The organism is Roseomonas acroporae (assembly GCF_023223525.1).
Classification (GTDB): Bacteria; Pseudomonadota; Alphaproteobacteria; order Acetobacterales; family Acetobacteraceae; genus Roseomonas_E; species Roseomonas_E acroporae.
This window is the reverse complement of record NZ_JALPRX010000062.1, coordinates 1-99401: the sequence shown is the minus strand read 5'-3', so window position 1 is coordinate 99401 and position 99401 is coordinate 1. Positions and strand designations below refer to the sequence as shown.

Annotated in this window: 88 protein-coding genes and 1 tRNA gene; 51 read left to right on the top strand and 38 right to left on the bottom strand. The window is 66.8% G+C overall.

What is annotated here, in order from left to right:
* Window positions 1-324: 324 nt before the first annotated feature.
* The 4 genes from M0638_RS14750 to M0638_RS14735 form a co-directional block, all read right to left on the bottom strand.
* The gene (locus M0638_RS14750) at window positions 325-1431 is read right to left on the bottom strand and encodes a glycosyltransferase family 4 protein (RefSeq protein WP_248667759.1); all 1107 of its coding nucleotides are present in this window, start codon (window positions 1429-1431) and stop codon (window positions 325-327) included.
* Window positions 1432-1455: 24 nt separating this feature from the next.
* Window positions 1456-2634, bottom strand: coding sequence for an acyl-CoA dehydrogenase family protein (locus M0638_RS14745; RefSeq protein ID WP_248667758.1), 1179 nt, complete (start codon window positions 2632-2634; stop codon window positions 1456-1458).
* Between the two features lie 116 nt (window positions 2635-2750).
* Complete coding sequence (locus M0638_RS14740; protein ID WP_248667757.1) at window positions 2751-3143, bottom strand: hypothetical protein; 393 nt, start codon at window positions 3141-3143, stop codon at window positions 2751-2753.
* 200 nt (window positions 3144-3343) lie between these two features.
* On the bottom strand, window positions 3344-6775 hold the full coding sequence (locus M0638_RS14735; protein WP_248667756.1) for an indolepyruvate ferredoxin oxidoreductase family protein: 3432 nt from the start codon (window positions 6773-6775) through the stop codon (window positions 3344-3346).
* 115 nt (window positions 6776-6890) lie between these two features.
* On the opposite strand from M0638_RS14735, the gene M0638_RS14730 reads away from it, so the two are divergent.
* On the top strand, window positions 6891-7343 hold the full coding sequence (locus M0638_RS14730; protein ID WP_248667755.1) for an Lrp/AsnC family transcriptional regulator: 453 nt from the start codon (window positions 6891-6893) through the stop codon (window positions 7341-7343).
* A 453-nt stretch (window positions 7344-7796) separates the two neighbouring features.
* Window positions 7797-8813: a Bug family tripartite tricarboxylate transporter substrate binding protein gene (locus M0638_RS14725; RefSeq protein ID WP_248667754.1), complete on the top strand. Its 1017-nt coding sequence runs from the start codon at window positions 7797-7799 to the stop codon at window positions 8811-8813.
* Window positions 8814-8894: 81 nt separating this feature from the next.
* Here M0638_RS14725 and map read toward each other — a convergent pair whose 3' ends face one another.
* Both map and M0638_RS14715 read right to left on the bottom strand, forming a co-directional pair.
* Window positions 8895-9698, bottom strand: a complete 804-nt coding sequence (gene map / locus M0638_RS14720; protein WP_248667753.1) for a type I methionyl aminopeptidase — start codon at window positions 9696-9698, stop codon at window positions 8895-8897.
* Between the two features lie 172 nt (window positions 9699-9870).
* Entirely contained in the window at window positions 9871-10812 is a 942-nt protein-coding gene (locus tag M0638_RS14715) for a methyltransferase domain-containing protein (RefSeq protein WP_248667752.1), read from the bottom strand.
* A gap of 362 nt (window positions 10813-11174) precedes the next feature.
* Here M0638_RS14715 and M0638_RS14710 point away from each other — a divergent pair, with 362 nt between their 5' ends.
* The gene (locus tag M0638_RS14710) at window positions 11175-13085 is read left to right on the top strand and encodes a putative bifunctional diguanylate cyclase/phosphodiesterase (protein WP_248667751.1); all 1911 of its coding nucleotides are present in this window, start codon (window positions 11175-11177) and stop codon (window positions 13083-13085) included.
* Between the two features lie 45 nt (window positions 13086-13130).
* Here M0638_RS14710 and M0638_RS14705 read toward each other — a convergent pair whose 3' ends face one another.
* The gene (locus tag M0638_RS14705; RefSeq protein ID WP_248667750.1) at window positions 13131-13871 is read right to left on the bottom strand and encodes a 3-oxoacyl-ACP reductase family protein; all 741 of its coding nucleotides are present in this window, start codon (window positions 13869-13871) and stop codon (window positions 13131-13133) included.
* 86 nt (window positions 13872-13957) lie between these two features.
* On the opposite strand from M0638_RS14705, the gene M0638_RS14700 reads away from it, so the two are divergent.
* Both M0638_RS14700 and M0638_RS14695 read left to right on the top strand, forming a co-directional pair.
* Window positions 13958-14626, top strand: a complete 669-nt coding sequence (locus tag M0638_RS14700; protein ID WP_248667749.1) for a TetR/AcrR family transcriptional regulator — start codon at window positions 13958-13960, stop codon at window positions 14624-14626.
* A gap of 454 nt (window positions 14627-15080) precedes the next feature.
* A complete protein-coding gene (locus M0638_RS14695; protein WP_248667748.1) occupies window positions 15081-16439 on the top strand; it encodes a tyrosine-type recombinase/integrase in 1359 nt (452 codons plus the stop codon).
* Window positions 16440-16512: 73 nt separating this feature from the next.
* Here M0638_RS14695 and M0638_RS14690 read toward each other — a convergent pair whose 3' ends face one another.
* Window positions 16513-18336, bottom strand: coding sequence for a UvrD-helicase domain-containing protein (locus M0638_RS14690; RefSeq protein ID WP_248667747.1), 1824 nt, complete (start codon window positions 18334-18336; stop codon window positions 16513-16515).
* 8 nt (window positions 18337-18344) lie between these two features.
* On the bottom strand, window positions 18345-20171 hold the full coding sequence (locus M0638_RS14685; RefSeq protein WP_248667746.1) for an ATP-dependent nuclease: 1827 nt from the start codon (window positions 20169-20171) through the stop codon (window positions 18345-18347).
* Window positions 20172-20305: 134 nt separating this feature from the next.
* On the opposite strand from M0638_RS14685, the gene M0638_RS14680 reads away from it, so the two are divergent.
* Genes M0638_RS14680 through M0638_RS14670 form a run of 3 tightly spaced genes read left to right on the top strand, consistent with a single transcriptional unit; the run spans window position 20306 to window position 22456 of the window.
* On the top strand, window positions 20306-20860 hold the full coding sequence (locus M0638_RS14680) for a hypothetical protein (RefSeq protein WP_248667745.1): 555 nt from the start codon (window positions 20306-20308) through the stop codon (window positions 20858-20860).
* Window positions 20861-20876: 16 nt separating this feature from the next.
* Entirely contained in the window at window positions 20877-21860 is a 984-nt protein-coding gene (locus tag M0638_RS14675) for an HNH endonuclease (RefSeq protein ID WP_248667744.1), read from the top strand.
* A gap of 35 nt (window positions 21861-21895) precedes the next feature.
* Window positions 21896-22456: a hypothetical protein gene (locus M0638_RS14670; RefSeq protein WP_248667743.1), complete on the top strand. Its 561-nt coding sequence runs from the start codon at window positions 21896-21898 to the stop codon at window positions 22454-22456.
* On the opposite strand, the gene M0638_RS14665 is transcribed toward M0638_RS14670, so the two are convergent.
* The 6 genes from M0638_RS14665 to M0638_RS14640 form a co-directional block, all read right to left on the bottom strand.
* Window positions 22438-23208 carry an HNH endonuclease gene (locus tag M0638_RS14665; protein ID WP_248667742.1) on the bottom strand — a complete coding sequence of 257 codons (771 nt, stop codon included), beginning with the start codon at window positions 23206-23208 and terminating at the stop codon, window positions 22438-22440. The genes M0638_RS14670 and M0638_RS14665 overlap by 19 nt on opposite strands.
* A 7-nt stretch (window positions 23209-23215) precedes the next feature.
* Window positions 23216-25195, bottom strand: a complete 1980-nt coding sequence (locus M0638_RS14660) for a chromosome segregation protein SMC (RefSeq protein WP_248667741.1) — start codon at window positions 25193-25195, stop codon at window positions 23216-23218.
* Window positions 25179-29648, bottom strand: coding sequence for an N-6 DNA methylase (locus M0638_RS14655; protein WP_248667740.1), 4470 nt, complete (start codon window positions 29646-29648; stop codon window positions 25179-25181). Before M0638_RS14655 ends, M0638_RS14660 begins: the two co-directional genes overlap by 17 nt.
* Window positions 29649-29651: 3 nt before the next feature.
* Entirely contained in the window at window positions 29652-32417 is a 2766-nt protein-coding gene (locus M0638_RS14650; RefSeq protein WP_248667739.1) for a DEAD/DEAH box helicase, read from the bottom strand.
* Window positions 32414-37594: a DEAD/DEAH box helicase gene (locus M0638_RS14645; RefSeq protein WP_248667738.1), complete on the bottom strand. Its 5181-nt coding sequence runs from the start codon at window positions 37592-37594 to the stop codon at window positions 32414-32416. The genes M0638_RS14650 and M0638_RS14645 overlap by 4 nt, the downstream gene beginning before the upstream one ends.
* A 169-nt stretch (window positions 37595-37763) precedes the next feature.
* Window positions 37764-38984: an ATP-binding protein gene (locus M0638_RS14640; RefSeq protein WP_248667737.1), complete on the bottom strand. Its 1221-nt coding sequence runs from the start codon at window positions 38982-38984 to the stop codon at window positions 37764-37766.
* A 265-nt stretch (window positions 38985-39249) separates the two neighbouring features.
* On the opposite strand from M0638_RS14640, the gene M0638_RS14635 reads away from it, so the two are divergent.
* From M0638_RS14635 to M0638_RS14605, 7 genes are all read left to right on the top strand, one after another.
* The gene (locus M0638_RS14635) at window positions 39250-40215 is read left to right on the top strand and encodes an ArdC family protein (RefSeq protein WP_248667736.1); all 966 of its coding nucleotides are present in this window, start codon (window positions 39250-39252) and stop codon (window positions 40213-40215) included.
* Between the two features lie 156 nt (window positions 40216-40371).
* Complete coding sequence (locus M0638_RS14630; RefSeq protein ID WP_248667735.1) at window positions 40372-42513, top strand: ParB/RepB/Spo0J family partition protein; 2142 nt, start codon at window positions 40372-40374, stop codon at window positions 42511-42513.
* A gap of 103 nt (window positions 42514-42616) precedes the next feature.
* Complete coding sequence (locus M0638_RS14625) at window positions 42617-43033, top strand: hypothetical protein (protein WP_248667734.1); 417 nt, start codon at window positions 42617-42619, stop codon at window positions 43031-43033.
* Entirely contained in the window at window positions 43030-43251 is a 222-nt protein-coding gene (locus M0638_RS14620) for a hypothetical protein (protein ID WP_248667733.1), read from the top strand. Before M0638_RS14625 ends, M0638_RS14620 begins: the two co-directional genes overlap by 4 nt.
* A 171-nt stretch (window positions 43252-43422) precedes the next feature.
* Window positions 43423-47757 (top strand): strawberry notch family protein, encoded by a 4335-nt coding sequence (locus M0638_RS14615; RefSeq protein ID WP_248667732.1) that lies wholly within the window; start codon window positions 43423-43425, stop codon window positions 47755-47757.
* Window positions 47757-48812 (top strand): DUF7146 domain-containing protein, encoded by a 1056-nt coding sequence (locus M0638_RS14610; protein WP_248667731.1) that lies wholly within the window; start codon window positions 47757-47759, stop codon window positions 48810-48812. The genes M0638_RS14615 and M0638_RS14610 overlap by 1 nt, the downstream gene beginning before the upstream one ends.
* A 326-nt stretch (window positions 48813-49138) precedes the next feature.
* Window positions 49139-50068 carry a DUF2493 domain-containing protein gene (locus M0638_RS14605; RefSeq protein ID WP_248667730.1) on the top strand — a complete coding sequence of 310 codons (930 nt, stop codon included), beginning with the start codon at window positions 49139-49141 and terminating at the stop codon, window positions 50066-50068.
* Between the two features lie 39 nt (window positions 50069-50107).
* Here M0638_RS14605 and M0638_RS14600 read toward each other — a convergent pair whose 3' ends face one another.
* Complete coding sequence (locus tag M0638_RS14600) at window positions 50108-50716, bottom strand: hypothetical protein (protein WP_248667729.1); 609 nt, start codon at window positions 50714-50716, stop codon at window positions 50108-50110.
* Between the two features lie 429 nt (window positions 50717-51145).
* Here M0638_RS14600 and M0638_RS14595 point away from each other — a divergent pair, with 429 nt between their 5' ends.
* The 3 genes from M0638_RS14595 (at window position 51146) to M0638_RS14585 (ending at window position 52823) form a co-directional block, all read left to right on the top strand.
* Window positions 51146-51313, top strand: coding sequence for a hypothetical protein (locus tag M0638_RS14595; RefSeq protein WP_248667728.1), 168 nt, complete (start codon window positions 51146-51148; stop codon window positions 51311-51313).
* A 148-nt stretch (window positions 51314-51461) separates the two neighbouring features.
* The gene (locus M0638_RS14590; protein WP_248667727.1) at window positions 51462-51902 is read left to right on the top strand and encodes a hypothetical protein; all 441 of its coding nucleotides are present in this window, start codon (window positions 51462-51464) and stop codon (window positions 51900-51902) included.
* Between the two features lie 594 nt (window positions 51903-52496).
* The gene (locus M0638_RS14585; protein ID WP_248667726.1) at window positions 52497-52823 is read left to right on the top strand and encodes a DUF736 domain-containing protein; all 327 of its coding nucleotides are present in this window, start codon (window positions 52497-52499) and stop codon (window positions 52821-52823) included.
* 111 nt (window positions 52824-52934) lie between these two features.
* On the opposite strand, the gene M0638_RS14580 is transcribed toward M0638_RS14585, so the two are convergent.
* Window positions 52935-53186, bottom strand: a complete 252-nt coding sequence (locus M0638_RS14580) for a helix-turn-helix domain-containing protein (RefSeq protein ID WP_248667725.1) — start codon at window positions 53184-53186, stop codon at window positions 52935-52937.
* 230 nt (window positions 53187-53416) lie between these two features.
* On the opposite strand from M0638_RS14580, the gene M0638_RS14575 reads away from it, so the two are divergent.
* The 15 genes from M0638_RS14575 to M0638_RS14505 all read left to right on the top strand — a co-directional run bounded on the left by M0638_RS14575 (window position 53417) and on the right by M0638_RS14505 (window position 63782).
* Window positions 53417-53680, top strand: coding sequence for a DNA -binding domain-containing protein (locus M0638_RS14575; protein ID WP_235704415.1), 264 nt, complete (start codon window positions 53417-53419; stop codon window positions 53678-53680).
* A 125-nt stretch (window positions 53681-53805) separates the two neighbouring features.
* Window positions 53806-54153 carry a transcriptional regulator domain-containing protein gene (locus tag M0638_RS14570; RefSeq protein WP_248667724.1) on the top strand — a complete coding sequence of 116 codons (348 nt, stop codon included), beginning with the start codon at window positions 53806-53808 and terminating at the stop codon, window positions 54151-54153.
* A complete protein-coding gene (locus tag M0638_RS14565) occupies window positions 54053-54592 on the top strand; it encodes a DUF2285 domain-containing protein (protein WP_248667763.1) in 540 nt (179 codons plus the stop codon). The genes M0638_RS14570 and M0638_RS14565 overlap by 101 nt, the downstream gene beginning before the upstream one ends.
* 214 nt (window positions 54593-54806) lie before the next feature.
* A complete protein-coding gene (locus M0638_RS14560) occupies window positions 54807-55058 on the top strand; it encodes a helix-turn-helix transcriptional regulator (protein ID WP_188582766.1) in 252 nt (83 codons plus the stop codon).
* Between the two features lie 11 nt (window positions 55059-55069).
* Window positions 55070-56179 (top strand): replication initiator protein A, encoded by a 1110-nt coding sequence (locus M0638_RS14555; RefSeq protein ID WP_248667723.1) that lies wholly within the window; start codon window positions 55070-55072, stop codon window positions 56177-56179.
* Window positions 56176-56814 (top strand): ParA family partition ATPase, encoded by a 639-nt coding sequence (gene parA, locus M0638_RS14550; protein WP_248667722.1) that lies wholly within the window; start codon window positions 56176-56178, stop codon window positions 56812-56814. Before M0638_RS14555 ends, parA begins: the two co-directional genes overlap by 4 nt.
* Window positions 56811-57065, top strand: coding sequence for a hypothetical protein (locus M0638_RS14545; protein ID WP_248667721.1), 255 nt, complete (start codon window positions 56811-56813; stop codon window positions 57063-57065). Before parA ends, M0638_RS14545 begins: the two co-directional genes overlap by 4 nt.
* Window positions 57062-57580: a DUF2840 domain-containing protein gene (locus M0638_RS14540; RefSeq protein ID WP_248667720.1), complete on the top strand. Its 519-nt coding sequence runs from the start codon at window positions 57062-57064 to the stop codon at window positions 57578-57580. Before M0638_RS14545 ends, M0638_RS14540 begins: the two co-directional genes overlap by 4 nt.
* The gene (locus M0638_RS14535; RefSeq protein WP_248667719.1) at window positions 57577-58122 is read left to right on the top strand and encodes a S26 family signal peptidase; all 546 of its coding nucleotides are present in this window, start codon (window positions 57577-57579) and stop codon (window positions 58120-58122) included. The genes M0638_RS14540 and M0638_RS14535 overlap by 4 nt, the downstream gene beginning before the upstream one ends.
* Window positions 58123-58156: 34 nt before the next feature.
* Window positions 58157-58492, top strand: coding sequence for a DUF736 domain-containing protein (locus M0638_RS14530; RefSeq protein WP_248667718.1), 336 nt, complete (start codon window positions 58157-58159; stop codon window positions 58490-58492).
* 4 nt (window positions 58493-58496) lie between these two features.
* Complete coding sequence (locus M0638_RS14525; protein WP_248667717.1) at window positions 58497-59213, top strand: lytic transglycosylase domain-containing protein; 717 nt, start codon at window positions 58497-58499, stop codon at window positions 59211-59213.
* Window positions 59210-59575 (top strand): hypothetical protein, encoded by a 366-nt coding sequence (locus tag M0638_RS14520; protein ID WP_248667716.1) that lies wholly within the window; start codon window positions 59210-59212, stop codon window positions 59573-59575. Before M0638_RS14525 ends, M0638_RS14520 begins: the two co-directional genes overlap by 4 nt.
* Window positions 59568-61307, top strand: coding sequence for a relaxase/mobilization nuclease domain-containing protein (locus M0638_RS14515; protein WP_248667715.1), 1740 nt, complete (start codon window positions 59568-59570; stop codon window positions 61305-61307). Before M0638_RS14520 ends, M0638_RS14515 begins: the two co-directional genes overlap by 8 nt.
* Window positions 61308-61348: 41 nt before the next feature.
* Window positions 61349-63331: a conjugal transfer protein TraG gene (locus M0638_RS14510; RefSeq protein WP_248667714.1), complete on the top strand. Its 1983-nt coding sequence runs from the start codon at window positions 61349-61351 to the stop codon at window positions 63329-63331.
* Window positions 63332-63338: 7 nt separating this feature from the next.
* Window positions 63339-63782, top strand: a complete 444-nt coding sequence (locus M0638_RS14505; protein ID WP_248667713.1) for a CopG family transcriptional regulator — start codon at window positions 63339-63341, stop codon at window positions 63780-63782.
* Window positions 63783-63858: 76 nt separating this feature from the next.
* Here the strand turns inward: M0638_RS14505 and merA are convergent, their stop codons facing one another.
* The 3 genes from merA to M0638_RS14490 are packed head-to-tail and all read right to left on the bottom strand — an operon-like array spanning window position 63859 to window position 66035.
* Window positions 63859-65289: a mercury(II) reductase gene (gene merA, locus M0638_RS14500; protein ID WP_282572019.1), complete on the bottom strand. Its 1431-nt coding sequence runs from the start codon at window positions 65287-65289 to the stop codon at window positions 63859-63861.
* Window positions 65290-65313: 24 nt separating this feature from the next.
* The gene (locus M0638_RS14495; RefSeq protein ID WP_248667712.1) at window positions 65314-65622 is read right to left on the bottom strand and encodes a heavy-metal-associated domain-containing protein; all 309 of its coding nucleotides are present in this window, start codon (window positions 65620-65622) and stop codon (window positions 65314-65316) included.
* A gap of 29 nt (window positions 65623-65651) precedes the next feature.
* Window positions 65652-66035 carry a mercuric transporter MerT family protein gene (locus M0638_RS14490; RefSeq protein ID WP_248667711.1) on the bottom strand — a complete coding sequence of 128 codons (384 nt, stop codon included), beginning with the start codon at window positions 66033-66035 and terminating at the stop codon, window positions 65652-65654.
* A 78-nt stretch (window positions 66036-66113) separates the two neighbouring features.
* Here M0638_RS14490 and M0638_RS14485 point away from each other — a divergent pair, with 78 nt between their 5' ends.
* From M0638_RS14485 to M0638_RS14425, 13 genes are all read left to right on the top strand, one after another.
* On the top strand, window positions 66114-66542 hold the full coding sequence (locus M0638_RS14485; protein WP_248667710.1) for a MerR family transcriptional regulator: 429 nt from the start codon (window positions 66114-66116) through the stop codon (window positions 66540-66542).
* A gap of 160 nt (window positions 66543-66702) precedes the next feature.
* Entirely contained in the window at window positions 66703-67713 is a 1011-nt protein-coding gene (gene trbB, locus M0638_RS14480; protein WP_248667709.1) for a P-type conjugative transfer ATPase TrbB, read from the top strand.
* Window positions 67710-68051 (top strand): TrbC/VirB2 family protein, encoded by a 342-nt coding sequence (locus M0638_RS14475; protein WP_248667708.1) that lies wholly within the window; start codon window positions 67710-67712, stop codon window positions 68049-68051. The genes trbB and M0638_RS14475 overlap by 4 nt, the downstream gene beginning before the upstream one ends.
* A complete protein-coding gene (locus tag M0638_RS14470; RefSeq protein ID WP_012554597.1) occupies window positions 68051-68326 on the top strand; it encodes a VirB3 family type IV secretion system protein in 276 nt (91 codons plus the stop codon). The genes M0638_RS14475 and M0638_RS14470 overlap by 1 nt, the downstream gene beginning before the upstream one ends.
* 7 nt (window positions 68327-68333) lie before the next feature.
* Window positions 68334-70772 (top strand): conjugal transfer protein TrbE, encoded by a 2439-nt coding sequence (gene trbE, locus M0638_RS14465; protein WP_248667707.1) that lies wholly within the window; start codon window positions 68334-68336, stop codon window positions 70770-70772.
* Window positions 70769-71506 carry a P-type conjugative transfer protein TrbJ gene (trbJ, locus tag M0638_RS14460; RefSeq protein WP_248667706.1) on the top strand — a complete coding sequence of 246 codons (738 nt, stop codon included), beginning with the start codon at window positions 70769-70771 and terminating at the stop codon, window positions 71504-71506. The genes trbE and trbJ overlap by 4 nt, the downstream gene beginning before the upstream one ends.
* A 9-nt stretch (window positions 71507-71515) precedes the next feature.
* Entirely contained in the window at window positions 71516-71842 is a 327-nt protein-coding gene (gene trbK-alt, locus M0638_RS14455; RefSeq protein ID WP_248667705.1) for a putative entry exclusion protein TrbK-alt, read from the top strand.
* Window positions 71839-73188 carry a P-type conjugative transfer protein TrbL gene (trbL, locus tag M0638_RS14450; protein ID WP_248667704.1) on the top strand — a complete coding sequence of 450 codons (1350 nt, stop codon included), beginning with the start codon at window positions 71839-71841 and terminating at the stop codon, window positions 73186-73188. Before trbK-alt ends, trbL begins: the two co-directional genes overlap by 4 nt.
* Before the next feature lie 3 nt (window positions 73189-73191).
* The gene (trbF, locus tag M0638_RS14445) at window positions 73192-73881 is read left to right on the top strand and encodes a conjugal transfer protein TrbF (protein ID WP_248667703.1); all 690 of its coding nucleotides are present in this window, start codon (window positions 73192-73194) and stop codon (window positions 73879-73881) included.
* On the top strand, window positions 73878-74951 hold the full coding sequence (gene trbG / locus M0638_RS14440) for a P-type conjugative transfer protein TrbG (protein WP_248667702.1): 1074 nt from the start codon (window positions 73878-73880) through the stop codon (window positions 74949-74951). The genes trbF and trbG overlap by 4 nt, the downstream gene beginning before the upstream one ends.
* Window positions 74948-76150 (top strand): TrbI/VirB10 family protein, encoded by a 1203-nt coding sequence (locus tag M0638_RS14435; protein ID WP_248667701.1) that lies wholly within the window; start codon window positions 74948-74950, stop codon window positions 76148-76150. Before trbG ends, M0638_RS14435 begins: the two co-directional genes overlap by 4 nt.
* The gene (locus tag M0638_RS14430) at window positions 76147-76404 is read left to right on the top strand and encodes a DUF2274 domain-containing protein (RefSeq protein ID WP_248667700.1); all 258 of its coding nucleotides are present in this window, start codon (window positions 76147-76149) and stop codon (window positions 76402-76404) included. Before M0638_RS14435 ends, M0638_RS14430 begins: the two co-directional genes overlap by 4 nt.
* A gap of 106 nt (window positions 76405-76510) precedes the next feature.
* Window positions 76511-76759, top strand: a complete 249-nt coding sequence (locus M0638_RS14425) for a hypothetical protein (protein ID WP_248667699.1) — start codon at window positions 76511-76513, stop codon at window positions 76757-76759.
* Window positions 76760-76812: 53 nt separating this feature from the next.
* Here the strand turns inward: M0638_RS14425 and M0638_RS14420 are convergent, their stop codons facing one another.
* The 10 genes from M0638_RS14420 to M0638_RS14375 form a co-directional block, all read right to left on the bottom strand.
* Window positions 76813-77970 (bottom strand): cation:proton antiporter, encoded by a 1158-nt coding sequence (locus M0638_RS14420; protein ID WP_248667698.1) that lies wholly within the window; start codon window positions 77968-77970, stop codon window positions 76813-76815.
* 43 nt (window positions 77971-78013) lie between these two features.
* Window positions 78014-78436 (bottom strand): thioredoxin TrxC, encoded by a 423-nt coding sequence (gene trxC, locus M0638_RS14415; RefSeq protein ID WP_408903624.1) that lies wholly within the window; start codon window positions 78434-78436, stop codon window positions 78014-78016.
* Window positions 78437-78487: 51 nt separating this feature from the next.
* Window positions 78488-79330, bottom strand: coding sequence for an SDH family Clp fold serine proteinase (locus tag M0638_RS14410; protein ID WP_248667696.1), 843 nt, complete (start codon window positions 79328-79330; stop codon window positions 78488-78490).
* Entirely contained in the window at window positions 79321-80070 is a 750-nt protein-coding gene (locus M0638_RS14405; RefSeq protein WP_248667695.1) for a rhomboid family intramembrane serine protease, read from the bottom strand. The genes M0638_RS14410 and M0638_RS14405 overlap by 10 nt, the downstream gene beginning before the upstream one ends.
* Before the next feature lie 33 nt (window positions 80071-80103).
* Complete coding sequence (locus M0638_RS14400; RefSeq protein WP_248667694.1) at window positions 80104-80679, bottom strand: NADH dehydrogenase ubiquinone Fe-S protein 4; 576 nt, start codon at window positions 80677-80679, stop codon at window positions 80104-80106.
* A gap of 192 nt (window positions 80680-80871) precedes the next feature.
* The gene (locus M0638_RS14395) at window positions 80872-81519 is read right to left on the bottom strand and encodes an HdeD family acid-resistance protein (RefSeq protein ID WP_248667693.1); all 648 of its coding nucleotides are present in this window, start codon (window positions 81517-81519) and stop codon (window positions 80872-80874) included.
* Entirely contained in the window at window positions 81516-82697 is a 1182-nt protein-coding gene (locus M0638_RS14390) for a sigma-70 family RNA polymerase sigma factor (protein ID WP_150357317.1), read from the bottom strand. Before M0638_RS14390 ends, M0638_RS14395 begins: the two co-directional genes overlap by 4 nt.
* Window positions 82698-82762: 65 nt before the next feature.
* A complete protein-coding gene (locus M0638_RS14385; protein ID WP_282572018.1) occupies window positions 82763-85645 on the bottom strand; it encodes an ATP-dependent Clp protease ATP-binding subunit in 2883 nt (960 codons plus the stop codon).
* Window positions 85646-85708: 63 nt separating this feature from the next.
* Window positions 85709-87541, bottom strand: a complete 1833-nt coding sequence (gene ftsH, locus M0638_RS14380; protein WP_248667692.1) for an ATP-dependent zinc metalloprotease FtsH — start codon at window positions 87539-87541, stop codon at window positions 85709-85711.
* A gap of 5 nt (window positions 87542-87546) precedes the next feature.
* Window positions 87547-87984 (bottom strand): MarR family winged helix-turn-helix transcriptional regulator, encoded by a 438-nt coding sequence (locus M0638_RS14375; RefSeq protein ID WP_248667691.1) that lies wholly within the window; start codon window positions 87982-87984, stop codon window positions 87547-87549.
* Window positions 87985-88184: 200 nt separating this feature from the next.
* On the opposite strand from M0638_RS14375, the gene M0638_RS14370 reads away from it, so the two are divergent.
* From M0638_RS14370 to M0638_RS14355, 4 genes are all read left to right on the top strand, one after another.
* Window positions 88185-88610 (top strand): Hsp20/alpha crystallin family protein, encoded by a 426-nt coding sequence (locus tag M0638_RS14370; RefSeq protein WP_248667690.1) that lies wholly within the window; start codon window positions 88185-88187, stop codon window positions 88608-88610.
* A 14-nt stretch (window positions 88611-88624) separates the two neighbouring features.
* Window positions 88625-89023 carry an Hsp20/alpha crystallin family protein gene (locus tag M0638_RS14365; RefSeq protein ID WP_248667689.1) on the top strand — a complete coding sequence of 133 codons (399 nt, stop codon included), beginning with the start codon at window positions 88625-88627 and terminating at the stop codon, window positions 89021-89023.
* Window positions 89024-89043: 20 nt separating this feature from the next.
* A complete protein-coding gene (locus tag M0638_RS14360; protein WP_248667688.1) occupies window positions 89044-89535 on the top strand; it encodes an Hsp20/alpha crystallin family protein in 492 nt (163 codons plus the stop codon).
* 168 nt (window positions 89536-89703) lie between these two features.
* Window positions 89704-90135 (top strand): phosphate-starvation-inducible PsiE family protein, encoded by a 432-nt coding sequence (locus M0638_RS14355; RefSeq protein ID WP_456316041.1) that lies wholly within the window; start codon window positions 89704-89706, stop codon window positions 90133-90135.
* Window positions 90136-90204: 69 nt separating this feature from the next.
* Here the strand turns inward: M0638_RS14355 and M0638_RS14350 are convergent, their stop codons facing one another.
* From M0638_RS14350 to fabD, 8 genes are all read right to left on the bottom strand, one after another.
* Window positions 90205-91149, bottom strand: a complete 945-nt coding sequence (locus M0638_RS14350; RefSeq protein ID WP_248667687.1) for a LysR family transcriptional regulator — start codon at window positions 91147-91149, stop codon at window positions 90205-90207.
* Between the two features lie 92 nt (window positions 91150-91241).
* Entirely contained in the window at window positions 91242-92417 is a 1176-nt protein-coding gene (locus M0638_RS14345) for a Fic family protein (protein WP_248667686.1), read from the bottom strand.
* A gap of 214 nt (window positions 92418-92631) precedes the next feature.
* A tRNA-Arg gene (locus tag M0638_RS14340) sits at window positions 92632-92708 on the bottom strand.
* Between the two features lie 387 nt (window positions 92709-93095).
* On the bottom strand, window positions 93096-94139 hold the full coding sequence (mltG, locus tag M0638_RS14335) for an endolytic transglycosylase MltG (RefSeq protein ID WP_248667685.1): 1044 nt from the start codon (window positions 94137-94139) through the stop codon (window positions 93096-93098).
* Window positions 94140-94481: 342 nt separating this feature from the next.
* Window positions 94482-95771, bottom strand: a complete 1290-nt coding sequence (gene fabF / locus M0638_RS14330; RefSeq protein ID WP_345893033.1) for a beta-ketoacyl-ACP synthase II — start codon at window positions 95769-95771, stop codon at window positions 94482-94484.
* Window positions 95772-95831: 60 nt separating this feature from the next.
* A complete protein-coding gene (locus M0638_RS14325; protein WP_248667684.1) occupies window positions 95832-96071 on the bottom strand; it encodes an acyl carrier protein in 240 nt (79 codons plus the stop codon).
* A gap of 289 nt (window positions 96072-96360) precedes the next feature.
* Window positions 96361-97098 carry a 3-oxoacyl-[acyl-carrier-protein] reductase gene (gene fabG, locus M0638_RS14320; RefSeq protein WP_248667760.1) on the bottom strand — a complete coding sequence of 246 codons (738 nt, stop codon included), beginning with the start codon at window positions 97096-97098 and terminating at the stop codon, window positions 96361-96363.
* A gap of 26 nt (window positions 97099-97124) precedes the next feature.
* Window positions 97125-98081 carry an ACP S-malonyltransferase gene (gene fabD / locus M0638_RS14315; RefSeq protein ID WP_248667683.1) on the bottom strand — a complete coding sequence of 319 codons (957 nt, stop codon included), beginning with the start codon at window positions 98079-98081 and terminating at the stop codon, window positions 97125-97127.
* 413 nt (window positions 98082-98494) lie between these two features.
* On the opposite strand from fabD, the gene M0638_RS14310 reads away from it, so the two are divergent.
* Complete coding sequence (locus M0638_RS14310; RefSeq protein WP_248667682.1) at window positions 98495-99253, top strand: antibiotic biosynthesis monooxygenase; 759 nt, start codon at window positions 98495-98497, stop codon at window positions 99251-99253.
* Window positions 99254-99401 lie beyond the last annotated feature (148 nt).

Here is a 99401-nt window from a genome sequence, read left to right as displayed (position 1 = left end):
CTGCTGGTGCTGCTGGCCGGCCCGGCGCTGGCGCGCTTCGTGGCGAGCCGGATCGGCGGGACGCCGCGCGCGTAGGTTTCCCGCTGCGCGGGAACGGGGCGCTGCCCCGGTACCCCGCCAGGGGCCTTGCCCCTGGACCCCACCAAAGGGCGAAGCCCCTTTGGAAACCCCATTTATTGTTCAATTTCAGTAGTTTGAGTTGTCACGCCTCAAACGAACGGGGTCTGGGGCCTCCCCACCTCCCCTTGGGCCCCAGCGGATGGGTGCAGTGAAGGCGGCGCCTTCCCTGGCGGGGTTCGGGGCAGCGCCCCGAAAAGCCCCCGCCTATCCGCCGTCCCGCACCCCCAGCCGCCGCAGCACCCCCAGCAGTTCCGCCGCGCGCGCGTCCCAGTCCACCAGCGCCGCGCCGCTCGCCCTTGCCCCGGCGGCGAGCCGGGCGCGCTCGGCCGGGTCCGCCATGCGGGCCATGGCCGCGGCCAGCGCGGCGGGCTCCGGCGGCACCACCAGCCCGTTCACCCCGTCCGCCACCTGCTCGGCCAGCGCGCCGACCGCGGTCGCCACCACCGGCACGCCGAGCGCGAAGGCCAGCGGCACCACGCTGGACTGGCTCGCCTCGCGATAGGGCAGCACCAGCGCGTCGGCCGAGGCGGCGAGCGCCGGGATCTCCGCCTCCGCCACCCAGCGCGTCTCCACCCGCACGCCGGGCAGGGCCGAGAGGCCGGGGGCCAGCCCCTCGGCGTCGCCCTCCCCCACCACGCGCAGACGCGCCCCGGGGTGCCGCTCCAACACGGCGGGCCAGGCGTCGCGCAGCAGGTCGAGGCCCTTGTAGGCGCGCAGCCGGCCGAACAGCAGGAAGCCGCCCTCCTTCGCCGCGCCGGATGCCGGCGCCAGCGCGGCAGCATCGAGGTCGGTGCCCAGCGACAACGTCTCCACCGGCAGGCCCGGCCGGCGCGCGCGCAGCAGGCGGCCCACCTCGGCGGAATGCACGATGGCGCCGCTGGCCGCGTCCAGCTCGCGGTCCAGGCGCCAGTCCCACAGCAGCGCCGGGTCGCCCGGATGCGGCAGCGCGTCGTGGACGATCGGGACGTAGGGGATGCCGGCGCGGCGCAGCGCGGGCGTCACCAGCGGCGTCCAGAGATGCGTCATCACGGAGAGCACCGCGTCGGCGCGGAATTCCCGCGCCTGCCGCGCGAGGCGGCGCGCCAGCCCCGGCACGCGCGGCAGGCCGAGCAGGAAGCCGGCGCCGGAGGTGTAGGTCTCGACGATATCGGTCGGCAGGCCCAGCGCCTCCACCTCCGCCAGCAGGTCCATCTGCCGCGAGACGGAGAGCGCCACGGCCACGTCGCCGCGCCGTCGCAGCGCGCGCCCGAGCGTCACCACGCGCTGCGCGCCGGCGCCGCGCCGGCCCCAGTACCAGATCAGCAGCCGCAAGGTCCGCTCAGCCCCCGCGCCGATTCAGCCCCGACCGCCCAGCAGGTGGCGCGAGATGATGACGCGCATGATCTCGTTGGTGCCTTCCAGGATGCGGTGCACGCGCAGGTCGCGCACGATCTTCTCCACGCCGTACTCGGCAAGGTAGCCGTAGCCGCCGAGCAATTGCAGCGCCTCGTCGGCGACGCGCGAGCCGGTGTCGGTCGCGAAGCGCTTGGCCATGGCGCAGAAGGCGGTGGCATCCGGCGCCCGCGCGTCCAATTTCGCGCAGGCGCGCCAGAGCAGCGTGCGCGCCGCCTCCAGCTCGGTCGCCATGTCGGCGAGGCGGAATTGCGTGGCCTGGAAGTCGGCGACGGCGCGGCCGAAGGCGCGCCGCTCCTTCACGTAGGCCAGCGCGATGTCGAGCGCCGCCTGCGCCCCGCCCACCGAGCAGGCCGCGATGTTCAGCCGCCCGCCGTCGAGCCCGCTCATCGCGATGCGGAAGCCCTGCCCCTCCTCGCCGAGCAGCGCCGACGCCGGCACGCGCGCGTCGGCGAAGTTCACGGTGCGCGTCGGCTGCGCGTTCCAGCCCATCTTGCGCTCGTTGGCGCCGAAGGAGAGGCCGGGCGTGTCCTTCGGCACCAGCAGGCAGGAGACGCCGCCCGATCCTTGACCGGCGGGCCCGTCGCCGCCGGTCCGCACCATGGTGGCGTAGAGGTCGGAGGTGCCGGCGCCCGAGATGAACTGCTTGGCGCCGTTCAGCACGTAACCCTCGTTGTCGCGCGCCGCGCGGGTGCGCAGCGCGGCGGCGTCGGAGCCGGAACCCGGCTCGGTGAGGCAGTAGGAGGCGATGCGGCGCATGGTGACGAGATCCGGCAGCCACTCGGCGCGCTGCGCCTCGCTGCCGTAGCGGTCGATCATCCAGGCGACCATGTTGTGGATCGAGAGGAAGGCCGCGATCACCGGGCAGCCCTGCGACAGCGCCTCGAAGATCACGGCGGCGTCGAGGCGCGTCAGGCCGGCGCCGCCGGATTCCTCGCGCACGTAGATCGCGGCCATGCCGAGCGCCGCGGCCTCGCGCATCTCCTCCACCGGGAAGTGCCGCTCGCGGTCCCATTCCAGCGCCTTTGGCGCCAGCGTGCCGCGCGCGAAGTCGAGCGCCGTGTCGCGCAGGGCGCGCGTGGCCTCGGGCAGGTCGAAGGCGGTCTCGGCGTCGGGCGGCATGGATGTTCACTCCCCGGCGGCATTCTCGCGGGGGCACGGGGACCCGTCCAGCCGGCTCATGCCGGTCCGCCCGTCCGCCGAAGCGCCCGCACGGGTCCGGCCCCGCGCGGGCGGGATCAGAATCCCAGCCGCAGCAGGACAAGCGCGAGCAGCGGCCGTGCCTGCTCGGGCGCCGCGCGTTCCGCCACGCTCAGCAGGCCGTCCAGCGAGAGCGTCGCCAGGCCGATCCGCCCCAGCCGGCAGTCCACGCCGAGCACCGCCTCGGTACGCTGGTCGAACACCGTCCTGGTGTTCTCGGGGAAGGGCCGCCGGCGATCGAGCGAGAGGCTGGGCAGCGCGATTCCGTCCAGCCGCGCCACCATGAACATCCCCTCCCCCGTCAGGTACGGCACGGAGCCGCCGAGGGCGGCGGTGACCTGGAGGGCGCCGCCCGGCTCCCCCGCCCGGGCCGCGGGGGCGGCGAGCAGCGTCAGCAGGGCGAGCAGCGGGCGGATGGAGGAGAACGGCATGCTGGTCCTTCGCGCCGCCTCTTGCTGCGGCGCAGCATGGGAAGCATGAAGGTTCGCCCCAATTCAACCCCAATTGCCGTAATCCTGCCTCAATTGGCCGGTCGTGATCGGCAGGTCTCTCCTCCGGGCGGTAGCGCCGGACCTCGGCGCCGCCCTTTCCGGTGGGCGGAACCGAGGATGGCAAGGCCCTCCCCGCCGGCCTACGCCGCCACCGGCACCCGCGCCGGCGCCTCGGCCACCGCCGCCTCCAGCCCCGGCAGCGCCGCGCGCACCGTGGCGATGTTGCGCGCCTTCACCGGCCCGTAGCCCTTCACCCCCGCCCAGGCCTCCACCCAGGCGCAGATCGCCGCATGCGTCGCGGGCGAGAGCAGCCGCAGCAGCCGCTCCAGCCCCGCCTCGAATTCCGCGACCAGCGCGCGCTCGGTGCGGCGCTCCTCGGTGCGGCCGAACGGGTCGAGCGCGGTGCCGCGCAGCACCTTGCCGTGCCGCAGCAGACCCATGGCGCGCAGCATCCACGGCCCGAAGCGGTGCTTGCGCGGGCGGCCGGTGGCGGGATCGGTGCCGGAGAGCAGCGGCGGGGCGAGGTTCAGCTCCACCCGCGTCGTGCCCTTGAAGTCGCGCGCGAGGCTGGCCTGCCATTCGGGATCGGCGTGCAGCCGCGCCACCTCGTACTCGTCCTTGTAGGCCATCAGGCGATGGAGCTGCGCCGTCACGGCCTCCGCCAGCCGCGTGGCGCCCGGCACCGCCGCCTGCTCGGCGGCGCGCACGCGCTCGACGGCGGCGGCGTAGCGGCGCGCGTAGCGGGCCGACTGGTAGGCGGTGAGGTCGGCGACGCGCCGGGCGATGCGCTGCTCCAGCGTCTCCGGCGCGGGCGGCGCGGCCGGCGCCTCCAGCGCGGCGGCGCGGCCGCGCTGGAACGCCTCGCGGTTCCTCGCCACGGCGGCGCCGTTCAGCTCGATCGCCCGCCCGATCGCCTCGGCCGAGAGCGGCAGCAGGCCGCGCTGATAGGCCATGCCGAGCAGGAACATGTTGAGGAAGATGGCGTCGCCGAGTTCCGCCTCCACCCGGTGCAGCGCCGGCACCGCTAGCACCTCGCGGCACGCCTCGCGCACGCTGGCCAGCATGCCCTCGCGGTCGTAGCGCGTGCCGGTGTCCTGCACGAATTGCGCGGTCGGGGCGAGGTCGGCGTTCACCACGGCGGCCGTGCGGTCGGCGCCGAGCAGCGGCCGGGCGGTGCGGCCGTGCGCCACCATCATGTCGGCGGCGAGCAGCAGGTCCGCCTGGCCGGCGCCGATGCGCGGCGCGCGCAGCGATTCCGGCGTGGCCCCGGGCGCGCCGAGGCGGAGCTGCACGTAGACGCCGCCGCCCTTCTGCGCCATGCCGAGCTGGTCGACGGAGCGCACCGGCCGCCCCTCCAGATGCGCCGCCATGCCGAGGATGGCGCCGAGTGCCGTCACCCCCTGCCCGCCCACGCCGGCGAGCAGGATGTTCCAGGCCCCGTCCCGCAACTCCGGCAGCGCGGGTTCCGGCAGCGCGCCGTCCGGCGCGGGCGTCGCCGGGTGCGCGGCGGGCGCGGCGCCGACCAGCGTCACGAAGGACGGGCAGAAGCCCTCGACGCAGCTCATGTCCTGGTTGCAGGCGGACTGGTCGATCTGCCGCTTGCGGCCGAACGCCGTCTCCACCGGCTCGACGGCGAGGCAGTTCGAGGCGCGCGAGCAGTCGCCGCAATCCTCGCAGACGCGCGGGTTGATCACGGCGCGGCGCGTGGCCTGCGGCGCCAGGCCGCGCTTGCGCTTGCGGCGGCGCTCGGTGGCGCATTCCTGGTCGTAGATCAGCACCGTGACGCCCGGCGTCTCGCGCAGCCGGCGCTGCACCGCGTCCAGCTCGCGCCGGTGATGGAAGCCCACGCCCTTCGGCAGCATCGCGTCGCCGCGATACCGGTCCGGGTCGTCGGAGACGATCTCGATGCGCGCGACGCCCTCGGCGGCGAGCTGCGCCGCGATGCGCGGCAGGGTCAGGTCGCCCTCGACCTGCTGGCCGCCGGTCATGGCGACGGCGCCGTTGTAGAGGATCTTGTAGGTGATGCTCACCCCCGCCGCGAGCGCGGCGCGGATGGCGAGGCTGCCGGAATGGCTGTAGGTGCCGTCGCCGAGATTGGCGAAGACGTGCGGCGTCTCGACGAAGGGCGACTGGCCGATCCAGGGCAGCCCCTCGCCGCCCATCTGGGTGAACAGCTCGGTGTCGCGGTCCATCCGCGTCGCCAGGTAGTGGCAGCCGATGCCGGCCAGGGCGTGGCTGCCCTCCGGCACGCGGGTCGAGGTGTTGTGCGGGCAGCCGGGGCAGAAGAACGGGTCGCGGCTGTGCGCCGGCTCGCGCGCGCCGGCCTCCAGCGCGTCGAGTTCCGCGAGGCGCGCCGCCATGCGCTCGGTGCGGAACCCTTCCGGCAGCCTTGCCGCCAGGGCCCGGGCGATCTGCCCGGCATCCAGCTCGGTGAGGTCGGAGAGCAGCGGCGCCCCCGCCTCGTCCGTCTTGCCGACGAGGCGCGGGCGGGAAGGCAGGTGGTACAGCGCGTCGCGCAACTGCGGCTCCAGCAGCGGCCGGCGGTCCTCGACCACCAGCACCTCCTCCAGCCCGGCGGCGAAATCGCGCGCCGCCTCGGCGTCCAGCGGCCAGGCGAGCCCCACCTTCCACAACCGCAGCCCCATCATGCGGGCGAGGTCGTCGGTGATGCCGAGGTCGAGCATCGCCTGCCGCAGAGTCGCATAGGCCTTGCCGCGCGCCGCGATGCCGTAGCGGGCCTGCGGCGAGTCGATCACCAGCCGGTCGATGCCGTTGGCGCGGGCGAAGGCGATGGCGGCGGGCAGGCGGAAGCGGCGCAGGCGCTTCTCCTGCGCGATCGGCGTGTCGCGCAGGCGGATGTGCAGCCCGTCCGGCGATTCCAGCAGGCCGTGCGGCAGCACCGTGTCGTAGGCCGCCGGATCGATCCGCACCGTGGCGGAGGCGTCCATCGTGTCGGCCACGCATTTCAGCCCGGCCCACACCCCGGCGAAGCGCGACAGCGCCAGCCCCTTGAGGCCGAATTCCAGCACCTCCTCGACGCCGGCCGGGTCGAGGACCGGGATCTCGGCATCCATGAAGGCGTATTCGGAGGCGTTCGTCACGGTGGAGGACTTGGCCGAGGGATCGTCGCCGGCCAGCGCCAGCACGCCGCCGCGCGGCGCCGTGCCGGCGGAATTGGCATGCCGCAGCACGTCGCCGGAGCGGTCCACCCCCGGCCCCTTGCCGTACCAGAGGGCGAACACGCCCTCGTGCCTCGCGCCCGGGTACAGACCCACCTGCTGCGTGCCCCAGACGGCGGTGGCGGCCAGGTCCTCGTTCAGCCCGGGCCGGAACACCACCCCGGCCTCGCGCAGCCGCTTCTCCTGGTGCAGCAGTTCCTTGTCGAAGCCGCCGAGCGGCGAGCCGCGATAGCCGGAGACGAAGCCCGCCGTGTCCCAGCCGCGCAGCGCGTCGAGCTGGCGTTGCAGCAGGGGCAGGCGCACCAGCGCCTGGATGCCGGTGAGCAGGGTGGTCTCGCCCGCCGCCTCCCAGCGGCTGTCGAGGGTGACCTCCGGTCGCTGGATGCTGCCCATGGCGGTGGAACCCTCCGGACGCTCGTTTCCCTGTACCGAAGAATGGGGTGTCACGGGCGAAGGTTCCTGCCGAATTCTGTTGTGCGGCGCCGAAAGGACGGTAGATCCTTCCGCCATGGACGCCATCGACCGCCGGATCCTCCGCGCCCTGCACCGCCGCGCCCGGCTGACCAACGCCGAGTTGGCCGAGGAGGTCGGACTCTCCCCCTCCCCCTGCTGGACGCGAGTGCGGCGGCTGGAGCAGGCCGGCGTGATCAAGGGCTACGTCGCCATCCTCGACCAGGCCGCGCTCGGCATGCCGGACACGGTGTTCCTGGAGGTGATGATGGAGAAGCACGACGACGACAGCCTGACCCGCTTCGAGGCCGCCGTGACGGCGCTGCCCGAGGTGATCGAGGCCTATCTCGTCACCGGCGAGTACGACTACGTGATCAAGGCCGCGGTGGGCGGCACGGCCGGGGCCGAGGCGCTGCTGCGCGACAAGCTCTACCGCCTGCCCGGGGTGCGCCACACCCGCACCAGCTTCACCCTGCGCTGCCTCAAGCAGAGCTACTCGCCGGCGCCGTAGGGCGAACAGGGGCCTTCACGGCCGGCCATTCCTTCGGGTCGGAGGCCGAGGCCGGTCGGCCGATCCGACCCTCGGCGCGTGCCGGATGATCAGGCGCCGATCTGCCGCGCGGCCGCCTCGTGCAGATCGGGACCATGGGTGCCGCCGAACCAGCGCCGGGCCAGCGGGAAACGGCGCAGGGCATCGGTCATGCCGGCCACTCCTCGTGATCCTCCCGCGCCGGGGCTCGGCCCGGTTCCGTCCGGGGGCGAGGGACCCGACCTCGGGGCCGGGGCCGGGACCACTTCTCCCGCACTGGTCCGTATCGGCCGCCGCACCGGCCCCGCATCGGCGCGAACCTGCCGCGCCGCATGCGATTCCTCCTGGCCAGGAGTCGCCGTTCCGTGTGACGGATCGCCTCGGCAGGCCGGCAACTCAAGCGCGGCCGCACGACATCGGGGGAGGAAGGCGGACATGCCGCAGATGAAACCGAAGCGCCGGCAATTGCTCGCGGCCGGCCCGGCGGCATTGCTACCGTCGGCATTGCTGCCGTCGGCGTTGCTGCGGCCCCGGCCCGCCCGGGCGGCGACGGACTGGCCCACGCGGCCGGTACGCGTGGTGATGGGCTACCCGCCGGGCGGGCCGACCGACTTCCCGGCGCGCCTGCTGCAGCCCAGCCTGCAGGCTGTCTGGGGGCAGCCGCTGGTGATCGAGAACCGGCCCGGCGCCAACGGCATGATCGCCAACGAGGCGGTCGCGAAGTCGGCGCCCGACGGCCATACCCTGCTGATGGGCGCGGCCACGCTGACCGCCAACGTGGCGCTCTATCCGAACCAGCCGGTCGATCCGCTGCGCGACCTCGCGCCGGTCGTGCTGATCTACAGCTCGCCGACCGTGCTGTTCACCACGCCGCAGCAGCCCTTCCCCGACGTCGCCGCGGTGGTCGCGGCGGCGCGCGAGGCGCCGGGGCGGCTCACCTACTCCACCTCCGGCAACGGCTCGGGCGGCAATTTCGCCGGGGCGCTGTTCGCCCGCGCGGCGGGGATCGAGCTGACGCATGTCGCCTATCGCGGCACGGCGCCGGCCCTGCAGGACGTGATCGCGGGGCGGGTGCCGCTGACCTTCTCGACCCTCGCCGGCTCCATCGCGCTGCTGCGCGACGGCAAGCTGCGGCCGCTCGCGATCGCGGGACCCGACCGCTTCCCCGACCTGCTGCCCGGCGTGCCGACCCTGCCGGAGCTGGGCTACGACACCGGCGATTGCGGCCCCTGGTACGGGCTGCTGGCGCCCGCCGGCACGCCGCCCGCCATCGTGGCGAAGGTGGCGGAGGACGTCTCGGAGGCGCTGCGCCAGCCCGAGATCCGCGCGCGGTTCGGCGAGCAGGGCGGCCACATCGTGGCGGAAGGGCCGGAGCCCTTCGCCGAGCGCATCCGGCACGAGGTGCCGCGCTGGGTGGCGGCGGTGCGGGCGACGGGGCTGCGGTCGGAGTAGGCGCGGGCGGGACGCATCCCGGCCATCGCCGCCGGGCGGGAATCCTTCCGGCCCGGCGCGCGGCCTGCTGGCGCCGGCCGCTCAGCCGAGGTTCGGCTTGTGCAGCCCGGCGGGGGAGAGGGTGAAGATCTCGCAGCCCTTCTCCGTGACGCCCACCATGTGCTCGAACTGCGCCGAGAGCGAGCGGTCGCGCGTCACCGCGGTCCAGCCATCGTCGAGGATCTTCACCTCGGGCCGGCCGGCATTCACCATCGGCTCGATCGTGAAGAACATGCCGGGCTTGAGCACCGGCCCCTCGCCGGGGCGGCCGAAATGCAGCACGTTGGGCGGCGCGTGGAAGCGCTGGCCGATGCCGTGGCCGCAGAAGTCGCGCACCACCGAGAAGCGGTGCTTCTCGACGTAGGACTGGATGGCATGGCCGACATCGCCGAGCGTGGCGCCCGGCCGCACCGCCGCGATGCCGCGCATCAGGGATTCGTAGGTCACGTCCATCAGCAGCCGCGCCTTGGTGGAGGGCGTGCCCGCCACGTACATGCGGCTGCTGTCGCCGTGCCAGCCGTCCAGCAGCGGCGTGACGTCGATGTTGAGGATGTCGCCTTCCTGCAGCACGCGCTCGCCCGGGATGCCGTGGCAGACCACGTGGTTGATCGAGATGCAGGAGGACTTGGTGTAGCCGCGATAGCCCAGCGTCGCCGGCACCGCGCCGTTGGCCACCATGAAGTCGTGGCAGAGCTGGTCCAGCTCGCCGGTGGTCACGCCGGGGCGGACGTGCGGGGCGATCATGTCCAGCGTCGCGGCGGCGAGCTGGCCGGCGCGGCGCATCGGCGCGAAGTCGGCGGGGTCGTGGAGGGTGATGCGGCGGGGGTCGCCGGCCTGCTGGTCCATGCGGCTCATCGGTCCTGGCGGCGCCTGTGCTCCCTGGCTGGCTGCCCGGTTGTCCCGTCCGGGGGTTGTCCCGTCTGGGGCCGGTCTGGGCGCGCGGCGGGCGTTGCTGCGTATCAGTCTCCGAAAATGCGCGCCGGCAGGGGCGGTTGCAAGCGCGTCAGGCGGCCCGGCCTCAGCGCGGCAGGCGTTTCTCCTCCGCACCCAGCGCATCGGCGAGCCGGACATCGGCGCTGCCGGGCCGCGCCGGGCGGCTCTGGCTCTCGTGCGGCGCCCAGCCGGTGAGGACCAGCAGCCGCAGCGGGATCGCCACGCCCTCCGATGCGTCCCCCGGCCCGGCAGGCAGCCGGGAGGCGGCAAGGGGGAACAGGGCGCGCGGCGGGGTGCGCGGGTCGCGCGCCCGCACCGCGTTGGTCTCGCCCGCGGCGCGCAGGTCGGCGAACAGGGCGAACGGGTCGCGGTAGCGCAGCGTCACCTGGTCGGCATCGGCCACGGGCAGGGCGAAGCCGGCGCGCTGGAGCAGGGCGGCGCCGTCGCGCAGCTCCGGGAAGGGCGAGACGCGCGGCGCCGCGCCGCCCGTCAGCGCCGCCTCGGCCTCGGTGAGCGCCGCGCGCAGCGGCTGCAGCGTGCCGAGGCCGGGCAGCGAGGCGAGGAACAGCCCGTCGGGGGCCAGCGCCCGGCGGAGCTGGAGCAGCGCGCCGGGCAGGTCGTTCACCCAGTGCAGCGAGAGGTTCGCCACGATCAGGTCGAAGCTTCCCGGCGCGAAGGGCAGGAACTCCTCGTCCGCGGCGACGGGCAGCCCCGAGGCGCGTCCCGGCGCGTCCGGGCCCGCCGCCCCGGGCAGCGCGGCCATGCGCGGCGACAGGTCGGCGGAGACCACGAACGGAATGCCGCGGCCACGCAGCAGCGGCGCCACCACGCCGCGGCCGCCGAGGTCGAGGGCGCGGGAGAAGCGCCGGGTGGTGTCGTCAAGCCGGTCGAGCAGGCGGTCCGCCGCATCCTCCAGGATCGGCGCCACGCGGTGCACGGTGCCGGCGGCGCGGTCGCGGCGGCGGCGGTGCAGGGCGCGGTCGAAGACCTGTGCGGGATCGGGGGTGGGACCGGGTGCGGGGGGCATGGCGCCGGCAGGGTCGGCGCATCCTGCGGCGCCGGCAAGGGCCGGCCCGCCCCTCCCCGGGGACCGCGCCGCCATCTCCCCGCTTCAAGGCGGCTGCCGGCAGGGAGTATCCTCGCCCCGGAACCGGTGCCCGTTCCGGATCTGGCAGGATCCGCTGTAGCCCCCGCCACATTTCTTCAATACAACCCTGGGGAGAGCGTTTGGGTGTGGCATGCCCGGAAAAGCAGCAACCGTCGGTCCCGCCACTCGATGCGGCACCTGGCCACCGCGTCGCAGCCTTCCCAGGTCCGCCCGTCGTGAACCGAGCCCGGAGCCTGTTCCGAATGCCTGCCGCGCCGTTGCCGCCTGACGAACCGGCCCGGTTGGCCGCGCTGCACGCCACGGGGCTGGTGGACAGCGGGCGTGAGGAAAGCTTCGACCAGCTCGCCGAGCTGGCCGCCCAGCTTCTGGGCGCCCCCATCGCGCTGATCTCCCTGGTCGATGCGGACCGGCACTGGAACAAGGCGCACCACGGCACCGCGCTGCGGGAATTGCCGCGCGACGTCAGCTTCTGCGCGCACGCCATCCTGCAGCACGAGCCGCTGGTGATCGACGACACCCGCGCCGACCCGCGCTTCGCCGACAACCCGCTGGTGCTGCAGGACCCGTCGATCCGCTTCTACGCCGGCGCGCCGCTGCGCAGCCGCGAGGGGCTGGCGCTCGGCACGCTATGCGTGCTCGACGAGCGGCCGCGCCGGATCGGGGCGCAGGAAAGGTCGATCCTGGCCAGCCTGTCCGGGGCGGTCTCGGCCACCATCGACCTGCGCCGCGCCATGCGCGAGCTGGACACGCTCGCCCATACCGACCCGCTCACCGGCCTCGGCAACCGCACCCGCTTCCTGCGCGAGCTGGGGCAGCAGCTCGGCGACGCGGCGGCGCGGCCGGTCGGGGTGCTGCTGCTCGACCTCGACGGGTTCAAGCAGGTCAACGACCGCTACGGCCATCCCGTGGGGGATGCGCTGCTGCGGGGCGTGGCGGACCGCATGGCCGGCGAGGTGCGCTCCACCGACCTCGTCGCGCGGCTCGGCGGCGACGAGTTCGCGGCGGTGCTCAGCGGCCCGGTGGACGCGGCCATCCTGCGCCGCCGCGCCGGCGCCCTGCTGGCGGCGCTGCAGCAGCCGTTCGACCATGACGGGGTGCGGCTCTACCCGCGCGGCAGCATCGGCGTCGCGCTGGCGCCGCGGGACGGGCTCGCGGTGGACGACCTGCTGCGCAACGTCGACCTCGCCCTCTACCACGCCAAGGCGCAGGGCAAGGGACGGGTCAGCGTCTTCGTGCCCGAGATGCGCGCCGCCGCCGACCGCGAGCGGCAGCTCGCCGAGGCGCTGCGAGACGAGCTGGGCGGCGCCGGCGGCCGCAGCCTGGACGGGCGCTGGCAGGGCGCCGACGAGGCCTGGGGCGGCCGGGACCGGGCGCCGGCGGGCCTGGTCGCGGGGCTGCGCGAGACGCCCGGGGCGGCGGGCGGCCAGCGCCCCGCCCGGATCGCGCCGCCGGCCGGCGCCGGCGGCATCGAGCTGCGCTTCCAGCCGCAGCTGCGGCTCTCCGACCGCAGCCTGGTCGGCTTCGAGTCGCTGGTGCGCTGGCGGCATCCGCAGCTCGGGCTGCTCGCGCCCGGCGACTTCCTGCCGGCGGCGGAGAGCGCCGACCTGATGCCGCTGCTGGGCGCGCGGGTGCTGGAGGCGGCGCTGGCCCAGGCCCGGCAATGGCTCGACGCCGGGCTGCGCTTCGGGCGGATCGGGGTGAACCTGGCCGCGGCGCAGTTCCGCGGGCACGACATCGCCGTGGAGATCGAGCAGGCGCTGGCGCGGGCCGGGGTGTCGCCCCGCAGCCTGGAGGTCGAGGTGACCGAGGGGGTCACCATGGGCCGTCAGGCCGAGGCGGTCGAGGCGGCGCTGCGGTCGCTGCACCGGATCGGGATCAGCGTGGTGCTCGACGATTTCGGCACCGGCTTCGCCTCGCTGACCCACCTCAAGCGCCTCCCGGTGGACCGGCTGAAGGTGGACAGGTCCTTCGTGATGGATGTCGAGGCCTCGCGCGACAGCGAGGCCATCGTGCGCGCCGTGGTCAGCCTCGGGCAGAGCCTCGGCCTGGAGATCCTGGCCGAGGGCATCCAGTCCGAGGCGGTGGCCTCGCGCCTCGTGACGATCGGCTGCGCGCTGGGGCAGGGCTACCTGTTCGGCGGGCCGATGACCGGCGTCGAGGCCACGGCATGGCTGGCGCGGCGCGCGGTGTAGCGCCGCCGCCCCGCCGTCCGTCCGGCACGGCGGGGGCACGGAAGCTCAGGCGTTCAGGCCGCCATCGACGGTGAGGCCCGTGCCGTTGATCTGCCCCGCCTCCGGCCCGACCAGGAAGGCCACGGCCGCGGCGATGTCCTCGGCCCTGCCGTAGCGGCCGAGCGGGATCATGGCGCGCTGCGCCTCCGATTGCGGGCCGGCGGCCGGGTTCATGTCCGTGTCGGTCGGGCCGGGGTGGACGAGGTTCACCGTGATGCCGCGCCCGCCCAGGTCGCGGGCGAGGCCGCCGGTCAGCGAGATCAGCGCCGACTTGGTCATGGAATAGGCGGCGATGCCGGGCATCGCGACGCGCTCCGCGAGGCAGCTTCCCGTGGTGACGATGCGCCCGCCCCGGCCGAGATGCGGGATCGCCGCCCGGATCGCCAGCACCACGCCGCGGATGTTCACGTCGATCAGCAGGTCGATGTCGGCGAGGCTCATCGCCTCCAGCGGGCCGCCGCGCGCGACGCCGGCATTGTTGACCAGGATGTCGAGCCCGCCGAGGCCCGCCGCCGCCTCCCGCACGGAGCGTTCCACCGCCGCCGGATCGGCGCTGTCGGCGGCGATGGCGAAGGCCCGGCCGCCCGCCGCCCCGACCTCACGCACGAGGTCTTCGGCGGGGCCGGCGGACTGGCCGTAGGTGAAGGCGACATGGGCGCCGTCGCGGGCCAGCCGGCGCACGATGGCGGCACCGATGCCGCGGCTGCCGCCGGTGACCAGGGCACGCTTGTCGGAAAGGGAAGCCATGGGAGGGGTCTTTCTGTGTCGAACGACAAAGAAATAGGCCGGCTTGCCGGACGGGCCAAGCGATTTATATATCGATCGCTATGGAAATGAGCGCGACCCGCCGCGGACGTCCCCGCGGCTTCGACCGCGAGGCGGCGCTGGCCGCCGCGACCCGGCTGTTCTGGCGGCAGGGCTATGCCGCGACCTCCATCGCCGATCTCTGCGCGGCGATGGGGATCGCCTCGCCCAGCCTCTACGCGGCCTTCGGCAGCAAGGAGGCGCTGTACGAGGAGGCGCTGCGCCACTACGTCGCGGCCTATGCGCCCCGCATCTGGTCCGGCTTCGCCGCGGCGCCGACCGCGCGCGAGGCGGTGGAGGCCCTGCTCCTGGACTCCGCGCGCGTCCTGCCATCGGACCGGTCGGGAAAGGAGCCGGGCGGCTGCATGGTCACCCTCGCCGCCGTGGCGGGGGAAGGGTGCGAGCGACTCGGCCGGATCGTCCTGGAGTCGCGGGCCGAGGGCCTGAACCTTCTGCGCGACCGGTTGGCACGCGGCCAGGAGGCCGGGGAGATCGCCGCCGGGGTGGACGTGGAGGCGGCCGCGCGCCTTTGGCTCGCCGTGCAGCAGGGCCTGTCGGTACAGGCGCGGGACGGCGCCGGGCCGGCGGCGCTGGAGGCCGTGGCGCGGGCGGCCATGCGCGGCTGGGACGGGCTGATGGGGGCGGCCCCCGGAACGGGGACCCGGACGGAGGGCGACGCCGCGACGCCGGCGGCCTGAAACGGAACGAAGTCCGGCCGATGGCGCCTGCCCGGCGTGCCATCCCGCCCCCTTTCGGCGGCGGCGATCAGCCGGCGGCGATGCCTGCCGCTATGCCTGCGAGGAACGGAGGGCGATCCTGGAGTTCGCTGCCAGGCTGGCGCGCGAGGAAACGCGGCCGGTCGGCGACCCCATGACGGCGGCGGGCTTCCCGGCGCCGTCCGGATCTCGGCTAACCCACTGGGAAATATGGCGGACCCGATACGATTCGAACGTACGACCTTTGCCTTCGGAGCAATTTAACCTGCCCTTCGACGCTTTGCGATGGGTTTCGCTCCGATGCGCTATACTACTGTAATCACTAAAGAAATTGAAATTCCAGCTCGTCTGACGTACTCTCGAACACGCTCCGACTTGCGTCCGGCTGCTTACGTGGTGCTTACGCGAGAATGGGAGTTTGGACGGGAGAATTCCCATGGCTAAGCTCACAAAGCGCCTCGTCGACGCTGCCGAGTCCCGCGAGAAAGACTACGTCATCTGGGATGACGAGCTACCAGGTTTCGGCCTGCGCGTCTTCGCTTCTGGCAAGCGCAGCTATGTCCTTCAATACCGCGCATTAGGCCGCTCGCGCCGCTACACGATCGGCTTGCATGGCGTCTGGACAGCCGAAAGCGCGAGGCAGGAGGCGAAGGTCCAGTTGGGCCGCGTTGCTCAAGGGGACAATCCCGCCGAGGAGCGCCAGCTCGACCACAAAGCCATCACCGTCAAAGAGCTCTGCATGCTCTACGTCAATGACCTCAACGCGGGGCTCATCCTCGGCAAGGGCGGGCGGCCCAAGAAGCCGACGACGGTCGGGACGGACATTGGGCGTATTGAGCGGCACATCATCCCGCTCCTGGGGACGCGCCGTGTGAAGGACTTGACCAAGGCCGACATCAACAAGGTCCTGAAGGACATCATGGCCGGCAAGACGCGAGTGTCGGTTAAGACGAAGAAGCTGCGCGGCAAGGCTATCGTCCGCGGTGGCGCCGGAACGGCGACGCGCACGGTCGGGCTTCTCGGCGGCATTCTCACCTACGCTGTCGAAGCCGGGATCATCGCGATCAATCCTGCCCATGGCCTGCGGAAGCCGAAGGACAACGTCCGCACCCGCCGGCTCACTGAGGCGGAGTACCGGACGTTGGGCGAGATGCTGCGCGCAGCCGAGAGGGAGGAGAAGTACGCGACGACGGTCGAGATCATTCGCCAGATCGCGCTGACTGGCTGTCGCCGGAGCGAGATGATCGGCCTGATGTGGACTGAAGCAGATACCGACGGGAGTTGCCTGCGGCTGGTCGACAGCAAGGAGGGCACCTCGGTTCGTCCCGTCGGTCTGCCCGTTGTCGAGTTTCTCGAGGCGCGCCGCGAGGCGGCCTCTGGCTCATATGTCTTCCCCGGGTACGGCGACGACAACGCGTTCGGCAGTTTCCCGAACCATTGGGAGCAGATCTTCAAGGGCTCGCCGCTCTCGGATGTCACGCCCCACGTCTTGCGACATAGTTTTGCGAGTGTCGGCAACGATCTCGGCTTCACTGAAGTGACGATCGCCGCCCTGGTCGGCCACGCCAAAGGCTCCGTCACGAGTAAATATATCCATACGCTCGATACCGCCCTCATTATGGCGGCCGACACGATCGCCGGCTACATCGAAGGCCTGCTCGACGGGAAGGAATTCAAGCAAACTACCTACGCGCTCGACCGAGGCTCGCGAAAGGCAGCCCTGGCCAGATTCCTAATGAAAGCCGCTGGCGAGGATGAAGCCAGTCCGCGGGAGCAACGCCCCCTTGCCGCATAGGGCGATCGAAATCGGTGTACGCGTCCGCCAATATTCCATCTTTGCCCTTTGCGGGCGGCAAGCGAGGCCAGCGTCAGACGGCTGGGATGAGCAAAACACAGATGTCGTCCTTCGGCGACATGATCGTTGTGCGAGATTTCGCGCGCGTGACGCTAACCCGAAAATTCTGCCTGGCCTGCGTCATCGCTCCGTCGCGATAGTTGCCGCCGACGATGCGGTCGGGATTCCCGACAATTTCCCCCTTCACGCGCTTCGGCCACCCCTCGAAGATTATGACCTCGTCGAACTGCTTACCCTTCGCTTTGTGCATGTTCATCACTACGACGCCTGATTCAGGCTTATGCGCCGTGGCGAAATGCTCCTGAACAAACGCCTGCCGCGTCACCGCGAGGGCGTTTCGATAGCCGCCAAAATCTCGCCAGTCTTGCGACAGGCCCTGGCGAAGCTGCGTACCCCGCTCCAGCAATCGAACATTGCGGGCCTCCCTGGCGATTTCGGCAAGCCGTGCGCACTCGCCAGCCTCAAGGAGGGCCCTCAACGCCATCCAGTCGGCATCGGGGTCGCCAGTCAGCTTTACCGCCGCGACAGCCTGATGGACCGCAAACGTCGCCTGAAGGACGCTGTTAGCCGGGATCGCCTTGCCCTTGGCGACACAGTCGTTCCACTTTACCAAGGCGGCCCGGAAGCGAGCGGCCTCGGCCAAGTCTCCCTTTGTCGGCGCCGCCCCACCGCGCCCGTGGAAGAAGCTGCATAGTACCTCCACAAACTCGTCAAAGCAGCCATCGTGACTCCGCTGCTGCAGCAGGAACGCGATCACCTCCGCCGCCAGGATCGGCCCTTCCATGTCGACGGCCGCGGTGTGCGATATTGGGGGCACATTGCCGAACGGCTCACGCAGATTGTCGGAAACAAGGCGGGTCATCCGCTTCGTTGGAACGAGGATGGCGAGCGACCAGTCTTTTCGCCCCGCTTCGATGAGCCGCTTCCGCGCATTCAGCACCTGGGCGACCAACGATGCAAAGGCTTGATTTGGATTGGACGCAAATCCTTCGAAGTCGATCCCCTGATAGGGTTCTTCGCGGAATTTTCCCGTCAGGAGATGGTTGCCGAACAAGGCAATGTCCGTTCCCTTGCTCCGATGGTTCTCCCCCGCCAGATCGTGGGTGGACGGCTTAAACGCCTCAATGAAGTGGTTGAGGCGCTCCGGGTCGGCGCCAATGAAGTCGAAGATCCGCTGCTCGGGATCGGCGAGCGCGATGAGCGTGCTGCTCCTTCCGATCGCTTCGACGGCGCGCCATTGCTCGGCGGAGGTATCCTGAAACTCATCCAGGATGATGAATGGGTACATCGTTGACACCAGGTCGCGGACCTTCGTCGACCCGTGGAGAAGAACTGCAACGCGCTCTGCGAACAGGTCGAAGCAAACCTTCCCCTCCTCGGTCGCCAGGCGCGTGCGCTCCGCGACTTCTAGCGCGGCCTTCTGCGCCTTTTCCTCGGGCGACAGCTTCGAATTTGCTTTGAACCCGCTGCGTATTACCGAAAGTGCGATCGCCTCGTTCGGCGGTGTCAGGATCGTCATGCGACGCGGAAATCCGACGAGGTAGCCGTGCGCCTTCAGGATGCGCCAGAAGAACGAGTGATAGGTATCAACTTCGATCAGCTTTTTCTCTTCCTTGGTAACCGACCGCTCTTCGTCGATCGCCTCGAATACACGCGATACCGTTGCCCTCGCGAAGCTCAGGAAGAGAATACGCTGGCCTGGCTTGAGTTTCTCACGGGCGATCTTCGCGGCCTTCAGAATCGATACCGTTGTCTTTCCGGAGCCCGGTCCTCCAACGACGAGCTGATGGCCTTCGGCCTTCAGGACGTCCTTCTGAGCTTCCGTGAGATCGACCATGGCGCCCTCTACGCGGCAGGCTCTGCGGCGGGTTCATCGCCTTCCGCGTTCGGAGGTTGCGGGGGTGCCGGCGGCGGATCACAAATGGCCTTGAGCGCGATGCAGGCATCCCGAATCCACGACGGTATTTCGGCCTCCGAGCATTGAGCCAGGAAGTCGGCGATGCCCCAGTTGCCTTTCGACCAACCGAAGTATTCCTTCAACGCGGCGACCGCGTCGGCCTTCGGATTAGGATATTTCGCGGTTAGGTGCGGCGGCCAATCGAGCTGATCCGCGAAGCGCTCAAGCGCGGCGGCGGTCGTGTTCTTCAGGATCAGGTCCTCGATACCCTTCTCCTCATGCATGAAGAGGCGCTCGAGTTGCGCCTCGATGTCCGCCTTCGCTGAATCGGCCTGTTTGTCGCAAAGCCCGAATGTCCGCTTCCCGAGCCCCTTGTAGATGCCGGCCAGGTCCGCAATCTGAGTCTCGCTACCTGCGTCGATCACGCAAATGCCCAAGGCTTCCAGCGACACATAGACGGCGGGGTTCAATTCTGACAGCCGCCGCGCCGCCACCGGGAAAGCACTCGCCTCGGTCGCGCCTTCCGCGATCAAAACGCGGCGCGACAGCAAGCCTTCGCAAAATCGCGTGCGGAATTCCTGCCGGTAGCGCTTGTGCTTGACGCTGTCGGGCAGCCTGATCTCGGCCTGGGCCAGGACGCCGTCGTTCGCACGCGAGAGTATGACGGTCTCGTCGAGCTTGAATTCTTCCAAGACGTAAGGCGAATGCGACGTGAAAATCGACTGAGACGCCAGCTTGCGCAGCTCGTGGACGATACGCTTCTGCGCATAGGGCGGGATCGCGGTTTCGACCTCCTCCATCGCGAAGATGACATTCTGCTTGTCCTCGGCAATCTGCGAAAGCATCGCCAGAACCAGCATGTTGATCGTTCCGGTGCCTTGTCGATAGAAGGGCGCGGCGTGGTCGCCATCCCCTGTCGCGATGAACGCGGTGACGACCTTGCGTAGGTGTTCGCGGGTCAGGTTGGAGACTTTGAGGTGGGGCTTCACGCCCCATTCGCGCGGCACATACTTCTTCAACGACTTGTCGATGCTGTCGAGGACGCCGGATATTCCGATCGCCGGATCGCTCGCGACGTCGAAAGCCGCCAGCGTGCCGATCGTGCCCTCCCACATCTGTGGCCGTATTTCTTTGAGTCTGAGAATGATGTCGAGGAGGCTTCCATGCTCCAGGCTCAGAGCCCGCGATCCGGTTCGTAGCGATCGCAGGAAGAGGAACCCGCAATGTTGCTTGTCCTTCTTGGAGAAGGGCGTTGGGGTTTCCTCTTCGGTGAGGCTCCGCGAATAGTAGGTGTTACCGACGAAGTCGTCCTCGTCTGGATCGTATGCGCCGACAAACGTGACGCGCAGGGCGGCCTTGATGTTCGCTGCATCGACACCCGCCGGGTTTGCAGCGGTGTAAAAAGCGCCGCTTGTCACGTCGAGCCACTCAACGCTGCCGCCAAACCGCGCCTCTTGCTCCGGCGATAGCCCGGTGATGGTCACTTCGACGACGATTTTTGGCGCCTCCGCCGGCACGGCAGGCTCCGCCGCCACGGCTTCTCCGCCAGCCCCATCTCCGCCGGCCGGCGAAAGATACTTCCCCTCGTAGAAGTCGTGCTCGTCCACTGGGGGACGGCGGCTGAGTCGATCGGGCCCGAGCGCCAGGTCGATGGCTTCCAGCACCGATGATTTCCCGGTGTTGTTGTCGCCGATCAATACCGCATGGTCCGGCAGCACGAGCTTCGTCGAGCGAATGCCGCGGAAGTTCTCAATCGCGACGGAATGGATCTTCACAGCCCCTCCCAAAGTCCGACGTGCGCGCCCGGTATCGGCCTCTAGCGCCTTTTGGCACCCGGGACCGCCCTCTTTGCGCCGCATTGACAAGCATCTATAACCGGCCATATCTGCCCGGTAAAGGAGGGCCGCTCATGTTCGCCTACAGCCCCGACAAATTTGCCTCGCTCTACGCGACGGATCTCGGTCAACGCATCTGGTCGTTCCTGACGACGCCGGAGAATGTCGCGCGCCTGGAAACGGCTTCGGAGCTGAGCAAGCCGGCCGTGGAAGGTATCGAGGAGCAGCTCCTCGCCGAGTTTCGCGAGGAGGTCCTGGCCGACCGCGTGAAGCAGATGGTTGGTCATATGGTCCGGCAGATTTTGGAGCAGCGCGATTGGGTGCTCGACCAGAGCGACGTGAAGGTCCAGTCGGTGCCGTTCAGCAAGGCGGCGCGCTATCGTCGCGCCGACTGGATCACCTTTCACGCCTTCCGCAACACGAGCGATCCGCGCGACGTGGTTCTTACCGACCGTCGCCAGAACGCCGCGCTCCCCGAGGACGCCCGCTGGTGCTACTACGCGACGTTCGCCAGCCCCTTGAAGGCCGCCGTCGCATTTGGCGTGCGCGACATCCGCCAGCTCCGCCAGCATGTGCATGCGCACGGCTACCAGCGCGTGCGCATCGAGAGAATGCTGCGGCGGGCATGATGGGGATGCTCTGAAGATGACCGATCTGCCAGCCGCGACCATCGCCGCCGCCGCCTTCTACGACCGGCACTATGCTGGTGCCGAACCTATCTTTCTTCAACCCGGCATGAAGCTGACGCTGGGGAGCGGCGAGCGTCCGCGACATTGCCGCTTCTGTGGCAAGGACGAACCCGCAGTTACCTTCAAGGATGAGGCCCACGCCCTTCCGGCCGCATTCGGCAACACGGGGCTGTTCAGCAACTATGAATGCGATGCCTGCAATCATCTTTTCGGCGAGGGGATCGAGAACCATCTCGGCAACTGGACCAAGCCGATGCGCACGCTCTCTCGGATCAGAGGTCGCAGCGGGGTGCCGACGATCAAGAAGCCCGGGCCCGAAAAGGGTTGGCGCGTGGAATATTCCGGCACGGGATTCCGACTGAAGGAGTATGAGGACGAGCCGTTCTTCGAGCTAGACGATGAGACCAAGCAGGTCCGCTTCCAGCTTCACCGGGACACTTACATCCCCGTGGCGGCGCTCAAGGGCCTGGTCAAAATCGGGCTAACCCTGATTCCTGAAGCGGAGACCCAGCACTTCCGCGAAACCTACGAGTGGATTCGCGATCCCGACCACGCGCGTAACTTCGCCGCCCAGTTTCCAGTGTTCCGGACTTTCATTCCCGGGCCGATGCGGAATGACCTCATCGTCCTCATGCTTATGCGGCGTCGCACGGGAATCGATGCGGTCCCCTACGCCTTCTTCACTTTCGCCTACGGAAACGAAGTGCTGCAGGTGTTCCTGCCGTCGATCTCCCAGGACAAGTGCATCGATGGCAAGACCCTGTCTCTTCCGGCTTTCCCGACGCCGGGCACACCCGACCCGGCACGCTATGGCCTGCCTCGCGTGACCGTCGAGAATCTAACCGGCCGGGAGCCTGTCAAGGGCGAGAAGGTTCCAGCCGTCTTCGGTTTCGACTCCATGGCCGAATCTGAGCCGGCGGACGCCAAGGGCGAGGCCTGACTCAGATGCGCGCTAGCATCTTTACTGAAGAAACCATGACCCGGCCACTCTTCGAGGAGCTTACCGGAGATCACGCTCGTGAGGACGAATGGTCCGGCCCACACGGCTTCGCGATCGGCGGTATGATGCAGGCCAACACCGCCTCCCTTGCCGAAGAATATTTCGCGGCCGCCAATGAGCTGGTCGACGCGATCAAGGAGAAGCGTATTGCCGACTATCAGGTCGGCAATGCAGCGCTATTCCTCTATCGGCACTCCTGCGAACTCATTCTTAAAGCCGCATTGCCCGCTTCCAAGCGAACTCACGATTTGACCGGCCTCACCGATAGCTTCGTAGAAATGGTCAAGAGGAAATATGGGCAAGATGTCCCTGCTTGGATCGTGAGGCGAATGAAGGAATTGGCCGCCATCGATCCAAATTCGACCGCATTCCGCTATGGCAACTACGGAACGCCGATCGACGCGGGGGACGCGCCCATCGAGTTCGAAGCCTATGTCAGCCTGCCGCACCTGCAAGCTGCCATGCTGGCGCTCAACACTGCATTGGTTTCTGCGGTCGCGGAGATCAGGCTGGGTCGTCACGGACCCGCGTCATGACTAGGCCCGCGCGCCCGCTCGCGATGGCGGGCAAGCCGCCGGCGATGCTCGTCAGTCAGCGAAATCGGTGAATTCCAGCGGAGCTCGTCGCGCGCCTGCTCGCTGAGACTCGGCGAGAACTCGGGCCTGCCCTGGTCGTCGAAGGTCACCAGCGCGCGGTCGAATGCGGCATCCCACAACGCCGAGAGGAGGAGCCCGTTATGCACGTCGAGCCTTTCCGCGTCGGTCTCGCATTCCGCCCAGGGGACGATGTGAGAGGCACGAAGTAGGGCTGCGTCGGTGATGCCGGTCAGGGGACAGCGGCCCTGCCAGTAGTCCATCAGCCGGGCACGGAAAATGTCCTGGCCGATCCGCTGTACTACGAGACGCTCGGCCTCGGTGGTCCGCGGCAGATTGGCGACGCGGGTTTCGAATTCGCGCAGCGGCGCGTCAGGGAGGCTGATGCCAAGCGTGTAGACTCGATCGAGCGCAGCGTAGAGTTCACGCAGCGTCGCAAAGGCGTAACGGGCTTTGCCGGGGCCTTGCACATCAGCCGAGGGCGGTTCGAGCTCAGCGACTACGCCAGCATGGTCTACAGCGAGAAACCATCGCCCGTTGGCGCCCTCGGCGGCCAGATAGATAACGCCGTGCGCCGTAGTGGACGCGAATGCTCGCCATCCTGCCTCCTCGCCCAGAACACGACGAAAGCCGTTCTGCGAGGCGGCCTTCTCGCATTCCTCGCGGACCACAAAGGACTGGGGCGTTTCAATCATCGCCCACCTACAGATCGCGCGCCATCAGACGTTCCGGCCCAGGCGCTCCCTTCAGAGTCAGTCTCAGCCAAGGATCGCAGCGGAGGTCATCGGGAGGACGGGTGGTGGTCGTCACGATGTACTGAAAAGCCGTTGTTCCTGTCATCTCCTCAAGTTCGCGCATCAGGCGGAACAGCTCGTCATAGATGCTCAGGCCGAGATCGGCCTCACGGGGGCTGTCGTGGACGAGGAATGCGGGGAGGCGCGTCGCGCCCTCAATGCTCAAACAGAGGCAGGCGAGGTCGAAAGCCAATACCTTCAGGGACTCGATGGCGGCTGTACGGCGATCGCCATCGACATCGACGGTCAATTGCAGCCTATCGCCGCTCAGCGTCACGGCTCCCTTCGCATTCTCGTTTACCAGGCGACGAATGATGGCTGAGAATTTCTCCGTTATTCGACCGAAGGTCAGGCCCTGCTTGTCGCGGAAGGCCGCAAGCCGCTCCCGTTCCTTGGTCAATCTGTCCTCAAGGTTGCGCAACCGCTTTCGCACCTCATCTCGCTCGATCGATAGCTCGGAAAAGCGCTCGACCCCTTCCTTGAGTCGTGTCGCGGCCTGCCAGGCCGACGCACGCGTGTCGCGCACGCTTTCGATGGCTTGAACGCGCGTCTCCGCCTGCTCGACCCGCTGGCGCGCGAGAGCGGCGGCAGGCTGAAGGGCCTTCAGCCTAGCCTCCAAACCATCGATCTTTTGGTTCTGATCGCCGATCTCCTGACGCTTCGCGGCGAGCCTGACTCTGCATTCCGTCTCATTGTGCAGCTTGTGGGACAAACCGCATTTCTCCGCGAGCGCCTTGTCAATCGGCACCTCACAGACCGGACACACCTGACTCGCCGCATTCTCCGCCGCCGCTGACAGACTCGGAATTTCGCTTGAGAGCAGAGTCAGGACGTGCTTCTCCGCCGGTATCTGGGCCTCCAGGCGGATGCGCTCTTCGTCGGTGCGCCGCAGTTCTTCGCGGGCTTCCTGCAATCCCTTTCGGGCTTGCCCAAGTTCCGCGGTGTCGCCTGTCGGAAGCTGAGCGGCCGCTGCGAGCCGCTCATCGGCAGCCTTGCGAAACAGCTCCAGAAGCAAGGGCATCTCCGGCACGGTTTGTCCGGCAAAGCCAAGTTGATCAATCAATCGATCGTGGCGTCTGCCGCGATCCCAATCGAGGTACGACGCTTCCCGCTCCGCCGTGGCGACTTCGGTTCGCAGCGCTTCCTCCCCCCGCCGCGTTTGCTGTTCCTCTTCGGTGATCGCCAGAAGGAATGCCCGAAGCGCTTCACGCCGAGGCCCGGTCTCACGTCCGCTCGCTGGAAGCGGCGCATCGGAGCCGGATGCTGGCGAACGCCAGTCGAGAACATCGTCGAAGCGGCATTCCTGATCGCGGGTAAGCCAGGCGAGGGCGATCGGCCATGCTTTTTGGTCCGGCTGAAGGCGAGCCAGCGCCGCAACGCCAGGCGTCACGATGGCATGTTCGATGGCCTCGACCAGCGGATCGATGCTTGTCGTCGCGCCATCGCCAGCGGCGATCTCATCAAGGTTGCCGTCGGCGATCGCCACATGCCGGCGCCGGATGCCCAGTGGCCGCACGACGGCCCAGCACACGTTGTCAAGCACCACCTCCGCGCCGACGATGCCATTAGGAAAGGCGAGCGCGATGCGTTCCCGTTGGGTTTCGTCGGCGAAACGCTGCTCGCCGAGGCAGTAGCGCAGCAGGCGGCAAAAAAGGGTTTTGCCGCTTCCGTGACCTATGGCGCGCACGCCGCCAGCGCTGCTGTCATCGAAGCCGTCTGGGGACCAGACGATGTTGAGTCCCTGGCGAAGCTCGATGTCGCGGATCTTCTGGCCGCCTGGCGCTTCCCAAATCGCCAGACGGCGCACCCAGAGGCGTGGCCCATTCAGGCCTGCCGGGACGGTTAGGCTGAGCTTCGCGGGAGCGAATATCTCATGCTGCTGAGGCATGCGCGATCCAATCCCGAACCTCGTCCGGCATTGAGGTGACGGTCGCATTCAGGTCGAGCGCAGCCAGTGCTTCCAGCACGAATCCTGCCCGGCCGTCCGGCCAACCGGCGGTGTCGAAGGCATCAAGGCCAGGCCCTGGCATCCATGTTCCCGCCGATAGGTTTTCAATCAGGCGCCCATTGCCGCGATGGTTGGAGACGGCGGCACCCCAGCCTTGATTGGTGCGCGCTGCGAAGCCGACCACATTGCCGGTGCGTGGCTGTGACTCCTGCCCGACCAGGCGCCGCCACTCCCTTGCCCGTGCTTCCGGAAGCAATGGCGTCAGAAGGTGTGGTTCCAGCATCATTGCAGCGGCGAGACGGATGGTCCGGCTCGGTGTCGGCCCGTCGATCGCCTTCAGGATCGCAGTCAGGGCAGCGCCGGCGTCATTCGGCTGCTGCGCTGCGCGCATCCAGGCTCCGTCGGGCAGAACGCCTGCAGTCCCTATTGCCGCCGTAGTGCTTGTTGGATGAGATAGGCTGGGGTCGGCGGGCAACGGCGAAAGAGGCGTGGCGTAGGCAATACCCAACTCCTTTGCTTTCGCCATTGCGTCGTAGGCAGTCAGCACGAGTCGCTTCGTGCGGAATTCCCTATAGTCGCGCTCTTCGTATTTCCGAAGGACTGTAAATGAGTCCAAAATCCATTCCACCTGGGAACGATCCAGTCCGTAGAGGTGCATAATGGCAGCATCGATCTCGGCCTGCATCGCCGCCCTTCTGTCCGAACGCCACACGAACGGTCCGCCTGTCCACCCCAATTCCTCCGCAAATCCCTTCAGCTCCACGTTTGAATAGTATAACTCGAGGGCTCTTGGCTTAAGCCAACTTATTGGGCTCTCGCCGAGCCAAGAGGCCTTCTGTTGAAGCCGAATTCGGTCCAACACCGCGATTTGCTCAACCACAAAAAAAGTCATAGCGGCGGATTTTTGTCGAACGCAGTAATCCGCCACAAGACTACTCAAAATGACAGCGAGAGTTGCGCCTTCACTAGTCGGCAAACCGCAAGTCATTAATGGCGCTTTGTGACCTGCAGCCGTCTTCGGAAGAAGTGTTCCTACGAGCGTCCTTTCTGAAGGACCGACATCACGCCATGCGTAAAACCACCTTCGGCCAGATGCATCCGACAACGCTGTGTCAGTCAAGGATGCATCGACCCAATAGCGAGGTTCTATCCTATAATTTTGGTCAGCATGTTGATCATCAGTGACGCGCGGAAGCACTCCCTTGTTCGCCTGCTTTTCTGTCTGGTCCTCGTAGGTGCCGTACCGGTGATCGAAGTGCCAGAACATCTTGCCTTCGTATAGAGGGTATACCTGACGATCATCATCGAGGATTGCGAGCGCGCCGCGTCGCTCTTTGATCCGTGGTGCAACGTCCTCATGGTCGATGAAATGACCGGAGTCGTTGGCCATATGGAACATTGCTTTGAGATCAACGCTCCAGTCGTTGCGGAGAACGGTATTGCCAGATTTTTCGATAAGGATGGGCGCCCCCATGTGGATGGCCGCCGTTACCTTGGCGTCCCTCGACCAGCGGAAGGCAGGGAGGTTCAGTGTATTCGGGTTGATGGCCCTGATCTCATCGACCGTCAGTGCATACCGCTTCTGGGGATCAGCAATCTCTGATGGCTGCCGAATATGTGCAGTGAACCATGGCTGATTGATCTTGACGTTCCGCCCGGCGATCGTGAGGAGCCCGAACTTCGTCTCGTTGTGAACGTCCTTGAATATTTTATCTTCATTTTCGAAGCCGTAGAACGACACCAGCGATTTTTCAGACAGGAGCTGCCGAAGGAACTCCCTGTAGGTAAAGCCAACCACTAGCCCATTCGGAACGATCAGGCCTGCCCGCCCTAATGAGTCAACAGCCTGCCAAGCAAGGTCTGCGAAGACGGCATAGGTATTCACATCACCAACGCCTCCTCGCGGGAACCGCCCCGATTCCCGCAAGAATTGGCTCTCGGTCGCCGCTATCCGCAACGCATCCTGCCATTCTTGTGCGAGACGTGGGTTCGTGTCACTCAGCTGAGCGATCAGCGTCTTACGAGCTGCAGCATTCTTCGCTGTCGCAATCTCTTGGTCTCTAAGCGCGAAGAACTCCTCTTCCTGTAGCTTGACCCGCTCCCATGGTGGGTTGCCTAGCACCACGCTGAACCCGCCGCGCTGCATCACGTCGGGAAATTCCAACGGCCAGTGAAGGACGCGCGCGGCCTGCGCGGCGTCAACGGCGGCTGCGAACAACGGTGGGAAAGGCTGTACGCCCCGTAGCCACTCCCAGAGGGTGCCGGAGGTCGGCACTATTTCGGCGCCCCGGCGCGGCAAGCCGTCTGGGCCGGCATGCGGCCCGCCCTTCGTCTTCGATAGCAGGAAAGCGGCAACGTAGAGGTCACAAGCCGTCTCAAGCTGCCAGGCGGAGACCCCCTGCGCCGTCAGAGCTCGTAGGCTGACGGCCTTAGCCTCGATTTGCTCGACCGTGTTCTCGGGCATGGCGCGCAAGGCCTGGAAGTCGCGCAGTAGATCGCGAGCACGGTTGAACCCGAATCCCTCTGCGACGCGGCCTTTCTCCGCCTGCTCGCGCCTGTTCTTTTGTGCGTAGTATTTCGCCACCTCCTTGTCGTCGCCGGCCAACGGCTTGTAGGCGGCGTCGGGGATGCCCTCTTCCAGCACCTTTAGGTCAAACACACCGAACAAGGCATCGCCGCAGCGGATTTGCGCGTCGAAGAAACCTAGCGGCAGGCCAGGGTCTACCGTCTCGATCCAAAGCGCGACCTTGGTCAGCTCCACCGCCATCGGATTGCGGTCAACGCCGTGGATGCAGTTCCTCGCCACATCGCGCAGGGCGTGCCGAAAGTCTGCGAGGGACGGCGTGCCCTCGGCGCGAATGCGCGCGACACGCGTGGCGATACGGCGCGCCGCCGCCAGGAGGAAGTGACCCGAGCCGCATGCGGGATCGATGACGGTAAGCTTCAGTAGCGCGGCGGCCGGATCCGCGGCCTCCGTCTCGGTCTTGTCCAGCACGGGATCAAGCGCAGTGTCCAGCAGCGCCTGAACCAGACTGTCCGGCGTGTAGTAGGAGCCGGTCGTCTTGCGCTGATTTCCCTTCTGCTCAGCGGCTTCCGAGGCAAAGTGCAGCGTCTTCCCGTCTTCGCCGAGTTGCGGTTGCAGCTCCAGCAGCGATTCATAGACCGAGCCCAGTTCCTCGGTTTCCATCGCCCGCCAATTTACCGGCACCAGGCCGGACTTGTCTGAAAGCCAGGAAAGCCGGTAGAGCGCCTCCATGAGAGCGCGGTTGCGCAGCCGCACCGTTTCCAGATGTGGCAGCATATCGGCAGCGAACAAGCCGCCCAGCGCCGGCAAACCCAGCGCTGGCTGGCCGTGGGCCAGGGCGCGAAAAACGATCTTGATGGCCTCGAAGCGGTCATGATGCTTGTCCCAAGACGCGGCGCGGACGCATTGCGCGCGCAGCTCCGCGAGGCTGTAGCCTTCGACGTAGAGCTTACGCGCTTCCGGTTTGGCGATGTCTGGGTGGAGCAGGTTCCGGTCTTCGGCCACCATCAGGAAGATCAGGCGGTAGACGAGGCGCAGAAGCTCGTTGAACCATTCGGTCAGGTTGACCTCACCGGAACGCAGCCGCGCCGCGAGGTCGGGATTAGCCTCCAGGAAACCTGAACCGAGAACTTTCAGCGCCACTTCGACCTGGCTGGCCAGCCGCTCGCGCGCCGCCTCGCCCTCGCGCGCTCCGGCGTCGCGCCAGCGCTCCAGCACACAATCCGTCGCTGGCGTGCCAGCGGCGCCGAAACGGGTCCGATGGATCAGTGACCAAAGGACCGCGAAGGAGGCCGCGTCCTCGTTGGTGAAGATCGCTGCAAGGTCAGCTTCGATATAGGCGGGGCGCGTCAGTGACGCGTTGTCCCGCATCAGGCGGATGACGGCGCCGTTTGTCACCAAGCCCCAAAGTGCGGCGTCGCTGTCGTTGAGATAATCCTGAAGCGCAAAGGCTGGCGACCGCGAACGATCCGTCGAGAGCGTCGGGCTGCGCCGGTCGAGCTTCTCTTCGGCCGGCGGCACCACAACGACGGGCACGCGCCCGCCGCTCAGGAACGCGACAGCGCCGTCGGCCGGGGCGAGATCGTCGAAGCCGAAGGTTTCGGCCAGGAAGGCGCGCACGAATCGCCGCGTCGCCTCGGCCGAAGGGTTGTGCAGCTTCGCGAAAGCATCGAAGTGGGACTGGCCAACACGGAAGGCAGTCGAAATTTCCTCGCGGATCGTCAGCCCTTTGCGGATACGGTAGTCCGCTTCGGTCTGCTCGGGGGCCTGCCGGCGATCGATGCCGGCGATCATGGCTGGCGCGATCAGGTTTCCCTCGAGCGTGAGCGACGGCCAGGCCGACATATCGGTGACGGGCTTGCGCGCCATAGCTCAGGCCTCCCCTGGCATCAGCGCAAACAATCCGATCACGTCCGGCGGCTGCACAGCCTCCACGGTGACGCGGGATGCAGAGCCGGAAGCAGCGCGGAGGCGGGCGTGATCCGCCATCAGTTCTTGCGCGCGCGAGCGGACGAAGTTCGCGATCGGTCCCGCGAGCAAGACGGGTAAGTCCTCTTTCGCCTTGGCGATAAACCTGTCGCGCGCGACGGGCGCGAGATCGGCAGTCGCCGGGGCGTTGAGCAGGTATCGAGCAGCCTCGCCGGCTGCCACAATACGATCACCCTGGATCGCCACGAGGGCAGCTTCTTCGGCCAGCAGCAAGCGCTCCTTGCGAGCGTGAACGGTCAGCTTGAAGCGCACGCGCAGTAGAGCGACGCGGGTCAGTTGCTGAACGGCCGCGCTCGGCCATGCGCCCACCCGGCCGATGCCGAGACCGGACAATGATTCAGGATCAAGCGACGCCTCGACAAGCGCCTCGGCGAGCGTGGCGGTCAGCGGATGCGTCCTTGTCAGCAGTGCCGTCCCAGACGGCGCAGGTTCGGCAGTCGCCAGGCGCACGGATCCAGCAAGGTCCAGCCCAGCCAGACGGTCTCGCAAACCAGCATCCAGTGCCCCGAGATGGGCAAGAAGGACCGTCTTGCGTACTTCGAGCGGAACGCCGAAGCGCGCCATGGCGCGTTCGACGAACATCCGCGCGTCCGCCGGAGAGCCAAGGAGCGCCCGTACCTTCTCCCATTCCGGCGCGACTTCCTGCGGCTTCATCGCATTCTGCGCGAACCGGGCACGGGAGCGCTTCTCATTTTCCTCAGCGTCGCGCCAACGCGCCTCCATCGCGCTCGTGCCGTCATCGAGGCGCAGATCGAGTGTCATCTGGCGGGGCACGCCCCGGCGCAGCATCATCGACGCCATCAAAGCGTCGGTCACCGGGCCGCGTTCATCGGGCAGCGGAACGGTCACGCCTGTCGCTTTGCGGATCTCCTCCGCCTTGCGGAGGATCACATCCAGGACGGCGCCGTCGATTGCGCTGTCGGGCGAGAACATCATGATCGACCGGACCACTTCCGCCGGTTGGCCGAAGCGATCGACGCGTCCTTCGCGCTGCTGATGTCGGGTCGGGTTCCACGACAGATCATAGTGGACGACGGCGTCGAAGAGCTGCTGCAGATTGATCCCTTCGGACAGGCAGTCCGTGGCGACGAGAAGGCGCTGCACTTGCTTGTCGTCGTCCGACGGCGCCATGTCGGCGACACGGTCACGCCGTTCGTCTGGGGTCAGCACCCCCGTCACGGATTCGATGGTCAGCTTCGGGAACACCTTTCGCAGGCCATCGCGGACATGCTCGGCCGTTGCGAGGTATCGGCAGAAAACGACGGGATTGGCGCCCTTCTTAATCAGCGGTGTCAGTGCATCCACTAGCGCGGCGAGTTTCGGATCGGGCTCCGCCGCCAAGGCCTCGGCGCGGCGCATCAAGGCGAGCAGTTCCGGATCGGCGTCGAAGGCAGTGCCGGGCTCAAGATCGACGGCGTCCTCGTCGTCGCCGTCTTCGTCATAGATCTGCGGTTCGAGGCGATCGGTCTCGTTGGCGATACGGTTCCGTAGGGCGCTAAGACCGGCGGCCGGCGAAGAACCGACACAACGCATCAGCGCCAATGTTCCCCAGAATGCCAGGCGCCGTTCCCGTTGCCCGCCTGCCGCGCGCGATACGATGCCGAAACAGTAATCCAGGACTGCTTCCTGGAATTCGAGATGCGCCCTCGACAGCCGGTACGGAAACTCGGTCGTCTCATGCTTCGGGAACGCGCGACTTTCGTGCCATTCGCCGGAGACGAGGTCGATACGGCGACGCTGCACGAAATGCCGCGCTAAGCGCTCGCGATACCGGGCATCCTCGAAACTCATGGACGCAAACGAAGGCTCGATCAGCGAAAGCAGCCGTGCGAACGCTTCTTCGTCACCCGAATGCGGCGTCGCTGTCAGAAGAACCATCCGCCGATCCGGATCACGCGCCAGTCCGGACAGAAGCTCGAAGCGCTGTTGTCGGCCCTGATGCGTGCCGACACAAGCGTGCGCCTCGTCGACAATGACGAAATCCGGACAGGCGCGCGCAAAGCCTTCTCGACGCTTTTCCGCCTTGATGTAATCGAGGCTGACGACAGTGTATGGGTAGGCGTTGAAGAGAGTCTGGGCGAGCGGCAGGCCTCTTTCCAACCTGCTTGCGGTGCCGGACGTGACTGCAACGGCATCGATCCCGAACCGGGACTTCAGCTCCCCCACCCATTGCTCGACAAGATGCGGTGGGCAGAGCACGGAGAAGGCATCGACCTCGCCTCGATCCATCAGCTCGCGCAGGACCAGGCCGGCCTCGATCGTCTTGCCGATGCCGACGTCGTCCGCGATGAGCAGGCGCGGGACGGACAGACGAAGCGCCATCAGCAAGGGCACGAGCTGATAGGTCCGGGGTTCGAAGGCGAGTTGCGCGGCGGACCGGAAGGGGCCCGCACCGCGGCGCAATGTGAGACGCATCGCATCCGCGAGCAGTGCCGCTTTCGCCTGAACGGTTGTCGTGGCGTCGGTCGGCAGATCGAAACGGGCAGGCTCGACCGGGAGAATCTCAAGCGTCGGGTCGAGGATCACCGTATCGCTCTCGCTGCCCGAGAGCGGGCGGAGCGCCAGAATGCCGTCCTGGGGCGACGGCAACGCGACCCATTCGCGCCCACGGGCGCGGACCAGATCTCCGGGGGCAAAATTCACCGTCATCGGGACGCCCCCCCGAAGATCGAGATCATTGCGTCGGGCACGCCTGCCGCCGCCGTTCCCGGCAACTCGAACACCGTCCAGCCCTTTGATTCAGCTTCCTGTCGCGTTGCCTCGGTTAGTGGAGAGACGCAAGCGGCGACGAAATGACTGCGCCAGGCGAAACCGATCTCCTGCTCGGAAAAGCAGACAGGCGAGCCATCAGGGGGCGGAAGCCCGGCCTCCTTGAAGGCATTCGCCCATGCTCCACTCTCGGCCGAATCACCCGGCGCTGCCGCAGGCACCACCTGTCCGCGCGCCAGATCGACGAGCATCTGTTTCGCTTCTTCGCTTGTCCGGTCGATCAGCTCGTGATCCGGCTGGTTGAAGTAGGAGAGCAAGCACCGATAGCACCCACGCACGCAGGCCTCTCCATCGTGGCTGGCGAGCAGCTTGGCGTCGCCTGCCGCGATTGCTTCATCGACCTTCTCGAAATGCATCAGGCTCAGCGCTTCACGGGCCACCTTACCGAGCGCCTGCGGATCCTCGATCAGGCGACTCAAAACGCCGGCGCCGCCCTCCGTAGCTTCATAGGCCAGGACGGCGCGCCGGTTGTCGCGGGCGGGCAGCGGCTCGCCGAGGACCTCGCCCTCCTCGAGCTGGAAGACGACCTCAATGCCTCTCATCAAGGCGTGCTGAACGGTGACGATCGTTGCGGGCGCATAAGCCGTCGGCTCGTTGAACCGGAAGAGCAGCGCGTTCTTGTGATCCCGAACGATGGGAACGATGCGAACCGGCCTCACGACGTCCGGCGGCACATCGACATCGGGATCTTCGTCGTCCGATTTCGCCCAATAACCACTGCGCGGATCAATATAGAAGCCGAAGACCGTCTGGTTGGCCCGTCGCTTCAGCCCTTTGTTGATCCGACTGATCTCGGCGCTGTTGGCGTATTGCAGATTAAGGATCGAGACGTCCTCGCAGCGGAAATCTGCCTCGGTGATCTGCACTCGGCCGTCGCGCTTCGGCCAAGAAAACACTGTCTGAATATCGAAGCCTTGGCGGACGCGCTCTTCGTCATTCGCCGTGATCCGCTCGGCCGGCGCGGCCTCGACGTTGTCGATCCTGAGCGTCCGTTGCACGGGCGTCTCACCGGCCATCGGGCTGTTGCAGGCGTGGCAGCGCTCGACCTCGCCGTCGTGGCAGGCGCCACAGTTCGAGCAGATGAAAATATCCCGGGTGGCGAGTTCCGCCCCGTCACCAGTTCGCACTTCCGGCGGCAACTTCGCCTTCATGACCCGGTAAGCGCGGCCTTCGTGATAGATCAGGCTGCGCGGCCCGAACTCGGAGATTGCGAGGAAACGCGCGCGCTGGAGGAAGGAGCCGGATTTCCCCTCGCCGGGAATGAAGGCGTAGAGCGGCAACCGGGGGAAATTGTAGCCCGGCAGGAAGCCTTCGGTCGCGAGATAGCGGTAGGAGTAGAAATCCGAGCCGTTCGAGGCCTTGCCCTGTTCGAGAATGGCGATCTGATCGCTCGCCTGCATCTGCGAGGCCTTGATGCGACGACGGTCCGCGGCCGAGAGACCTGTGATCTCGGAGCGGGCATTAGCCTCGATCAGCTGCGTTCGGGCGGAGTTGTAAAGCTCCCGCCACCGGTCGAAGGCGCGATCGAAATCCTGCGGCGCACGCTGTGCGACCGAGGAAACAAAGTCGTCCGGTTCGCTCATCCAAACCGGCTTGCGGCCATCCACCGAAGCAAGAATCTGATCGAGAACGCGCTTCATCGGCGCGCGCGTCGTATTCGCCAGTTCAGGCCGGTCGATCACCTCATGGACCTCCGCCTTCAGCGGGTATCCCGTCTGCGTCAGGTCGAGGATTTCCGGGATGTCCGGAGACAATGCGAGCTTCGCCTCGGCAAGCCAGACGGCGTGCAGGTGCGAGCGGACGAGCTCTTCATTGGTGATGTCGAGGGCAGGAGGACGAACGACGCCGGCCACCATCTCGTTGCGCCGTTCGAAAAAGTACTGGTCGTGAGGCGATTGAGCCGCGCAATAAGTCACGATGACGGCGGCCTGCCCGGAGCGACCCGCACGGCCGGCGCGTTGAGCGTAGTTGGCCGGTGTCGGCGGCACATTTCGCAGATAGACGGCGTTGAGCGCCGAAATATCGACGCCAAGCTCCATGGTCGGTGAACAGAACAGGGCGGGCAGAAACTGCTCCGACTCGCCTGCCGCCTTAAGGTCGGCGGCGTTTCTCGCGAGGTTCTCCCGGTCTTCCTTCTCGTGTCGGAAGCGCCACTCGCGCCATTCGCGTTGCCTCTGGGACACCTGGGCCGTGTGTTCACGGCCTTCGAGACCCCAAAAGCTGCTCTGACCCGCTTTCAGATCGGCGGCGATTTCGTTGTAGAGATCGTGAAAGTAGCGGTTGCCCTGCACTGCGCCGCTCCGAATGGCTTCACCGGGCACGACACGGACAGCTGATGGCGACAGACGCCACCCTTGCAGATCCTTCTCCAGATCGACGCGCGACACCAATCCCTCCCGCGCGAGGAGGTCCATCAGGCCGGTCATGACCGTCAGGTAGTCGTTCTTGCCGAGCTTGATCCCGATGACGCTCTTGCGATTGATGAGGCGTCCGATACGGGAATTATGGCCGGCGCGGACGATCGTCTGTTCCTCCCGCAGGCCCACCTGATCCTTGCCCGGGGCCTGAAGGAACAGGGTCGTGCGGCTTCGGGGCGTCTCCTTGATGTCGATGGTCCAAGGCGCGCGCAGCAGATTACGGGACTTTTGGGCGACACCCTCGAGAACGGTCGGGTCGAGCGCTTCCGTCCCAACCGCCAGGCCGTCGAGCATCGCGCCAAGGAGTTTCTTCAGCATCACCTTTCGCGCGGGCGCATCGAGTGCCCCGAATTCCGGCCGGATGGCGGTCAGGCGTTCGGTATCTTCCACGATGTCATCGAGGCCGATGAACTCGACATCTATGAGCTTGAGAACAGAGAGGCTCGGATTGGTGTAGCGCCATCCCCTGCGCAGGTCCGTCCAAAGCCGATGTGCGAGAACCTTTTGAAGGGAGCGTTGAGCATCCTCGCGGATCACGGCTCCTGCCTCGGGGTCCAGCATCCAGTGGATGCGCGCATCCCGGTTGGCGGCAGTGAAGCCGAGCGCCCTTACGATCCGCAGACCGAACTCGTCCTCGGTCAAGCCATCGTCGCCTGCGTCCAGGACGGCCCGCAGGATCGCTCCGCGCAGGAGGCTGACGAACAGAAAATCGTTGAAGTGCCCCGCCTGAAGGGCGGCGTCCTGACGATTGTCCGTAAAGCCGAGCAGCTTGCGCTTGTCCGTGGGAACGCCGCTGTTGCGCCTGTTCATCCATTCGAGAGCTGTCGCCACGAGAAGCGTCGTGGCCGAGCTTCGGCCCTCGCCCGACAGGCCCGCCAGCTTTGTGCGCTCGCGCATGCTGGGATGCGGTTGGTCGAGACAGCACGGGCAGAAGCCGAATTTGCCAGGTATGAACCAGAAGTTCTTCCCCAATGAGCCGTAGCGCCCGTCCGGGGCGACCGCGACCATCTGAGGCGCTCGCCGTTTCCGATTCGCGCGGAGCCGTTCGACGCCATTGCGCTCCTCTCGCCAATCCTCGGGATAGGATTCGATCTCGCCCGTGAAGGCGTAATCGGGGTCTCCGTCGCCGGTAGGCGTCAAATAGCCCGCAGCGTCTCCCTCCTGATCATCGAGCGGCGCGTCATCGATGTTCCTTGGCAGGAACAGGGTGCCTTCGGCGTCCTCAGTCTTGGCGACGACATGAACCTCGTGTCCGCATTCCCGACAAAAGCGGGTTGGATAGAGTCGATGGCCGGGCGCGCTGGGGTCTTCGAGCTGGCCTTCGAACAGAACATTTCTGGGCTTCTCGGTCAGCGTGGTGAAAACCTCGCCGGCGCCGGAGATGAACTGATGGAGCTTGAACGCCAGAAATGCACCTGTCCCCAAACCACCCCGTTCTGTTTCCGGGAGGCTGATGCGGGTCAGAAAAGTCTCAAGACTGCTTCGGCAGGTTTCGAACTCTACGCCGCTGTCCTTTGACAGCAGCGCTACGGCCTTTCCAAAATCAATCGGCTTCTTGCGCTTGAGTTCCTGCGCGTCCTCCAGCCCGATCGCCAGTTCGGCCCACACTGCCAAAGGGTGTTCTTTCAGAACCTCGTCTGTCAGATCATCCGGAAGTGCAGATGTCAGCACAGACGCGAGCTTCGGCCGCGCATCCTCGAGTTTCAACCGATCATCCGTCGCCCGTCGAAGCGATTCATCGATGACCGATTCTGGCCCGATGGACGTGCCGAAAAGGCGGGATGCAACGTCCGCCACGGCCTGCGCGCGGTTTGCATCTGATCCTTCGCTCGCCATGGTGGCCGAGGTTCCGATGCAGATTGGCGCCTTGTCCGGCGTGCAGCGGTTGCGAAGGCGACGAACGAGGATCGCGACATCGGCGCCCTGCCGACCGCGATAGGTATGCAACTCGTCGAGGACGATAAAGTCCAGTCCGCTAGCGTTCTCTATGACCTTGGTGTCCAGGCTGTCCTGCCGCGTCAGAAGCAGCTCAGCCATCATGAAGTTAGTCAGCAGAATGTCAGGCGGGTCGTCCGCAATCCGCTGCCGGTCCTCCTGGCTTTCCTGGCCCGTGTAGCGGCGTACGATCGGCTTTATCTCATTGGGCAGGCCGGACTGGGAGATGAACCTTTCGATCTCCTTGATCTGGCTGTTGGCCAGTGCGTTCATCGGATAAACAATGATCGCGCTGGTTCTGCGTGGCCTCCCAGCCTTCCGTGCACGGACAATTGCATCGACGACCGGCACAAAGAAGCAGAGCGACTTGCCCGACCCAGTTCCGGTGGTGACCACGTAGCTCTGGCCTGCCCGAGCCTTCGCGATCGACTGCGCCTGGTGGCGGTGAAATTGTACGGGCGTGGCTCCAAACCGGAATATTCTTCCGGTCGCTTCGTCCAGATCGCCGGAGGCGACGAGAGCGTCGACGGTCGGCCCTTTGAGATATTGAGGGTTTAGGGACAGAAGCGAGTTCGGCCAGAAACGCCCCGCATCGTACTGGCGATTCATCTCGGCCTTTAAGTCATCAGAACGAATAGTGCTGAACGACCGTGAGAAGCGGGCATAAGAATCGATGAGGCGGTGGTCAAATTCGAACGCTTTCATTGCCGGCCTCGCTCCCCAATGTTTTTTGTTAGGCCATAATTGCTATCGTGACTGACCTCAGCAGTTGGCTGCCGCGAATGATCAGAGCCCTTACATGGGGAGCGTCGCCCCTCGTCGGACGGCGCTGCAAACCGGGCTCTTAACGCTCCTTCGTCCGGCTTCATGGCGCTTACCCCCACAAACACGATAGCGGCGCCGCAGCTAGGCGGTCGCCGAACGGCACGACATCTGTACTGTCATAGAGCACGACACCGAAGGCGAAGCGGTCTCCACAGGCCTCCCCCAGGGCGCGCAGGCCGGCGAAGTCGGCGGCCTTGACGGTGGCGCTCGCCTTCACCTCGATGCCGGCGATCATCCCGTCATCGCGCTCCAGCAAGACGTCTACCTCGCGCATGTCCCGATCCCGAAAATGATGAGGCGTCAGCCGCAGGTCTGAGGCCGTCAGCAGCTTCAGCATCTCGGAGAACACGAAGCTCTCCAGCAGCGCGCCGAATGTCCCGCGATCCGCGCGGACCCTGTCGGAGGTGAGTCCGCGCGCGGCCGCCAGCACGCCGGAATCGAGGAAATGCAGCTTGGGTGTCTTGACGATCCGCTTCAGCGCATTGGTGAACCAGGGCTGTACCGTCGCGATCAGGAACACCTGCTCGAGCAGGCCCACATAGCGCTGCCCCGTCTTGTGACTGACGTTGATGGCGCCGCCGAATTGCGAATAGTTGACTAACTGACCGGAATGCTCCGCCAGTAACCGCACGAATTTCGGAAGCTCGGTCAGTTTCTCGACGTCGGCGATGTCCCGCAGATCACGGGTCAGAATCGACGTGAGATAGGAGCGTGCCCAGTCCTGCCGGCGCCGCTCATTGTCACGACTGACCGCTTCGGGGAAGCCCCCGAGCAGCACGAGCTGGACGAGATCATCGCCGACGATCGCGTTCCGTTGGCTTTGCAACTTCCCGTCGAAGAGGCGCTCTAGAAAAGTCGGCGTTTGGCCCTCGATCTCGGCCTTCGCCAGCGGCAACATCTGGATGGTCTCCATCCGGCCAGCGAGGCTGTCGGCGATCCGCGGCAAGGTCAGCACATTCGCCGAGCCCGTGAGCAGAAAACGGCCCGGCCGATAGTCCTCATCGACCGTCTTCTTGATCGCGAGCAGCAGGTCGGGCGCGCGCTGGATTTCGTCGATGATGGCCATATCCAGGCCCCGGATGAAGCCGACGGGATCGGACTGGGCAGCCTCTAGGACGGTCTGGTCGTCAAGCGTGATATAGCTTCGTCCAGCTTCTCCCATTTTACGAACGAGCGTGGTCTTGCCGGCCCGTCGCGGCCCGACCACCAGGACCACTGGCGTATCCGAAAGGGCTTCCTTCGCCCGCCGCTCCACAAACCGCTCGAACATGCCATCCCCGCGTCCCGGACGATTGGAACCGTAGATGTCGGCTAATTGGAAGTCAATGATCCGCTGATTGGAAGTTCTAGGATCGCCATCTAGGAGCCGGAAGGGGAAAGCCTTCCCCCTGGCCGGCGCCATGGTCGCCGGCGCACCCCCTTCTGCGGGGAGAACCCCGCAACGCCCCCGTTTAGAGTGAGAGTGCGGACCGGGTTTGCCGTGACGGGTTGAGGGCTGGAGGAGAGGCCTCCGGCGCCCGTCGCGGAGACCCGCGATGTCCAAGCACCACCACGAAGCCGGCCCCGGCCGCGCCAGCCTGTACGACGAAATCACCACCAAGATCATCAGCGAGTTGGAGGCTGGGCGGCTGCCCTGGGTCCAGCCCTGGGGTACGGCCGCGGCGAAGGCGCCGCTCGCCATGCCGAAGAATGCCGCCACGGGGCGCGGCTATTCCGGCATCAACGCGCTCATTCTCTGGGGCGCTGTCGTCCAGCATGGTTATCTCTGCCAGAGCTGGCTGACCTTCCGCCAAGCGCTGGCGCTCGGTGGCCATGTACGGCGTGGCGAACACGGCACCACTGTCGTCTATGCCGACCGCTTCATCCCCGACGACGAGAAGCGACGCGCCGGCGAGACCGGCGAGGATGCACAGGCCATTCCGTTCCTGAAGCGCTTCACGGTCTTCAACGCTTCGCAGTGCGAAGGGCTTCCCGACGAGGTCGCGGTCGCCGCTCCACCGTCCGAGCCGGGCCTGATCGAGCCCAAGGTGGCGGCGCTTATCAAGGCGAGCGGCATCGACTTTCGCATCGGAGGTGATCGCGCCTTCTACGTGCCCGCGCAGGACTTCGTGCAGGTGCCGCCGCCCCAAGCGTTCTTCGAGCCGATCAATTGGCATCGAACCGCCCTTCACGAATGTGGGCACGCCAGCGGGGCGCCGCATCGCCTGAACCGCGACCTCTCAGGCTCCTTCGGTTCGAAGAAGTACGCCTTCGAGGAGTTGGTCGCGGAAATCTCGGCGGCGTTCTGCTGCGCCGCGCTCGGCATCGTCCCGACCGTGCGGCACGCCGACTACATCGGCTCCTGGGCCGAGGTTCTGCGTGAAGACAACCGCGCCATTGTCCACGCCGCGTCACAGGCGAGCAAGTCAGCGGACTTCCTGCTCGGCTTCCTACCTGCGAGCGACGAGCTCGTGGCTCCAACCTCCCATGACGACGTCGAAGACATGACGGCGGCGGCGTGAAACCGCGCCGCTTCGGTGAACCCGCGCAGGCGCAGTCCCGCTTCTCCTGCTTTCCGGCTTTACGGCCGGAACAGAGGAAGAGGGCTGCGCCGGTCTTCGTGGCGGGTTGGAGGTCGAGAGAGAGTCTCTCGGCCGCCCGCTGCGGAGTATCATCCCATGGCGACTGCCGTTCACAAGATCACCCTGTCGTCCTCGCGCGACATTCCCTTCAACAAGCTGGTGCTGAGCCAGTCCAACGTCCGGCGCGTGAAGGCCGGCGTCTCGATCGAGGAGCTGGCCGAGGACATCGCCCGGCGCACGCTGCTTCAGAGCCTCAACGTCCGGCCGGTTCTCGACGCCGAGGGTGCCGAGACCGGCATGTTCGAGATTCCGGCCGGCGGCCGCCGCTACCGGGCGCTCGAGCTTCTGGTGAAGCAGAAGCGGCTGGCGAAGACCGCGCCCGTTCCATGCGTGGTTCGCGACCCGGGCACCGACATCCTCGGCGAGGACGACTCGCTTGCCGAGAACATTCAGCGTGCGCCGCTGCACCCCCTCGACCAGTTCCGCGCCTTCCAGGCCCTGCGCGAGAAAGGCCGCTCCGAGGAGGACATCGCCGCGGCATTCTTTGTGGGAGTGAACGTCGTGAAGCAGCGCCTGCGCCTGGCGTCCGTCTCGCCGACCCTCCTCGACCTCTACGCCGAGGACGGCATGTCGCTGGAGCAGTTGATGGCGTTCACCGTCACCTCCGACCACGCCCGCCAGGAACAGGTCTGGCAGGCGGTCTCCGGCTCCTGGCAGAAAGAGCCCTATCAGATCCGCCGCATGCTGACGGAGAAGACAGTGCGTGCCTCGGACCGCCGGGCGGTGTTCGTCGGTCTCGATGCCTATGAGGCGGCCGGTGGCGTGGTGCTGCGCGACTTGTTCCAGTCCGACGACGGCGGCTGGCTCGAAGACGTGGCGCTGCTCGACGGCCTCTTCGCCGAGAAGCTGAAGATCGAGGCCGAGAAGATCGCGGCCGAGGGCTGGAAGTGGATCGAGGTCGCGGTCGACTTCCCCTATGGCCACACGCGCGGGCTCCGCGTGTTGCAGGGAGCTGCCGCCGACCTTTCGCCCGAGGAGGAGACGACGATCGAAGCGCTCAACGCCGAATACGCCAAGCTCGAAGCCGAGTATGACGGAGCAGACGAGCTGCCCAACGAGGTGGACGAGCGGCTCGGCGAAATCGAAACGGCGCTCGCCGCCTTCGACGATCGTCCCGTCACTTTCGACCCCGCCGACGTCGCCCGTGCCGGCATCTTCGTCAGCATCGATTCCGAAGGCGCTCTGTCGGTCGATCGTGGCTACGTCCGGCCCGAGGATGAGGCGCTCATCGTCGAGCCCGGACAGGAAGGCGATGATGAAACAGCCGCGGCAAGCCCGGACGGCGTGGAACCCGGCGCGCCGGTGATTCAGCGCGCGGTCATCACTATCGGCGGCCAGGCTTCCGAACCGGAGGACGAGGACGACGACGTGGTGAAGCCGCTGCCGGACCGGCTTGTGACCGAGCTGACCGCGGAACGGACGCTGGCGCTGCGCGACAAGCTCGCGACCACGCCGTCGGTCGCGTTCCAGGCGGTTCTGCACAAGTTCTGCCTGGATGTCTTCTCGCGCTACTTCGCATCCGGCAGCGCCATGGAGGTCGCCGTTCGCAGCGTCACCTTCCCGATCCAGTCGCAGGGTCTGAAGGATACGCCGACGGCCAAGGCGATCTCCGAACGCCACAAAAGCTGGGAGGAGCGGCTGCCGAAGGATCGAGCCGATCTCTGGGACTGGCTCACCACCCTGACCGGCGACGACCAGGCCGCCCTCTTCGCGCATTGCGCCTCGTTCGGGGTCAACGCGCTCTACGAGAAGGCCGACCGCTATGGCGCCGGTATTTCGTCCCACGGTGTCGAGCAGCGCATCGGCGAGGCCAACCGCATCGCCCGGGCCGTCGGTCTCGACATGGTGGAGGCCGGATGGCGTCCGACCGTCGAGAACTATCTCGGCCGCGTGCCGAAGCGCCGCATCCTTGAAGCGGTTCGCGAAGGCGCAGGCGAGCGCGCCGCCCAACTCATCGACCATCTGAAGAAGGGCGACATGGCCAAGGAAGCCGAGCGGCTTCTCGCCGACAGCTTCTGGCTGCCTGAGCCGCTGCGCACCGTCGATGACGGCGCGCCGTCGGCCGATCAGGTCGGAGACGAAGGCGAGGGCGAGGCGCTGCCGGAATTCCTGGCCGGAGACGAGAACGAGCCTTCCGAGCAAGCAGAAGACGAGCCGCAGACGATCGCGGCTGAGTAACCCGATCGCGCGGGGCGGTTTTGGCCGTCCCGCGCATCCTTTCCCCTCAACCAATCCGACAGCCCGGTCACCACGCCGGGCGCATTTGTTTCAGGAGGGCCGCATGCCCGTCTTCACCATCGAGACCACCTACCGCCTGCGGGTCTATCGGCAGCGCAGCTATGAGGCTGAAACTTTCGAAGCCGCCTGTGCGCTCGCCATCGCCGACGAGGGCTGGGACGACGAGAAATCCGACGTCGAAACCTCCGGCGACATCTACGTCACCGGCGTCTGGGATGGGCGCAACACCGCCTATAGCGGCACAGCCCTTCCGATCCCGTCGCAATTCGGCGAACAGGTCCAGCGCAAGGCTGATCATTTTGAGGTGCTGCTCGGCCTGCTCAAAGTCTTTGCGCACATACCGGACACCGGACCGCATGATGATCTGTTCTGGCGCCGGCGCATCGAGGGGGCGATCGCCAAGGCCGAAGCCATCCTTGCGGGTGCGCCCGATCCTGAAGGCTCGGGAGGCGCGTCATGACAAAGCAAGCGAAGGCCAAACCGCGCCGCGTCGTCTTCCAGTACCTCGTCCCTGTGCATGTCGAGGTCGAGGACGGACTGGTATCCCGCGTCACAGTGATCGACGAAACGCCTATCGCCGATCCCACCGTCGTAGAGGGCGACGCCACCTACCTGGCAGACGCCTTCGCCGCGGCGGACGACGGCCAAGCCTGGCCCTCCTGGCAATTCGGCTACTGACTATCGCCGCACACTCCGCGGCGCCCCGCCCTCCGGCGGGGCGCCTTTTCTCATGCCGGCCACGGCCGTGACGATGAGAGGGAGAGGACGGCCGGGACGGGTTTGAGCCGGTGCGGTCCGAGAGAGAGCGCCGGCCGGCTCGCCCGTTCCCGCTCTCCCGAGGCTCCCTTCATGAACGACCTTTCTTCGATTGCGGCCAGCCAGGCCGCGCCACTGTCGCCTGTTTCTCAACCCAACACCGCTGGCGCGATCATCGCCGCAGCCCTGCAGCTCCTCCCGCATCTCGAACGTGGCCAGCGGATCGACGCGGCGATCCTGCGCGCCGCCATGGAAGCGGCATTCGGCGCTTCCGATGCCTCCGGCGCCTGGGACTGGAAGACCGCCTACGAATCTTGCGAGGTGGCGACAGTCCTCTTCCTGCGCAAATACGGAAAGGCGCTGTTCCGCAAAGCCGGCTCTCCGGTTTTGCGTCTTTCCGCCCTGGCCAAGATCGCCGGCCTTCTCCCGACCCACACGCGCCGCTCGACCGAGAGCGAGACCTTCCAGCAGTTCTCGACGCCGACCCCTCTCGGCTTGGCGGCCATAACCGCGGCCGCCATCGGGCCGGCGGATCGCGTGCTTGAGCCGTCGGCCGGCACCGGACTCCTCGCCATCCTGGCCGAGATCGCCGGCGGCGCACTCGTCCTGAACGAGCTGGCCGAGGTCCGGGCGACGCTGCTTTCCTCTCTCTTTCCCGCCGTCACCGTCACGCGCTTCGACGCCGCCCAGATCGACGATCACCTCGATCCGGCCATCGTTCCGAGCGTCGTGCTGATGAACCCGCCCTTTTCGGCGATGGCCAATGTGACGGGCCGTGTGGCCGATACCGCCTTTCGCCATATCGCCTCGGCCCTCGCGCGCCTCGCCGATGGCGGGCGGCTGGTGGCGATCACCGGCGCGAATTTTTCGCCCGAGGCCTCGGCCTGGCGCGACGCCTTCATCCGCTTGCAGGAGCGTGGCCGCATTGTCTTCACCGCAGCGATCGATGGGGCGGTCTATGCCAGGCACGGCACGAACATCGACACGCGGCTGATCGTCATCGACAAGGCGCCCGCTGACGACCCGTCCGCCTTGCCGGCGTCACAGGGCATGGCGCCCGACGTCGCCACGTTGCTGAGCTGGATCGCGGAGCACGTTCCGGCGCGTCTGACGCTCGCGCCGAGCCTCGCCATCCCCGTGTCGGCCGCCGCCGCACCACGGACAGTGCGCGGCTATCTCGCCCGCGCTGCTGCGGCGGGCCCGGTCAAGCCCTCGGTCGCCGATCCGGAGGCGGTCGATCTCGCCTACGAGACCATCGACTGGACGCCGCCCGAGGGCGCGCGTCTCAGCGATGCGATCTATGAGGAATACCGGCTCCAATCGATCCGGATTCCCGGAGCCCAGGCCCATCCCACCAAGCTGGTGCAATCTGCCGCCATGTCCTCGGTCGCGCCGCCGAAGCCCAGCTACCGGCCGCGCCTCCCGATCAGTCTCGTCAGCGAAGCCGCCCTGTCTGACGCCCAGCTCGAGACCGTGATCTATGCCGGCGAAGCGCATGGCGACTATCTCGCCGGCGCCTGGACGGTGGACGAGACCTTCGATCTCGTCACCGCCGCCCGCGACCATGCACCGAACGCCGTGCGCTTTCGCCGGGGCTTCATGCTGGGTGACGGCACTGGGGCCGGCAAAGGCCGCCAGTCGGCCGGCATCATCCTCGACAACTGGCTGAAGGGCCGGCGCAAGGCGGTTTGGATATCCAAGTCCGACAAGCTGCTCGAGGACGCCCAGCGCGACTGGTCGGCGCTCGGCATGGAGCGCCTGCTCATCACGCCGCTCTCGCGCTTCCCCCAAGGCAAGCCGATCCGCCTTGCCGAAGGCATCCTATTTTTAACCTACGCTACGCTGCGGTCCGACGACCGCGGCGAGAAGCTTTCGCGCGTCCGCCAGATCGTTGAATGGTTGGGCTCCGACTTCGACGGAGTGATCATTTTCGACGAGAGCCATGCCATGCAGAACGCCGGTGGCGGCAAGGGCGAACGCGGCGATGTCGCGCCCTCCCAGCAGGGCCGCGCGGGCTTGCGCCTGCAGCACGCGCTGCCGGACGCGCGCGTGGTCTATGTCTCGGCCACCGGCGCGACTACCGTCCACAATCTCGCCTATGCCCAGCGGCTCGGCCTCTGGGGAGGCGAGGACTTCCCCTTCGCCACCCGCGCGGAGTTCGTGGAGGCGATCGAGGATGGCGGTGTCGCCGCCATGGAAGTGCTCGCCCGCGATCTGCGTTCGCTCGGTCTCTACACGGCCCGCTCGCTCTCCTATGACGGCGTCGAATACGAGTTGGTCGAGCACTCGCTCACCGACGAGCAGCGCCGCATCTACGACGCCTATGCCGGCGCGTTCGCCGTGATCCACAACCATCTCGACGCCGCGATGCAGGCAGCCAACATCACCGGCGAGACCGGCACGTTGAACCGGCAGGCGAAGTCGGCGGCCCGCTCGGCTTTCGAGAGCGCCAAGCAGCGCTTCTTCGGCCACCTGCTGACCTCGATGAAGACGCCGACGCTGATCCGTTCGATCGATCAGGACCTGGCGGACGGCCACGCCGCCGTCATCCAGATCGTCTCGACCGGCGAGGCGCTGATGGAACGCAGGCTCGCCGAGATCCCGACCGAGGAATGGAACGACGTCCGCGTCGACATCACGCCGCGCGAGTATGTTCTCGACTACCTGGCCCATTCCTTCCCGGTGCAGCTCTACGAGCCGTTCACCGACAGTGAGGGCAATCTCTCCTCCCGGCCTGTCTTCCGCGACGGCCAGCCGGTCGAGAGCCGCGAGGCCGTCGCCCGGCGCAAGGAGCTGATCGAGCGGCTCGCTTCACTGCCGCCCGTTCCTGGCTCACTCGACCAAATCGTCCAGCGCTTCGGCACGGACTTCGTGGCCGAAGTCACCGGACGCTCGCGCCGCGTGGTGCGCAAGGGCGATCGCCTCGTCGTCGAGAACCGCGCGGCTTCCGCCAACCTCGCCGAGACTGCCGCCTTCATGGATGACCTAAAACGCATCCTCGTCTTCTCGGAGGCGGGCGGGACGGGCCGGAGCTACCACGCCGAGCTATCGGCGCGGAACCGCCGCCTGCGCGTCCATTATCTGCTCGAACCCGGCTGGAAGGCCGACGCGGCGATCCAGGGCCTCGGGCGGACGAACCGCACCAACCAGGCGCAGCCGCCGCTCTTCCGGCCGATCGCCACCGATGTGAAGGCCGAGAAGCGCTTCCTCTCAACCATCGCCCGTCGCTTGGACACGCTGGGCGCCATCACCCGCGGCCAGCGCCAGACCGGCGGCCAGGGACTCTTCAGGCCAGAGGATAATCTGGAATCCCACTACGCCCGTGACGCGCTGCGCCAGCTCTACATGCTGCTCGTCCGCGGCAAGATCGAAGGCTGCTCGCTCCAGATGTTCGAGGCCGCCACGGGCCTGAAGCTCATGGACGCGAATGGCATCAAGGACGAGCTGCCGCCGATCACGACCTTCCTCAACCGCCTCCTGGCGCTCACCATCGAGCTTCAGGGCGTGCTGTTCACGGCATTCGAGCAGTTGTTGAACGCCAAGATCGAGGGCGCCATCGCCAGCGGCGTCTATGATGTCGGCCTGGAGACGCTGCGGGCCGAGAGCTTCGTCGTCACTGATCGCCGCGCGATTTACACACATCCCGCGACGGGCGCAGAGACCCGGTTGCTCACCATCACCGAGCGCAGGCGCAATCATCCGGTGACGCTGGACGAAGCGCTCGATCACCTCGCCGATCCCCGCGCCATGCTGCTGATCAACGAGCGCTCTGGCCGGGCCGCCGTGCAAGTCCCGGCGCCGAGCCTGATGCTGGACGATGGCGAGATCGAACGCCGCGTTCGGCTGATCCGGCCGATGGAACATCATCACGCCTCGCTGAAGATGATGGACGAGAGCCATTGGCAGGCGACCGACCGCGAGGCGTTCGCGGCGGCATGGACTCGCGAAGTGTCGGAGGTCCCCGAGTTTGCCGACAGCACGATCCACGTCGTCGCCGGCTTGCTGTTGCCGATCTGGAAGCGCCTGCCGAACGAGTCGACGCGCGTCTATCGGCTACAGACCGACGCAGGCGAACGCATCATCGGCCGCAGGGTCTCCCCGGCCTGGGCAGCGAACGCCTCGCTGACCGGGGCGACCACCCTGACGCCGGATGCGGCCTTCGCGGCGCTGATCGAGGGGCGCACCATCCTCGACCTCGCCGACGGCTTGCAGCTCCATCGGGTGCGCGTCATGGGCGCTCACCGCATCGAGCTGTCAGGCTTCACTGAGGCCATGCGCGATCGCCTGCGCGCCTACGGCCTCTTCAGCGAAATCATCTCCTGGAAGCTGCGCATGTTCGTGCCGACGGATGCGACCGGCGCTGGTGTGCTGACGAAGGTGCTCGACCACTATCCGGTCGAGCGCATCGGCGAGCGGGAAGCCGCGTGATGGCCCGCCACGATGCATCCGAACTGGCCAACCGTCTCGCGCGCGACGCCGAGGCGGTGTGCCGACATTACCTCTCCGCCGGACGCCGGGAGGGCCGCTACTGGCTGGTGGGTGATGTCCGCAATACGCCGGGCCGCTCGATGTTCGTCCGGCTCAAGGAGTCAGTGAAAGGGCCTGCCGGCAGATGGACCGACGCCGCGACCGGCGAGCATGGCGACCTGCTCGACGTCATCCGGGAGAGCTGCGGCCTGGTCGACTTCAAGGACGTCGCCGATGAGGCGCGTTCGTTCCTCAGCCTGCCGCGCCCTGAGCCGGAACCGGATCGTCCGCGATCGCGCACGCCGACTGCTTCAACCGGATCACCGGAAGCGGCGCGGCGACTGTTCGCCATGTCGCTGCCGCTGTCTCGTACTCTCGTAGAGACGTATCTCCGCAATCGCGGCATTACCGCTTTGCACGGAACCGGAGCGCTCCGCTTCCACCCGCGTTGCTACTATCGGCCTGACGACCATAGCCCCACCGAGACCTGGCCGGCGATGATCGCCTCCGTCACCGATCTCGCGGGCCATCTCACCGGGGCGCATCGCACCTGGCTCGATCCGTGCGGCTTCTCCGAGGCGACGCTCGGCAAGGCGCCGATCGACACCCCGAGGCGGGCGATGGGCGACTTGCTCGGTCACGCCGTTCGATTTGGCGTGGCGGGCGAAGTGATGGCGGCCGGCGAGGGCATCGAGACGATGCTGTCGCTCAGGTGCGTCCTTCCCGCCATGCCGATGGTCGCAGCACTGTCGGCGGCGCATCTCTCCGCCATCCTGTTCCCGGACACATTGCGCCGGCTCTATATCGCCCGCGACGACGATCCGGCCGGCGACGGCGCGATGGCGACGTTGATCGAACGCGCGCGGGAGGCCGGCATCGAGGCGATCGTCATCTCGCCACGGCTCGGCGACTTCAACGAGGATCTCCGCTTGCTCGGAATCGACACGCTTCGGGCGGCAAGCCGCGTGCAGATCGCGGCGCAGGATGTTGCCCGCTTCATGGATCTGGCGGCATAGCCGGAACGGGGATGGGGCGCGGCAGCGTCGTTGCCATAGGGTCGGCGGTCATGCTTTCCGTCAGCGTCGGAGAGGACCACGCCCACGGCCTTCCGGGAGGGCGATCGGGCGGCAAACGGCCCGGACCGGCAACCTTGTGGGCCGACTATTTTCCGTCGGCGGCAAAGCCGCCTTTACATCGCGAGACAAAATAGTCGGCCTCCTTCGGTCCTCCGCCGAGGCTCCGGCCCGCAGCTCGCGCTTGCGGGTGCAGGTCCGCTCCGCCCGCCGCCTTCGTCGCCATGAAGGCCGCGATGGGCGCGGCCGATCCGACGAGGAAAGCCGCGATGACCACCGACCACGACGACGATTTCGAGCCGCACCACAGCTCATCCCCGACCGACCAGGTCCTCCACGAACTCCAGCTCTATGGCTACCGTCCCTTTCACGACGAGCCCGATCCCAGACCGCTTCCCGAAGCGAACATTCTCGCGGGCAGCATCTCCGACATCTTCGACGCCCTCGTGGTGGCGCTGTCAGAGACCCGCCTCGAACCCGACCTCGAGGACCTGCTCTGGTCGACGGTGAACGTCTTCCACCGGGCCATCGACCGGATCGAGCGCGAACTCGACGATAACGAGCTGGCGCAGCAACGGTCCCAGCGGGAACAGGATGGCAGTGAGGTCAAGTCCGTCGAGCTGGAGCGCCTGACGGCGGAAGGGCAGACGCTAATCGAACGCCGCAATGCCTTCGAGCTGATGCGCGATCAGGCCGCCGACCAATTCGAGCACCACACCCATTCGGCCTGGCGGCCCCGCAACGGATCGAAGGTCAACCATCGCAACCTCACCGCGGCGATGATCGACAGCCGCGACTTCCTGGCGGCGAAGAAGCGCGCCGACAACCAGGTGCTTCTGCCGGCGGGGCCGAAGGTGGCTCTGACCGGCGGGCTCGACTTCAACGATTACCGGCTGGTCTGGGCCAAGCTCGATCAGGTCCACGCAAAGCACCCGGACATGGTGCTGCTGCACGGCGGCTCGCCCAAGGGCGCCGAGCTGATCGCCGCCAAATGGGCCGACAACCGCAAGGTCCCACAGATCGCCTTCAAGCCGGACTGGACGAAGCACGCCAAGGCCGCGCCGTTCAAGCGCAACGATGCAATGCTCGAAGTGCTGCCGATCGGCGTGATGCACTTTCCGGGCACTGGCATCCAGGACAACCTCGCCGACAAGGCCAAGAAGCTCGGCATCCCGGTCTGGAAATTCGGCGGCGCGTGAGCGCCGCCACGTACTGGCAACCTTTCCGGTTGCCGCGCGTCAAGAACGCCCAACGTGGGACCAAGCTTTCATGGCATATTTCTCAAGATCATTTGCGATGTTCATCGCGAGCCTCGGAGAAATCACGATCTTCTCTCCGATGTGACCGTCGGACTTGAAATGCTGTCCTTTATAGGTGGTGTCCACGGTCCGATAGGCGTGATACGCGCCGTTATAGTGCGCGATTGCATTGCGCATATGGTAGAAAAGGTCGATTTCTTTTCTTTCTAACTGCGTGAGACCGAGAATCCCGTTGTGGTAGTCGGCTTGCAGAAGGTTCGGCTGAGTCGCGTAGTCTGGAACCGTAAGATCCTTGATAACCTGCTCGAAGACCGTCCACGCCGAAAGCATCAACGCCGTGACAGCGTCCTCCTTAAAGTTCTCGACTACCTCCGACGTGATCGAGTTGAGCACCTTGGCCGCGAGATCATCATTGAATTCCTGCGCGAGGATCGACGCCACGCTCGACAAATCCCGATGCTTCCCGATGTCTCCGCTTTGAAACCAGTAGAGCACTCCCATCTTCACGTAAAAACATGATTTGAGGGTCTCGAAATAGCCGAGAACCATGTCGCTCGTTAGATTGGTGATTTTCTCTGGGATCGTCATTTAGAAACCATCACCTGTCAGAGCACTCAGAATAGCTTGGTACTATCAGCCGGCGTGGCTGATGGCGCAAGATTCGGTTTCCGTGCCAGTCCGCTTCCCGTTGGACGCGGCGATACTTGCCAGAATGTCCGCAAGCCGGCGCCAACGCTTCCATGACCATCCGCGACCATTGGCAAGCTGCTGCCGTTCAGTGACGAGGGAAGCCTGAAGATCATCTTCGGCTCCCGGGACGAGGCATCATCCCCCGCTTCCTTGCGCTGATCCTTGGTCCGTCCGCGGGCCTGACGCCATCAACCCGCAAGGGGTCGGCTTACGCTGGAGCGTGCCGCCGCTCTGTCTTCGCCTTCGCGGTGATTGCGGCCCTCGGCCGGACACATCGGGCGCCTGTCGCGCGGGGATGACCCCCGCCTCAGCACAGGAGCCGGATCAATGTCTCAAGCCCTCGCATTCGCCAGCGGCTGGAACCTCGCCACCACCCTCATGGCCTGCGTCGTCGTCTTTCATGCTGACACTGGCAACTACGGCGTCATGCTGGCCGCCGAATATGACGGCGATCCGGCTGCCGTCATCCACGAATTCGACCCCTTCCAACCATGAAGGGGCGAACCACCACGAAAGCTGAACCTCAGAGCGCCAGTGGGATTTCTGCTCCCGCCGGCGCCTGTTTGCGGCTATATTCGTGGTCGCGCCGTGGTGGTGGTGGAAGGCGCGACCGTCAGACCCCTATCTCACGGAGCGCACCGCCATGATCATCTTCGGACCACTGCTCGTCATTGTCGGCATCGGCTTCTTCTGCTGGCTGCTGTTCAACCTCGCCATCTTCGCACTGCCCTTTTTCGCCGGCCTGACGATCGGCATCTGGGCCTTCCACAGTGGAGCCGGCGTGCTCGGCGGCATAGCGGTGGGTGTCGTGGCCGGCGGCATAACCTTTGGTCTTGGCCAGCTCGCGCTTGCCTTTGTGCCGTGGACGTGGCTTCGGCTCCTGATCATCCTCCTTTACGTCGCGCCCGCCGCCGTCGCCGGTTACAGCGCCACGCATGGAATCGCCCAGATGGCGATGCCTTCGCCTACGTGGCAGACGATCTTCGCCGTCATCGGCGCGATCGCCGTCAGCGTCACGGCGTTCGTTCGCTTCACCGGAATGGCCACGCCCGGACCGGCCGGACAGGGCTTGGCGCGGGGCTGACACCGTCGTGTCGGCGGGGCGGGGTCAGATCAGGCATCCGGGCCCCCGGCAGTCCCCGTCATCGAAGCTGACCAGAGAGCGGCTTCGGCGGTGAAGTTCAGCCCGCCATCGCAGAGTGGCCGGAGTCATGGCGGTCGTCTGAGCGCTTGGACCAGATGGTGACGGCGGCGAGACCCAGCCTACAAGTCGTGTGAAATGGAGCGTGCAGCCGGAGCTTGGGCTTCGAAACGGGAAATCCGTTGGCAGCCAGGACAGGGCTCGGATCGCCGTCGCTTTCACCGGCCGGAGCTTGCGGCGACTCGAAAATCGCCATGTTCCCCTTGATGTCGGCTCTGTCAGGCCGAACGCACCCAACGGCCTCTTCGATGGACTGATCTAGCCGAAGGCCGGCTAAAGCCTCGACCGCCTATGGCGCAACAGCGGCGTCACAACTTTCTTCCCCTGCCGGCTGCGCCGTCATTCCTCGCGAAACAAGAAAGTTCCTCCTTTGCTGTCGAGCCCCTTCGGGGTGCGCCGTCGATCGCCTCCGGCCCGTCGATCACCATCGAGGCCGCAATGGTGCGGGCTCGGAAACAGAGATCAAGGAGAACTACCATGGCGACCATCGGCACCTTCAAGAAGACCGGCTCGAACGAATTCACCGGCGAAATCGTCACCCTCTCGGTCCAGGCCAAGAACGTCCGGATCGTCCCCGAAGCCACCCGCTCCGGCGACAACAGCCCCAGCCACCGCGTCTATGTCGGCCGGGTCGAGATCGGCGCCGCCTGGGCCAAGCGCTCCAACGAAGGCCGCGACTATCTGGGCCTCAAGCTCGACGATCCGAGCTTCACCGCCCCGATCTTCGCCAACCTGTTCGATGACGAGGACGGCGAGGGCTTCAGCCTGATCTGGTCCCGCCCCAACGGCCGCCGGAGCGACTGACCTCCCTACAATGCCCCGTCCGGCCGGTCCGGGCGGGGCATCGACTTTTTTCGAGAGTTCCTGGGCCGCCGTCGGCCGAGGTCCAACCCAGCGGCGCCCGTGGCGAACGCGCTATTCTTGAGGCTCGGCTGAAATCGCCGAGTCGCCATTGCGATGAGGAGCTCGCACCAACTCGATCGCCTCCACATCAAGCGCTTCGGCCACCTGACCCAGGACGGTGACGCTCGCCGACACGTCGGCGCGTTCGATCGCCCCGATATACCGGGCGCTCAACCCGGCCCGCTCGGCCAACTCCTCTTGCGTCATCCCTTTCGCATGACGCAACCGACGCAGATTGATCGCCATGACCTCCTTGAGATCCATGGCGATGATGGAGCCGACGCAGGAACCATCGTTCCAGGAACGATCATTCCGATTCGTCCGCGAGTTATGCTATCCATCCTTGGTCTCGACTGCCTCTGCAGCGTCAACTTGAGCAACGTGATGCGCCATAAGCATCACGACACCGGCTTAATCAGGCGCGAAGTCTGTCAAAATTTGCGGTAAATGAATCCCTACTCCATTGCTTTGATCTCGACGGGGGAAAGATCGCAATGACCGAGGCGCCCTTCTGTGACCGGCCGCCGCTTACCGACCGCGTGAACACCTATGATGAGGAACATCTGGCGATATACCTACGGTTGCTGATGGCCGAGGAAGAAGGAGCCGACTGGCGAGAGGTCGTGCTGGTGCTCTTCGGCCTCGATCCGGCGCAAGAGCCCTGCCGTGCCAAAATCGTCCATGAAAGCCACCTGGCCCGCGCCCGCTGGATGACCGAAACCGGCTATCGGCACCTGCTTCAGCCACGAGCGCAGTAAACCGCCGCACATCCGTTGTACGGGTTGTCGTCGTGCGCGATGCAATCATAGGGTCTAGCGCAAAGCCTGCGTTTCCGGATGGTTTGAAGCTCCCCGAATAGGGGAGCAAGACGAGAGGAAACGCCATGCCCACACAGTATTGGCGCTCGCCGGAGACGATCGATCACTTGAATCGCCTCGAACGCCCCGGCTTCGCCGTCGAATTCCTGCGCCGCAACGCCGAATACCGGCGTGACTACGCCCAAATTCAGCGCCAGATCGCGCGCGATCACGTCGATGCGGAGTCCGCTCGCGCGGATTTCGCCCGACGATGGGGGTTGCGGTTTCGCTCACGACCCGAGCAACCCGGTCGGCGACGAACCCGCTACCTGGCTGCCGGAACTGTCGCCCGGCACGCTGCTGCTCGATGCAGCGCCGAGCGGATTCGCGCCTGTGGCCCTCGACCCATCCCAGCTCGGCTCGATCATCGCTGACCGGACCGATGACGAGGGTCGTGAGGTCGTCATCGTCGATGGGTCCGGCGAGCTTCACATTCGGCTCAACAGTGATCTGGCGGTTCGGCGCCCCATGATTCTCCTGCCGCTCGGCGCCGCATCGGTCGATCTCCGGCTCGATGTCGCGTCGCGTTTCATCCGCAAGGTGGGCGGCCAAACCATCGGCCTTCTCCCACGGGCGTTGCGACTGACCACGCAGCGCAAGCGCCGTCTCGTTCAGCTTCTTCACGCCTTCGACGTTCACGACATGGGCGGCGGTCCTCGCGACGTCGCGGAGATCATCCTGCGTTCGGACCAGGCCCAACTTCCATCGGTCGAGTGGAAGGACTCCCACGCGCGACGCGCGGCCAATCGTCTGATCCACGACTCGATCGCGCTCGTCGAACGCGGCTATCTCAAATTTCTGCGCGGCGGCTGATCAGTCCCATAGTCGGCTTTCAGCGCGCACCGTTCCTCCATTCATCCCTGCTTCCCCAGTGACGCATTGGACCATCGTCCGCTCATGGTCGCGCGAAGGGGGACACCCCCTTCCGAAAATCTTCGTCCACCCCCAACGCCCGAACCCTCCGCCACCGTGACCCCGACATGCCGCGACTTGGCCGCGGCGCTTCGAGGCAAGACGGAGGCTCCCCATGCTCGACAGGTCCGCGCAGCTCGCCACCCGCTACGTCCGAACCCATGAGGCGGCACGCATCCTCGGTATCTCACCGCGCACCCTGGAAAAGTATCGGTGTCACGGCAGCGGCCCGACCTTTCGCAAGCTCGGCGGTCGCGTGGTGTACGCGGTGGGCGATCTCGAAGCCTGGGCCGACCAAGCCGCCTGCCGTTCGACCTCGGACCCCCGCTACGTCGAGGCCCGCGCCGCCGGCCACGCGCATCGCTGAGGCGCTCGCCGATGTCGTTGCGCCGCCTCATCACCGCCAGCGAACGGAGCAAGCTCGAACCGTTCGTCGTCGCCACCGGCGACGCCAGTCCGCGCGACCAGCGCGACCTGATGGAGCGGCCGTTCTTCTCGTTGGCCAAAGCCAGGCGCACGGCCCCCATTCTCTATGAAGCCGGCGACGTCCGCGTCGAGGTCCACGCGGCGCCCGAGTTCGGCATGGCCACCATCTGGGACGCCGATGTCCTGATCTGGGCGGCGAGTCAGATCGTCGAGGCCGAAAACCTTGGTTTCAAGACCTCGCGCTTTCTGCGCTTCACGCCCTACCAGCTCCTGACCGCGATCGGCCGCCAAACCGGCTCCCGCGACTACAAGCTCCTGAAGGGCGCGCTCGCGCGCCTGCAGTCGACCGTCATCCGCACGACGATCCGCAACGGCGAACACTGGCGGCGACGCCAGTTCTCCTGGATCAACGAGTGGGAGGAATGCACGACGCGCGACGGTCGCGTCGAGGGAATGGAGTTTGTCCTTCCCGACTGGTTCTATCGCGGCGTCGTCGACCGCTCGCTCGTTCTCACGATCGACCCGGCCTATTTCCGGCTCACCGGCGGCATCGAGCGGTGGCTCTATCGTGTCGCCCGCAAACACGCGGGCCGCCAGCCCCGAGGCTGGCTGTTCGAGTTCGCGCACCTTCACGAAAAATCCGGCAGCCTCGCCAAGCTCGCCGACTTTGCCTTCGATCTGCGCCGGCTCTCCGCCCGCCAGCCGCTTCCCGGCTATCGGCTCAACATCGAGCGCGATGGCCGGCGCGAGATGCTGCGCATCCTGCCGGCCGGCTTATCCACAGGACCTGTGGATATTGCTGTGAATGCGGACGGGACTTCGGGCGTTCCTGCTATCGGGACTTCAGGCGTGCGCCTATCGGGACTTCGGGAGTGCAAGCCGCAGCTAACCCTCTGGCCCGAAACCACGATTCCCGACCTTAACTTAGAGTCTAACTCAGAATCTAACTCTTGTTGTTGGCCCGCGCGATCGGTGGGCAAACGGGTCTGCGGACCGAGTTCCGAGCGCTCAAAACGACAACCATCGCTGCCCTTCAGCCGCAAGCCGGGAGGGAAGCCATGATCGTTGCGCTGCTCAACCAGAAAGGCGGCGTCGGCAAAACGACGCTCGCGCTGCACCTCGCCGGCGAATGGGCGCTGCATGGCAAGCGCGTCACGCTGATCGACACTGACCCCCAGGGCTCGGCGCTCGATTGGTCGCAGCAGCGGGCGAGGGAGAACGTCTCACGGCTATTCGGCGTCGTCGGCCTCGCGCGCGACACGCTCCATCGCGAGGCGCCCGAGATCGCGCGCACCGTCGACCACATCGTCATCGACGGTCCGCCGCGCGTCGCCGGGCTGATGCGTTCGGCGCTGCTCGCTGCCGATCTGGTGCTGATCCCTGTCCAGCCGTCGCCGCTCGATGGCTGGGCCTCCGCCGAGATGCTTGGCCTGCTGCGCGAGGCGCGCATCTACCGCCCGCAGCTCGCCGCTCGCTTCGTGTTGAATCGTTGCGGCGCCCGCACCGTCATCGCCCGCGAGACGGCCGAGACCTTGGCCGATCACGATCCGCCGATGCTTGCCAGCACGATTGGCCAGCGCGTCGTCTTCGCCGACGCCGCGCAATCGGGACGCCTGGTCTTCGAGCTGGCCGAGCAGGGCCTCGCCGCGCGCGAGATCGCCGCGATGGCCGCCGAGGTCGCGAGGATCGCGCCATGAGCGAACGGTCCACCAAACGCGGCTTCGCATCCCGACCCGGCGACGCCGAGAGCTGGATCAAGGCCCCCGAAGCGAACGGCAGACGGTCGGATGACACCTCCGCCTTCAGCGCAAGACTAACGATCGACGTCACCCCGGCGCTACGCGGCCGCATCAAGGTCGCCGCGTTCCGGCGCGGCATCACCGTCGCCGACATGCTCCGCGACCTCCTCTCACGCGAATTCCCTGCCGATCCCGGAGAGTCCTCATGAACGACAACGAGCAGACGCCGCCGCGCGTCGTGCCGCCGTCGCATCGGCGCACCGTCCCACTGACCCATGTCGAGCTGACCTGGATCGAGAAAACAATCGAGCACTGGCTGCGCTTCGGCCGGCGCGCCGAGGAGAAGATCCTCGATCGCCGCCGCAGCGTCTCCAGCTTCAGGCCCGGCAGTATCTTCGCCTTCGTGCGTTGGGCGTCGAACGACTTCGGCACGATCGTCTCGCGCATGGACATCGTGCGCGCGGTCGAGCCCGGCGTCCCCTACCAGACGCTGCCCTTTGTCCGCCCCGGCGGCGAAATCCTGCTGCGCGTCGATGGCTGGCCGAAGGTCGAGCGCGTGCTGCGGGCGATCGATGCGGTCGAAGCGCTCGATATCGATCCTGCCGATGTCGCGCCGGAATATTGGCGTCATCTCCACAACCGCCTCGCCGCCGGGCATGAGCCGCGCGCCTACACGCGCGAGCAACATGCCGCCTGGCTCAAGCGCCGGAGCGTCGCGCCATGACCCGCTTCGGCTACGTCATGTCGACGTACTTCGCGATGCTCGGCATCGGCGCCCTCGCGTTCTTCCACCCGGCGCCACGGCTGATCTGGAACGCCACGGCGAGCACCCCGACCGGGCTCTATGCACTGCATCCCGTTGGTACGCTCCGCACGCTCGAACTCGTCGTCGTGCGGCCTCCCGAGCCGATTGCGAGCTACCTCGCGGACGGCGGCTTCCTGCCCAAGGGCGTGCCGCTGCTCAAGCACGTCATGGCGCTACCCGGACAGACCGTGTGTCGGGCCGGCGACCTCGTCACCGTCGATCAGGTCGAGGTCGGCGTCGCTCATGACCGCGATCACCTCCACCGCCCACTGCCGCGCTGGAGCGGCTGTCGCGTGCTTCGGCCGGACGAGGTCTTCCTCATGAACCCGACCGTCCCGGACAGCCTGGATGGTCGCTATTTCGGCCCGCTCCCCGTCGCTTCGATCGTCGCGCGCGCGGTCCCGTTGTGGACCGACGAGGCCGGCGACGGCCGCTTCGTCTGGCGCGCCGCCACAGATTGATCCGCTTCTCAACCCGCCAACCCAGGAGGTCCCCATGGCGCAGATCGGTCACTTCACCCGCGACAAATCCGGCTTCACCGGACGCATTCAGACGCTCTTCTTCACCCGCGACCTCTCCCTCGTTCCGGCCGAATCTTCCGATGCCGAGAATGCGCCCGACTTTCGGGTCCATCTGGGCGATGCCGACGGCCCGGAAATCGGCGCGGGCTGGAAACGCACCGGCGAGAAAGCAGGCGAATATGTGTCGCTCGTCATCGATGACCCGGCGCTGCAACAGCCGATCCGCGCCAACCTCTTTCAGTCCGGCGATGACAAATCCGCGTGGGTGCTGAACTGGAACCGCCCGCCCAAGCGCGGCCAGCGGGATTGAGCGCATGCGGGCCGCTCTCATCATACTCGTCGGGGCGACGGCGGTCGGCACGCCCGCCGTCGTCGCTCACGCCCAGACCGCGCGTATCGAGCTGCACGCGCCGAGCGATCCCTATGCGGGGCTCATCGCGGAGGCGGCCCAGCGCTTCGGCATTCCGGCGGCATGGATACGGGCGATCATGCGAGTCGAGAGCCGCGGCGATCGGCGCGCAATCTCGCCCAAGGGGGCGATCGGGTTGATGCAGCTCATGCCCGACACCTGGGCGGCGCTGCACGCTCGGTACGGCCTTGGTCGCGATCCGTTCGATGCACACGACAACATCCTGGCGGGCGCGGCCTACCTGCGCGAAATGCACGACCGCTACGGATCGCCGGGCTTCCTCGCGGCATACAATGCGGGGCCTGGTCGATACGAAGACTATCGTGATCGTCATCGGCCCCTACCGCCCGAAACCGTTGCCTACGTCGCCGCGCTCGTCCCTTTTGTTGGGGACGGCGCGATCGAGGGGCCTGTCCTCGTGGCGGCCTCCGATCCGTCGTCCTGGACGCAAGCACCGCTCTTCATCACACGGTCGGCAAGCGCTGAACCCGCTGATCGCACGTCGACCAAGCAGCCGCCGAACGACACCCCGGCCGTCCTCGCGGTGCGCGATATCTCCGCCATCGCACCGCAATCCACGGGTCTGTTCGTCTCAGTTGCAGCAGCGGGACCAAAGCCATGACGGTGCTGCTCCCCTGCAATCACGCCGCGCTCTTGCTTCGGCCTGCTTGCGGCTTCCTTGGCAGCGCGACGGTGTTCGGGGTCTCGATAAGCTTCTTCGAGGTTCTCGGATGCGATTTCGCAGGCTGGCGCGGCGCAGCGTCCTTCCGAGAAGAAGGAAGGGCGGACAGGGGAGGCGTGCAGGAACCGACCGACAGAGGGCCAGATAAAAGGCCGCAAGGTGCGGCTCTGTCGGTCGGTTGTTTTTGCTTGTGTTTTTCGTCGATCGCGCAACGTGCGGCCCCGGCGCGCAAGGTGCGCGGCGCCGTCAACGCATTGCCCATCCTCTGTTTTTCGCACATTGCCGGGGCCGGCGATGGCTGAGGAGAACGACTTCCAACCCCGGCCAGGCCGCATCCGCTCTTCGCGCAGTCAGCGGGCAAAGCCTTTCATCGCCCAGGCGCTCGCCGCCGCCCAGTGCGCCGGCGGCGGCGTATCGCGGCAGGGCCTGCTCAGGAGCGCCAGCCGCTCGACCTTCGGCCGCGGCCGTGTCGCCGCCGTCCGGGCGAACCATCTGCTCACCGGCCGCTCGCGCCTGGTGACGGTCAAGGCACGCGTCGTCCGCCACACCGCGCGCTCCGCGCCGCTCGGCGCTCATCTCGGCTACCTCCGGCGCGAGGGCGTCACCCGGGACGGGGAGAAGGCGCGGCTGTTCGGCCCCGAAACCGAGGACGCCGACCCCCAGGCCTTCACCGAGCGGTGCGAGAAGGATCGCCATCACTTCCGCTTCATCGTCTCGCCCGAGGACGCGCCGGAGATGACCGACCTCAAGGGCTATGCCCGCGAGTTGGTCGGCCAAATGGAGAAGGACCTCGGCACCAAGCTCGATTGGGTCGCCGTCGATCACTGGAACACGCAGCACCCGCACGTCCACATCATCGTGCGCGGCGTCGCCGAGGACGGCCAGGACCTCGTCATCTCCCGCGACTACATCAAGGAAGGGATGCGCGCCCGCGCCCAGGACCTGGTCACGCGGGAGCTGGGGCTGCGTAGCGACCTCGATATCCACCAGGCGCTCGAGCGTCAGGTCGAGGCCGAGCGCTGGACCCAACTCGACCGGCAGCTCATCCGTGACGGCGGCCGACATGGCGTCATCGACGTTGCGCCCTCTCCGGGCCAGGAGCCGGACCCTTTCCATTCACTGAAGGTCGGCCGACTGCGGCATCTGGAGAGCCTCGCTCTCGCCCATCAGATCGGAGCCGGCCAGTGGACGATGGACGAGGCGGCCGAGACCACGCTCCGTGAACTCGGCGAGCGCGGCGACATCATCAAGCGGATTCATCGGGGCTTGCGAGAGCACGGTATCGAGCGCGCGGCCGGGAGCTATGTGCTCGCCGGCGAGAGCCTCGACGTGCCCGTCATCGGCCGGCTGGTCGATCGAGGCCTCGACGACGAGTTGAAAGGCACCGCCTATGCCGTCATCGATGGCGTCGACGGCCGCACCCACCACATCAAATTCCCCGACCTCGACGCCACCGGCGACAGCGCGCCCGGCTCGATCGTCGAGCTGAGGAAGTTCGACGACGCGCAAGGGCGTCGCCGCGTCGCGCTCGCCGTGCGGTCGGACCTCGCCATCGAGGATCAGGTGACGGCCAGCGGCGCGACTTGGCTCGACCGCCAAGCGGTCTCGCGTGATCCGGTCGACCTTAGCCAGACGGGCTTCGGCGCCGAGGTCCGCGATGCGCTGGAGCGGCGGGCCGACCAGCTCATCGAGCAGGGGCTGGCCGAGCGACCGGCGCGGGGCATCACCTTCTCCCAGGGCCTGATCGGCATGCTCCGCCGTCGGGAAGTCGAAGCCTTCGGCGAGCGGCTTGCGGCCGAGACGGGCCAGACCTTCAACCAGGCCGCCTCCGGCGAATACGTCGCCGGATCATACCGTCAGCGCTTCGCGCTCGCCTCCGGCCGGTTCGCCATGATCGACGACGGCCTCGGCTTTCAGCTCGTTCCCTGGACCCCGTCGCTCGAGAAACAGCTCGGCCGCCACGTCTCCGGTGTCGCCCGCGATGATGGCGGCGTCGACTGGGGCTTTGGCCGCAATCGGGGACTCGGCCTGTGAGCGCCCCCTCCCATCATCGATCTCACGAAAGGACGGCCAGCATGTCGGCGACGAAGATACTCTGGGGCCAGGTCATCACCGCCTTCGGGATCGTCCTCTTGACAATCTGGACCGCGACGGAATGGACTGCCTGGCGGCTCGGCTTTCAGCCCGAACTCGGCCGTCCCTGGTTCGAGATTCTGCATTTCCCGTTCTATCTGCCACCGGCCTTCTTCTGGTGGTGGTACGCCTACGACGCCTACGCTCCCTCGATCTTCATCGAGGGCGCCTATATCGCGGCGTCTGGCGGGATCATCGCCGCGGCCGTCGCCATCGGCATGTCGGTTTGGCGGGCTCGCGAAGCGAAGAACGCCGAAACCTACGGCTCCGCGCGCTGGGCGCAGCGACAAGAGATAGAGGAAGCCGGCTTGCTTGGTCCCGACGGCGTGGTGCTCGGCAGGTATCAACGCAGCTATCTCCGCCACGACGGCCCCGAGCATGTGCTGTGCTTCGCGCCGACCCGGAGCGGCAAGGGCGTGGGCCTCGTCATCCCGTCGCTGCTGACCTGGCCAGGTTCGGCGATCGTCCACGACATCAAGGGCGAGAACTGGCAGCTCACCGCTGGCTTCCGCGCCCAGCATGGCCGCGTGCTGCTGTTCGATCCGACCAACGCGAAGTCTTCGGCCTACAATCCGCTGCTCGAGGTCAGGCGCGGCGAGTGGGAGGTGCGCGACGTCCAGAACATCGCCGACATCCTGGTCGACCCCGAAGGCAGCCTCGAGAAGCGAAACCACTGGGAGAAGACCAGCCACGCGCTACTGGTCGGCGCGATCCTTCACGTCCTTTATGCCGAGGAGGACAAGACACTCGCCGGTGTTGCGTCCTTCCTGTCGGATCCCAAGCGACCGATCGAGTCGACGCTCTCCGCCATGATGCGAACGCCGCACCTTGGCGAAGCCGGCGTCCATCCTGTCGTCGCCTCGGCTGCGCGGGAGCTGCTGAACAAATCCGGCAACGAACGGTCCGGCGTGCTGAGCACGGCGATGTCATTCCTCGGCCTCTATCGCGATCCCGTGGTCGCCGAGGTGACGCGGCGATGCGACTGGCGCATCGGCGACATCGTCGCCGGCGACCGGCCCACCACGCTCTACCTCGTCGTGCCGCCGTCTGACATCAACCGGACCAAGCCGTTGATCCGCCTGATCCTCAATCAGGTCGGCCGGCGGCTGACCGAGGATCTGCAGGCCAAGGCTAGGCGACGCCGGCTTCTCCTGATGCTGGACGAGTTCCCGGCGCTCGGTCGCCTCGACTTCTTCGAGTCGGCGCTCGCCTTCATGGCCGGCTACGGCATCAAGAGCTTTCTCATCGCTCAGTCGCTGAACCAGATCGAGAAGGCCTACGGCCCCAACAACTCGATCCTCGACAACTGCCATGTCCGGGTGAGCTTCGCGACCAATGACGAGCGGACCGCCAAGCGGGTGAGCGATGCGCTCGGCACCGCGACCGAGATGAAGGCGATGAAGAACTATGCCGGGAGCCGGCTGTCGCCTTGGCTCGGGCATCTGATGGTGTCGCGCTCGGAGACCGCGCGTCCATTGCTGACGCCCGGCGAGGTCATGCAGCTCCCACCCACTGACGAGATCGTCATGGTGTCGGGTGTCCATCCGATCCGGGCGAAGAAGGCCCGCTACTATGAGGATGGACGGTTTCAGGAGCGGATCGTGCCGCCGCCCGTCCCGGCGCGGCCGAAGGAGGGCCGCCCCGACGATTGGAGTTCGCGTCCACTGCCTCCTCGCCCTCCGGCGCCGGTGGCGGCCGAAGGCGATGACGCCGACGACGAGGATCCGAAGAACGCCGATCGCCGGAAGCAGCCGGAGCTCAGCCACGGAACCGTCGAGAAGCAGGCGCCGATCGAGAATGAGTTCGCGCTCGATCCGGTCGACGACATGGAGGAGGAGGCGCCGCGGATCGGCCGCATGAACGATCTCATGCAGGGTCTCGCGCGGCAGGCCTCTCTCGATCCAGGCGATGACCTCGGCATGTGAGGCGCGCATGGCCATGGCGAAGAAGAAGGCTCAGCTCTCCGTCTATCTCGATCCGGATGTCATGCAGGCCTTGTCTGCCTATGCCGCGCGTCGGGACCAATCGATGTCGCTGATCGCCGAAGCCGCGATCGCCTCGTTCCTGTCGCCAGATGCGGACGAGCGGAAGGAAGCGGCGATCGCGAAACGCCTCGACCAGCAGGACCGCCGCCTGGCGCGGCTCGAGCGCGATGTCGGAATCGGTGTCGAAACGCTGGCGCTGTTCATACGCTTCTGGCTCAACACGACGCCGCCGCTTCCCGAACCGGCGGCTAAGGCCGCGCGCGCGCAGGCCGGAGCGCGCTACGACAATTTTGTCGCCACGCTTGGCCGGCGACTCAATGAAGGGCCGAAGCTGCGGCAGGAAATTCCGGATGATTCAGAACCTTCATCGTCAAATCGCGATGGCGAATAACGAACCCCGCCGCGAATGAACGCGACGTCAATCTGCGCGGCCGTGGATGATAGGGCCTGTGGAGGTGGTGACGAACTTACCCCGCGCAGCATGAAAGCTTTGCTACTTCCTTGTCGAAGGCGAGCGCGGCGAGCTTGAGCCCCTCGACCGTGGTCAGATAGGGAAAAATCGTCTCCGCGATATCGCGCACCGTGAGTCCGCCGCGGATCGCCATCGCTGCCGTCTGGATGCTGTCGGCGCCCTCAGGGGCGAGGATGTGCGCGCCGAGAAGTTTGTCGCTGCCAGCTTCCGCCACGAGTTTGATGAGCCCACGCGTATCGCGTGCGGCGAGCGCGCGCGGAACCTGGTCTAGCGAAAGGATGGAAACGCGCATCTTGTGCCCCGCCGCCTGCGCTGCCGCTTCCGTCAGCCCGACGCTCGCGACCTGCGGATCGGCGAACACGATCGCCGGCATTGCGGAATTGTCATAAGCCAAGCTGTCGCCGTTGAGCGCGTTTTTCGCCGCGAGCTTGGCGCCATAAGCGGCCATGTAGACGAAGGCGTCGCGCCCGGTCACGTCGCCCGCGGCGTAGACGCCGGGGCGGCTGGTGCGCATGCGGTCATCGACGACAATCGCCCCGCCGGATGTCTGCCGGATCTCGAGTTCGGCGAGACCGAGACCTTCGACGTTCGGCGCACGACCCGCCGCGTTCAGCACCTGCTCCGCCGCGATCGTCCTCTCGCGGCCATCGCGCGCCAGCGTCAGCGCAACCCCGGTTTCGTTGTTGCGGATCGCGCGATAGGCGGCGCCTGAGACGACCTCGATGCCCTCGTCGGCAAAATAGCCCGTCAGCGCGGCGCTGATCTCCGGCTCCGCCTCGGGCAGCAGCCGCGAACGGCAGACGAGCGTGACGCGCACGCCGGCGCGCGCGAACATCTGCGCGAGCTCCGCGCCGATATAGCCGCCGCCGATCACAATCAGCGATCCCGGCAAGTCTTCGAGTTCGAGCGCGGTCGTGCTTGTCAGACACGGCACGGACTCGATTCCCGCGATGCTCGGAACGCCTGGCCGGGCGCCGGTGGCGATGATGATCCGCTCGGCCGACAGAACTGCCCCGCCGACCTCGACGCCGCCCGGAACGAGCCTAGCCGCCCCTTCGCGATAGGTAACATTGTTATAGGCCGGCAGCAGGTCGGCGTATTTGGCCTGACGCAGAGAAGCGACCAGTTCGTTCTTCTGCCGGACGGTCGCGCGCCAGTCGCCGATCTCGGCATGCGCGGCGATGCCGGCGAACCGCGCCGCGGCGTGCGCGTTGTGAAGTGTCTCCGTCGCACGGATCAGCGCTTTCGACGGCACGCAGCCGATATTGACGCAGGTGCCGCCGATCGTGCCAGCCCCGATCAGCGCCACCTGGGCGCCCTGTTCGGCGGCGGTGATGGCGGCCGAAAACCCCGCTGACCCGGCGCCGACGACGACAAGGTCATAACGGCCGAGTTTGCCCGCCTTCGGCGCGCAGCAATCGTTCATGTTTTCGCTCTCGGTTTCGCGGCCTCAGCCCTTCGCAGCCTTGGCGACCTCGGCCGGATAACCCTGGCCAGTCGTGGCCCTGATCATCGCTTGCGGCGAGGGGACGGCGGGATCGTAGCTGATGGTCGCAGTGACATCGGCGTCGCCATTCGCCTGAGTGACGGTGACGCCACTGACGCCTTTGACATGGGCGAGCGTGCGTTTAACGATCGGCCCGCACAGCACGCAGCCGGCGTGGTGAACAGTGAGCACGACGGTGGCCTCGCCCGCCCGGGCGGCGAGGGGGGCGGCGAACAGACCGAGCGCCACCAACATCCCAAGCGTTTTCTTCATGCCTCTCTCCTTCTGGCGTTGCGGTGCGTTCACAGGAAATACCGCGCCGCGTAAGGGAACCCGACCGCGATGACGACCAGCGTCGCGGCAACGACGAGGCCGATCCTGGCGATGCGATCCGACCGAGGCGTGGCGCAGTAGCCGTCGGCGCAGGCAATCTGCCGCTTCTTCCGCAGCCGACAGGCGCCGGCGCCGATGAAAGCCAGCGAGATGGCCGCGAAAATCGGCTGGTAAGGTTCCAGCGCCGTTAGGGTGCCGATCCAGGCGCCGCTGACGCCGGCAAGGAACAGCGCAAAGGGAATGATGCAGCACGAAGCCGCGCCTAGCGCGCCCAATATGCCGCCCACGGCCAGCCAGCGAGACGCCGTCGCCCGCTCGCCCTGCGGCGAAGCCGAAGCTGTCGCATCGCTCATGATAAGCTCCCGTTGCTTGCGAATTCGATCTCAGGCAATCCTGCAGTCTGTAGTCACTACAGGGTCAAGGCATTTTTCATGGACATGGCGAAGCCATCGAAGGGCCTTCAGCGCGCGGAGCTGGCCCGGCGGACCGGAGCCAATCTCGAAACCGTCCGCTATTACGAGAAGGTCGGCCTCTTGCCGCCGCCGCCACGCACCGCCACCGGCTATCGCAGCTATGACGGGGCCCATGAACGTCGCCTCCGATTCGTGCTCCGCGCGCGCGAACTCGGGTTCTCGCTTGAGGAAATTCGTGCCCTCTTACGTTTGGCGGACGAACGAGAACAGCTTTGCGCGGAAGCGAGCCGACTCGCAGTGACCCACTTGGCAGATGTGCGGGCGAAGATCGCCGATTTGAGACGTATGGAGCGCGTGTTGAAGGACGTCGTTGCGCAGTGCGGCGACGGAACGCGACCCGACTGTCCTTTGATCGATTCGTTGTTCCGGGATCACCGCGCCAGGTAGGTGGCGGGGGTTCAGCCGTTGAATGCGATTGCGATTCAGCAAGTATTTTTTCTCTCCTCTACGCCGCTCTGCTACGCCACGTAAAACCTTGTTGAATCGCCCCATTTATTGCCTCTTCTAATCATCCCCGTCGCCAATCGCGTGTCGCGATTGGCCAATGATGGGGACGATCGTGGCGGCTGCTCCGCTCCATTCCGAGGCCTTCTCACGCGGTGCGCGCATGCTGCGCACCGCGCTCGGCCCGGCCATCGCCGCCTTTCTCGAAGACCCGTCGATCGTCGAGGTGATGCTCAATCCCGACGGCCGGCTCTGGATCGATCGGCTTTCCGGCGGCCTCGAGGATAGCGGCCGCACGCTGTCGGCCGCCGATGGCGAGCGGATCGTGCGCCTCGTGGCGCACCACGTCGGCGCCGAGGTCCACGCGGAGCGCCCGCGCGTCTCGGCCGAGTTGCCCGAGACGGGAGAACGGTTCGAAGGGCTGCTGCCGCCCGTCGTCACGGCGCCAGCCTTCGCCATCCGCAAGCCCGCCGTCGCCGTCTTCACCCTCGACGACTATGTCGACGCTGGCACCATGACCGCTGTTCAAGCGGCGTTGCTGCGCGGGGCCGTCGCGTCGCGCAAAAACATCCTCGTCGCTGGCGGCACCGGCACGGGCAAGACGACGCTCACGAACGCGCTCCTGGCCGAGATCGCCGGCACGAGTGACCGCGTGGTGCTGATAGAGGACACCCGCGAGCTTCAATGCCGCGCGCCGAACCTGGTCGCGATGCGCACCAAGGATGGCGTCGCCTCGCTATCGGACCTTGTCCGGTCCTCGCTGCGCCTTCGGCCCGATCGCATCCCGATCGGCGAGGTCCGCGGCGCCGAAGCGCTCGATCTCCTGAAGGCCTGGGGCACTGGCCACCCCGGCGGGATCGGCACGATCCACGCCGGCACTGCGCTCGGCGCGATCCGTCGTCTCGAACAGCTCATCCAGGAAGCCGTCGTCACCGTCCCCAAGGCGCTGATCGCCGAGACCATCGATCTCGTCGCGGTGCTGCGCGGCCGCGGCTCAGAGCGCCGCCTCTCCGAACTCGCTCTCGTCGCCGGTCTCGATCCCGCCACCGGCGATTACTGCCTTCAGTCCGCCGGGGCGGGCGGCGACCCCTTGTCCCTCGGAGATCCCTCATGAGCCGCGTTCTCGCCGTCGCTCGCCATTCCCGCCGCCGCCTCGTCGAGCTGGTCACGCTGACCACGCTCACACTGGCTTTCGCGCCCGCCGCCTATGCCTCCGGCTCTTCGATGCCGTGGGAAACGCCGCTCAACTCGATCCTGGAGTCGGTGCAGGGCCCGGTCGCCAAGATTATCTCGGTCATCATCATCACCGTGACCGGCCTGACACTCGCCTTCGGCGACACGTCGGGCGGCTTTCGCCGCCTGATCCAGATCGTCTTTGGTCTGAGCATCGCCTTCGCCGCGTCGAGCTTCTTCCTGTCGTTCTTCAGCTTCTCCGGCGGAGCGCTGATCTGATGGCCGCGATCGTCGATCCCGACGTGCCCGGCTTTTTCGCGCCGGTCCACCGCGCCCTCACCGACCCGATCCTGATGGGCGGGGCGCCGCGGACCGTCGCGATCGCCAACGGCACGCTCGCGGCGGCGATCGCGCTCGGCCTGCGGCTCTGGATACCCGGCGCACTGATCTGGGCCGTTGGGCACGCCGCCGCCGTCTGGGCGGCGAAGCGCGACCCGCAGTTTGTCGACGTGGTCCGCCGGCACCTTCGCTACCCCGCACATCTGGGGGTGTGAGGCCGCCATGCTGAATCTTGCCGAATACCGCCATCGTCCTGCCGGCCTGGCCGACTTCCTGCCCTGGGCCGCTCTCGTCGGTGAGGGTGTCGTCCTCAACAAGGACGGCTCGTTCCAGCGCAGCGCCCGTTTTCGCGGACCGGACCTCGACAGCGCGACGCCGGCCGAGCTGGTAGGCGTCATCGCACGGCTGAACAACGCGCTGCGTCGGCTCGGCTCCGGCTGGGCGATCTTCGTCGAGGCGCAGCGGATCGCCGCCCAGACCTATCCGCATTCGACGTTTCCTGATCCGGCATCGGCCCTGGTCGATCTCGAACGGCAGGACGCCTTCGAGGAGGCGGGCGCCCACTTCGAGAGCCGGTACTACCTGACCTTCGTCTGGCTCCCGCCGGCCGAGGACGCCTCACGTGTGGAAGGCTGGCTCTATGAAGGCCGGTCGCAGACAGGTGTCGATCCGTGGGAGCTGCTGCACGGCTTCGTCGATCGGACCAACCGCGTCCTGCAACTGGTCGAAGGGTTCATGCCCGAGGTCGATTGGCTCGATGACGGCGACACGCTGACCTATCTGCACTCGACGATCTCAACACGGCAGCAGCGCGTGCGCGTCCCCGAGACGCCGATGCACCTCGATGCGCTGCTCGCTGACGAGCCGCTCGCCGGCGGACTTGAGCCGCGGCTCGGCGCCCATCATCTGCGGACACTCACCGTGGTCGGATTCCCGACCACGACTCATCCCGGCATCCTCGACGAGCTGAACCGGCTCGCCTTTCCGTATCGCTGGTCGACCCGTGCGATCCTCCTCGACAAGACCGAGGCGGTGAAGCTGCTGACCAAGATCCGGCGGCAATGGTTCGCCAAGCGCAAGTCCATCGCCGCCATCGTCAAAGAGGTGATGACCAACGAGGCCTCGACGCTGGTCGATAGCGATGCAGCCAACAAGGCGGCCGACGCGGACCTCGCGCTTCAGGAGCTGGGCTCCGACGATGTGGGCCAGGCCTATGTCACCGCCACTGTCACCGTCTGGGACGAAGACGCCGGCCTCGCAGCGGAGAAGCTGCGCCTTATCGAGAAGGTGATCCAGGGCCGCGACTTCACCTGCATGCCGGAAGGGGTGAACGCGCTGGAGGCCTGGCTCGGCTCGGTCCCCGGCCATGCCTACGCCAACGTCCGCCAGCCGCCGGTCTCGACACTGAATCTCGCCCACATGATCCCACTATCGGCGGTCTGGGCGGGGCCGGCACGCGACGAGCATTTCCAGGCGCCGCCGCTGCTGTTCGGCAAGACCGAAGGCTCGACGCCGTTCCGGCTGAGCCTCCATGTCGGCGACGTCGGCCATACACTGATCGTCGGCCCGACCGGCGCGGGCAAGTCCGTGCTTCTAGCCCTGATGGCGATGCAGTTCCGGCGCTACCGGAACAACCAGATCTTCGCCTTCGATTTCGGTGGCTCGATCCGCACCGCAGCGCTCGCGATGGGCGGCGACTGGCACGACCTCGGCGGTAGCTTGTCGGCTGGGTCGGAGCATTCGGTGTCCCTCCAACCGCTTGCGCGGATCGATGACCAGGCCGAGCGAGCCTGGGCGGCCGAATGGGTGGCGGCGATCCTCGCCAAGGAAGGCGTCACGATCGATCCGACCGCCAAGGAGCATGTCTGGTCGGCGCTGACGTCGCTCGCGTCGTCTCCAGTGGGCGAGCGCACGATCACCGGCCTCGCCGTGTTGCTGCAATCGACGGCGCTGAAGCAAGCGCTGCAACCGTACTGCGTCGGCGGTCCCTCCGGCCGGCTGCTCGACGCCGAGAGCGAGCAACTCGGCACCGCCACCGTACAGGCGTTTGAGACCGAGGGCCTGATTGGCGCGGGCGCTGCACCCGCTGTGCTCACCTACCTGTTCCACCGCATCGAAGGCCGCCTCGACGGCCGGCCGACTCTGCTGATCATCGACGAAGGCTGGCTCGTCCTCGACGACCCGGCTTTCGCGCAGCAGCTTCGCGAATGGCTGAAGACGCTGCGTAAGAAGAACGCCTCCGTCGTCTTCGCCACGCAATCGCTCTCGGACATCGACGGCAGCAGCATCGCGCCCGCCATCGTCGAGAGCTGCCCGACACGCATCTTCCTGCCGAACGAACGCGCGATCGAGCCGCAGATCACGGCGATCTACCGGCGCTTCGGCCTCAACGATCGCCAAATCGAGATTCTCGCGCGCGCCACGCCGAAGCGCGACTACTACTGCCAATCCCGCCGTGGCAACCGGCTGTTCGAGCTCGGGCTCGGGCCGGTCGCGCTAGCGTTCTGTGCCGCATCTTCCAAGCAAGACCACGCCGCAATTGAGCGTGTCATCGCCGAGCGCGGCCGTGAGGCCTTCACGCCCACCTGGCTCGCCGATCGCGAGCTTCTCTGGGCCGCCGATCTCATTCCTGAACTGACCAACCTGGAGACGTCATCATGATCAAGCTGCGCCATCTGGCGGCGGCAAGCGCCGTCGTGCTGTCCCTGGCCGTCGCCGTGCCGCCGGCCTCGGCGCAATGGATCGTCTACGACCCGACCAATTTCAGCCAGAACGTGCTGACGGCGGCGCGTGAGCTGCAGCAGATCAACAACCAGATTCAGATGTTGACCAATCAGGCAACGAGCCTGGTCAACCAGGCGCGCAATCTCGCCAACCTGCCGATGTCGACGCTGACCCAGCTTCAGTCGTCGATCGCACAGACCCAGTCGCTGCTCGGTCAAGCGCAAAACATCGCCTTCAACGTCCAGCGGATCGAGCAGGCTTATTCGACCAGCTATGGCAGCGCAGCGGGTACGGGCTCGACCACGACGATGGTCGCCAATGCTCAGCAGCGTTGGCAAAATTCCGTCGCGGCTTTCGAGGACAGCCTGAAGGTTCAGGCGGGGGTGGTCGGCAATATCCCGACCAATTCCAGCGCCATGACCTCGCTCGTCTCGGCCAGCCAGAATGCCACCGGCGCGCTCCAAGCGGCGCAAGCCGGCAACCAGCTTTTGGCCCTGCAATCCCAGCAGCTCTCCGACGTCGTCGCCGTGTTGTCGGCGAAAGGCCGTGCCGACGCGCTGGAGCAGGCGCGCGTCGCCGCAGCCGAAGCGCAAGGCCAGCAGAACTACAAGACCTTCTCGACGCGCAGCGGCTACCAGCCTGGCAACGTCACCATGTTCAGCGGCAACTGAGGCGCGCTGGTGCTGGGCCGGTCGGACATCTTCCGCGCCGCCGCGATCGTCGCTCTGATCGCGTGCTTCGTCGCGGCCCTCGCGGCGATCAACCGGCGTCCCGCGGCGCCGGTCGCTGAACCTCCTCCGACCGTCACCGCTCCAGCCACCGATGACCTCACGGCCGAGCTGCATCGCTGCAGCGCGCTCGGCCCAGCGGATGCCGAGGACGCGCGCTGCGTGGCGGTCTGGGAGGAGAACCGCCGGCGCTTCTTCGGCAGGCCGGCGCGGCCGCTGCCGCCATCGCCCCCAGCCGCTGTCGCGCCGGCCACCCCCTCTTCAGGAGAGGCGCGATGAACAACGTCGGCGTCATCGACACCTTCCTCAACACCTTCACGACCTACATCGATTCCGGCTTCGGCCTGATCAAGGGCGAGGTCGCCTATCTTTCCTCGACGCTGATCGTCATCGACATCACGTTGGCGGGCCTGTTCTGGGCATGGGGCGCCGACGAAGACATTCTCCAGCGCCTGGTGAAGAAGACCCTCTACATCGGCTTCTTCGCCTTCATCATCACCAACTTCAACAACCTCTCCGCCATTGTCTTCAACAGCTTCGCGGGCCTCGGCCTGAAAGCTGGCGGCTCAACGATCTCGACCGCCACATTTCTGCAGCCCGGCCATCTCGCCCAGGTCGGTCTCGACGCCGGCCAACCGCTGCTCGACGCGGCGAGCCAGATGATGGGCTTCACCAGCTTCTTCGCGAACTTCGTCCAGATCGCGGTCCTGATGGTGTCGTGGCTGCTGGTGCTGATCGCCTTCTTCATCCTGGCGGTGCAGCTCTTCGTCACGCTGATCGAGTTCAAGCTGACGACGCTCGCCGGCTTCATCCTCATCCCCTTCGCCCTCTTCAACAAGACCGCCTTCCTTGCCGAGAAGGTGCTCGGCAACATCGTCGCTTCCGGCGTGAAGGTCATGGTGCTCGCCGTCATCGTCGGAATCGGCACCGGCCTCTTCTCGCAGTTCACCCAGACCTATGCCGGCGGCCAGCCGACCATCGAGCAGGCGCTGTCCGTCGTGCTCGCGGCGCTGGCCATGCTGGGCCTCGGCATCTTTGGGCCCGGCATCGCCACGGGCCTCGTCTCCGGCGCGCCGCAACTCGGCGCGGGCGCTGCCGTCGGCACTGGCCTTGCCGTCGCCGGTACTGCCATGGCCGGCGCTGGCGCGCTTGGCCTCGCCGGAAGGGGAGCGATGGCGGCAGCCTCTGGGACGGCCGCCGCGGCCCGTGGTGGTGCGGCGATGGCCGGTGGCGCCTCTTCCTCCTACAGCCTGGCCTCCGCCGGCCGGTCCGGCGCGTCGGGCATGGCCGCTGGTCTTGGCGGTGTCGGTCGGGCCGTGGCGGCGGCGGCCTCAGCGCCAATGCGGCGCGCGGCGGCTCAGGCCGCGGGCTCGATGCGCGACAGCTTCGCCGCCGGCGCGAGGTCCAGTTTCGCGGCCACGGGCGGCTCCTCGACCCAAGGCACCGTCGGCGGCGGCGAGGCGGCCGCCCCTACGCCGAGTTCGAGCGGATCCAGTCCTCCCGCTTGGGCGCAGCGGATGCGACGCAATCAATCGATCCACCAGGGCGCGACCACCGCGGCGCACGTCCTCAGGTCCGGTGACAGCCACGGCGGCGGCCATTCCGTCGATCTTTCGGGAGAATAGACAATGGCGCTCTTTCGCCGATCCACGGTCCGCTACGGCCGTACCCCCGAACCCGAGACCCCCTACCAGCGCGCCGCCCAAGCTTGGGATGAGCGAATTGGTTCGGCCCGCGTGCAGGCGAAGAACTGGCGGCTGATGGCCTTCGGCTCACTCGCGCTTTCGATGGGTCTGGCCGGTGGCCTGGTCTGGCAGACCAACCACGGCAGCATCGTCCCCTGGGTGGTGCAGGTCGACAAGCTCGGCCAGGCGCAGGCTGTCGCGCCGGCCACGGCCGACTATGCCCCGAGCGATCCGGAGATCGCCTGGTATCTCGCCCATTTCATCGAAATGGTCCGCTCGCTGCCGGCCGATCCGATCATCGTGCGGCAGAACTGGCTGCAGGCCTACGACTTCACCACCACCTCGGGCTCGCAGGCGCTCAACGACTACGCCCGGGCGAACGACCCCTTCGCCAAGCTGGGCCACCAGCAGATCGCCATCGACGTCTCGAGCGTGATCCGCGCATCGCCGTCCAGCTTCCGGGTCGAGTGGGTCGAGCACCGCTATCAGGACGGCGCGCTCGCCGAGACCTCACGCTGGACCGCGATCCTCACCGTCGCGATCCAGCCGCCAACCTCCGCCGACGTGCTCCGCAAGAACCCGCTCGGCATCTACGTCACTGCCATCAACTGGTCGAAGGAGCTGGGACAATGACCCCGCCGATTTCCATGGAAGCCGGCGGTCCGGCTTCACGTCCTTCAGTCTCTCAACCGAGCCAGAAGGGCGGCTTTGCGCCTTTCCGTAAATCCGGCTTCGCGGCTCTGCTGCTGTCCGTGACGGCGCTCGGCGGCTGCGCCCACAAGTTCATTCCGCCCGACATCAACTACGACAACGCCGTGCCGGCGAAGCTCTCCGTCGATCCCCCGGCGCCGGTGAAGATCGTCGAGCTGCCGAAGCCCTTGCCGCTGCCCGGGCAGTTGAAGCCCCTTGCCGGCGGGAAGGAGCCGCCGCAATCGACCGATCCAGAGGTGCGCGTCAATCGCGCGAATGCTGCCGCCCGCGTGCAGCCCGTGCGCGACGGCTTCATCAACGCCGTGCAGGTCTATCCCTACTCGGCGGGTGCGCTCTATCAGGCCTACACGGCGCCAGGTGAGATCACCGACATTGCCCTGCAGGAGGGCGAACAGCTCGTCGGCACGGGGCCGGTCGCCGCCGGCGACACCGTGCGCTGGATCATCGGTGACACGGAAAGCGGCGCGGGTCCGACCAAGAAGGTCCACATCCTGGTGAAGCCGACCCGGCCGGACCTGATGACGAACCTCGTCATCAACACCGATCGGCGGACCTATCTCCTGGAGCTGCGCTCGACCGAGAAGACCTATATGGCGTCGGTCTCCTGGCAATATCCCGAAGACCAGCTCATCGCGTTGCGCCAGCAAAATGCGGCGGCTGAAACGGCCGCGCCGATCGCCACCGGCCTCGATCTCGCCGCGATCAACTTCCGCTACGCGATCGAGGGTGACAATCCCGCCTGGCGGCCGCTGCGCGCCTTCGACGACGGCCAGAAGGTCTATATCGAATTCCCGTCCGGCATCCGCCAGGGCGAAATGCCGCCGCTCTTCGTCATCGGTCCGGCCGGCGGCTCCGAGCTGGTGAACTATCGCGTTCGCGCCAACTACTACATCGTCGACCGCCTGTTCGCCGCGGCCGAACTCCGTCTCGGCGACAAGGATAGCGAGCGGCGCGTCCGCATCGTCCGCACCGATGGAAGGCCGCGGTCATGACGGACGAACCGGAAGAACAAGCGCCGGCGCCAGCGCCTGTCGTGCCTTCCGATTTGCGGCTCCGGGGCGAGCGGCCGCGCGTCACGCGCCTCTCGCGCAAGGTGCTGATCACGCTCGGCGCCGTGTCGGCCCTCGCGATCGCGGGCGCTCTCGGCTACGCCCTTCAGACCCGGAACAGGTCGCAGACGGGGCAGGAGTTGCTCAGCACCCAAAGCCGCCCCTCGGCCGAGGGGCTGGCCGGGCTGCCGAAAGACTATACCGGCCTTCCGCGCCAGGCGCCCCCACTTGGGCCGCCGTTGCCCGGAGATCTCGGCAAACCCATCCTGAATGCCGGCGCCGCGCCAAATACCAGCGTTTCGGCAACCACGCCCGATCCCGCGGCGCAGCGGCTGGCTCAGGAGACCGAGGCAGCGCGCGTAAGCCGCCTGTTCGCCCAGACCAATCAGCAGCCGCAGCCGGTCGGCCTCGTTGCTCCGTCGGCGATGGCTACACAGGGCGGTCCGACACCCACGCCACCCGCCGATGCTGGGTCCGCGCAGAACATGCAGGATCGCAAGACCGCGTTCCTCAACGCCGCGACGGACAAGCGAACGGTCAGTTCCGACCGCCTCGAAGCCAAGGCTTCGCCCTATGTCGTGCAGGCGGGAACCGTGATCCCTGCGGCGCTCATCACCGGCATTCGCTCCGATCTTCCGGGCCAGATCACTGCCCAGGTGACGGAGGCCGTCTACGACAGCCCGACCGGGCAATACCTGTTGATCCCGCAGGGCGCGAAGCTGATCGGTCAATACGACAGCTCGGTCGCCTTCGGTCAGAGCCGCATCCTTCTCGTCTGGACGCGCATCATCATGCCGGACGGCAATTCCATCGTGCTGGAACGACAGCCGGGCGCCGATACGCAAGGCTATGCGGGGCTCGAAGACGAGGTCGATAACCATTGGGGCATGCTGTTCAAGGCCGCCGTCCTCTCGACCCTGCTCAGCGTCGGCGCCGAAGCCGGTACGAGCCAGAACGAGAACAATCTCGTCCAGGCGATCCGCTCGGGCGCTTCGAACTCGATCAGCCAGACCGGCCAGCAGATCGTGCAGCGCCAGCTCAACATCCAGCCGACGCTCACTATCCGACCGGGCTTCCCGGTTCGTGTCATCGTCACGCGCGACCTGGTGCTGGCGCCCTACGGCCACGGAGGGACTCCATGACAAAGCTCAAGCTCGGGCCGCTGCCCGACGACAAGCCGGTCAAGGTGAGCGTCGAACTGCCCGCCGCCGTGCATCGCGATCTCGTCGCCTATGCTCAGGTGCTCGGCCGGACGAGCGGCCAAACGGCGCCGGAGCCTTCGAAGCTCATCGTGCCCATGATCGAGCGATTCATGGCGACCGACCGAGCCTTCGCCAAGGCGCGACGCGATCGAGCCGGTCAGGTCGCCGGCGGTTCAGCTGAGAAGTCGGCATAGTGTTCGCGCAGCATGTCGAGCAAACGGCGCAGCCTTCCAGCGGGGCACACAAACTCGGTGGCAGCTTTCCGCGAACGACGCAACTGGTGCGCCGACGCTGACCGACATGGGCGAGAGCGTCCCCATCGTGACAGGCGGCGTGCTAACCCTGTGCATGACAGCATCGCCCAACGGCAGTTCCGTCTGGGCGCTCGTTGTCGCCGAGGTCTCCGGCGCGGTCTTCGAGCAGGAGATCACCGCCGCCCCGCCAGCGGCTACGCGGTTCCTGTCGCCACGACCCTTCCCAAACACCGGCGCGACGACCTCCGCCGTCGCCGATGACTGTGTCAAGGTGTATCTGCAGATGGAGTTCTGATCCATGAGCTTCCTGCGTGGAGCGTAGATAGGGGAAGGCCGGGACTTTCGCTCTCAGGTAACCGCAGCGCATTGCCGCGCTGTCCACCGGACGAGCAGACTCCCCCCCAGCATGCTGATCCCGATGGCAAGGAGAAGTGGGCTAGCGATCATGTCGGAGAGGAGTCCCGAGGAAATGGAAACGGAAATAAGCATGAGGCCGAATTCGCCCCCATGCCCAAGTATCATGCCGGCCCTGCGCATGATCTCCACTTCCTCGCCGAACAGCGTCCCGAGCAGAACCACAATAAGCGCCTTGCCGACGATCAAGATCGCCAACCAGATCAGCACGGCAGGCCAGACATAGGGGATAAGCCCGAGGGGCAGTTTCGATCCGATGCCGATGAAGAAGATGCCCACGAACAGATCGCGAAACGGCCGGATCTCCTTTTCGACGACATGGCGCGCATCTCCTTCTCCGATGATCATTCCGGCCGCGAAGGCGGCGAGCGCGGGCGATAGACCGACGGATGTCGCAGCAATCGCCGACCCGAGGGCAATCGACAGAGCCAGAAGCTGCGCCAACTCGGACTCCCGCTGCCTAGCCGTCCATCTGGCCAGGGCCTGAAGCGGTCCCCGCGCGACAAGGAGCGCCGTCACAAGCGTCGCTGCGCCGCCTATCATGGTTGCGACGCCGTTCCCTTCGGCCGTGCCGGTTGCCGAGTCGTGCATGAGCAGCAGCCCGACCGCTGCCAGATCCTGAAACAACAGAACCGAGATCGCCAGCCGACCAGCCGGAGACCCAAGCGCATTCGCTCCCGCAAGCACCTTGAGGCACATCGCCGTGGAAGACATGGCAACCGCCCCGCCCAGCAGGATCGCCGGGACGGGGGCGAGATCCAGCACGAAGGCTGCAGGGAGGGCGATCAGAACAGTGGTCAACGCGACTTGGGCAGCGCCGATCCCGAACACATGCCGACGGAGCGAGGCGAGCTTCTCGAAGGAGAACTCGAGCCCGAGCGCGAACAGCAGAAGGATGACACCGATCTCGCCTATGGTGGCGAGCCCCTCGCTTTCGGCAAGGAGCCCGCTAACCGCCGGCCCGATGAGCACGCCGGCGAGGATGTATCCGGCAATGTTGGGCACCCCCACACGCGCGCAGACCATCAGCAGCACATAGGCAGCAAGGACAAGCACCGCCGCGCTCTCGAGCAAGCCGGTCAGGCCGTGCATGGTCGGGTCCGCTCGCGGTTGCGTGGAGGGAGAGATGGAACGATCATGCCTGCGCGCGCACCCATTGCACGATCTGGGCGGCCGACATCGCCCCGCTCGTTCGCGCGATCTCCCGACCGGCTCTGAAGAGGATCATGGTCGGAATGCCGCGGATGCCGTAGCGCCCGGCGATCTGCTGCTCGACTTCGGTATCGAGCTTGCCGAGGCGGAAATGGGGTTCGAGCGAACGCGCCGCCGCCTCGAATTGCGGTGCCATCACCTTGCACGGTCCGCACCAATCCGCCCAGAAATCCACCAGCAGCGGCAATTCGGCATTGGCGTGCCGGTCGAAATTGGCCGCGGTGAGCGCGACCGGCCGGCCCTCGAACAAGGCGGCGCCGCAGCGACCGCAGTTGGGGTTGTCCGTCAGTCGCTCCTGCGGAACGCGATTGACGGAACTGCATTTCGGGCAAGCGACGGTGGGCATTCTGTTCTCCATTTGAGTGTCGCTTCGGCGGGGCAGACAGGCCGGTGCCGTTCAGTGCGAGGCCGGGGCCCCGCGGGTTTCCCGGTGCCGCGGCTCCGGCAGGTATTCTACACCGCCGCCCTGGCGGCGCACGGGCTGCGGATAGAGGGTCATCAGCTCGAGGATTTCCTCCGGCATTTCGGTCCGTACCGGCAGCCCCATCTCGCGCGCCTCGTCGGCGGAGATCGGATAGTCATGGGTCCAGGTGCCGGTGGCCAGCTGCGACGCCACCGCTGCCGCCCTTTTCGCGTCCATCTTGTCGAACAGCAGCCGCCGCACCGCCGCTTCGACCTGGGCGATTGCCTTGCGACCGACATCGGCCATGATCAACGTCTGGTCGTCGATCTCGGCAATCGGCTTCTGCTCCACGACCCTGATGAGGGAAGCGGCCGGCATCTGCCCGAGTTGCGGATCGACCGGACCCAGCACGGAGTGGTCGCACATCACGATCTCGTCTGCGGCCAGAGCGATCAGGGTTCCCCCCGACATGGCATAATGCGGCACGAAAACCGTGACCTTGCCCTTGTGTCCCTGAATGGCGCGGGCGATCTGCGTGGCGGCAAGGACCAGCCCGCCCGGCGTATGCAGCACGATGTCGAGCGGCATCTCGGCGTCCGTCAGCTGGATCGCGCGAAGAACCTCTTCGGAATCATTGACGTCGATATAGCGAACCAGGGGAAAACCCAGGAGGTTCATCGTCTCCTGCCGGTGAATCATCAGGATCACCCGGCTTCCGCGCGCCCTCTCTATCTGGGCGATCTTCCGGGTGCGCATCGCCTCGAGATATTTCCGCTGCAGCACCGGCTGCAACGCCGAGACGATGAAGAACAGCCACAGCAGTTGCATCAGATCCATGGACGTCCTCCTCCGTTTCTCCGGCCATCCGGCAGGAAGCCGTAGATCCCCTCGTCGCGGTAGTATCTGCGATAGGTGCCGGCGGGCTTGCGCAGAAGCGGCGTGGCAAGCCAGCCGGCGACGAAGCCACCGATATGCGCCCACCAGGCGATCCCCCCGCTTGCCGTGTCGCCGAGCGACACCAGTCCGGGGATGACCTGCATCGCGAACCAGATCACGGCGAAGGCCAGCGCGCTGACCTCGAAGAACAGGGGGATGAACAGGATCGGCACGATCACCACCAGCCGCGCCGCCGGGAACATCCGCGCATAACACCCGATCACTCCCGCGATAGCGCCTGATGCGCCGAGGGCGGGGACAACCGAGTCGGGGTTGGCTAGGGCATGGGCGAGCCCCGCGGCCACGCCGCAGAACAGATAGAAGGCCGTGAACCGCACCGTCCCGAGCCGGTCTTCCACGGCCGGGCCGAAGATCCAGAGCGTCCACATGTTGAGGATGAGGTGAAGCCAGCTGGCATGCAGGAAGATGTTCGTCAGGAACGGCGTCCAGTCGGACGGTGCGATCAGGCGGAGGCGGCCGAAGACGCGCGACGGCACCAATGCGAAGTCGAACAGGAACCGATCCAGCATGTGCGGTGGCAGGCTGGTCTGATAGAGGAACGCGAGGACGTTCGTGCCGATGAACGCCCATACGATGAGGGGCGGATGGCGGCGCGCGACGGTGTCTGCCCACGGGAACATGCTACGCCTCCGCGCGCCTGAAGCCGTCCGCCGTCACGTCTTCTTCCCCGCGAATGTCACACCCGTCCAGACCGGAGGATCGGAGGCGGGGAAGGATTCGAGAGAGGCTTCGAGTACAGGGTCGAAACCCTCCCGGTCGCTGGAAGACAGGTCGTCCGCGCCCTCATGCTCGACGGCGCGCGAGAGGCGGTGATCGTTGCTGCCGCGATCAGGGCGGAACGGGATCCGGAAGGCTCCCGGGGCATCGGCGCCCCTGTGCAGCCGATGCCGCGCCTCGCCCGCCCAGTGGTTCGCCGCCCGGGCCTCTCCGACGTCCTCGTGCACGACATAACGCCAATCCTGCCGCTCGGCGAAGTTCACGGCGCTGTCCCGGTCGGGGAACTTCAGCCGGATCGGGCGATAGGGGTCGTCGCTGGACGTGTATCCCATCAGCGGCTCGATCTGCGGCGGCCGGGATGGCTCGAACTCGAGGACCCAGTATCTGGGCCGAGGCGCTGATGTCATCGCGGAACGGGCCGGACGGTAGATGATCGCGGTCGGCACGTCCCATGATCGCAACTCGGTTCCGGGAATCTTCGGCGGAAACGGCGGTTGATTATGGCCACGCATTTTCACGATCCTTATGTGGTCTGGGCTTCTCCCTATGCTGCGTATGATCCCTGTCCCGCACGAAGACCGGTGTCGGTCCGCTGCCGAAGGGATTGAAGCCGGCGCTCAGGCAACGATCGAAGATCGTCTCGTCCCATCGAGAGAAATCGTTCTCGCCGCCGGCGAGGCGCCGGTCATCTGTCACAGCGTACATCACGCCTCCGCCGACCGGGGCTGGCCAGCAATGGTTCCGTCGTCCGGGCGATCCGCCTTGCGGAGCCGCAGCCCGAGGAGGATCATCATCACCCCGAAGATCGCGGCGTAGAAGCCGATCAACCAGCCGAGCGCGAGAAAGCTTTCGAGCGGACGCGTCAGCAGCATCCAGGTCACGACGACACCGAGAACGACCGAGAGAAGGCCGCCCAGGATCAGCCAGATTTCGCCGTTGATTTCCTTTCGCAGGCGGATCGCTGCCGCGATCTCGAGGGCACCCGAGAACACGGACCAGAAGGCAATACTGGCCCAAAGGAACGTCGCTAGGACGAGTGTGGCAACGAAGGGCGAGATCACGACGACGATTCCCGTGGCGATGCCGAGCAGGCCGCTGACCATGAGCCAACCCCACCGCCGGCCCTTCCGGATGTTGCGAATGGCGGAGGTCAGGCCTAACACGCCATCGGCGAAGGAAAAGGTGCCGAATAGCAGCGTCAGAGCCAGGAGCGATTCAGCCGGCATCAGGAACGCAAGCGCGGCGATGATCAGCGCCAGCACGCCGCGCAGGATGAACAGCCACCAGTTGCGCGTCAGCGTGCAGAGCATGTCTTCGATGTCCCGGGCCGGGTTGAGCGAGTTGATGTTCATTTGATGCGTCCTCCTGGATGATCGGGTGAGCTTTCGGCATGCGACAGGATGGCCGCCTCGCCGTGCATCGCAATGACGATCCGCTGCCGTTCGAGGATCGGTTGGGGCAGGCGCGCCGTGCGGGCGATTTCCTGTTCCAGGTTCGCGGTTTCGACGGTTTCGCCCGCGAACCCGGCCTCGATCAGTTTCGCGCGAAGAAAGGCGGCCGCGGACAGGGCGATCCGGTCTACCTCGGCCGCATCCAGGCCGAGCGCCGCGGCGGCCTCGGCCGGCGTGCCGTCGGCAAGGTGGATCCGCTCCAGCACGCGGCGCCAGAGCGCCGGAAGCTGGGCTATCGCGCGATGCAGCGACTGCGCCAGTTCATGCCGCTCAGCTTCTCTCTCGGGATCGGTCACGCTGTCGTCCGCGACGAGATCCTCGAGCCGCAACACGTCATCGGGCTGGTGGAATTCGGACAATTCCTGATCGGCTTCGGTCGGATCCTCTGCGGGCTTCTCCGGCTCGGCGTCGAGCGAGGCGGCGTCCTCGGGCAGGGCCCGGCGGGCCGCGCGTCCCTCCTCCTCGATGGTCTCGTGGGCCAGCCGCAAGAGCCAATCGCCGACCGAGAATTCCGTCGGCCGCGTCTCGAACCGTTCGAGCCCCTTCAGAACCACCGCATCGACCAGATCGTCCACCCCGAGCCTGCCCGGCGGCACCGATCCGCCGGCTTCGAGATAGGTCAGTTCGCGCCGGACGGCGTCATAGACCCGGTCCAGATGATCCTTGATCAGGTCGAAATAGGCCGCCCGCCGGTCGGCCTCGGCTGCATCGCGGGCTGGCGGCAGAAGTGCGCCGATCCGGCGGCGGCGGGCGGGGCGCTTCCAGTCCGACTCGTGCTTGAGGCGCCCCACATGCCGGTCCAACCGATGCCGCAGGTCGGCAAAGGCCTTGCGCAGGACGGGCTCGATCTCGAACCCCTCTTCCTGTGCCGCGATCACGCCCGAGGGCATCTGCAGGCGCAGGCTGACATGGATGCGCGTCTTGCCCATCGTCTGCGAGACGGTGACATCGAGCCGCACGAGATCGTCGCGGAAGCGCTTCAGATGCGACGCGAGTTGCCGGGCCTCCTCCTCGATCACTTCAGGGGCGCGCTGCTGACCGTGACGGTCAAGGTTGCGGAATGCCTTCAGGATTTTCATGGATCTCGTGCCTCTTGCGGAACGCCGGGCGCGAGATCGCGCCGCGCCCGGCCCGGGTGTCCGGCTCAGTCCGCCGTCCTTTCGTCCGCTGCGCCCTGCGGTGCCTCCGCGCCGGCTACGCCCGAAGGCGCAGACTTCTCGGCCCCACCGTCAGCCGCATCGGCCTGATCGGCCGGGCTGTCCTCGCCGGCGGCCTTCGCGATTTTCTCGAAAACGACCTTCTGCGCCTCGGGCGACCAGGCGACGCGCACCTTGTCGCCATCGCCGATGCGGCCGGAGAGCATTTCGCGCGCAAGCTCGGTCTCGAGTTCCGAGCGGATCAGCCGGCGCAATTCGCGGGCGCCGAATTCAGGCCGGAAGCCCACCGCGCCGAAATGGTCCACGACGCTCGCGTCGAAATCGAGCTCCACCCCCTGGGTCAGCGCCGTCCGCTTGACCCGGTTGAGTTGCAACTCGACGATCTGGCGGATCTCCGACTGATTCAGCGAATGAAAGACGATGATCTCGTCGATCCGGTTGATGAACTCTGGCCGGAAATGACCGCGCAACACCTCCATCAGTTCGGATTTCTGCTTGGCCTCGTCGAACTCACTGCTGCCGCGTTTCGTGAGGTTGCGCTGGATGATGTCCGAACCGAGGTTCGAGGTGGCGATGATGATGGTGTTAGTGAAGTCCACCACGCGGCCCTTGCCATCTGTCAGGCGGCCATCGTCGAACACCTGAAGCAGGATGTTGTAGACATCGGGATGCGCCTTTTCGATCTCGTCGAGGAGCACGACCGAGTAGGGCCGACGGCGCACCTTCTCCGTCAGCTGCCCGCCTTCGTCGTATCCGACGTAGCCCGGAGGTGCGCCAACCAACCGGGCAACCGAGTGGCGCTCGCCATACTCCGACATGTCGATACGGATCAGCGCATCCTGGTCGCCGAAGATCACCTCCGCGAGCGTCTTGGCCAGTTCCGTCTTGCCAACCCCGGTCGGCCCGAGGAACAGGAAGGTCGCGGTCGGACCGGAACCTTCGCGCAGACCCGCTCGCGCCAGGCGCACCGCATCGGCCACGGCGCGGATCGCCTCCTCCTGGCCGATGACGCGCTCGTGCAGCTTGTCTTCGAGCTTCAGGAGCTTGTCCTTCTCCTCGGTGGTGAGATCGGTGACCGGAACGCCGGTGATCTTCGACACGATCTGAGCCACATGATCGGTGCGCACCTCGGCGGTCGCCGAAGCCTGATCGCGCTTCCAGATCTCCAGAAGCTCGTCCAGCTCCTTCTGCTTCTGCTCCAGCTCCTTCTTCAGTTCTGCTGCTCGGTCGAATTGCTTGCGGGCTGCGGCATAGTCCTGTTCGCGCTTGATCTGCGCGACCTCGGCTTCGAGTTCCTGCACGTCCACGGGCCGCGCAGTGGCCGAGATCTTCACCCGCGCCGCGGCCTGGTCGATCAGGTCGATCGCCTTGTCGGGCATGAAGCGACCGGTGATATAGCGATCCGAAAGCTCCGCGGCGGCGATGATCGCCTCGTCGGTGATCGTCACCTTGTGGTGGCTTTCGAGCGTGTCGCGCAGCCCGCGCAGAATCATGATCGTCTGTGCGACCGTGGGCTCGTCCACATAAACCGGCTGGAACCGTCGCTCGAGCGCCGCGTCCTTCTCGATGTATTTCTGGTACTCGTTGAGCGTCGTCGCGCCGATCAGGTTCAACTCGCCCCGCGCCAGCGCCGGCTTGAAGGTGTTGGCGATGTCGAGACCACCTTCGCCACCGCCCTGGCCGGCGCCGACGATGGTGTGCATCTCGTCGATGAACAGGATCAGGCTGTCCTTCTCCTCGGTGATCTCCTTGAGGATCTTCTGGACTCGCTCCTCGAACTCGCCGCGATACTTCGACCCGGCCACCATCGAGTTGATGTTGAGCTCGACCAGCCGCTTGTCGCGCAGCGCCTCGGGCACTTCGCCCGCGACGATCCGTTGTGCAAGTCCCTCGACGATGGCGGTCTTGCCCACGCCGGGCTCGCCGATCAGCACCGGGTTGTTCTTCTTCCGGCGGGCCAGCACTTCGATCGTCGTCTCGATCTCGCGGGCGCGGCCGATGACGGGATCGAGCTTGCCATCGCGGGCGAGCTTCGTCAGGTCACGGCTGAACTGGTCGAGATCGGGGGTGTTCGACGGAGTCTCGACGCGGCCTTCCTCGGCTCCCTTGCCGACCACCTTCGTCACCTGCTGACGCAGTGCCTGCGGCGTCAACCCCAGCTTGCGCAGCATCGCCGCGGCCAGGCCTTCACCTTCCTCGGCAAGTCCGATCAGAAGGTGCTCGGGACCGACATAGGAATGGCCGAGTTCGTTAGACGCGATGAACGCGCGATTCAGCGCATCCTTGAGGCGCGGACTGACGCCGATCTCGCCCGACGCCTTGGCCTCTCCGCGCTTTGCGTCCTTCTCGATCTGCCGGCGCAGATCGTCCACATTGACCTTGAACTGTTCCAGGATCGTCTTGACGACGTCGGACGAGGTCAGCGCCAGAAGCAGATGTTCGGTATCGACCTCGCTGCGCCCGAATTCTCCTGCCTTCTGTGCGGCCTCCTGCAATAGTTTGTTGCCCTGTTCGCTCAGCCGGTCAGCGATGGTGCGTCCGCCGCCGCGCCGCGATCCACGCCGCGGCGCGCCCTCTCCGAAAGTGGCGTCGACGACCTCGTCATCACCGTCGCCCATGGAGCCCAGCGTGCCGCCCCGCAACGGGCTGTCGCCAAAGAGGCTGCCGAAACCGCTGTCGCCGAAGAACTCGTCAAGAAGGGAATGCCGTCCGAACAGGGACTCCAGCGGCGAGGCGCTGCGGCCCGACCGGCGCACCATCTCGCGGTAATGCTGGTCGCAAAGCTCCATGTTCTGAATTCTGCCGTTCACCGAGGCGCGCACGCGCGCCGTCGCCGGGCGACCGCAAATATCGCAAGCTCCGTTTGCCATTTGTCTTCTCCTTTATCTTTATCCAGTCAGGGTTATCCGCCGATCATCTGCGCAGTGACAGTGTCACGCAGCGACCGCTTCCGTTCTTTTCACCTTGGACCCAATTGCCACCAGATCGGGCTCGTCCAGTGTCTCTCGTTGCAGGAGATCCTGCGCCGATTGCTCGAGAAGTTCCCGATTGGTTTCAAGAAGGGTGAGGGTGCGCTTGAAGACGCCATCCACGATGTCGCGCACCTTCAGGTCCATTCGCTCGGCCGTGGCCTCGCTGTAGCGGCGGTTGAGCCAGGACGCCTGATCGCCGGTGCCGAGAAAGCCGGGCCGATCGGTGTCATAGCTGACATGCCCGAGGTCTTCGTCCATCCCGTAACGCGCGACCATGGCGCGGGCGATATCGGTCGCCTTGACCAGATCGTCCGCCGCCCCAGTCGAGACATGATCGTAGATGATCTTCTCTGCCGCGCGCCCGCCAAGCAGGACTGCGATCTTGTTTTCGAGTTCCTCCCGCGTCATCAGGAAGCGGTCCTCGGTCGGGCGCTGGATGGTGTAGCCGAGCGCGCCAATCCCGCGCGGTATGATCGAGACCTTGTGCACCGGGTCTAACCCCGGCAGAGCCATCGCCACCAGCGCGTGCCCCATCTCGTGGTGCGCTACGATCTCGCGTTCGCGCGGATTGAGAACGCGGTTCTTCTTTTCCAACCCCGCGATGATGCGCTCGACGGCATTGTTGAAGTCGTCCATCGTCACCGCATCGGCCTTGCGGCGCGTGGCGAGCAATGCTGCCTCGTTGACGAGATTGGCAAGATCGGCGCCCGAGAAGCCGGGCGTGAGCGCTGCGACCTTCTCGGCATCGACGTCCGGGGCGAGCTTCACCTTTTTCATGTGAACGCCAAGAATCTGCACACGTCCCTTCTTATCCGGCCGATCCACCAACACCTGCCGGTCAAAGCGTCCGGCCCGCAACAGCGCCGGATCGAGTATCTCCGGGCGATTCGTGGCCGCAAGCAGCACGATGCCGACTGATGGGTCGAAGCCGTCGAGCTCGGTCAGAAGCTGGTTCAGCGTCTGCTCACGCTCATCGTGGCCGCCAGCGATCTGGCCGGAGGAGCGCGCCCGCCCGAGAGCGTCGAGTTCGTCGATGAAGATGATCGCCGGCGCGGATTTCCGAGCCTGCTCGAAGAGGTCGCGCACCCGCGCGGCACCGACGCCCACGAACATCTCGACGAACTCGGAGCCCGAGATCGAAAAGAAGGTCACGCCGGCCTCACCCGCCACCGCGCGCGCGAGAAGCGTCTTGCCGGTGCCCGGCGGCCCAACGAGCAATATACCTTTGGGGATATGTGCGCCCAGCTTTCCGTATTCGGCCGGGTTCTTGAGGAACTCCACGACCTCCTCCAGCTCGGCCTTGGCCTCGTCCACGCCGGCCACGTCAGCGAAACTGACACCGGTTTCCTTTTCCATGTAAACTCTGGCCTTGCTGCGGCCGACCTGCATGAAGCCGCCGAAGCCTTGCCGCTCGGCGAACTTTCGGAACAGGAGCATCCAGACTCCGAAGAAGACGAGCGCCGGCGCCACCCAGGACAGAATGGTGCCGAACAGCGTATTCTGCGGAACCCCGGTGATCTCCACCCCCGAGCGGTCGATCCGCGCCAGGATCGCGGGATTTACGATTGTGGTGAAAAACTGTCGCTTGCCGCCAATCGGCTCTTTGAACGTGCCGGTGATCGCGTCTGACCCGACCGCAACCGAGGCGATCTTGCCATCGTTTAGATAGCTCTCGAACTGGCTGTAGGTGATGGGGGCGACCGACTGCCAGCCGGCGATCAGGTTCTGAATGAAGAGGATCGCAACGAAGGCGACGATCCAGTACCAGATGTTGTATTCGGTTCTCTTTTCCATGCCGATCAGCCCTTCCCCTGCATCAGCCGCATCCGGATCCGCTCGAGCAGCACAAGCAGGACGCGCCGTTCGTCCGGGGACAAATCCTGCAGGATTTCATCTTCTAGCGCCGATTGCCGGGGCGCGAGTTCATCCAGCATCGCCCTGGCCTTTGGCGTTACCGTGACGATCTGCAACCGCCGGTCGTCGGGTGACGGCGACCGCTCGACCCAACCGCCCTTGACCATGCGATCGACGAGCTGGCCCGCAGTGGCTCGGCCTACCTCCAGCCGCCCGGCCAGATCGCCGATGGTCAGCCCGGGCGAATCCTCGACGTGTGCCGCCGCCATCCAGGACAGGCGGGTCAGGCCGCTATCGCCGATCTCGTTGTCGATCCGCTGCTGGATGAGCTGCGCGACCCGGTGGATCGTCGTCCCGATCAGCGCGATGTCCGAAGCGATCATGGGTATCCTTCCTCCGGCTGCATGACAAACAGGATAGACCGCCTTCCATCCAAGATGCGATGCATGCAACATATATGCTTGCACAATAAATGGAACCGCCTATCTTGATGGGCGGTCTCCGAACCGACATCCGGCCGGCCCGGTTGCCCGGCCGGACCATTCTGCCGGTTCGGGCATCGATCAGCTACAGGAGGCCAGCAATGCTCTATCCGACATATCTGCGCCGCAGCGATCCTTTTGCGCTGATGCGCTCCATGATGCGCGATCTGGACCGCGGTTTCTGGCCGCCGTCCCGCGCAGCGTTCCCGGCGGTGAATGTGTGGCAGGGCTCCGAGGCCGTTGCCGTCACCGCTGAACTTGCGGGTATCGAACCGGGCGATATCGAGATCTCGGTCAAGGACAACGTCCTGACGCTTTCGGGCGAACGCAAGGCGCCCGAGGTTCCCGACGGTGCGCGCTGGCACCGTAATGAACGCGGTTATGGCAAATTTTCCCGCGCTATCCGCCTGCCATTCGCGGCTTCGGATGACAAGGTCGAGGCGAGGATGACGAACGGCGTATTGCGGATCGTCATCAGCCGGCCAGAGGAAGAGAAGCCGAAGAAAATCGAGATCAAGGCGGCCTGAGAGGAGCTGGAACGATGAGCACCGACATTACGCAGGCCACCGAGAAGACACCGACCGACGCGCCTGAAACCACCGGCGGCGGCCGCATCTACCGCCCGCTGACTGATATCGTCGAGACCGATCAGGGCGTCTCCATGATGCTCGAAATGCCTGGGGTCGCCCCCGATGCGGTCGAAATCACGCTCGAAAATCGCGTTCTGACGATCCGCGGCAAGGTTGAGCCCGTGCGGCCAGAAAATCTGGAACTTGCTTATGCCGAATATGGCGAGGGCGATTTCGAACGTGCCTTCACACTTTCAGAGGACTTCGACCCCGACAGGATCCAAGCCGAGATGCGTGGTGGCGTCCTCACCTTGACGCTTCCCCGAGCCCCTGAAGCGCAGCCAAAAAGGATCGCCGTCAAGGGTGCCTGAAAACCAAAGGAGACCATATCATGCAGATCAAAGACCTCATTCCCTGGGCGCGCAAGGACGGCGCGCCAGAAGCCAAGATCAGCGAAGGCAACCCGATCGCGACGCTCCAGCGAGATATGAACCATGTGTTCGAGAGTTTCTGGAACCGGGTCGGTCATTTCGAATGGCCCTTTGGCAGTGGCGAGGCGAAATCCGATGTGGTTGAGACCGACAAGGCGATCGAAGTGTCGATCGAGTTGCCTGGCATGGAGATGAAGGACATCGAGGTGACGGTCAACGATGACATGTTGACTGTGAAGGGGGAGAAGAAGATCGAGCGTCGGGAGGAGAAGAAGGGATACTATCTCTCCGAGCGCAGCTACGGCGCGATCTACCGGACAATTCCGCTCCCGCCCGGTGTGGACGGCGAAAAGGCGCAAGCATCCTTCAAGAACGGGGTTCTGACGATCAAGCTGCCCCAGACTCCCGAGGCGCAGGCGAAGGTCAAGCGCATCGAGGTCAAGAACGGCTGATTTGCCACATTGGGTGTCGCCGGTTTGCAGTGTCCACTCCGCTCCGTGTGATACCGCGCCGTCTGGCTAGACTAGGCCCCGGGGAGCTTGTCTCCCCGGGGCGGCTTTCGAGGGAGAATGATGATAGACCTGAAAAGATCTTGGCTGACCCGTGAAAAATGGTCGACGATGACGCTCTACGAAAAGTTCGAACAAGTTGTCATCTCCGTCCTCAGTGCCGTCATCGCAGTGATCGTCGTGGCTGCGGTCTGGGCCTTGATTCGCCAGGTTGTGAAGAGCTTGGTTTTGGGGGCATTTGATACGCTTGATTATGAAAACTTCCAGGTCGTCTTCGGGATGATTTTCACCGTGGTGATTGCACTTGAGTTCAAGCGATCTCTTCTGGTGGTGGCCCAGCGCAGCTTCGGGATCCTTCAGGTCCGCACGATCGTGCTGATCGCCCTTCTTGCCATAGCGCGCAAGTTCATCATCCTCGACCTCAGCGAGACAGAGTCGGCCAAGATCGCTGCCCTGGCCGCTGCCGCCCTCGCGCTCGGGGTGGTACACTGGCTGGTGCGCGATCAGGACCGTCGCGATCGGTCTGGGGGCGAGCCGCCATGACTGCGGACCCGCCGGCCCAGGGCGACCGACCGATCGCGCCTTCGCCAAGGCGCGTCGCGATCGAGCCGCTCAGGTCGCAGGCGGTTCGGCCGAGAAGTCGGGATAGTTTTCGCGCAACATCGCCAGGAACGATCCCAGCGCGGGATTGCTGTTCGTATCTCGCCAACAGGCCATGAATTTGACTTGGGTCGGACCGTCGTCGTCCCAGACTTCCCGGTAGACGACCCCTTCGTAGCGGCCCCCCGTCGCGCCCTCGAACATCAGGAGCGTTCCATAATTCGCACTGACCAGGCTCAGCAGCCTGTCCAGTGAAGCGTCTTGATGGACGATGTGCTGGGAGCCCACCGCATGATGGAGCTTCGCCGTGAGCAGCCCTTCCAATTCCGGTCCAGGGCCTTGCTGCGGGACGAGGAACTTTTCATTTGCAAGATCCGCCCAGCGAATCCTCGGATTCTGGCCAAGCGCATGATGCTCGGGGAAAGCCACGATCACCCGCTCGCTCCAGAGTGGAAGCACGCGGCCGTCCCACGCCGTCGCTTGGCCGGTCATGATCGCGACATCGACGGCGTTGCCCGCGAGGGCGCAAAGCAGCCGCTCATGGCTGCCATCGACCGTGCGCACATCCACATCCGGAAAGCGCCGATGGTATTCGACCAGCGTCGTGTGCATGTTCCCTGCCGAAGGAGAGGCATGAACGCCGATCGCCAGCAGGCCAAGTTCGCCACGGCTCCTGCTCCTGAGCCGCTGGAGCTCAGTATCCACGTCATCGAGTATCCGCTTGGCGCTCGCGACGAACTCCAGCCCCACCGTGGTGAGGCGGGTGCCGCCATTCGTTCTTTCGAATAACACCACGCCGAGCTGGCGCTCGATCTCGTGCAGCCGGCGGCTCAGGGTCGATTGGCGTATGTTCAGAGCTTCCGCCGCCTGTCGTAGGCTGCGGTGCTGTGACGTTACGAGCGCCAAACGCAAATCACGAAGCTCTATGTCCACGCCGTTCACATCGCCGGCCCGCATACGCGCCGACGCCTCCTACAAACTGTGCCGCCCCTCCCTGTTCGCCTCCATCTCGATATACGTTGCTCTTGGTTTCGATTTCCCTCGGCGCGTCAGGCCGGCAAGGGATCCGTGCCGCGATCGAGCAAGGCCAGATAGTCCGAATAGGCGTAGATCCGGCCGCGTTGCCGTCCCGTGGTCTCGCGCACGACGTTGATCTTGGCGAGGTTTTCCAGCGCCGTGCTGGCGGTCGGGAAAGAGACGGCGAGTTTCTCGGAGACAGTCTGGATAGTGACGATCGGACTGGCTTGCATCAATTCGTGGACGCGGAGCGCGGATGGGGCCGCGCGACCGAGGCCTGCGATCTGCTGTCGGTGAGCATCGAACATGGCGATGAGATCGCGCGCGGTCGCGGCGGCTTGTTCAGCGGTCTCAGCGACGCCGGTCAGGAAGAACTCCATCCAGGTCTCCCAGGTCCCAGCCTGGCGGACCTCCTGCAGGAGCCGGTAATAGTCGTCGCGCCGGGATTTCAGGAACAGGCTGAGATAGAGGATCGGCTCGCGCAGCACCCCCGCCTCACACAGGATCAGCGTGATGAGCAGCCGACCCAGGCGCCCGTTGCCGTCGAGGAAGGGGTGGATCGTCTCGAACTGGACGTGGGCCAGGCCCGCCCGGATGAGCGGGGGCAGCGCCGCATCCTCGCTGTGCAAGAAGCGCTCGAGCGCATCGAGGCATTCATCTAGCTGGTTCGGCGGCGGCGGCACGAACAGCGCGTTGCCAGGCCGGGTTCCGCCGATCCAGTTCTGTGAGCGCCGGAACTCGCCCGGTTGCTTCGCGGCGCCCCGCCCCGACTTGAGCAGAATGGCGTGCATTTCGCGGATCAGCCGGAGCGACAGGGGAAATCCGCCGCGCATCCGGGAGACGCCGTGCTCGATCGCCGCGACGTAGTTCGAGACCTCGGTGACGTCGTCGAGTTCGACCGCCGGCGCCTCGTGATTTTCGAACAGCAGCAGATCCGACAGCGAGGATTGCGTCCCCTCGATCTGAGACGACAGCAGGGCTTCCTTGCGGACGTACATGTAGAGGAACAAAGGCGTCGAGGGCAGGATCGTCGTCACGCCGTCCAGGCGCCCGACCGCGGCAATGGCGCGTTCGTAGACCTGCATGAACCGTCCGAGTTCGAGCGGCGGATTCGGCGGCAGCGGGGCAGGCACATAGGCCCGCACGCGCTCGCCTCCTGCGCTCGTTTCGACGTAGGCCCCGAGCCTTTGGTTCTGTCCGTCCGCCACGCGCGATCCTTTAATCGGCCTCGAAGCTATTAAAGCATATCGCCATATATCTTAATAGCGGGTGGGGCTAATTCAAGGCTGCCGGCATGAAGATGCGTCCGCAGGCGCGGGCGGTTGGAAGCACGGCAGGACGAGAAAGTGGGCTGGCTCGACATCTTCGAGCCCTCAGCCAACCTAACCCGACTGGCGCCACAAGGCACACATCTAGGGAGGTTGGCGCACCCGACACGATTCGAACGTGTGGCCTCCACCTTCGGAGGGTGGCGCTCTATCCAGCTGAGCTACGGGTGCATCTCAATTTCGCCTAGCCCGACCGACCTATGAGGGTCAACGGATTCGGCCTTCACAAACCAATCCTCCATTGCGGCCGCCGGGCGACTACGCCCCACTATCCGCTGTTCCGCCCCCGTTCTCCGAAAACTGCTTACGCGGTGCTTACGCGAAAATTCTTCGGGGTTGGGCGGCGTCTGTAGGATCACTCAAGCTACTGTTTTCACGAACCTTTCTTCAGTTACTCACTCACGAAACACCCTTGACATCAGCCTTCGGAGGGCAACGCTCTATCCAGCTGAGCTACGGGTCCCCGGCGTCTCCATACCCTGCCCGGCGGACGGGGGGAAGCCCCCCGGGGCATGGGGTTTCGCGCGGCACGCCGAAAACCGGCGCGCCGGCGGCATGTCAGGGCCGCCCGCCCGCCGCCCCGCCGCCCGCCGCCCCGCCGCCCGCCGCGCCGCCGGCAGCGCCCGCGCCGCCCTGCCGGCCCTCGCGCCAGCGGGCGACGTTGCGGTTGTGCTCCTCCAGGGTGCGCGCGAAGGCATGCCCGCCCGTGCCGTCCGCCACGAAGTACAGCTCATCCGTCGTATCCGGCCGCGTGGCCGCGCGCAGCGTCTCCCGGCCCGGCGAGGCGATCGGCGCCGGCGGCAGGCCGGACCGGCGATAGGTGTTGAAGGGCGAATCGCGTTCCAGGTCGGCGCGGCTCAGTGGCCGGTCCAGCACGCCGCCATCGGCCGCCGCGTAGGCCACGGTGGAATCCGCCTGCAGCGGCATGCCGCGCCGCAGCCGGTTGATGAACACGGCCGCGACGCGCGCCCGCTCCTCCGGCTTGCCCGTCTCGCGCTCGATGATCGAGGCCAGGATCAGCGCCTCGCGCGGCGTGGCGAGCGGCAGGTCGGGGGCGCGCGCCTTCCACGCATCGGCCAGGGCGCGCGACATGGCGGCCTCCGCCCGGCGCACCAGGGCGGCACGCTCGTCGTCGCGCTGGTAGGCGTAGGTCTCGGGCAGCACCTCGCCCTCGTCGATCGCCGGCATCTCGCCCCGCAGCGCCTCGGCGCCGGCGATCAGCGATCCGATCTGGCGCGCCGTCAGGCCCTCCGGGATGGTCAGGCGGTGCTGCACCGCCCGCCCCTCGCGCAGGATGTGCAGCACGTCCTGCAGCGAGACCCCGGCGGGAAAGGTGAACTCGGCGGCCCGCAGCGGGCCGGCGTCGCGCGTCAGCCAGGCGACCAGGGCGAAGAAGCGCGGATTGGCGATCACGCCCTGCTCGGCGAGCGCGGCGGCGATGGTCTCGGTGCCGCCGCGTGGCACCACCACCTGCCGCTGCGTCTCCAGCGGTCCGGGCGAGAGCGAGGCGACGCGCCCGACCCAGAAGGCGAGGCCGCCCGCGGCGGCGAGCAGGGCCAGCGCCGACGCGGCGCCGAGCAGGAAGCGCGGGAATCTCGACATGCCTGACGATCCTGCCTTTCTCCGGCCCGGGCCGGGTGCGGAGATGCCGGTGGGCCGGCCGCCGCGGGGGCACGCCTCGGCGGCGGAATCGGGTCCGGCGCATGGCGCATGCCGCCGTCACGGGGCATGTGCCTCTCGGTCATCCCGGCCGGCGGCGGGAAGCCTCGGAAAGGCCCGGCGGAAGGACGCGCGGGCCGGCCGCCGGGAATGACGGTGCCGGATGCGCCCGGGACACTCCCGCGCTCCCCGGCATCGGGACAGGCGGGAGGGCGGTGGCCGCTCCCGCCCCTGCTCCGCCGGAACGACGGCGCCGGTCGGAATACCGGCGGCCCCGCGCGCGCCTCAGGGCGCGGCGCGGAAGACGATGCTGGCGTTGGTGCCGCCGAAGCCGAAGCTGTTGCTCAGCGCCACCTCGATCGGCCGCGGCTGCGCCTCCAGCGGCACGCGGTCGATCACGCTGGCGCGCGAGGGCCTGTGCAGGTTCAGCGTGGGCGGCGCCACCTTGTCGCGGATGGCGAGGATGGAGAACACCGCCTCCACCGCGCCGGCCGCCCCCAGCAGGTGGCCGATCGCCGACTTGGTGGAGGACATGGCGAGGTGCCTGCCGGCCTCGCCGAACACCCGCTCCACCGCGCCCAGCTCCAGGTCGTCGCCCATCGGCGTCGAGGTGCCGTGGGCGTTGACGTACTGCACCTGCTCCGGCCCGATCCCGGCCGAGCGCAGCGCCGCCGACATGGAGCGGTAGGCGCCGTCCCCGGTCTCGGAGGGGGCGGTGATGTGGTACGCGTCGCCGGACATGCCGTAGCCGATCACCTCGGCATAGATCCTGGCGCCGCGCCGCTTCGCGTGCTCGAGCTCCTCCAGCACGACGACGCCGGCGCCCTCGCCCATGACGAAGCCGTCGCGGCCCTCGTCCCAGGGACGCGAGGCCTCGGTCGGGGTGTCGTTGAAGCCGGTGGAGAGGGCACGGGAGGCGCAGAAGCCGCCCATGCCGATCTCGCTGATCGCCGCCTCGGCGCCGCCGGCCACCATCACGTCGGCATCGCCGAGCGCGATCAGCCGCGCCGCGTCGCCCACGGCGTGGACGCCGGTGGCGCAGGCCGTCACGGCCGCGTGGTTCGGCCCCTTGAAGCCGTACTTGATGGAGACGTGGCCCGAGGCGAGGTTGATCAGCGCCGAGGGAATGAAGAAGGGCGAGAGCCGCTTCACCTTGCCCTGGCTGACCGTGACCGAGGCCTCGTAGATCGCCGGCAGGCCGCCGATGCCCGAGCCGATCATCACGCCGGTGGCGCAGCGGCCCGCCTCGTCGTCCTCGGCCGGCGTCCAGCCGGAATCCTCGACCGCCTCGATGGCCGCCACCAGCGCGAGTTGGATGAAGCGGTCCATCTTCTTCTGGTCCTTGACCGGGATCCACTCGGCGAGGTCGAGCCGGCCTTCGGCCCGGGAGCCGGCCGGCACCTGACCGGCGATCTTCGCCGGCAGATTGGCCACGTCGAAGGACTGGATGGCGGAGATACCGCTCTCACCGGCGAGCAGGCGCTGCCAGACGGGCTCGACGCCGACCCCGAGGGGGCAGGCGATGCCCATGCCCGTCACCACCACGCGCCGTGGCGTAATGCCGTTCGCGAACACGTTCCCTATCCCGTCCCTACCGTGCGGCCTGTCCGGGCGATCCCTGCGGGGGTTCCCCGCTCAGGCCGCCTTGTGCTCGTCGATGTACTCGATCGCGTCCTTGACGGTGGTGATCTTCTCCGCCGCGTCGTCCGGGATCTCCACGCCAAAGGCCTCCTCGAAGGCCATCACCAGCTCGACCGTGTCGAGGCTGTCGGCGCCGAGGTCGTCGATGAAGGACGCCTCGGGGGTCACCTTGGACTCCTCGACGCCGAGGTGCTCGACGACGATCTTCTTCACCTTCTCGGCGGTGTCGCTCATCGCGTAGTCTCTCCTTGCTGCCGGCCGTGCAACCCGTGCCGAGCGTCTGCCAACGGAAACCGGTCCGATACTCGTTCGGACCGGGCCCCGCTCGGGTGGCGGGGCTTAACATGGAACACCGGCCCGGCCTAGCGCCGGGCAGCCCGCCCGCAGCCCGTCGCGCGCGCCCCAGCCGTGTCCTGGGCGGGACGCTGTGGCCGGAAGGACACGCACCGGAAAGACGGGCGGCGGGCCGACCCCGCCGCCGCCGCGCCGGGGCGGAATCCCGCCGCGGGGCCGCGGTGGCCCCTCACAGCATCGCCATCCCGCCGTTCACGTGCAGCGTGGCGCCGGTCACCCAGCCGGCCTCCCCGGAAGCGAGGTAGACCACCGCCGCCGCCACGTCCGCCGGCTCGCCCATGCGGCCGAGCGGGATGCGGCCGAGCAGCGCGGCGCGCTGCGCCTCGTTCAGCGCGTCCGTCATCGGCGTGCGGATGAAGCCCGGCGCCACGATGTTGGCGGTCACGCCGCGCGGCGCGATCTCCTGCGCCATCGCCTTGGTCATGCCGATCAGCCCGGCCTTGGCGGCGGCGTAGTTCGCCTGCCCCGGGTTGCCGGTGGCGCCGACGATCGAGGCGATGCCGACGATGCGCCCCGCGCGCCGCTTCATCATGCCGCGCAGCGCGGCGCGGGCCAGGCGGAACGGGGCGCCGAGATCGACGTCGAGCACCGCGCCCCAGTCGGCATCGGTCATGCGCAGCATCAGCCCGTCGCGGGTGAAGCCGGCGTTGTTCACGAGGATGTCGAGCCGGCCGAACTTCTCCTCGACCTCGCCCACCAGCGTGGCGGCCGCCTCGGCCTCGGCGAGCTGGGCGGGGGCGACGAGCGTGCGCTCGCCCAGCTCGGCGGCGAGCGACTCCAGCGCATCGCGGCGCGTGCCGGAAAGCGCGACGCTCGCGCCCTGCGCGTGCAGCGCGCGGGCGATGGCGGCGCCGATGCCGCCGGAGGCGCCGGTGACGAGGGCGACCTTGCCGTCGAGGCGGAACATGCCGGGGGGCGTATCGGTCATCCTGCTCACACCGCCTTCAGGAAGGCTTCGATCTCGACCGGATTGCCGACCGACAGAGCCTTCGCCTCCGGGGCGAGGCGCTTCATCAGCCCGGTCAGCACGCGCCCGGCGCCGAGCTCGGCGAAGCGGTCGCAGCCCATGGCCGACATCGCCTCGATGCTCTCGCGCCAGCGCACCGTGGCGGTCACCTGCTCGACCAGCAGCCGGCGGATCTCGTGCGGGTCGGTCACCTTGGCGGCGGTGACGTTGGCCACCACCGGCACCAGCGGCGCGCGCAGCTCGGCGCGGGCCAGCGCCTCCTCCATCACATGCGCGGCGGGCGCCATCAGCGCGGAATGGAACGGCGCCGAGACCGGCAGCAGCATGGCGCGGCGGATGCCCTCGGCCTTGGCCAGCTCCACCGCCCGCTCCACCGCCGCCTTGTGGCCGGAGACCACCACCTGGCCGCCGCCATTGTCGTTGGCGCACTCCACCACCTCGGTGCGGCCGTCGGGCGCCGGCGCGGCGCGCTCGCAGATGGCGCGGGCCTGCGCCAGATCGGCGCCGAGCAGCGCCGCCATGGCGCCCTCGCCGGCCGGCACGGCCTTCTGCATCGCCTCGCCGCGCCGGCGCAGCAGCCGCGCCGCGGTCGCGAGGTCGAGCGCCCCGGCGGCGGTGAGCGCGCTGTACTCGCCGAGCGAGTGGCCGGCCACCAGCGCCACCTTCTCCGGCAGGCGGAAGCCGCCCTCGCGCTCCAGCACGCGCAGCACCGCCACCGAGACGGCGAGCAGCGCCGGCTGGGCGTTGGCGGTCAGCGTCAGCTCCTCGGCCGGGCCCTCGAACATCAGCCGCGACAGGTGCTGGCCCAGGGCGTCGTCCACCTCCTGGAACACCTCGCGGGCGGCGGGGAAGGCCTCGGCGAGGGCGTGGCCCATGCCGACGGCCTGGCTGCCTTGGCCGGGAAACAGGAGCGCGAGCGCCATGGCGGGACGGTCCTCGATGCGGTTGCTGAGTGGCGGCCGTCCACCGGCCCGACCGGATGCCGGGGCGAAGCGAAGGGGCGGAGCGGCGGATGCGCGAAGGGGCCGGCCGCCATGGCGGTCGGATCGGGGGCGCGGGATTAGTCGCGCGCCGCCCGCTTGTCAACGCCGCGATCGGCGGCGGCCGGCGCCGGGATGGGCCCGGATCACGTCCGCGCCGGACGGCCCGCCCGCCCGGCAGCGCCCCCAAACCACCCAGGGTTGAAGGATATGAACGGTTCCATCCTATTCTGGTTGCGGCAGGACCGGCACGGCGGCGATGCCGATGCCGGCAGCGTCGCCGGCGGCCGCCGTGCCGCCGCCCCGGCCATCCGGGTCCCGGAGGCCGCTCGCTCCACCGAGGGAGGACGACACGAATGCGCCTGCTACGGCTCGCCACGCTCTGCCTGGTCCTTTTCCTGTGCGGCGGCCGGGGCGGCCCGCCGGTCGGCGCCGCCCTGGCGCAGGCGCCGTCCTGGCAGGCCCCGGAAGGGCAACGCGAGTTCTCCGTCACCTATGTCGAGTTCCTGCCGGGCCGGGGCGAGGCCGGCGCGGCCGCCCTGCGCCGGCTGGCCGAGGCGGGCATGTCGCTGCCCGGCGCGATCGGAGTCGCCGCCGCGCGCGAGACCGGCCGGCCGGAATTCTTCACGCTGATCGAGGCCTGGCGGAGCGCCGGGGACGCCCGCGCGGCGCGGGACGACGCGGCGCGGGAGGCCGCGCGGGCCGCGCTGGGCCCGCTGCTGGCGGTGCCGCTCGACGAGCGCGTGGGCATGCCGCTCGCGGGCGGGCTCGGCGCGGCGGCATGGCAGCCGGGGCGCTTCGCGGTGGTGACGCATGTGGACATCATGCCGCCCGGCGCCCCGGCGACGCGCGCGCTGCTCGACCGCTACCTGCCCGCCGTGCGGGCCGAGCCGGGCGCGGCCGGCATCGCGCTGCTCTCCTGGCGCGCGCTGCCGAACCACTGGCAGCTCGTCGAGGTGTTCCGGGACGCCGCGGCCTACGACGCCCACGTCGCGGCGGCGCACACCATGGGGATGCGGGCCGCCATGCTCGGGCTGCAACCCTATGTCGGCGCGCCCTACGATTCCCGGCGGCATCTGATCGTCTTCGCCCTGGGCAGCCCGCCCGGCGAGTGAGCCGGGCAGGCCGGCGGCGGGGCGGCCGGGGCGGGATTGGCCCTTGCCCCGGCCGCCCCGCCGTGCTTAAGGCCGCGCCTTCCCTGCCGGACGCGGAGGCATCGCGCCCGGCTATGCCCGTTTGCGCGCCCATCCCGGGCGCCGCGCA

Coding starts and splice junctions, on each gene's coding strand:
- M0638_RS14745 (WP_248667758.1), bottom strand. CDS start 2,634: ATGCCGCCCGACGCCGAGACCGCCTTCGACCTGCCCGAGGCCACGCGC.
- M0638_RS14740 (WP_248667757.1), bottom strand. CDS start 3,143: ATGCCGTTCTCCTCCATCCGCCCGCTGCTCGCCCTGCTGACGCTGCTC.
- M0638_RS14735 (WP_248667756.1), bottom strand. CDS start 6,775: ATGGGCAGCATCCAGCGACCGGAGGTCACCCTCGACAGCCGCTGGGAG.
- M0638_RS14730 (WP_248667755.1), top strand. CDS start 6,891: ATGGACGCCATCGACCGCCGGATCCTCCGCGCCCTGCACCGCCGCGCC.
- M0638_RS14725 (WP_248667754.1), top strand. CDS start 7,797: ATGCCGCAGATGAAACCGAAGCGCCGGCAATTGCTCGCGGCCGGCCCG.
- map (WP_248667753.1), bottom strand. CDS start 9,698: ATGGACCAGCAGGCCGGCGACCCCCGCCGCATCACCCTCCACGACCCC.
- M0638_RS14715 (WP_248667752.1), bottom strand. CDS start 10,812: ATGCCCCCCGCACCCGGTCCCACCCCCGATCCCGCACAGGTCTTCGAC.
- M0638_RS14705 (WP_248667750.1), bottom strand. CDS start 13,871: ATGGCTTCCCTTTCCGACAAGCGTGCCCTGGTCACCGGCGGCAGCCGC.
- M0638_RS14700 (WP_248667749.1), top strand. CDS start 13,958: ATGAGCGCGACCCGCCGCGGACGTCCCCGCGGCTTCGACCGCGAGGCG.
- M0638_RS14695 (WP_248667748.1), top strand. CDS start 15,081: ATGGCTAAGCTCACAAAGCGCCTCGTCGACGCTGCCGAGTCCCGCGAG.
- M0638_RS14690 (WP_248667747.1), bottom strand. CDS start 18,336: ATGGTCGATCTCACGGAAGCTCAGAAGGACGTCCTGAAGGCCGAAGGC.
- M0638_RS14680 (WP_248667745.1), top strand. CDS start 20,306: ATGTTCGCCTACAGCCCCGACAAATTTGCCTCGCTCTACGCGACGGAT.
- M0638_RS14675 (WP_248667744.1), top strand. CDS start 20,877: ATGACCGATCTGCCAGCCGCGACCATCGCCGCCGCCGCCTTCTACGAC.
- M0638_RS14670 (WP_248667743.1), top strand. CDS start 21,896: ATGACCCGGCCACTCTTCGAGGAGCTTACCGGAGATCACGCTCGTGAG.
- M0638_RS14665 (WP_248667742.1), bottom strand. CDS start 23,208: ATGATTGAAACGCCCCAGTCCTTTGTGGTCCGCGAGGAATGCGAGAAG.
- M0638_RS14660 (WP_248667741.1), bottom strand. CDS start 25,195: ATGCCTCAGCAGCATGAGATATTCGCTCCCGCGAAGCTCAGCCTAACC.
- M0638_RS14655 (WP_248667740.1), bottom strand. CDS start 29,648: ATGGCGCGCAAGCCCGTCACCGATATGTCGGCCTGGCCGTCGCTCACG.
- M0638_RS14650 (WP_248667739.1), bottom strand. CDS start 32,417: ATGACGGTGAATTTTGCCCCCGGAGATCTGGTCCGCGCCCGTGGGCGC.
- M0638_RS14645 (WP_248667738.1), bottom strand. CDS start 37,594: ATGAAAGCGTTCGAATTTGACCACCGCCTCATCGATTCTTATGCCCGC.
- M0638_RS14640 (WP_248667737.1), bottom strand. CDS start 38,984: ATGTTCGAGCGGTTTGTGGAGCGGCGGGCGAAGGAAGCCCTTTCGGAT.
- M0638_RS14635 (WP_248667736.1), top strand. CDS start 39,250: ATGTCCAAGCACCACCACGAAGCCGGCCCCGGCCGCGCCAGCCTGTAC.
- M0638_RS14630 (WP_248667735.1), top strand. CDS start 40,372: ATGGCGACTGCCGTTCACAAGATCACCCTGTCGTCCTCGCGCGACATT.
- M0638_RS14625 (WP_248667734.1), top strand. CDS start 42,617: ATGCCCGTCTTCACCATCGAGACCACCTACCGCCTGCGGGTCTATCGG.
- M0638_RS14620 (WP_248667733.1), top strand. CDS start 43,030: ATGACAAAGCAAGCGAAGGCCAAACCGCGCCGCGTCGTCTTCCAGTAC.
- M0638_RS14615 (WP_248667732.1), top strand. CDS start 43,423: ATGAACGACCTTTCTTCGATTGCGGCCAGCCAGGCCGCGCCACTGTCG.
- M0638_RS14610 (WP_248667731.1), top strand. CDS start 47,757: ATGGCCCGCCACGATGCATCCGAACTGGCCAACCGTCTCGCGCGCGAC.
- M0638_RS14605 (WP_248667730.1), top strand. CDS start 49,139: ATGACCACCGACCACGACGACGATTTCGAGCCGCACCACAGCTCATCC.
- M0638_RS14600 (WP_248667729.1), bottom strand. CDS start 50,716: ATGACGATCCCAGAGAAAATCACCAATCTAACGAGCGACATGGTTCTC.
- M0638_RS14595 (WP_248667728.1), top strand. CDS start 51,146: ATGTCTCAAGCCCTCGCATTCGCCAGCGGCTGGAACCTCGCCACCACC.
- M0638_RS14590 (WP_248667727.1), top strand. CDS start 51,462: ATGATCATCTTCGGACCACTGCTCGTCATTGTCGGCATCGGCTTCTTC.
- M0638_RS14585 (WP_248667726.1), top strand. CDS start 52,497: ATGGCGACCATCGGCACCTTCAAGAAGACCGGCTCGAACGAATTCACC.
- M0638_RS14580 (WP_248667725.1), bottom strand. CDS start 53,186: ATGGATCTCAAGGAGGTCATGGCGATCAATCTGCGTCGGTTGCGTCAT.
- M0638_RS14575 (WP_235704415.1), top strand. CDS start 53,417: ATGACCGAGGCGCCCTTCTGTGACCGGCCGCCGCTTACCGACCGCGTG.
- M0638_RS14570 (WP_248667724.1), top strand. CDS start 53,806: ATGCCCACACAGTATTGGCGCTCGCCGGAGACGATCGATCACTTGAAT.
- M0638_RS14560 (WP_188582766.1), top strand. CDS start 54,807: ATGCTCGACAGGTCCGCGCAGCTCGCCACCCGCTACGTCCGAACCCAT.
- M0638_RS14555 (WP_248667723.1), top strand. CDS start 55,070: ATGTCGTTGCGCCGCCTCATCACCGCCAGCGAACGGAGCAAGCTCGAA.
- parA (WP_248667722.1), top strand. CDS start 56,176: ATGATCGTTGCGCTGCTCAACCAGAAAGGCGGCGTCGGCAAAACGACG.
- M0638_RS14545 (WP_248667721.1), top strand. CDS start 56,811: ATGAGCGAACGGTCCACCAAACGCGGCTTCGCATCCCGACCCGGCGAC.
- M0638_RS14540 (WP_248667720.1), top strand. CDS start 57,062: ATGAACGACAACGAGCAGACGCCGCCGCGCGTCGTGCCGCCGTCGCAT.
- M0638_RS14535 (WP_248667719.1), top strand. CDS start 57,577: ATGACCCGCTTCGGCTACGTCATGTCGACGTACTTCGCGATGCTCGGC.
- M0638_RS14530 (WP_248667718.1), top strand. CDS start 58,157: ATGGCGCAGATCGGTCACTTCACCCGCGACAAATCCGGCTTCACCGGA.
- M0638_RS14525 (WP_248667717.1), top strand. CDS start 58,497: ATGCGGGCCGCTCTCATCATACTCGTCGGGGCGACGGCGGTCGGCACG.
- M0638_RS14520 (WP_248667716.1), top strand. CDS start 59,210: ATGACGGTGCTGCTCCCCTGCAATCACGCCGCGCTCTTGCTTCGGCCT.
- M0638_RS14515 (WP_248667715.1), top strand. CDS start 59,568: ATGGCTGAGGAGAACGACTTCCAACCCCGGCCAGGCCGCATCCGCTCT.
- M0638_RS14510 (WP_248667714.1), top strand. CDS start 61,349: ATGTCGGCGACGAAGATACTCTGGGGCCAGGTCATCACCGCCTTCGGG.
- M0638_RS14505 (WP_248667713.1), top strand. CDS start 63,339: ATGGCCATGGCGAAGAAGAAGGCTCAGCTCTCCGTCTATCTCGATCCG.
- merA (WP_282572019.1), bottom strand. CDS start 65,289: ATGAACGATTGCTGCGCGCCGAAGGCGGGCAAACTCGGCCGTTATGAC.
- M0638_RS14495 (WP_248667712.1), bottom strand. CDS start 65,622: ATGAAGAAAACGCTTGGGATGTTGGTGGCGCTCGGTCTGTTCGCCGCC.
- M0638_RS14490 (WP_248667711.1), bottom strand. CDS start 66,035: ATGAGCGATGCGACAGCTTCGGCTTCGCCGCAGGGCGAGCGGGCGACG.
- M0638_RS14485 (WP_248667710.1), top strand. CDS start 66,114: ATGGACATGGCGAAGCCATCGAAGGGCCTTCAGCGCGCGGAGCTGGCC.
- trbB (WP_248667709.1), top strand. CDS start 66,703: ATGGGGACGATCGTGGCGGCTGCTCCGCTCCATTCCGAGGCCTTCTCA.
- M0638_RS14475 (WP_248667708.1), top strand. CDS start 67,710: ATGAGCCGCGTTCTCGCCGTCGCTCGCCATTCCCGCCGCCGCCTCGTC.
- M0638_RS14470 (WP_012554597.1), top strand. CDS start 68,051: ATGGCCGCGATCGTCGATCCCGACGTGCCCGGCTTTTTCGCGCCGGTC.
- trbE (WP_248667707.1), top strand. CDS start 68,334: ATGCTGAATCTTGCCGAATACCGCCATCGTCCTGCCGGCCTGGCCGAC.
- trbJ (WP_248667706.1), top strand. CDS start 70,769: ATGATCAAGCTGCGCCATCTGGCGGCGGCAAGCGCCGTCGTGCTGTCC.
- trbL (WP_248667704.1), top strand. CDS start 71,839: ATGAACAACGTCGGCGTCATCGACACCTTCCTCAACACCTTCACGACC.
- trbF (WP_248667703.1), top strand. CDS start 73,192: ATGGCGCTCTTTCGCCGATCCACGGTCCGCTACGGCCGTACCCCCGAA.
- trbG (WP_248667702.1), top strand. CDS start 73,878: ATGACCCCGCCGATTTCCATGGAAGCCGGCGGTCCGGCTTCACGTCCT.
- M0638_RS14435 (WP_248667701.1), top strand. CDS start 74,948: ATGACGGACGAACCGGAAGAACAAGCGCCGGCGCCAGCGCCTGTCGTG.
- M0638_RS14430 (WP_248667700.1), top strand. CDS start 76,147: ATGACAAAGCTCAAGCTCGGGCCGCTGCCCGACGACAAGCCGGTCAAG.
- M0638_RS14425 (WP_248667699.1), top strand. CDS start 76,511: ATGGGCGAGAGCGTCCCCATCGTGACAGGCGGCGTGCTAACCCTGTGC.
- M0638_RS14420 (WP_248667698.1), bottom strand. CDS start 77,970: ATGCACGGCCTGACCGGCTTGCTCGAGAGCGCGGCGGTGCTTGTCCTT.
- trxC (WP_408903624.1), bottom strand. CDS start 78,436: ATGCCCACCGTCGCTTGCCCGAAATGCAGTTCCGTCAATCGCGTTCCG.
- M0638_RS14410 (WP_248667696.1), bottom strand. CDS start 79,330: ATGGATCTGATGCAACTGCTGTGGCTGTTCTTCATCGTCTCGGCGTTG.
- M0638_RS14405 (WP_248667695.1), bottom strand. CDS start 80,070: ATGTTCCCGTGGGCAGACACCGTCGCGCGCCGCCATCCGCCCCTCATC.
- M0638_RS14400 (WP_248667694.1), bottom strand. CDS start 80,679: ATGCGTGGCCATAATCAACCGCCGTTTCCGCCGAAGATTCCCGGAACC.
- M0638_RS14395 (WP_248667693.1), bottom strand. CDS start 81,519: ATGAACATCAACTCGCTCAACCCGGCCCGGGACATCGAAGACATGCTC.
- M0638_RS14390 (WP_150357317.1), bottom strand. CDS start 82,697: ATGAAAATCCTGAAGGCATTCCGCAACCTTGACCGTCACGGTCAGCAG.
- M0638_RS14385 (WP_282572018.1), bottom strand. CDS start 85,645: ATGGCAAACGGAGCTTGCGATATTTGCGGTCGCCCGGCGACGGCGCGC.
- ftsH (WP_248667692.1), bottom strand. CDS start 87,541: ATGGAAAAGAGAACCGAATACAACATCTGGTACTGGATCGTCGCCTTC.
- M0638_RS14375 (WP_248667691.1), bottom strand. CDS start 87,984: ATGATCGCTTCGGACATCGCGCTGATCGGGACGACGATCCACCGGGTC.
- M0638_RS14370 (WP_248667690.1), top strand. CDS start 88,185: ATGCTCTATCCGACATATCTGCGCCGCAGCGATCCTTTTGCGCTGATG.
- M0638_RS14365 (WP_248667689.1), top strand. CDS start 88,625: ATGAGCACCGACATTACGCAGGCCACCGAGAAGACACCGACCGACGCG.
- M0638_RS14360 (WP_248667688.1), top strand. CDS start 89,044: ATGCAGATCAAAGACCTCATTCCCTGGGCGCGCAAGGACGGCGCGCCA.
- M0638_RS14355 (WP_456316041.1), top strand. CDS start 89,704: ATGACGCTCTACGAAAAGTTCGAACAAGTTGTCATCTCCGTCCTCAGT.
- M0638_RS14350 (WP_248667687.1), bottom strand. CDS start 91,149: ATGCGGGCCGGCGATGTGAACGGCGTGGACATAGAGCTTCGTGATTTG.
- mltG (WP_248667685.1), bottom strand. CDS start 94,139: ATGTCGAGATTCCCGCGCTTCCTGCTCGGCGCCGCGTCGGCGCTGGCC.
- M0638_RS14325 (WP_248667684.1), bottom strand. CDS start 96,071: ATGAGCGACACCGCCGAGAAGGTGAAGAAGATCGTCGTCGAGCACCTC.
- fabG (WP_248667760.1), bottom strand. CDS start 97,098: ATGTTCCGCCTCGACGGCAAGGTCGCCCTCGTCACCGGCGCCTCCGGC.
- fabD (WP_248667683.1), bottom strand. CDS start 98,081: ATGGCGCTCGCGCTCCTGTTTCCCGGCCAAGGCAGCCAGGCCGTCGGC.
- M0638_RS14310 (WP_248667682.1), top strand. CDS start 98,495: ATGCGCCTGCTACGGCTCGCCACGCTCTGCCTGGTCCTTTTCCTGTGC.